The organism is Proteiniclasticum ruminis DSM 24773, assembly GCF_000701905.1.
Lineage (GTDB): Bacteria > Bacillota > Clostridia > Clostridiales > Clostridiaceae > Proteiniclasticum > Proteiniclasticum ruminis.
Genome location: NZ_JNKC01000001.1, coordinates 173,015 through 288,357, shown reverse-complemented (window position 1 = coordinate 288,357; position 115,343 = coordinate 173,015). Strand labels below are relative to the sequence as shown.

The 115,343-nt window shown below is 39.8% G+C and carries 109 protein-coding genes and 1 pseudogene (2 of these 110 running past the window's edge); 89 read left to right on the top strand and 21 right to left on the bottom strand.

Annotated features, from left to right (window positions below; all coding sequences use genetic code 11):
• Nucleotides 1-265 carry the 5' portion of a hypothetical protein gene (locus tag T487_RS0101415; RefSeq protein ID WP_031573126.1) on the bottom strand. The gene continues 92 nt to the left of window position 1, outside the view, so the window shows 265 of its 357 coding nt (coding positions 1-265); it begins with the start codon at nt 263-265; the stop codon falls past the left edge of the window.
• Nucleotides 266-421: 156 nt separating this feature from the next.
• Nucleotides 422-679: a ribbon-helix-helix domain-containing protein gene (locus T487_RS16815; protein ID WP_074542573.1), complete on the bottom strand. Its 258-nt coding sequence runs from the start codon at nt 677-679 to the stop codon at nt 422-424.
• A 1,511-nt stretch (nt 680-2,190) separates the two neighbouring features.
• On the opposite strand from T487_RS16815, the gene T487_RS0101410 reads away from it, so the two are divergent.
• Nucleotides 2,191-2,874, top strand: a complete 684-nt coding sequence (locus T487_RS0101410) for a hypothetical protein (RefSeq protein WP_031573124.1) — start codon at nt 2,191-2,193, stop codon at nt 2,872-2,874.
• A gap of 1,674 nt (nt 2,875-4,548) precedes the next feature.
• On the opposite strand, the gene T487_RS0101400 is transcribed toward T487_RS0101410, so the two are convergent.
• Entirely contained in the window at nt 4,549-4,869 is a 321-nt protein-coding gene (locus T487_RS0101400) for a hypothetical protein (RefSeq protein ID WP_031573116.1), read from the bottom strand.
• 379 nt (nt 4,870-5,248) lie between these two features.
• Between T487_RS0101400 and T487_RS0101395 the strand changes: the two genes are divergently transcribed.
• The 7 genes from T487_RS0101395 to T487_RS0101365 all read left to right on the top strand — a co-directional run bounded on the left by T487_RS0101395 (nt 5,249) and on the right by T487_RS0101365 (nt 15,177).
• Complete coding sequence (locus tag T487_RS0101395; RefSeq protein WP_162178205.1) at nt 5,249-5,590, top strand: hypothetical protein; 342 nt, start codon at nt 5,249-5,251, stop codon at nt 5,588-5,590.
• Nucleotides 5,591-5,800: 210 nt separating this feature from the next.
• Nucleotides 5,801-7,600 carry a type I restriction-modification system subunit M gene (locus T487_RS0101390; protein WP_031573111.1) on the top strand — a complete coding sequence of 600 codons (1,800 nt, stop codon included), beginning with the start codon at nt 5,801-5,803 and terminating at the stop codon, nt 7,598-7,600.
• Nucleotides 7,593-8,903, top strand: a complete 1,311-nt coding sequence (locus tag T487_RS0101385) for a restriction endonuclease subunit S (protein ID WP_031573108.1) — start codon at nt 7,593-7,595, stop codon at nt 8,901-8,903. The genes T487_RS0101390 and T487_RS0101385 overlap by 8 nt, the downstream gene beginning before the upstream one ends.
• A 15-nt stretch (nt 8,904-8,918) precedes the next feature.
• On the top strand, nt 8,919-11,954 hold the full coding sequence (locus T487_RS0101380) for a type I restriction endonuclease subunit R (protein WP_031573105.1): 3,036 nt from the start codon (nt 8,919-8,921) through the stop codon (nt 11,952-11,954).
• A 12-nt stretch (nt 11,955-11,966) separates the two neighbouring features.
• On the top strand, nt 11,967-12,329 hold the full coding sequence (locus tag T487_RS0101375) for a hypothetical protein (RefSeq protein WP_031573103.1): 363 nt from the start codon (nt 11,967-11,969) through the stop codon (nt 12,327-12,329).
• A 133-nt stretch (nt 12,330-12,462) separates the two neighbouring features.
• Nucleotides 12,463-14,250, top strand: a complete 1,788-nt coding sequence (locus T487_RS0101370; protein WP_031573101.1) for a hypothetical protein — start codon at nt 12,463-12,465, stop codon at nt 14,248-14,250.
• A 318-nt stretch (nt 14,251-14,568) separates the two neighbouring features.
• Entirely contained in the window at nt 14,569-15,177 is a 609-nt protein-coding gene (locus T487_RS0101365; RefSeq protein WP_031573099.1) for a recombinase family protein, read from the top strand.
• Nucleotides 15,178-15,401: 224 nt separating this feature from the next.
• Here the strand turns inward: T487_RS0101365 and T487_RS0101360 are convergent, their stop codons facing one another.
• The 5 genes from T487_RS0101360 to T487_RS0101340 all read right to left on the bottom strand — a co-directional run bounded on the left by T487_RS0101360 (nt 15,402) and on the right by T487_RS0101340 (nt 18,971).
• On the bottom strand, nt 15,402-15,776 hold the full coding sequence (locus tag T487_RS0101360; protein ID WP_051651422.1) for a hypothetical protein: 375 nt from the start codon (nt 15,774-15,776) through the stop codon (nt 15,402-15,404).
• A gap of 124 nt (nt 15,777-15,900) precedes the next feature.
• Entirely contained in the window at nt 15,901-16,098 is a 198-nt protein-coding gene (locus tag T487_RS0101355; RefSeq protein WP_031573094.1) for a hypothetical protein, read from the bottom strand.
• Between the two features lie 19 nt (nt 16,099-16,117).
• A complete protein-coding gene (locus T487_RS0101350) occupies nt 16,118-16,660 on the bottom strand; it encodes a hypothetical protein (RefSeq protein ID WP_031573091.1) in 543 nt (180 codons plus the stop codon).
• Nucleotides 16,661-16,815: 155 nt separating this feature from the next.
• Nucleotides 16,816-17,844 carry a tyrosine-type recombinase/integrase gene (locus tag T487_RS0101345; protein WP_031573089.1) on the bottom strand — a complete coding sequence of 343 codons (1,029 nt, stop codon included), beginning with the start codon at nt 17,842-17,844 and terminating at the stop codon, nt 16,816-16,818.
• 236 nt (nt 17,845-18,080) lie between these two features.
• Entirely contained in the window at nt 18,081-18,971 is an 891-nt protein-coding gene (locus T487_RS0101340; protein WP_031573088.1) for a tyrosine-type recombinase/integrase, read from the bottom strand.
• Nucleotides 18,972-19,287: 316 nt separating this feature from the next.
• On the opposite strand from T487_RS0101340, the gene T487_RS0101335 reads away from it, so the two are divergent.
• Nucleotides 19,288-19,776: an immunoglobulin-like domain-containing protein gene (locus T487_RS0101335; RefSeq protein ID WP_031573085.1), complete on the top strand. Its 489-nt coding sequence runs from the start codon at nt 19,288-19,290 to the stop codon at nt 19,774-19,776.
• A 211-nt stretch (nt 19,777-19,987) separates the two neighbouring features.
• Nucleotides 19,988-20,389, top strand: a complete 402-nt coding sequence (locus T487_RS0101330; protein ID WP_031573082.1) for a hypothetical protein — start codon at nt 19,988-19,990, stop codon at nt 20,387-20,389.
• 132 nt (nt 20,390-20,521) lie between these two features.
• On the opposite strand, the gene T487_RS0101325 is transcribed toward T487_RS0101330, so the two are convergent.
• Both T487_RS0101325 and T487_RS15685 read right to left on the bottom strand, forming a co-directional pair.
• The gene (locus T487_RS0101325) at nt 20,522-21,475 is read right to left on the bottom strand and encodes a DUF7916 family protein (protein WP_031573081.1); all 954 of its coding nucleotides are present in this window, start codon (nt 21,473-21,475) and stop codon (nt 20,522-20,524) included.
• A 176-nt stretch (nt 21,476-21,651) separates the two neighbouring features.
• A complete protein-coding gene (locus T487_RS15685) occupies nt 21,652-22,377 on the bottom strand; it encodes a helix-turn-helix domain-containing protein (protein WP_051651421.1) in 726 nt (241 codons plus the stop codon).
• A gap of 177 nt (nt 22,378-22,554) precedes the next feature.
• Between T487_RS15685 and T487_RS0101315 the strand changes: the two genes are divergently transcribed.
• From T487_RS0101315 to T487_RS0101300, 4 genes are read left to right on the top strand one after another with little or no spacing between them, the layout of a single operon-like run.
• A complete protein-coding gene (locus T487_RS0101315; RefSeq protein ID WP_031573075.1) occupies nt 22,555-23,502 on the top strand; it encodes an ABC transporter permease in 948 nt (315 codons plus the stop codon).
• A gap of 1 nt (nt 23,503) precedes the next feature.
• A complete protein-coding gene (locus T487_RS0101310; protein WP_031573072.1) occupies nt 23,504-24,448 on the top strand; it encodes an iron chelate uptake ABC transporter family permease subunit in 945 nt (314 codons plus the stop codon).
• A complete protein-coding gene (locus tag T487_RS0101305) occupies nt 24,445-25,266 on the top strand; it encodes an iron ABC transporter ATP-binding protein (RefSeq protein ID WP_074542572.1) in 822 nt (273 codons plus the stop codon). The genes T487_RS0101310 and T487_RS0101305 overlap by 4 nt, the downstream gene beginning before the upstream one ends.
• A gap of 41 nt (nt 25,267-25,307) precedes the next feature.
• Entirely contained in the window at nt 25,308-26,297 is a 990-nt protein-coding gene (locus tag T487_RS0101300) for a siderophore ABC transporter substrate-binding protein (protein WP_031573067.1), read from the top strand.
• 272 nt (nt 26,298-26,569) lie between these two features.
• Here the strand turns inward: T487_RS0101300 and T487_RS0101295 are convergent, their stop codons facing one another.
• Both T487_RS0101295 and T487_RS0101290 read right to left on the bottom strand, forming a co-directional pair.
• On the bottom strand, nt 26,570-27,427 hold the full coding sequence (locus T487_RS0101295) for a 2-oxoacid:ferredoxin oxidoreductase subunit beta (protein WP_031573064.1): 858 nt from the start codon (nt 27,425-27,427) through the stop codon (nt 26,570-26,572).
• Entirely contained in the window at nt 27,424-29,106 is a 1,683-nt protein-coding gene (locus T487_RS0101290; protein WP_031573061.1) for a 2-oxoacid:acceptor oxidoreductase subunit alpha, read from the bottom strand. Before T487_RS0101290 ends, T487_RS0101295 begins: the two co-directional genes overlap by 4 nt.
• Nucleotides 29,107-29,685: 579 nt before the next feature.
• Here T487_RS0101290 and gcvT point away from each other — a divergent pair.
• The 7 genes and pseudogenes from gcvT (at nt 29,686) to T487_RS15260 (ending at nt 38,106) form a co-directional block, all read left to right on the top strand.
• Nucleotides 29,686-30,768: a glycine cleavage system aminomethyltransferase GcvT gene (gene gcvT / locus T487_RS0101285; protein WP_031573059.1), complete on the top strand. Its 1,083-nt coding sequence runs from the start codon at nt 29,686-29,688 to the stop codon at nt 30,766-30,768.
• A gap of 54 nt (nt 30,769-30,822) precedes the next feature.
• Entirely contained in the window at nt 30,823-31,209 is a 387-nt protein-coding gene (gene gcvH / locus T487_RS0101280) for a glycine cleavage system protein GcvH (RefSeq protein WP_031573057.1), read from the top strand.
• A 3-nt stretch (nt 31,210-31,212) separates the two neighbouring features.
• Entirely contained in the window at nt 31,213-32,553 is a 1,341-nt protein-coding gene (gcvPA, locus tag T487_RS0101275) for an aminomethyl-transferring glycine dehydrogenase subunit GcvPA (RefSeq protein WP_031573055.1), read from the top strand.
• Entirely contained in the window at nt 32,553-34,007 is a 1,455-nt protein-coding gene (gcvPB, locus tag T487_RS0101270; RefSeq protein WP_031573053.1) for an aminomethyl-transferring glycine dehydrogenase subunit GcvPB, read from the top strand. The genes gcvPA and gcvPB overlap by 1 nt, the downstream gene beginning before the upstream one ends.
• A 3-nt stretch (nt 34,008-34,010) precedes the next feature.
• Complete coding sequence (lpdA, locus tag T487_RS0101265) at nt 34,011-35,393, top strand: dihydrolipoyl dehydrogenase (RefSeq protein ID WP_031573051.1); 1,383 nt, start codon at nt 34,011-34,013, stop codon at nt 35,391-35,393.
• A 1-nt stretch (nt 35,394) separates the two neighbouring features.
• On the top strand, nt 35,395-36,366 hold the full coding sequence (gene lplA / locus T487_RS0101260; protein ID WP_031573049.1) for a lipoate--protein ligase: 972 nt from the start codon (nt 35,395-35,397) through the stop codon (nt 36,364-36,366).
• Between the two features lie 244 nt (nt 36,367-36,610).
• A pseudogene (locus tag T487_RS15260) lies at nt 36,611-38,106 on the top strand (IS1182 family transposase).
• A 127-nt stretch (nt 38,107-38,233) separates the two neighbouring features.
• Here the strand turns inward: T487_RS15260 and T487_RS0101250 are convergent.
• Both T487_RS0101250 and T487_RS16730 read right to left on the bottom strand, forming a co-directional pair.
• Nucleotides 38,234-39,175 (bottom strand): CAP domain-containing protein, encoded by a 942-nt coding sequence (locus tag T487_RS0101250; RefSeq protein WP_031573047.1) that lies wholly within the window; start codon nt 39,173-39,175, stop codon nt 38,234-38,236.
• Nucleotides 39,176-39,734: 559 nt separating this feature from the next.
• Entirely contained in the window at nt 39,735-39,863 is a 129-nt protein-coding gene (locus T487_RS16730) for a hypothetical protein (RefSeq protein ID WP_278245016.1), read from the bottom strand.
• A 346-nt stretch (nt 39,864-40,209) separates the two neighbouring features.
• On the opposite strand from T487_RS16730, the gene msrA reads away from it, so the two are divergent.
• Nucleotides 40,210-40,689 carry a peptide-methionine (S)-S-oxide reductase MsrA gene (gene msrA, locus T487_RS0101240; RefSeq protein ID WP_031573045.1) on the top strand — a complete coding sequence of 160 codons (480 nt, stop codon included), beginning with the start codon at nt 40,210-40,212 and terminating at the stop codon, nt 40,687-40,689.
• A gap of 64 nt (nt 40,690-40,753) precedes the next feature.
• Here msrA and T487_RS0101235 read toward each other — a convergent pair whose 3' ends face one another.
• Together T487_RS0101235 and T487_RS0101230 are read right to left on the bottom strand one after the other, a co-directional pair.
• Nucleotides 40,754-41,059, bottom strand: a complete 306-nt coding sequence (locus tag T487_RS0101235; RefSeq protein ID WP_051651420.1) for an AzlD domain-containing protein — start codon at nt 41,057-41,059, stop codon at nt 40,754-40,756.
• A complete protein-coding gene (locus T487_RS0101230) occupies nt 41,052-41,732 on the bottom strand; it encodes an AzlC family ABC transporter permease (protein WP_051651419.1) in 681 nt (226 codons plus the stop codon). The genes T487_RS0101235 and T487_RS0101230 overlap by 8 nt, the downstream gene beginning before the upstream one ends.
• A 253-nt stretch (nt 41,733-41,985) precedes the next feature.
• On the opposite strand from T487_RS0101230, the gene T487_RS0101225 reads away from it, so the two are divergent.
• The 6 genes from T487_RS0101225 (at nt 41,986) to holA (ending at nt 49,755) form a co-directional block, all read left to right on the top strand.
• Complete coding sequence (locus T487_RS0101225; RefSeq protein WP_031573040.1) at nt 41,986-43,512, top strand: UDP-glucose--hexose-1-phosphate uridylyltransferase; 1,527 nt, start codon at nt 41,986-41,988, stop codon at nt 43,510-43,512.
• Nucleotides 43,493-44,548, top strand: coding sequence for an aldose epimerase family protein (locus T487_RS0101220; RefSeq protein WP_031573037.1), 1,056 nt, complete (start codon nt 43,493-43,495; stop codon nt 44,546-44,548). The genes T487_RS0101225 and T487_RS0101220 overlap by 20 nt, the downstream gene beginning before the upstream one ends.
• Nucleotides 44,549-44,730: 182 nt before the next feature.
• Nucleotides 44,731-46,074 (top strand): M23 family metallopeptidase, encoded by a 1,344-nt coding sequence (locus T487_RS15680; protein WP_051651418.1) that lies wholly within the window; start codon nt 44,731-44,733, stop codon nt 46,072-46,074.
• 437 nt (nt 46,075-46,511) lie between these two features.
• A complete protein-coding gene (locus T487_RS0101210) occupies nt 46,512-47,111 on the top strand; it encodes a sigma-70 family RNA polymerase sigma factor (RefSeq protein ID WP_162178204.1) in 600 nt (199 codons plus the stop codon).
• 122 nt (nt 47,112-47,233) lie between these two features.
• Nucleotides 47,234-48,709: a ComEC/Rec2 family competence protein gene (locus T487_RS0101205; protein WP_176758069.1), complete on the top strand. Its 1,476-nt coding sequence runs from the start codon at nt 47,234-47,236 to the stop codon at nt 48,707-48,709.
• Nucleotides 48,709-49,755 (top strand): DNA polymerase III subunit delta, encoded by a 1,047-nt coding sequence (holA, locus tag T487_RS0101200; protein WP_031573025.1) that lies wholly within the window; start codon nt 48,709-48,711, stop codon nt 49,753-49,755. The genes T487_RS0101205 and holA overlap by 1 nt, the downstream gene beginning before the upstream one ends.
• Before the next feature lie 72 nt (nt 49,756-49,827).
• Here the strand turns inward: holA and rpsT are convergent, their stop codons facing one another.
• Nucleotides 49,828-50,091, bottom strand: coding sequence for a 30S ribosomal protein S20 (gene rpsT, locus T487_RS0101195; RefSeq protein ID WP_031573022.1), 264 nt, complete (start codon nt 50,089-50,091; stop codon nt 49,828-49,830).
• Nucleotides 50,092-50,506: 415 nt separating this feature from the next.
• Between rpsT and lepA the strand changes: the two genes are divergently transcribed.
• Both lepA and hemW read left to right on the top strand, forming a co-directional pair.
• Nucleotides 50,507-52,309 (top strand): translation elongation factor 4, encoded by a 1,803-nt coding sequence (lepA, locus tag T487_RS0101190; protein ID WP_031573019.1) that lies wholly within the window; start codon nt 50,507-50,509, stop codon nt 52,307-52,309.
• A gap of 8 nt (nt 52,310-52,317) precedes the next feature.
• Complete coding sequence (hemW, locus tag T487_RS0101185) at nt 52,318-53,448, top strand: radical SAM family heme chaperone HemW (RefSeq protein WP_031573016.1); 1,131 nt, start codon at nt 52,318-52,320, stop codon at nt 53,446-53,448.
• Between the two features lie 30 nt (nt 53,449-53,478).
• Here hemW and yaaA read toward each other — a convergent pair whose 3' ends face one another.
• Nucleotides 53,479-54,219: a peroxide stress protein YaaA gene (gene yaaA / locus T487_RS0101180; protein ID WP_031573012.1), complete on the bottom strand. Its 741-nt coding sequence runs from the start codon at nt 54,217-54,219 to the stop codon at nt 53,479-53,481.
• Between the two features lie 143 nt (nt 54,220-54,362).
• Here yaaA and T487_RS0101175 point away from each other — a divergent pair, with 143 nt between their 5' ends.
• Complete coding sequence (locus T487_RS0101175) at nt 54,363-55,004, top strand: lactate utilization protein (RefSeq protein ID WP_031573010.1); 642 nt, start codon at nt 54,363-54,365, stop codon at nt 55,002-55,004.
• Between the two features lie 37 nt (nt 55,005-55,041).
• On the opposite strand, the gene mgtE is transcribed toward T487_RS0101175, so the two are convergent.
• The 3 genes from mgtE to hpt form a co-directional block, all read right to left on the bottom strand.
• Nucleotides 55,042-56,379: a magnesium transporter gene (gene mgtE / locus T487_RS0101170; protein WP_031573008.1), complete on the bottom strand. Its 1,338-nt coding sequence runs from the start codon at nt 56,377-56,379 to the stop codon at nt 55,042-55,044.
• A 118-nt stretch (nt 56,380-56,497) separates the two neighbouring features.
• Nucleotides 56,498-58,849: a transglycosylase domain-containing protein gene (locus tag T487_RS0101165; protein ID WP_162178202.1), complete on the bottom strand. Its 2,352-nt coding sequence runs from the start codon at nt 58,847-58,849 to the stop codon at nt 56,498-56,500.
• Between the two features lie 203 nt (nt 58,850-59,052).
• The gene (hpt, locus tag T487_RS0101160; RefSeq protein WP_031573004.1) at nt 59,053-59,574 is read right to left on the bottom strand and encodes a hypoxanthine phosphoribosyltransferase; all 522 of its coding nucleotides are present in this window, start codon (nt 59,572-59,574) and stop codon (nt 59,053-59,055) included.
• Nucleotides 59,575-59,675: 101 nt separating this feature from the next.
• Between hpt and hflX the strand changes: the two genes are divergently transcribed.
• The 58 genes from hflX to remA all read left to right on the top strand — a co-directional run.
• Nucleotides 59,676-61,484: a GTPase HflX gene (hflX, locus tag T487_RS0101155; RefSeq protein WP_031573002.1), complete on the top strand. Its 1,809-nt coding sequence runs from the start codon at nt 59,676-59,678 to the stop codon at nt 61,482-61,484.
• On the top strand, nt 61,465-62,358 hold the full coding sequence (locus T487_RS0101150) for a nucleotidyltransferase domain-containing protein (RefSeq protein WP_031572999.1): 894 nt from the start codon (nt 61,465-61,467) through the stop codon (nt 62,356-62,358). Before hflX ends, T487_RS0101150 begins: the two co-directional genes overlap by 20 nt.
• Nucleotides 62,358-63,014, top strand: coding sequence for a YigZ family protein (locus T487_RS0101145; RefSeq protein ID WP_031572997.1), 657 nt, complete (start codon nt 62,358-62,360; stop codon nt 63,012-63,014). The genes T487_RS0101150 and T487_RS0101145 overlap by 1 nt, the downstream gene beginning before the upstream one ends.
• A 47-nt stretch (nt 63,015-63,061) precedes the next feature.
• A complete protein-coding gene (locus tag T487_RS0101140; RefSeq protein WP_031572995.1) occupies nt 63,062-63,799 on the top strand; it encodes a YebC/PmpR family DNA-binding transcriptional regulator in 738 nt (245 codons plus the stop codon).
• 30 nt (nt 63,800-63,829) lie between these two features.
• Nucleotides 63,830-64,642, top strand: a complete 813-nt coding sequence (locus T487_RS0101135; RefSeq protein ID WP_031572993.1) for a ZIP family metal transporter — start codon at nt 63,830-63,832, stop codon at nt 64,640-64,642.
• Between the two features lie 164 nt (nt 64,643-64,806).
• Nucleotides 64,807-65,619, top strand: a complete 813-nt coding sequence (locus tag T487_RS0101130; protein ID WP_031572990.1) for a zinc ribbon domain-containing protein — start codon at nt 64,807-64,809, stop codon at nt 65,617-65,619.
• A gap of 106 nt (nt 65,620-65,725) precedes the next feature.
• On the top strand, nt 65,726-66,832 hold the full coding sequence (locus T487_RS0101125; protein ID WP_242847996.1) for a PfkB family carbohydrate kinase: 1,107 nt from the start codon (nt 65,726-65,728) through the stop codon (nt 66,830-66,832).
• Complete coding sequence (locus T487_RS0101120) at nt 66,829-67,740, top strand: pseudouridine-5'-phosphate glycosidase (protein WP_031572983.1); 912 nt, start codon at nt 66,829-66,831, stop codon at nt 67,738-67,740. Before T487_RS0101125 ends, T487_RS0101120 begins: the two co-directional genes overlap by 4 nt.
• A gap of 76 nt (nt 67,741-67,816) precedes the next feature.
• Nucleotides 67,817-68,137: a hypothetical protein gene (locus T487_RS0101115; RefSeq protein ID WP_031572980.1), complete on the top strand. Its 321-nt coding sequence runs from the start codon at nt 67,817-67,819 to the stop codon at nt 68,135-68,137.
• A 101-nt stretch (nt 68,138-68,238) separates the two neighbouring features.
• Nucleotides 68,239-68,832: a Holliday junction branch migration protein RuvA gene (gene ruvA, locus T487_RS0101110; protein WP_031572977.1), complete on the top strand. Its 594-nt coding sequence runs from the start codon at nt 68,239-68,241 to the stop codon at nt 68,830-68,832.
• Nucleotides 68,833-68,842: 10 nt separating this feature from the next.
• Nucleotides 68,843-69,862: a Holliday junction branch migration DNA helicase RuvB gene (ruvB, locus tag T487_RS0101105; protein WP_031572975.1), complete on the top strand. Its 1,020-nt coding sequence runs from the start codon at nt 68,843-68,845 to the stop codon at nt 69,860-69,862.
• A 15-nt stretch (nt 69,863-69,877) separates the two neighbouring features.
• Nucleotides 69,878-70,906 (top strand): tRNA preQ1(34) S-adenosylmethionine ribosyltransferase-isomerase QueA, encoded by a 1,029-nt coding sequence (queA, locus tag T487_RS0101100; protein WP_031572972.1) that lies wholly within the window; start codon nt 69,878-69,880, stop codon nt 70,904-70,906.
• A 13-nt stretch (nt 70,907-70,919) separates the two neighbouring features.
• Entirely contained in the window at nt 70,920-72,065 is a 1,146-nt protein-coding gene (tgt, locus tag T487_RS0101095) for a tRNA guanosine(34) transglycosylase Tgt (protein ID WP_031572970.1), read from the top strand.
• Between the two features lie 96 nt (nt 72,066-72,161).
• Complete coding sequence (gene yajC, locus T487_RS0101090) at nt 72,162-72,434, top strand: preprotein translocase subunit YajC (RefSeq protein WP_031572967.1); 273 nt, start codon at nt 72,162-72,164, stop codon at nt 72,432-72,434.
• A 116-nt stretch (nt 72,435-72,550) separates the two neighbouring features.
• A complete protein-coding gene (locus T487_RS0101085) occupies nt 72,551-74,662 on the top strand; it encodes a protein translocase subunit SecDF (RefSeq protein ID WP_031572963.1) in 2,112 nt (703 codons plus the stop codon).
• A 149-nt stretch (nt 74,663-74,811) separates the two neighbouring features.
• Complete coding sequence (locus T487_RS0101080; RefSeq protein ID WP_031572960.1) at nt 74,812-75,570, top strand: single-stranded-DNA-specific exonuclease RecJ family protein; 759 nt, start codon at nt 74,812-74,814, stop codon at nt 75,568-75,570.
• Nucleotides 75,571-75,591: 21 nt separating this feature from the next.
• Nucleotides 75,592-76,110, top strand: coding sequence for an adenine phosphoribosyltransferase (locus tag T487_RS0101075; protein WP_031572957.1), 519 nt, complete (start codon nt 75,592-75,594; stop codon nt 76,108-76,110).
• A 94-nt stretch (nt 76,111-76,204) separates the two neighbouring features.
• Entirely contained in the window at nt 76,205-78,409 is a 2,205-nt protein-coding gene (locus tag T487_RS0101070; RefSeq protein ID WP_031572955.1) for a RelA/SpoT family protein, read from the top strand.
• Between the two features lie 8 nt (nt 78,410-78,417).
• A complete protein-coding gene (gene dtd, locus T487_RS0101065; RefSeq protein ID WP_031572953.1) occupies nt 78,418-78,867 on the top strand; it encodes a D-aminoacyl-tRNA deacylase in 450 nt (149 codons plus the stop codon).
• Nucleotides 78,868-78,879: 12 nt separating this feature from the next.
• Entirely contained in the window at nt 78,880-79,479 is a 600-nt protein-coding gene (locus T487_RS0101060; RefSeq protein ID WP_031572949.1) for an MBL fold metallo-hydrolase, read from the top strand.
• Nucleotides 79,480-79,539: 60 nt separating this feature from the next.
• A complete protein-coding gene (hemZ, locus tag T487_RS0101055) occupies nt 79,540-80,913 on the top strand; it encodes a coproporphyrinogen dehydrogenase HemZ (protein ID WP_162178201.1) in 1,374 nt (457 codons plus the stop codon).
• A 6-nt stretch (nt 80,914-80,919) separates the two neighbouring features.
• Nucleotides 80,920-82,176, top strand: coding sequence for a histidine--tRNA ligase (gene hisS, locus T487_RS0101050; RefSeq protein WP_031572944.1), 1,257 nt, complete (start codon nt 80,920-80,922; stop codon nt 82,174-82,176).
• Nucleotides 82,176-83,966: an aspartate--tRNA ligase gene (gene aspS, locus T487_RS0101045; RefSeq protein ID WP_031572943.1), complete on the top strand. Its 1,791-nt coding sequence runs from the start codon at nt 82,176-82,178 to the stop codon at nt 83,964-83,966. Before hisS ends, aspS begins: the two co-directional genes overlap by 1 nt.
• A 189-nt stretch (nt 83,967-84,155) precedes the next feature.
• Nucleotides 84,156-85,634 carry a histidine ammonia-lyase gene (hutH, locus tag T487_RS0101040; RefSeq protein WP_031572942.1) on the top strand — a complete coding sequence of 493 codons (1,479 nt, stop codon included), beginning with the start codon at nt 84,156-84,158 and terminating at the stop codon, nt 85,632-85,634.
• Nucleotides 85,635-85,752: 118 nt separating this feature from the next.
• Entirely contained in the window at nt 85,753-86,400 is a 648-nt protein-coding gene (locus T487_RS0101035; RefSeq protein WP_031572940.1) for a cyclodeaminase/cyclohydrolase family protein, read from the top strand.
• Nucleotides 86,401-86,528: 128 nt separating this feature from the next.
• Complete coding sequence (locus T487_RS0101030) at nt 86,529-86,972, top strand: Dps family protein (protein ID WP_031572937.1); 444 nt, start codon at nt 86,529-86,531, stop codon at nt 86,970-86,972.
• 117 nt (nt 86,973-87,089) lie between these two features.
• Nucleotides 87,090-87,533 (top strand): Dps family protein, encoded by a 444-nt coding sequence (locus tag T487_RS0101025; RefSeq protein ID WP_031572936.1) that lies wholly within the window; start codon nt 87,090-87,092, stop codon nt 87,531-87,533.
• 129 nt (nt 87,534-87,662) lie between these two features.
• A complete protein-coding gene (ychF, locus tag T487_RS0101020) occupies nt 87,663-88,757 on the top strand; it encodes a redox-regulated ATPase YchF (RefSeq protein ID WP_031572933.1) in 1,095 nt (364 codons plus the stop codon).
• Nucleotides 88,758-88,868: 111 nt separating this feature from the next.
• Nucleotides 88,869-90,266 (top strand): CPBP family glutamic-type intramembrane protease, encoded by a 1,398-nt coding sequence (locus T487_RS0101015; protein WP_031572931.1) that lies wholly within the window; start codon nt 88,869-88,871, stop codon nt 90,264-90,266.
• Entirely contained in the window at nt 90,242-90,553 is a 312-nt protein-coding gene (locus T487_RS0101010) for a DUF503 family protein (RefSeq protein ID WP_051651417.1), read from the top strand. Before T487_RS0101015 ends, T487_RS0101010 begins: the two co-directional genes overlap by 25 nt.
• Nucleotides 90,554-90,563: 10 nt before the next feature.
• Complete coding sequence (locus tag T487_RS0101005; RefSeq protein WP_031572927.1) at nt 90,564-92,258, top strand: M3 family oligoendopeptidase; 1,695 nt, start codon at nt 90,564-90,566, stop codon at nt 92,256-92,258.
• A 144-nt stretch (nt 92,259-92,402) separates the two neighbouring features.
• Nucleotides 92,403-93,644 carry an EF-P 5-aminopentanol modification-associated protein YfmF gene (gene yfmF, locus T487_RS0101000; protein WP_031572926.1) on the top strand — a complete coding sequence of 414 codons (1,242 nt, stop codon included), beginning with the start codon at nt 92,403-92,405 and terminating at the stop codon, nt 93,642-93,644.
• The gene (gene yfmH / locus T487_RS0100995) at nt 93,644-94,915 is read left to right on the top strand and encodes an EF-P 5-aminopentanol modification-associated protein YfmH (RefSeq protein ID WP_031572925.1); all 1,272 of its coding nucleotides are present in this window, start codon (nt 93,644-93,646) and stop codon (nt 94,913-94,915) included. Before yfmF ends, yfmH begins: the two co-directional genes overlap by 1 nt.
• 238 nt (nt 94,916-95,153) lie before the next feature.
• Nucleotides 95,154-95,582 (top strand): division/cell wall cluster transcriptional repressor MraZ, encoded by a 429-nt coding sequence (gene mraZ, locus T487_RS0100990; RefSeq protein ID WP_031572921.1) that lies wholly within the window; start codon nt 95,154-95,156, stop codon nt 95,580-95,582.
• Between the two features lie 8 nt (nt 95,583-95,590).
• Nucleotides 95,591-96,517: a 16S rRNA (cytosine(1402)-N(4))-methyltransferase RsmH gene (rsmH, locus tag T487_RS0100985; protein WP_031572918.1), complete on the top strand. Its 927-nt coding sequence runs from the start codon at nt 95,591-95,593 to the stop codon at nt 96,515-96,517.
• Nucleotides 96,518-96,541: 24 nt separating this feature from the next.
• Nucleotides 96,542-97,048, top strand: a complete 507-nt coding sequence (locus tag T487_RS0100980; RefSeq protein ID WP_155953231.1) for a hypothetical protein — start codon at nt 96,542-96,544, stop codon at nt 97,046-97,048.
• A 15-nt stretch (nt 97,049-97,063) separates the two neighbouring features.
• On the top strand, nt 97,064-98,800 hold the full coding sequence (locus T487_RS0100975; RefSeq protein ID WP_031572911.1) for a peptidoglycan D,D-transpeptidase FtsI family protein: 1,737 nt from the start codon (nt 97,064-97,066) through the stop codon (nt 98,798-98,800).
• A 108-nt stretch (nt 98,801-98,908) separates the two neighbouring features.
• The gene (locus tag T487_RS0100970) at nt 98,909-100,264 is read left to right on the top strand and encodes a UDP-N-acetylmuramoyl-tripeptide--D-alanyl-D-alanine ligase (RefSeq protein ID WP_031572909.1); all 1,356 of its coding nucleotides are present in this window, start codon (nt 98,909-98,911) and stop codon (nt 100,262-100,264) included.
• Complete coding sequence (mraY, locus tag T487_RS0100965; RefSeq protein WP_031572907.1) at nt 100,255-101,202, top strand: phospho-N-acetylmuramoyl-pentapeptide-transferase; 948 nt, start codon at nt 100,255-100,257, stop codon at nt 101,200-101,202. The genes T487_RS0100970 and mraY overlap by 10 nt, the downstream gene beginning before the upstream one ends.
• 25 nt (nt 101,203-101,227) lie before the next feature.
• Nucleotides 101,228-102,412 carry a putative lipid II flippase FtsW gene (gene ftsW, locus T487_RS0100960; RefSeq protein ID WP_031572905.1) on the top strand — a complete coding sequence of 395 codons (1,185 nt, stop codon included), beginning with the start codon at nt 101,228-101,230 and terminating at the stop codon, nt 102,410-102,412.
• Between the two features lie 27 nt (nt 102,413-102,439).
• Nucleotides 102,440-103,267 (top strand): cell division protein FtsQ/DivIB, encoded by an 828-nt coding sequence (locus tag T487_RS15675; protein ID WP_031572904.1) that lies wholly within the window; start codon nt 102,440-102,442, stop codon nt 103,265-103,267.
• 14 nt (nt 103,268-103,281) lie between these two features.
• Complete coding sequence (locus T487_RS0100950; RefSeq protein ID WP_031572903.1) at nt 103,282-103,998, top strand: DUF881 domain-containing protein; 717 nt, start codon at nt 103,282-103,284, stop codon at nt 103,996-103,998.
• Entirely contained in the window at nt 103,995-104,339 is a 345-nt protein-coding gene (locus T487_RS0100945) for a small basic family protein (RefSeq protein WP_031572900.1), read from the top strand. Before T487_RS0100950 ends, T487_RS0100945 begins: the two co-directional genes overlap by 4 nt.
• Nucleotides 104,326-105,048, top strand: coding sequence for a DUF881 domain-containing protein (locus T487_RS0100940; protein WP_081827496.1), 723 nt, complete (start codon nt 104,326-104,328; stop codon nt 105,046-105,048). Before T487_RS0100945 ends, T487_RS0100940 begins: the two co-directional genes overlap by 14 nt.
• Before the next feature lie 12 nt (nt 105,049-105,060).
• Complete coding sequence (locus T487_RS0100935; protein WP_031572894.1) at nt 105,061-105,726, top strand: YggS family pyridoxal phosphate-dependent enzyme; 666 nt, start codon at nt 105,061-105,063, stop codon at nt 105,724-105,726.
• An 18-nt stretch (nt 105,727-105,744) separates the two neighbouring features.
• Nucleotides 105,745-106,206 carry a cell division protein SepF gene (locus T487_RS0100930; RefSeq protein ID WP_031572891.1) on the top strand — a complete coding sequence of 154 codons (462 nt, stop codon included), beginning with the start codon at nt 105,745-105,747 and terminating at the stop codon, nt 106,204-106,206.
• The gene (locus T487_RS0100925) at nt 106,206-106,964 is read left to right on the top strand and encodes a YlmH/Sll1252 family protein (protein WP_031572888.1); all 759 of its coding nucleotides are present in this window, start codon (nt 106,206-106,208) and stop codon (nt 106,962-106,964) included. Before T487_RS0100930 ends, T487_RS0100925 begins: the two co-directional genes overlap by 1 nt.
• A gap of 21 nt (nt 106,965-106,985) precedes the next feature.
• Entirely contained in the window at nt 106,986-107,543 is a 558-nt protein-coding gene (locus T487_RS0100920) for a DivIVA domain-containing protein (RefSeq protein WP_051651416.1), read from the top strand.
• A gap of 71 nt (nt 107,544-107,614) precedes the next feature.
• Nucleotides 107,615-108,646 carry a 3-dehydroquinate synthase gene (locus T487_RS0100915; RefSeq protein ID WP_051651415.1) on the top strand — a complete coding sequence of 344 codons (1,032 nt, stop codon included), beginning with the start codon at nt 107,615-107,617 and terminating at the stop codon, nt 108,644-108,646.
• 18 nt (nt 108,647-108,664) lie between these two features.
• The gene (gene aroF / locus T487_RS0100910) at nt 108,665-109,444 is read left to right on the top strand and encodes a 3-deoxy-7-phosphoheptulonate synthase (protein ID WP_423219160.1); all 780 of its coding nucleotides are present in this window, start codon (nt 108,665-108,667) and stop codon (nt 109,442-109,444) included.
• Entirely contained in the window at nt 109,441-109,887 is a 447-nt protein-coding gene (gene lspA / locus T487_RS0100905) for a signal peptidase II (protein WP_031572877.1), read from the top strand. The genes aroF and lspA overlap by 4 nt, the downstream gene beginning before the upstream one ends.
• Nucleotides 109,888-110,802 (top strand): RluA family pseudouridine synthase, encoded by a 915-nt coding sequence (locus T487_RS0100900; protein ID WP_031572875.1) that lies wholly within the window; start codon nt 109,888-109,890, stop codon nt 110,800-110,802.
• A gap of 150 nt (nt 110,803-110,952) precedes the next feature.
• On the top strand, nt 110,953-111,495 hold the full coding sequence (gene pyrR / locus T487_RS0100895) for a bifunctional pyr operon transcriptional regulator/uracil phosphoribosyltransferase PyrR (RefSeq protein WP_031572873.1): 543 nt from the start codon (nt 110,953-110,955) through the stop codon (nt 111,493-111,495).
• 1 nt (nt 111,496) lies between these two features.
• The gene (locus T487_RS0100890) at nt 111,497-112,270 is read left to right on the top strand and encodes an exodeoxyribonuclease III (protein WP_031572871.1); all 774 of its coding nucleotides are present in this window, start codon (nt 111,497-111,499) and stop codon (nt 112,268-112,270) included.
• Entirely contained in the window at nt 112,270-113,406 is a 1,137-nt protein-coding gene (locus tag T487_RS0100885) for a THUMP domain-containing class I SAM-dependent RNA methyltransferase (RefSeq protein ID WP_031572869.1), read from the top strand. Before T487_RS0100890 ends, T487_RS0100885 begins: the two co-directional genes overlap by 1 nt.
• Complete coding sequence (locus tag T487_RS0100880) at nt 113,403-114,410, top strand: asparaginase (protein ID WP_031572867.1); 1,008 nt, start codon at nt 113,403-113,405, stop codon at nt 114,408-114,410. The genes T487_RS0100885 and T487_RS0100880 overlap by 4 nt, the downstream gene beginning before the upstream one ends.
• Before the next feature lie 24 nt (nt 114,411-114,434).
• A complete protein-coding gene (locus T487_RS0100875) occupies nt 114,435-115,313 on the top strand; it encodes a YicC/YloC family endoribonuclease (RefSeq protein WP_031572865.1) in 879 nt (292 codons plus the stop codon).
• Nucleotides 115,314-115,323: 10 nt separating this feature from the next.
• Nucleotides 115,324-115,343 carry the beginning of an extracellular matrix/biofilm regulator RemA gene (gene remA, locus T487_RS0100870; RefSeq protein ID WP_031572863.1) on the top strand. Its footprint extends 256 nt past the window's final position, so the window shows 20 of its 276 coding nt (coding positions 1-20); its start codon is at nt 115,324-115,326; the stop codon falls past the right edge of the window.

Below are 115,343 nucleotides of genomic sequence, written 5' to 3'. Positions count from 1 at the left end.
CCTCAGAAAGTTCATCCAAAAGAGCCTTGGTATACTCATCCAATTGGATAGGAAGGTGACAAGTCATCAGGGGGTTCGTGTTCCTCACAGATGTTGCTAAATCAAAGCATATACCAGAATCCAATATAAAGGTAAATTGTGATTCGATTAGTTTTCGAAGAATCGTCGAGTAGTTATCTTTGTAATTATCGGTAAGTATATCCAAATAGGCTCCCGTGGCGGTATCAAACTGAACATTGATTAAATATTTGTCTTCTTTTAACATTATTTTCTCCTTTCTGAATCAAGTGTGTTATTTGGCTTAATGGTATATAGGAGATGGAAGGGGGCCCAGTCAAGTAATCACGAAAAATAAAAAGGAAACGGTGGAGTCCGGCCGGGGTTAAGGCTTAACAAAAAACATCCCCAAAGTGCGTAATATCTAAGCAATGTCGTTTTGATGAATAGACTGTCTGAGAGCTAACTGCAATCCCCAAAATTCTCGTATGACCATTCCACGAAGAAACGCAGAGAGTGACATGCCTGACTTATCTACTAAGCAATCCAAAAGTTCCAGTAATTCCTTATCCATACGAATAGAAAAGTTATGTGAATTTGGAAAGGAATCAAACTCAGCTGATAGCAGGCAAGTATAACAGGCCTCTGACTCAAGGATGTCTTCGAAGTTGTCGATGACCAAGCTTTGAAAAACCGAAGAGAGTGTTTATTTGTCAGAGTAGTTAAAAATTGCTTTCAGATAGGCAGTTGATATGGTATTCAGGCTGATTGAGATTGATTTTTCTTTTTCTTCTTCATGGCTTTTTCCTCCAATTTTTTGTTGTGCGGTTTTATAGGATAAAAATTCGTCAATGTCAAAGAATTCGGGGGAATATTTGAAAAAATGTAATATTTTGGATTGAAAAACGCTCCGAAAGGGGCGTTAAAAAAGGAGAAAACATAAGACCATAATTTGGTTTTGGGAACTAAGAAACTTAGAAACAGAAAAGTGTTTGAAAAATAAAAAGTTCATCCAAAACTAAAAAATACTCTTCTAAAAACTTGACTATAAATCCTAAAGACTGCTGAAAGTACTATGAATTATAAGTTTGCTGAGAAGAATATAGAACGAGGATTTCATATCTTAGAAATATTCTTATATAGATTCGGAACAACTGAATTGCAAAACATATAGATTTTATTATCGAATTTCCACTATCAGGGAACGAGTTGAAATGCCTCCAAAGCCTTGCTGCTTATAAAAAGAGATTATATAACCTGATAAGTAGACAAAACCTCCCGAAAGGATACTAAATAGAACCCCCGAAATAACTCTTATAGTCTTTTATACCAGGTTTTACTTTTAAGGAAAGGGAAAGAAAAAGAGAAGTAAAGGGTCAACGACAGGGGATTGTGAAAATTAAAATGGATATCAAAAAAGTTCAAAGTGAATGTATTATCGAATTTTGAACTGAAATTTGAGATATCCTAATTAATGTAAGTAGAATATTAGTATTCAATTGAGCCTGACCATCTAAAAATAGAACAGTTTTTGAAGGTCTATGCATTCCGGGTATTCAGGGGATTGTTATATAGGAAAAGGAAACTTTTCAGGGAGAACCTGGGAAAAATTGGATATTCATGAGAATAATGGAATAGAGAAAGTGTCATAGTCTGACAATAAAGAATAAAGTTAATAGATAGAACTTCCACAAAGAAGTTAATGGAGACCTTTTACGATAGATTTTGAGTACTACATAAAGGTTAAATATTGCGGGAATAAGCAGGTGATGAAAAAAATAAAGATTGAGTAGTTCTGGACCGCTATAGTTGATTCTATGCAATTTCAATATCGTTATGTAATAAATGGGATTGGACAATATTGGAGTACTGTTATTATTGAGATTTGCTATTAAACGTACTTATTTGATAAGGACTGTAGCTGAGTATAGGTCCATATCTACACAACTTTGGTGTATAGATAGGACTGAGGAAGCCAATTAAGATAGTTCTGAAATTTTCCTTCTCAAACAATTCGGTCTACTATCATAGTAAGCAATCTTCAATCTTAATATATGTTATTAATATATAAAATGTAAAAAGAATAAAATAAAAAGAAAGATGTTTTATTTTTCGAATTCATGCTACAATGGTGCTGCAATAAGATATTAATACAATATGCAAAAATAGACATTATAAAGGAGTGTTGTTCTAATGAGAAATAAAATGCTTTCAGATTTTCTGAATATCGAAGAGACTTTAGAAAAGACTGTAACAGCACGTAATTCAAGTGAATACGAAAGAATTGTAAGGTTATCAGAAATCTTGACTGGGTGTCCTTTCACAAATCGTCAACTTAAAGAAGTGGAGACTATTTGGAAGGCAAGCATGAATGAGCAATTATGTCGTCAACAACCAGGAGTAATAAATTCGGTGTTTTGTACTCATAGAAATGTGAGCGAGTTCGTTATGGAAAACTTTTTAAGTGTATCTTTCAAAGGCTATGATAGCATTCACTATAGATTTGATGATATCTTTATTACTGGAATATTGGTATCGAAAGTACTTCGAAAATGGGAGAAAGAATTAATCAATATGAGTTCAGATACCCTAAGAGCACTATTTGTGTACATAGAATTAATGCGTATCATTGATTCATCTCATGGCCTTGCAACAGAAGAGTTGACTGCACCAACTGAACTAATAAAAAGTGTATTTGAATGTATTGATAAAAACATACTGGGTGAAGAGATACCGAAGGTTGTTGATGAATTGAAAAGTGTTGAGACATACGTTAAGAGTATTGAGCTTGATAATATCAATGGATATACATTTAAGTTCCATCTTCCAATCAGTTATGACTTAGATAAATTCGACATTTTTAAGGCAATAGTATAAGTATCATACTCGCATTATCTAAGGTGTGCTCTTGTATCATGTGACTGATAAAGATTCCATAATATATGAATGAAAGACCCATAATTTCTGCTTGGCCATTCCGCATAAGAATGGCTTTTTTTATGTTATCCATGCAGAAGAAAATCGTTTTGAGGTGTAAAGTACTGTATGGATGTGATTAGCTGCCAAACCCTTCTATATTTTTGGTCACTTTATCTTTGCAATGATTGGCCATACAGTTACATACAGTGCAAAGTATGACTTTAATTAATAACTAAATTGCATCTTGTGAATAATTAAAACGGTGCCCCTATGCGAGAATTCGAGCATAGGAAGTATGCTGAGAAAGATAGCCCTTTAGGGTTATAGTTCCAGCATGCTTTGCAGCAGGGAGATGCAGTTCCGTCTGCAGTCATTCTCCTAAGCCGAAAGGTTTAGGGAATGCGACATGCTGCTATTGGAAGAATAGTGGAAAGAAATAGAGTAATTTCGGATTGGACAGAGTTTAGTGGTATTGCTGGCCTTATAGAATGGATAGCACTTATGCAACATTGCATTTATGAATTAAGGCATAGTGTTCATAATAGCAGTGCAAGTGTTTAGTATGATAAGAAGAATCCTTAATTAAATAGATATGATGGGGATTTGTTAGATTGTCCACGAAAAAATGTCCGGTATCATAAGTACTAAACATTTGATTGTGTAGGAGAGATAGGTTGAATCGGCAGAAAGTTCAATATCGTACGGAATAATTTCATTCCACTGATTACTTAAAACAATAGACTATAGGATTTCATTAAAATTGTGGCTTTGTGGAAAATGGATTGACACTAATAAAAGAGTGAGACCAGTAACACGGTTTCTGTATTGCTTAAAATATTATGGAATATAGATAAATTAGTTTGAAATTCATAAATATAATTAGGAATACTGAAAGTAATTCCAAGTGACAATATGAAATTTCGATTACAGCGTAATTTTAAGGGTAAATAAACCTATTATGGAAAAAACAAAGGAATAGAAAGAATAAACGAAGCTGAAGATTCAGGAGTCAGTATGTGTTAAAAGCTCACAGAATGGAAAAGACCACTTCATGCGAAGCGGTCTTCAAAGAATAAGTTTCCGTAAAAAAGAAGAGTTTTCTGACATCACCTTGTAGGAGTTGTTAATACAATTATAATCAGAATTTTTCGGGTATCAAGTGTGGTTCGCTACCCAACCAGAATTAGCAGCTCTAATACTACTTTCAATACTCGTTTCTTTTAAGAGACATGTATGCCAGCTAATATAAGTTTTCTTGCGGACAGTATCCAGAGACAGCATAGTGTTTCGTTTAACGCTACTCCGATTTGTCTCATCAATATCATAATCAGTTGGAAATCTTCTCATGTGCCCTCCACGGAATCCTCAGTATGCTTCTTACAATGAGTACAAGGTTTTGCTTTTATATCTATACTCTTATGCAATCCAAACAACATCAGCAAAGAAAACAATAAGAAAAATCAACGAATAGCGTATACGTAAAAAGGAAATGACTTGAATGACGATTGTTGAAAGATTTGAATACAAAAATATACCATGATAGTAATGGATGCAAAGTGGACAGGAAATACTTAGTTAGATTCTGATATGCTTTCATTATCCAAGTGCGAATAAACGGAATTAAGCATACTTTTATAAGTCTAAATCCACGTCTATCTTCTCTAAGTCTTTCAATGTGATTCCAAACTCATTCATGACTTCATCCATTGTATTAGTAGCTTTAGAGGAAATAGTCATACGGTTTAAGGCTGTGAGCAAGAGTTCATAATTTTCTACAATTTCATTCATCTCATCAAATCTTGCAGGAGAAATGAGTACAGCTAACTTTTTATTCTCATCATATACTTCAGTTACACCCAGTTCGATTAAATCTTCAAAAATCTTCCTGAAATTTTCATGACCTAACTCAGAAATACTTACAGCTGTTATATTATTCACTTTTTTAAAATCCATAGCCGGACCTCCTATTAATCTTATTTTAAAGTCATGACCGATTTTGGGATATTAATTAAGGACTTTCTGAACAAAGATTACATGGATATCATACATTCTATTTTAAACTCTACAGAAGAAATAAAAAAGGCTGATTATGTTTTATAAGAATCCGGTTTAGTATACTTAATACATTATTATCGATAGAGTTCTTGATACGGGACTGTGGTTGTTATCAGAAATACAAGTCAGGATAATGTCTCATTTTTCTGGGTAGCATTATAGATATAATATGATATAATTAGTATTAGAATACTTTATGACAAGTGATAAAAATTAGCCATTTTTAAGAGGGCAACTTCTTATGAGGTATTCTTAAAATATTGAATAGTACAAGATAGTGAATTTTGAAAAGAGGGGTTTTATGAACAAGTATAATGCTTACAAGTATGTTATTAACGTTAAAGAGTCAATCTCTTCCACCGAATTATTGGATTTGTTCTCAGCATCTAAAGAGGATGGTATTTTGAAAGTGAAAGCCATACAAGGTAAAAGTAGGGTAATAATATATGCATTGGAAAAAGACTTTTCTTTTGGGAAATACGGAGATTTAGTTGGAGATATTGAGAACCTTACATACTATGAGTTGTCTGAGTATGATAATTTTGAATTGAAATTGAAAAATGAACTTTATGATATGAGTAATGAGTTCTGTCTTTCGGCATGGATAGAGAACAATTAGTCTAATGTGTAAGTTTATGTAAGTGTTTGAGAGGGGTTCCTCTCTTTTTTATTAGATATTACAAAATCACTCGTTATCGATGCTGGTTTTGAAAGAAGCATAGAAAGAGGCTTACTTCAAATTTTATCAATTGTCCTAATAAAGGTACAACATATGGTATATAATTATTTGTAAAGAGTTATATTTGATTTTAATTATGGGAGGAAATTTATGAGTGAAGTAGAAGTATTTGAGAGTGGTGTTGAGCTAAGAACGAAAGTTGGGGTGAATATTGCTGAGAAATCAGCGGTTATTTGGAACATAGCAGATATGCTAAGGGGGCTTTATAAGCCTCATGAGTATGGAAATGTTATTATCCCTATGACAGTTATCAAGAGGTTCAATGACTGTTTAAAGCCCACAAGAGAGGCTGTGTGGAAGAAATATGAAGAAGTAAAACACTTTGAAGTGAAAGATGGATTTCTGAAATCCGCATCTGGATACCAGTTTTACAATGTAAGCAAATTTGATTTCAATACCTTGTTAGCGGACCCCAACAATATCGAAGAGAATTTTAGAAGTTATCTTGCTGGATTCTCTGATAATGTACAGGATATCCTGGAAAACTTTAAGTTTGATGTGGAGATTAAAACACTTGCTGATAGTGGAAAACTATTTTATGTAATCCAAGAGTTCAACACTCAAAAAGCTGATATGAGTCCAGATAAGATTACTTCTGTAGATATGGGGTATATTTTTGAGGACCTTATTAAGAGGTTCTCTGAAAGCTATAACGAAGAGGCTGGAGCCCACTTTACCAGTAGAGATATCATCTACACCATGGTGGACCTTCTTGTAGAATCAGAGAAAGTATCACTGATAAACGACGGCGTAGTAAAGACGGTTTATGATATGGCCATGGGAACTTCCCAGATGCTTGGCTGCATGGATGAAAGACTAACTCAGTTTGATGAGGATGCTGAGGTTACTTCCTTTGGACAGGAAATCAACCCTCAGACCTTCGCCATCGCAAAGGCAGATGCTCTTATCCGAGGAGAAGATGCAGATAATATGAGAAAAGGTGATACCTTAGCAGATGATAAGTTCAGTGGGTATACCTTTGACTTCATTATAAGTAACCCTCCATTTGGCATTGATTGGAAGTCCTCAAAACCTGCTGTAGAGAAGGAAGCCAAAACAGGAGATAAAGGTAGATTTGGTATGGGATTACCACCTGTATCTGATGGACAGATGCTCTTTACCCTTAATGGGTTAAAGAAACTAAAAGATACAGGTAGAATGTGTATCGTTCATAATGGAAGTCCACTCTTTACAGGAGATGCTGGTTCAGGTCCTTCTGAAATCAGAAGATACATTCTGGAAAACGATTGGCTTGATACAATCGTTCAGCTTGGTACAGATATGTTTTACAATACGGGTATCACAACCTATCTATGGATATTGGATAAAGATAAACCTTCTTACCGTGCAGGTAAGGTTCAGCTCATTGACGCATCAAATTGCTATGAGAAGAGAAGGAAGTCCATAGGAAGCAAAAGAAATGACATCACAGATAAGGCCAGAGAGCTTATCGTCAAAACTTATCTTGAGTTCGAGAACAAGGAATACGAGGATGGAAAGCTGAAAACAGAGTCCAAGATATTTGATACCGTTGATTTTGGTTACAACAAAATTGTCATTGAATCTCCTGAGAGAGATGAGGATGGGAATATTGTTTTGAAAAAGGGTAAACCTGTTGCAGACTCAAGTCTTCGAGATACCGAGAATGTACCTCTAACGGAAGATATCGATTCCTACTTCGAAAGAGAAGTTAAGCCTTTCAACCCAGATGCTTGGATAGACAAGAGTAAAACAAAGGTCGGATACGAGATTCCATTCACCAGGTATTTTTATAAGTATGTTGCACCAGAGAAATCAGAGGTAATCGCTAAGAGAATCCTGGAAGTGGAGAAAGAGCTAATGGCTTCACTGAGAGCTCTTTTTGAGAAGGATGGTGGAAAGAGTGAGTAGAGAGATGAAGGATAGTGGAGTCGAGTGGATTGGAGAAATTCCCCAATATTGGAATGTATATAAAATGAGAAGACTCGGAGCATTTACTGCAAGTGGAATTGACAAAAAAATAAATGAGGATGAAGTTCCAGTCAGAATCATTAATTATGTTGATGTTTATAGAAATAGAAAGATGAAAATTGATAGCACAATAGATTTTATGGAGGTAACTTGTTCAGAAGAAAAAAGACAAAATAATCTTGTGAGTGTTGGAGATATGATATTTACTCCAAGTTCAGAAACGAGTGATGAAATTGGCATATCGTCTGTTGTATATGAGACTGTAGAAAATTTATCCTATAGTTATCATGTATTAAGATTTCGACCTTACTCATACATTGACATAGATTTATCATTTAGAAAATATCTGTGTAATAATCACTCAACGTACAGTTATTTTTCAAGTCATGCTTGGGGGACAATTAGAAAAACGCTTAGTCGAGATGATTTTAAAGAAACTCCAGTAGTTTTACCATCTATTTTTGAACAGAAAAGAATTGCTGATTTCCTCGATAATAAATTAATACATATCGATGAAATCATAGATAAAACCAAATCCACCATAGAAGACTACAAACTCCTCAAACAATCCATCATCACAGAAGCGGTGACAAAAGGATTGGATAAGAATGTGGAGATGAAAGATTCGGGGATTGAGTGGGTAGGTATGATTCCAAAACATTGGGAAGTAGTAAAAATAAAGCATCTATTCGATGTAATAAATGAGAGAAATGAAAATGAAGGTGCGATTTTGTTATCACTATTCACTGCTTTGGGTGTTGCACCACGTTCTGAAATGGAAGATAAAGGCAATAAAGCAAGTACAGTTATAAATTACAAGATTGTAAAGAAAGGCGACTTAATCGTCAATAAACTTCTTGCTTGGATGGGAGCAGTAGCTTTTTCTGATTACAATGGCGTTACAAGTCCAGACTACGATGTTTACAGATTAAAAAGAAACTCAAATGCATTCAAACAATACTATGAGTGGTACTTTAGATTTACCAATTTTAAGGATGATTGTTATAAATACGGAAGAGGAATAATGATGATGAGGTGGAGGACATACTCGTCAGAGTTTAAAATGATTGATATTGTTAATCCACCATATTCTGAACAAGTTGAAATATATGAATACTTGAAATTAAAAGTCAGGGAGATAGATTCTTTAATTGAGAAAAAAAATAGATTATTACTTGAACTCGAAACATATAAAAAATCACTCGTCTATGAATATGTCACTGGAAAGAAAGAAGTAGAGTAAAGAGGGGGGACCAGATTGGAATATACAGAAAAACGATTTGAGCAGGATATTGAAACCTTCCTGCTCTCACCTGCTGGGGGTTACCAGAAAGGGGATTTAAAGAAGTATGACAAGGATAGAGCCATGAACATGGAAACACTTATCTCCTTTGTCAAGTCCACGCAACCTAAAGAGTGGGATAGGTTTGAGCGAATGACAGTATCAGATGTGGAGAAGAAGTTCTTTAAGGCCATCAATGATGCCGTTGATAATTTTGGACTCATACACGTCCTGAGACACGGATTTAAATATCGAGGGATAGATTTCAAGGCAGCATACTTTAAACCCGAATCTGAGCTCAATATGAGGCTCTGGGACCTGTATAACGAGAATGTTCTTCATGTGACAAGACAGTTCAGATATTCCACTCAAAACAACAATTCTGTGGACATGGTATTGTCGTTAAACGGGATTCCAATTGTAGCACTGGAACTAAAAAATCAGATTACAGGGCAATCCATTGATAACTCAAAGACTCAATATATGTTTGATAGGGACCCCAAGGAGACTGTTTTCCACTTTAACAAGAGAATCCTTGTGTACTTTGGTGTGGACCTTTACAACGTAGTTATGACTACTAAATTAGATGGAAAAAACACGTACTTCCTTCCATTTGACCAAGGAAGTAATGGAGCAGGAGTAAATGGGGGCAAAGGTAATCCTCAAAACCCAGAGGGATATGCAACATCCTACTTGTGGGAGAGTGTTCTTCAAAAGGATTCCTTGCTTGATATCATCCATAGATTTATCCATCTTCATGTGAAAGAAGTGAAAATGGAAAAAGCGGGGAAAGAGAAGTTTGAGAAGAAGAAAACGCTCATATTTCCAAGATACCATCAGCTTGATGTAGTAAGAAAGCTTGTCACTGATGTTAAGGTTTCGGGCAGCGGTAAGAATTATCTTATTCAGCACTCTGCAGGTTCGGGAAAGTCGAACTCCATCGCATGGACGTCATATAGACTCGCAAGCCTTCATGATGATGATAATAAATCCATTTTCGCTTCAGTTATTATTGTCACAGATAGAAAGGTTCTGGACAACCAGCTTCAGGATACCATATCGAGCTTTGAACATCAGAGTGGATTAGTAGAGACCATTGGAGATGGAAAAACATCTAAGGACCTGAGAGACGCAATAAACGATGGGAAACGCATCATAGTGACCACCCTTCAGAAATTCCCTGTGATATACCAAGAGATTGATGCAAATAATGGTCGTAACTTTGCTATTATTGTGGATGAAGCACATTCCAGCCAGACTGGCCAAAGTGCAATGAAACTGAAGACTGCCCTTGCAGACACCGAAGAAGCCTTAAGAGAGTATGCGGAGATTGAAGGCAAGGCAGAGGATGAGCTTTTGGATGGAGAAGACAAGCTCATTCAAGAAATCATTACGCATGGTAGACATAAGAATCTAAGCTTCTTTGCTTTTACTGCTACACCAAAGGAAAAGACATTGGAGATGTTTGGAACAGAAGCCCAAGATGGTTCTTTCCATCCATTCCACGTTTATAGCATGAGACAGGCCATAGAAGAAGGGTTTATCTTGGATGTGCTAAAAAACTATATGACCTACAGAACGTGCTTCAGAATCGCTAAGAACACCCCAGAGAACCCAGAAGTACCTGTATCACTGGCTGCTAAAACAGTAAAGAGATTTGAATCTTTACACCCACATAATCTTCAACAAAAGACAGCCATTATCATCGAGCACTTCAGAGATATCACCAAGAATAAGATTAATGGCAGAGCCAAAGCCATGGTGGTAACGGCATCAAGACTTCATGCTGTTCGTTATTATCATGAGTTTAAACGGTACATCGAGAAGATGGAGTACACTGATGTAGATATCCTGGTGGCATTTTCTGGAATAGTTAAAGATGGTGAGACAGATTATACCGAAACTGGTATCAATATTAGCAAAGACGGAAACCCAATTGGAGAAAAGCAGCTACCAGAAGCTTTTCATGACGATTTCAATATGCTGATTGTGGCAGAGAAATATCAAACTGGCTTTGATGAGCCACTTCTTCATTCGATGTTCATCGACAAGAAGCTAAAAGGTGTTAAAGCTGTTCAGACTCTCTCCAGGCTAAATAGAATCCATCCAGGGAAGAATGATACTTTTATATTGGACTTCGTGAACACCTCAGAGGAAATCCAAGAAGCATTTGAACCATTTTACGAGGAAACAAGCCTGAAAGAAGAGATTGATGTCAACCAGATTTATGTGAGCCAACATAAACTGAGAGAATATCAGCTATACAACGATGATGATGTAGAGAAGTTCGTGAAAATCAACTTCAAACCAGGAAATCAGACGGCCGTAGACCTCGGTAAGATGACCAGTCTTCTAAAACCTGTGGTGGACAGATATAACGACCTGAACGCCAACGATAAGTATATGTTTAGACGTACCATCAGGGACTTCAATAAGTGGTACACCTACATTACTCAGATAACGAGAATGTTTGATGTAGCTCTCCATAAGGAGTTCACCTTCACTTCATACTTCTCAAGGCTAATACCTGCAACAGAGATGGAAAAGCTGAACCTTGATGAAAAGCTGAAGCTTGAGTTCTATAAGCTTGAGCAGACATTTAAAGGGGATATTACACTGAATCCGAATACACCTCCACTGGATAATGTTCCAACCTTTATTCCAGGTGAAAAAGAGGATGAAAAGAGAGACCTCCTGGAGGAAATCATTAAGAAGATTAACCAGCGGTTTGAGGGTATGTTTAATGATTCAGATAGGGTTATCGTGGAAGCACTGTACAATAAGATACTTAAGAATGACAAGAACCTTGCAAAACAAGCAAGAAGAAATGATTCTGAAGTATTTGAGCGAAGTATCTTCCCAAAAACCTTTGAGAAAGCAGCACAAGAGAGTTACTCAGAATCCATGAAATCTTTCTCGAAGCTCTTTGAGGATAAAGCATTCTATAATACAGTCATGGAAGTCATTGCAAAGGAAGCTTATAAAAATCTAAGAACGCAAAAACATAATTAAAGGGGGCATATTATGATTATTGAATTTAGGGACAATGATGTGGAAAAGGTAAAGGAGGCTCTGGATGCTGCAGGCTTAAGCTACGAATTGAAACATGAAGCCTTTGAAAGCTTTGATGGGGCAAATATTTATGAGACACTAACAGCTATTTTTGAAAGGAATCCAGAAATGAACGGGAATTTTGCGATGGATGAAGTCTACAGAAGGACTCCTAAAATCGTAGAGAAAATAAGAAAACAGTGGATGCATGACAAAAGTTATGATATTGAGGACAGCCCACTATTAGAGCTTGAAGAAAAGATATTTGAGGTATACACTCCATTCATTGAAGAAGAACTTGAAGAAATTACCCGAGAAGGGATAACCAAAGAGTAATTAGTCGATTTTGCAAATATAATTTACTTATAAAAAAGAGCCGATCCGGCTCTTTTTTACGTTCAGCTTGAATTAGTGGAAATTTTCTTTGGGATTTCCTAAATATTTACATCAAACAGAAAGGATGATGTAAATGTTTAAAGTTACAGCTCGAGTCAGCAAAGACTCATGTAAATCAAAACCAGAAGGAAGAAGAATAGGGAAGTTTAAGTATATGAGAAATCAACTCCCTGAATCAGAGTATACCATTGATAACTTACTAAGTTTAATTATAAGCGGTCACACATTTCATCCAGGTAAATACAAACTGAGCGGAAACAAATCAGAATACGATGAAACTTTTCGTGAAGCGACATTTGAGGCAACTAACCTAATAGTTATCGATATTGATGAGGGGAATAAAACGGTTCACGAGATACTTGAAAAATCGAATGAGTTTAGTCCATCAGTAATTTATTCTACATTTAGCTATACAGAAGAGGCCAAAAGGTACAGAGTTATGTATGTTATGGATAAGTATCTTGATAGGGAAGAAACTATTAAAGTGAAGACTTTTCTAACGAAACGTGTTGGTGGAGATGAAATGTGTATGAAGTCAGCGGCTTTCATGTATTTCGGTGGCAAAAGTATACTATTCAAGCAATTGAACATTATTGATGCTGAAGAAATATTGAATTTGCCTGAAGTTGATAATATTGAAGTAAAGCCAATTGTAGAGATTGGTAGAAAGCACTCCAAGCAAAGAACAGGCGGGAGCACAAGCAATGTATGTATCTCTTCATCTTATGAAATACTAAGAAACATTGAGAACCTATGCATTCATGCATTTCCTGAAAAACTAAATGTATCAGAGACATTCAGTTTTATTAACTCAATGGATTTACCTCAGATTTTGGGAGTTGAAGAGAATAAGGTTTTTAGATGTATTTTACCGAACCATCCGGACAACAATCCTTCGGCAAATATTCTTTACTCGAGTGGTAGATATGTATATAAATGTTTTTCTCCGAATTGTGTTGGAAATACAGCGATAAATATTGTGGATGTGTTAGCTATGGTGCTTGACTTAACTGTTCTACAGGTTGCAGACGCAGTATGTAAAGTACGGAAGATTGAAATAACATCGCCTTACAAGGAACATGTAATTGATGTATGTAAACAGAATGAGGAAATAATTGAAGAATTGTATTTTTCACGAAGTTTCAATAATAAATCAGGTGATAAGCTTATGAAGACTTACAGGTATTTTATGAGTTATGTGATAGAAAACGCTACACCATACATAGTTGATTCTCAAGATAAGAAGATATTGATAACAGCTTCGTTTAGACACCTCAGTGATTATTTTAAGAGTGTTGGATATGAAGGAGACTTAAGTAGGAGATTAAACCGGTTGGTGAGTTTGGGACTTTTACACAAGATGAGCTTGGATGAACTGCCTGAATCAAAGAGAATTCAAATAGAAAAATTGCAGAGGCTCACAGGCTATTTGAAACATATTACAGTTTGGGAAATTCCTAAATTAAATGATGCAATAATTGAAGATGCAATTAAACGTGAAGAAAAACGAAAAGAAGAAGGATATACATTACAAGGGATGGGAAGAATAGAGGTTGCTAATTTTATTGGTATTGAAGAGGCAGCTAAAATTTATACCCAGGAAAAAATAGAATTGAACCCAGGGATAATTTTTGTTATAAGAAAAATTATGCGAAGTAAAATCAACGAAAGAGGCTGGTTTATTATATCGGAAATTTTACAGGAACTTCCAGAAGATACTGTGAAAAACAGAATGTATAAGAAATATATAAATAGAGCAAGACTGGATGAAGGTCTTAAAGCTTCGCTACTAAACGCAGAATTAAGAAAACAGTATTCAATTCCCATGGAGATTAGAAGCAAAACTAAGATATATTATTAAGCTCAGGGTTACCGAGTTCTAACAACAATCTTACTCTAATATAGGTATGGAAAACTTATCCAATAAGAATAATCCACTTCTTATACAGCACATTAAAGTATGATTGTTGTTATTCTGATAGAAATAAGAATATATTCAGTAAAATGGTATAATCTTGATGTTGATATAAGTACACCTTTTTGAACCAGGAATTCATTCGATTTTTGTATTGAAAATGTGTCTTTTAAGGTTTCTTTTTATTAATAGATATATGTACTTAAGTGTATTGATTTTTCGTATAACTTAAGAGATAGTAATATTATAAAAGGAGAGTGATTTATGGGAAACTTAGTTCTGCTTTATTTACGTGTGAGTACTGAAATGCAATCAACTCAAAGGCAAAAGATGTTTGTTGAAGAAAATCTTGAAGCTTTAAAAAAGAACTACAATATCGATAGAATTGACCGTGTTTTTGAAGAAAAAGCTTCAGGGAAGTCGATGGATAGGATTGAGTACCAGAAGTTAAAAAATTTGCTGCGTGATGGTGATGTTTTAATAATCGAAAGTTTGGATAGACTTTCAAGAAACTATCGTGACTTAAAGCGGGAATGGATGGAGTTACAAGATATAGGGGTTGAAGTTATAGTTTTAAACATGCCTTCATTAAAGACAGGGAATAAGCTTACTGATGCCTTCCTTTCCAATTTACTTGTAGATTTGTTGGGGTATGTTAGTGAGAATGAATATAGGAGTATTCATGAGAGACAGAGGCAGGGGATTGCAGCTGCGAAAAAGAAGGGAATTCATTTGGGAAGACCTGAAATTGTATTGGACGATAAGGGAAAGAAGTTGGTTCAAGATTGGCATGACGGCAAGATAACAGCCACAAGCTGTCATAAGGCGTTATCAATAAGTCGTTCTACTTTATATAAGAAGTTTTCTAAGTGAAATAACATCAAAATGAAATAGAAGATATGCAGAACATTTATGGAATATGAAGATAATTTTTGTTCATTTAGATTGGAATAAGAATGTGGACATATTTAGCTGTTATTCTTACGTCCAATTAATAAGAAAAAGGTATAGCTTTACGTGCTATACCTTTTATTGTTAGGAATGAGGGTGTAACTACCATGCCTCATTATTAGAGCTACCAAAAAAGAGATACTTGATTACTCATTTTCTTTCACATGAGTGTAAATAGCCTCACAAATTAAAACACCATAATCTACCATAACAATCTTCTGGTGTTGAGAGTACGTTTTTCTTTCTATAAGGGCATCTTTAGATGAGTGTCTGAAACATTGAAGTCTTTTTCTTAGTGTCTTTACACTATCTTTTGTAATAAATTCCAATCCGAAATAATGATAATCTATATCTATATATCTCCCGTTCTTATTTAATAAATTTTCTATTAAATTTGCTATTTCTTTCAGTTTTTCATCTAAAGGCATTTCAACAAACCGTGCACCTCTGGTAGATATAGTCTGTATTAACTCGTCTATATCTTTACTTAAATTATACTGATTATCAGAATCACTTTTCATAATTGCATCTTTTATATCAGAAATTTTCTTTTTATCATACTCAGTTAAGCTGCCATTCTTAAGTTTGAGGTCCTCACAATAAGAAAGCAATTCATTGATTAGTTTACATACAATTGGAACAGATTCAAAAGCAAATAAATTGTCTTAATTTATTTGCTTTTGAAGCGTACTCTTCATAACCTTTATCATTGTAAATATTAATACCTGTAATCTCTTTCACAAAAGTTTCAAATGAACGATTTGAGAAATCTAACACATATCCGCTTTTCATCTCAAGTAATTCTTCCAATGATTGAAGTGTCCTGTAATCTGGTCTTACCATAACTTCGATATCCCTCCTTCTATTCTAACAACTCATTTAAATATGGTATTATTTGATATATTATAATTGCATTGATTTTGCGATTTTGCTTGGCCGTAATACTACTTTTTTTTCTTTTGTTGAACATTTCGAGTAAAAAGATGTAGTCTGATTCTCCATTATACTCATTATAATCAGAATCAAGAATATGTGCGTCGTAGAAGAATTGCAATAAATCTCTACTGAAGAACTCGGACGAAAGCCCAATATACCTATTATCTTTCAGAGCTTTTTTCAGCTTGAATAATTTCTCGTATGTATTAGATAACTTGTTTAAATCTTTGCGGTTAAATTTTTGAATGCACTTACTTCCTATAGGTTCGAGCACGTTGCCATTGACCTGATTTTCAATAGTGAATAAGTATCGAATGTTCTCTTTGCCACAAATACATGACGTCTTGATATCTTCATCTTCATCCCAATTTGTAATTTCCCATTCAAGTACAGCTTCATCCCATTGTATAGCGTTAGAATAATCCATAACTCTTGAAATTAAGTTTTGACTATATGTACTTTTACTCATAGAAGTTTCTCCTTTCAAATTGAACCTTAAGTCCATAATTGTTGTATATAAATATGATACTATAAAAAAATCGATAATCATACCAATAGAAAATTTCTATAAGATTGTTGTCGATGCAACATAAAAAGTGGGCTGATTTTAGTCAGCCCACTTTATTATGCTATATCGAGTTTTAGATGAGATTGAATATTTTTTCCGTAATTTGGGTGTAAGTGTGTGTAGTGGCTTAGGGTATCTGTACTTTTATGACCGGTGTAAGCCATAATCTCACTGTACGGGGTTTTTTCATTCAGAAGAACAGTTACAAAAGAATGTCTGAAAGTACCTGCTGATATAGGGAAATCAATCCCCGCCTTCTCACCCCATTTTTTTAAGAGAACTTGAAGAGCGTTCGTTGATAATGGGATTTCTTTATTATTAGAGCGATTTGATTTGTAGTCTCTAAAGACATAGGAAGTTATTTTATCTTTAATTTGCTGTTCGTGAAGTTGGTAAAGAGCATTTCGACAATACTCATTAATATTTAGAACACTGTGTGTTGATGTTTTTTCTCGGTTAATTGAGATTGTGGAGGCGTGAAGGTTTATATCACACCAACGTAAATTAAGTAGTTCACTTCTTCGGCATCCAGTAGAAATCAGAGTATAAATTATAGCTGCATCACGAATTGAATTTTTATCAAAACTATTCTCAATTGTTGAAATTATTTTTTTTACATCATCTAATGATAAGATTTTTTTTGTCTTATCAATTTCGATATTCGCTGCTTTATTAAAGTATCCCTTTTTTATTTGTTTCAGATAATCGCTTAAATCATCTTTCATGTCAAACTCTTTCGAAATATATCTAAGATACACTCTCAAGCTGTTTATTCTTAGTTCAGCTGTTGAAGGAGTTATCTTCCTTGAAATGCATAATTTCGTCAGATATCTAACATAAAGCTTTATAGTCTGCGGTCTTAAATCATCAATAGTTCTTACTCTGTTAGCCAGAATATCTTTTATGAACTCCTGGAATAACGCCATTGCATTTAAGTATGTAGTAGCAGTATTCATAGACTTACCTTCAAACTGTAGGTAGAGAGGAAAGTTTATTATAGATGCCTCTATGGTTCTTAGCGTCACAATTTTTTCATTGCCTTCATAAACATTTTTAACAGTTGTACGAATTTTTTCTCTAATCATTTCATCTACTCCTAACATATCATCTTTAATTCGTCTACCTTGATAATACTAAATAAAAATTTTTCTGTCTAAATTTCGAAGGTTTTAACAGAGAAAAAATTGTAAACAAAGTGTTAAATGAAAAAAGTTATTCACAGCTGGAAAAAATAACAGGAAAAAAGCAACATTGCATTGAAACTTTCAGATTAATTGTATATAAAGAGATAGGAATTATAATCATAAGTTGTTCTCGTTGCTTAATATGGAAGTTTGTCAGCTGCTTCTTTAAGATGTTCAGCTGAAGTATGTGAGTAAATTGTTGTAGTACTTAAACTTTGGTGTCCAAGTAATTGTTGTACGGCTTGAATCGGTGCACCGTGTGAAACCAACATTGTCGCATAGCTATGTCTTAGTTTGTGCAATGAGAATCCTTGATTGTTAAGGCCTGCTATTTCTAAAAGATTTCTAAAAATCGTATGGCATCTGCTTGCGTGGATTCGATGACCAGTTCTTGTCACAAACACAGCTTGGTTTGAAAGGGGAACCCTACTTTGTAGAAATAGCCATAATTCATCTGATAGCTCCTGCCTTATAGGGATAAATCTTTCTTTATTACCTTTGCCAAGGATTCGAATCGAGTTGTTCTTAAAGTCAATGTTCTTAAAGTCTAAGTTCACTGCTTCCTGTCTTCGAATACCGGTTGATGCTATTAGTTTTATGAGCAAGTAATCTCGAAGGGCATCTGGCTGAGTAGATTGTTTTGCTATGCGAAGCAATAACAATACTTGGTCTTCAGAAAAGAAGATAGGTAAATGCTTATCTTTATTTGGAACTATAATTGTCTTAAGTGGACTTTGGGGTATATAGTCAACAAGAACAAGGTAATTAAAAAAACTTTTTAGTCCATTGATTTTGCGTCTAATAGATGAGTTTTTGTATTCATTATCTTTTAGATAATGAATATACCTACGGAATATCGGTGGTTCCATATTGGGAATTGTTGGTAGGATTTTGTATGTTTCCAAGTATGTGCTGAAGAGTTTGAAATCGGATTTATAGTTGGCAACGGTGTGAGGGGAAGAGTTTTTTTCAACTTTGAGAAAACTGATGAATTCGTCATGATACTGGCTTAAGTCTTGGTTTGTCATTTTATACCTCCTAATAAAGATAATAGTTTATAACTGGATTTTTCCATGTTATATACCACAATTTGCTTACTATTGGAATATCAAGCGTTCCACGATTTCGAAAATCATTGATATACAATGGTTTTGAAATGCAAATAAAGCCAAATGGAAGCGATAGGTATTCCTCGGCTTATAGACTTGCTTGCAAATGAAGGACTGATTAATTCAGTCTTTTTTTTTGCCTCATTTTGTCATATTTTGGTAATTGCTTTGTCATTCTTAATTATGAACATTCTGGTACGATTACTATAAATAGATTTGAAGAGGTGGGGACTGTATGAAAAAATACTTATTAATACTGTTAGTTGCTGCAGTGGCTGTTACCGGATATACACTTTGGCAGAAGAATCAGGCAGAATCAACGGAAGATCCTGTTATACCAGTAGAAGGCATCACGTTTTCTGAAAACCTGCAGATTGTTGACATGAAGTATGATGGAGAGGAAAAAAGTCTTCAATATCAGCTGAAAAATACATCGGATATCCCTCTGAACTACGGGTTCGCCTACACGATACATCAGCTTCAAAAGGATGGAACTTTGAAGGATACTGAACTGACAAAAGATATGGCATTTATCGAAATGCTTGGAATACTTGAGCCTGGTAAAACCATGGAAGACACAGTTCTATTTGAGCAGTTGAACGGATTTCCTGAAGATGCGACATATTATGTGATTCGCCAGTTCCATAATGAGTCAGGTGTCTCTGAGACACCAATGATTATGTTCAAAGTTCACAAGGGGAATGTTGTTGTACCATCAAAATAGATTTATTAAAACTTATAAGATGGTTCAATCAAGGAGTATAGGAATAGATATAAAAAAGGCTATGTTTGCAAACTAATGTTGAAATAGGTAAGTAGCTTTCAATACATGCACATTCTTCATCTTGCAATGTCAGAATCAAAGATTTTCAAGGAAGGGGGCCAGTATTCATCTAAAATACCATATCAAAATCATAATTGCTGAGGAGGCAATAATGAAGAATAACAAATTAATATTCATCATCCTTTGTACTCTATTGTTTACAGTGGGGTGCTCATCAGTAGACAATAATGACGTATCAACTCCTGAAGCTGATACAAATAATGAGATTTCATTATCATCTGAACAACAAAAGGCTGTGAATAACAGTATAGACTTTATTAAAAACTCGGAGTTTGATGCAAAAGACCGTATAGACACAAGCATCATAACAATTAACAACGCAGATGAAAAAACATGGGAGATTTTATATTTAGAAAACTCTAAAGCAGATAAAAACTCTGTTGATTCTACTGACTGGATTATTACTATCGGTGATAGGTCAGGCCATGACTTTACACGTATTGTTTGTGATAGTGATACCTTCGAAGTTATTGGTCATATACCAATAGAATAGGACGATACTTTCACTGGGAACTTACTAATGAGTTCCCAAAAATTTTGCCCAAAACCAACACTATCTTCATACGGAGCCTAAAAAAAAGAAGCACAGGCTTTTCCGATAAGCTCTGGGCTTCTTTTTGATGATCTATCTGACTCTATGTGGTGAGCGGGACATTTTACGATAGGTATGCCTTCTTCCTCGGATGGTGATCGACATACGAAGCAGATTTTCAGGAGGAGTCATTCCGGAAACTCCACAATCGCCAGTATGCTGAATATCTGCACCAGCCATTTTGGACATTTGCGCAACGCTTTCGATAAATGATTCAGTTGCACCCTCCTGACTTGTGCCAATGGTTGTCATGGCCAGTGCTCCTTTATTATGAATCAGATCAATAAAATTTTTGGCGAGATCTACTGTGAATCCAGGAACTGTTCCAGGAGCCGGAAGCAAGATAACATCTGCACCGGCATCGATAAATGCATCAATTATTTCTACATCATAAATGTTTCCAGCGCCAGCACCATGCATCTTACCAGCAGCAATGAGAGTCTCATTGCCTAATATTGTGCGTGCGGATTTGATGCCTTCCAAAATACCCTCACTGGTTACGCCAGTGCTTGGATTTGCGGTGATAACTACATAATCAAACCCTAATGCTTTTGCTTTTCGGAGATTTTCTTCTGTGCAGCGAAGTCCTTTTGGATATGAACTATCTTCTGGGACGGGTTCTAGGTTAACACCAAGAAATCTTCCTACAACCTTCTTCAGGTTTTGAATATACTGAAGGTCTTCTTTATTCTTCAGGATGACTTTTTGAATCTCCATTGCATAATCCGGAATACCAATCAAAGGACTGAGATGGGAATCATCATATCCAAAAACAAAAGGAGCTTCAAAATTGAAAGTATTCAATGTAATCATATCAGCACTGAAAGCGGCTGCGGTTTCAGGGTTGGATACACCATCCAACAGTGGGAATGTGCTGATGATTGTCTCTGCCATGATTGTTCGGCCTTCAGTATTCTTAATAGCAGCTAGGATCTCCTCACGTCTCATCTTAAAATAGTCCTCATAGAATAAATCAAACATCCTCATTTCAGTTCCTCCTCCTAGACATTAATATAATTAGATTCTAGCATGGAATGGTGTTTCAAAACAAATAGCCTGCAGAGCACTGCAGGCTAACAAATATTGTTATAAAGATGTAAATTAAGATTTAATTTAAATTATAATGGTTACAAAATGAACTTATTATTGTATAATAAAAGAAATCAGATGTATGCTTTCTTTCTGAACTCCATGGGAGTCATACTGGTGATTCGCTTAAACGTGATCGTATAGTAGTTCTGATTACTGAATCCAACAGAAAGAGCAATATCTAAAACAGACTTATTATCCTTAAGCAGCTGCCTTTTGCTTTTTTCAACCCTTACTAAGTTCACGTAATGTGTAAAAGTTACGCCGGTTTCTTTTTTGAAAAGGGTACAGAAATAACTTTTATTCAGATTTAGATGTGATACGAGGGCATCAAGGGTGATATTCTCTTTATAATGAGCTTGAATGAAGTTCATTGCTCTACGGACATTGAGACTGTAACAGCCTGCACAACCATTTGCTGGGCATAGATCCAGTGTTTGGTTCAGGGGTGCCATATAAAGATTATTGGAATAGCAAATATTCAGGTTGTTTACTCTTTCGAGATCCTCCTGATTATAGGGTCCCATGATGACAAAACCGTCCTTTGGGCTTGTTTTGTTGATGTAGTAGGCGGTATAATGATACCCTCTATCATTGGATAGTGTTAAAGAGGTATAGCTTGTATCAGTAGGGTACAACATTTTTTCTAAAAGATTATTTATTAAATCATAGTCTGCATATCGGTAGTGGTCTCCACCACTATACTGAATCTTTCCATCATAGCTGTAGGCGCTCACCGCAATGAAGGTGCTCGCATAAAAGTCTTCAGCCACTTCTTTTGGGTTCCGTTCGATGAACAAATGAACCTCTCCTTTCTTTTACCCAAATATCGTTATAAAAAACCAAATACTCTATTAGATAATTATTCGACTTTTTGTTACTATAAATGAGAATGATTATCAATTTCGTCATGTTCAATTATATCAATGAATAGAGTGAGGTGTCAAACATAACGGGGATTTGCACTGTTATAAGATATGAAAAATAAACATTTAATTGTGGCCACAATCATCTTATCGGTGATTTCTCTATTTATAGGAGCAAAAACCTTATCAATTCAGGATTTATTCAATGGTGGCGAAACTGAGGTTCTGGTATTTATGTTAAGCAGAATACCAAGACTGATCAGTATTCTCATAACAGGCATGGCACTTAGTATATCGGGGCTCATTATGCAGCAGATCACGAGGAACAAGTTTGTCTCTCCCAGTACTGCCGCTACAATGGATTCAGCAAAATTTGGGATTCTGGTATCTATGATTTTCCTGCCTGGCTTACCTGTGATCGGTAAAATGGGAATCGCGTTTATCTTTGCTTTGGGTGGAACTTTTCTTTTTATGTTCATACTCAGAAAAGTTAAAGTGAAAAACGTCATTGTCATTCCCTTGGTAGGAATAATGCTGGGAAACCTGATAGATTCTATTACTACCTTTGTGTCTTATCGTTTTGATCTCATCCAGAACATCAATGCATGGCTTCAGGGGAGTTTCTCTATGGTGACAAAAGGACGTTATGAAATCATCTTTCTGGCCATTCCTCTAGGAATTATAGCCTATCTTTTCGCCAATAAGTTCACCATTGCTGGAATGGGAGAAGATTTTGCTAAAAATCTTGGACTTAATTACCAGCTTATTGTAAACATAGGACTGGCGATTGTAGCGCTCATATCAAGTGCTGTTCTGGTGACCATTGGAAGTATTCCTTTCGTGGGTCTTATTGTACCGAATATTGTTTCCATGATTCGCGGGGACAATTTAAAAAACAGTCTAAGCACTACGGCGCTTCTTGGTGCAGTTTTTCTTCTGTTTTGCGACATATTGGGCAGAATCCTCATTTATCCCTATGAAATATCCATATCCTTAACGGTAGGAGTACTAGGAAGTATTGTCTTTCTATACCTGATTTTCAAGGGGGTGAAGAAGTAAGATGAAGAAAAAAATAGCTGTACTAAGTATACTGCTTCTTCTGGGAATTGGACTGTTTCTCTTTCTTGGGTTAAATCCGAACAGTTACGAGTATGCATTATCCAGAAGAATACCTAAGATCCTTGCCATTACTCTAACTGGAGGAGCCATTGCTTATGCATCACTGATCTTCCAGACTGTAACGGAAAATCGCATCCTTACACCCAGTGTCCTAGGGCTCGACTCAGTATTTGTGTTTATACAAACAATTGCAATATTCTTCATTGGATCAGAAGCTATAGCGAAAGTAGATGTAAGAATTTCTTTTCTCTTTTCAGTAGGGATTATGGTTCTCTTCAGTGTGGGGATTCTTGGTGGAATTCTTCGAAAAGTTGGGGGTAATATTTATCTTCTGCTGCTCGTGGGAATCATCACTGGAACACTCTTTAGAAGCGCTTCCTCCTTCCTGCAGGTGATTATTGATCCCAATGAGTTTCTCACACTACAGGGAAGACTGTTTGCAAGTTTCAATAATATCAATACAGATGTTCTTTTGATCTCTGCGGTGCTTCTTATAGGAGCTATGGTAATGGGCATAATGAAAGCGAAAGAACTGGATGTTCTATCCCTAGGAAAGGATCATGCGGTAAATCTCGGTATAAACCATAAAAAACTTGTCAACTCCATGCTTGTTCTTGTTGCTGTGCTGATTTCAGTATCTACAGCTCTGGTGGGTCCCATTACTTTTCTTGGGATTCTTGTGACGAATCTTTCAAGAGAACTTCTGAAGACCTTTAAGCATACCTATCTGTTAATCGGAGCGATGCTCATCAGTTCCACTGCGTTAGTGTATGGTCAGCTTCTGGTAGAAAGAATTTTTGTGTTCAGCACACCAATCAGTGTAATCATTAATTTTATCGGTGGACTCTATTTCATTTATCTGCTGTTAAGGGAGAATCAATTATGATCAGTGTAAGAAATCTAACAAAGAGATATGAAAGCAAAGAAGTGGTGAAAAGTGTTACTCTAAATATCGAAAAAGGTTATATCACATCATTCATTGGACCTAATGGAGCTGGTAAGAGTACTCTTCTCTCTATGATTTCACGGCTTATGGATGTCAGTGAAGGAGAGGTGACCATTGATGGGATCGCCCTGAAGAACTGGAAATCCAGAGAACTGGCAAAGAAGATATCGATATTAAGACAAAGCAATAATCTCAATGTGAAGCTCACGGTGAGAGAGCTGGTGTCTTTTGGCAGATTTCCATATTCAAAGGGCAATCTTACAGAGAGTGATGAACGATTTGTGGATCAGGCCATCGAATATCTGAAGCTGAAGGACATAGAGAACAGTTATATCAACGAACTTTCAGGAGGACAAAAACAAAGGGCTTATATCGCCATGGTACTTGCTCAAGACACAGAGTATATTCTGCTTGATGAGCCGTTGAATAATCTGGATATGAAACATGCAGTGGAAATCATGAAGATTCTGAGAAAGATTGTGGATGAGTTAGGCAAGACGGTTGTTCTTGTGATTCATGATATCAACTTTGCTTCGTGCTATTCAGATAAGATTGTGGCGCTTCAGGATGGACATATAAAATACTATGATGATACGGATCGTATCATCGATGCTCAGGTGCTGAACGAAGTATTTGATATGGAGTTTGATGTGCATCATCTGGGTGGAAAGAAAATCTGTACTTATTATCAGGAGGGGCTGTGCGACTGTGAAGTTCCTGGTGCTCCATTAACTCTGTTATCAAAAAAAGTCATGTAATGATCTGAATCAATAAGACAATAAAATAAGAGGTGCAAAAAATGAAAAACAAGAAAAATATGATCGTTTCTGCTCTACTGCTCAGTGCTGCCATGGTGCTTTCTGCCTGCGGAAGCAGTGCAAAGGCAGATGAACCTGGGGATACTCCTGAAACACCTGTGGGGAGTGTCAGCGGTCCTGATGAGGTCCTTGAAATGACCATTACTCATGAGCTTGGAGAAGTAACATTATCTAAGAATCCGGAAAAAGTTATCGTTTTTGACTACGGTCTTCTGGATATCATGGATAACCTTGGTGTTGAGGTAATGGGACTGCCCATGGGAAATATTCCTTCCTTCCTTGAGAAGTATAGTGATGAGAGTAAATACACGAATGTGGGTACATTGAAAGAACCTGATTTTGAAAAGATCTTTGAGCTTTCACCAGATGTGATATTTATTTCTGGAAGAACAGCCGAGGCATATGATGAGCTATCTAAGATTGCACCTACGGTTTACTTAACTGTAAACAGTTCGGACTATATCGGATCAGTGGAAGAAAATGCGAAACTGATTGGTGAGCTCTTTAGTAAAGAAGCTGAGGTAAAAATCAGTATGACCTCCTTAAAGGAAAAAATAGACGAGATTTCTGGAAAAGTTGAAGAAAAAAATGAGAATGCTTTAGTGGTTCTGGCAAACGATGGATCACTCAGTGCTTATGGAAAAGTATCCAGATTCGGGATTATCCACAATACACTCGGCTTCAAAGAAGCAGATGAAAAGATTGAAGAAGCTACCCATGGCATGAGTATAACCTATGAGTATATCCTGGAAAAAAATCCGGAGAATCTGTTTGTGATTGACAGAGCTGCAGTAGTTGGTGGAGAAACGGATGCTTCTACCGTCATGGACAATGATATTGTGAAAGAAACGGAAGCTTACAAAAATGGCAAGATTCATTATCTGAATCCTGAGGTGTGGTACATTACATCTGGTGGATTCACTGGAACTGGTGTCATGCTTGATGAAATTGCAGCAGCACTTGAAAAATAATCAGTGAAGGCCTATTGTTCACTGAAAAAGTCTCAGAATATATAACAAATACAACCTATACTTTATACACTCCTTAAACACAAAGAAGACCAGGATCCCCTTCCTGGTCTTCTTTGTGTTTATAAATGCTGAACTAATATTCAGCGCAGTGGTCAGTACAAAAAAAGAAGCATAGTGTGTGTATTGAACACGAAGTATTGACTTCAGATCTTTCATGATAAAAGGGATTGAGGCATACTAGTAAAACTAGCGTTGCCACAATCCCTTTTGAACTACATAAATTCGTTCAGGAATGTCTGAATGGTCTCATGTTCAATGGGCAGATCCACCAGTGGTTTATCTTGAAGGAATGGTACCTTGTCCACATAGCTGGGGCCATCGTTTATATACAGTATGCCAGTGGGGATCTTATCTCCCCATTCCAGCGCTTTTTCAAAGGCTTTAACCTTGTCAGTGGGGTTATAAGATGCATCCTGGTCCAGATTATAGACTCGCTTTTTGTACCACGCAAAGGTGTTTACTTTATTAAAGCTCACACAGGGCTGCAGGATGTCTACCAGTGCATAGCCATTATAATTGATGGCAGCTTTCATGATGGTTTTCAAATGCTCTTTGTCACCACTGAATGCTCTAGCGACAAAACCGCATCCGAGGCCAATGGCTGCAACCATAGGATTGATTGGGTTTGTATTCACACCATTTGGTGTGAAATCAGTCACATGCCCCAAATCTGATGTGGGAGAACTCTGACCTTTTGTGAGTCCATAAATCTGATTGTCATGAACGAAATGAGTCATATCCACATTTCGCTTAATGTTATGGATAAAGTGGTTTCCACCTTCACCATAAGAATCCCCATCACCAGTATCTATGATGACGGTCAGTTTATGATTTGCGATTTTTGCAGCAGCAGCAGGAGGAAGCGCTCTTCCGTGAAGACCTTCAAAGCCATTGGCATTGATGTATTGAGGGGTCTTGGCTGCTTGTCCGATACCACCTACAACAAGAACTTCGTGAGGGCTTTTATTCATTTCCTCCAGAGTTTCCTTCAATGCTTCCAATATGGCGAAATCTCCACAGCCAGGGCACCAGGCAGTTTCAAATGTGACAAATTCTTTCTTCTTGATCATTTCAGTCCCTCCAGTACTTTGTCTCTAATTTCAGTCGCCGAAAGTGGTCTTCCATCATACTTCAGAACAGACTGATGCACTCTGATACCGGTGACCTGACTGATCAGTGCGGCTAGTTGTCCTGTGCTGTTCTGCTCCACGTTGATGAGAAGTTTTACTTTGGAAGAAAGTTCTTCTAATTTCTTTGTAGGCAATGGCCATATGTCACCAAAAACAAGAGCCGAGAACTTGCTTCCACTTTCAGCATTTAAAAGCTCCACTGCTTCTGAAAGAGGGCTATGAAGACTTCCGAATCCAAGTAAGAGAATATCTGGATCCTCTGATCCTAAGAGTTCAGGTTCCAATAGGTCCTCTTTCAACAGTTCCAGCTTCTTGGCGCGTTTGTCTACCATACGTACGCGAACCTCTGCAGATTCTGTGATATTACCGAATTCATCATGTTCATCACTGTCCACATTGACCATGGTGCCTTCAACCTTTCCGGGAATAAGTCGTGGAGAGACTCCAGTTTCGGTGAGTTCATAACGTCTGTACTCTTTACCATTCTGGTACACGGACTCATCCGCAAGGTTCCTATCAATCTTCACTTTGCTGAGATCAAAAGGTTTAACAGTTCGAATGGCATCCGCCATATACTGATCACCAAGAATGATGACTGGAATCTGATATTTGTCCGCAAGATTAAAGGCTCTTGCTGTCTGATAGAAGGCATCTTCTGGATTTCTCAGAGCAATGACCATCTTGGGAAACTCTCCGTGGGAGGAGTGAATGACGAAATTCAAGTCACTCTGTTCTGTTCTTGTTGGTAGTCCTGTAGCGGGACCCGGTCTTTGGATTTCTGCAATGACTAATGGCGTTTCCATGATCCCAGCCATACCTACGGCTTCAACCATTAAAGAATATCCACCACCAGATGTTCCAGTCATAGACCGGACACCCGCATAGGAAGCACCAATGGCCATATTGATGGCTGCAATCTCATCCTCCGCCTGTTCCACGACCACTTTAGCATCAAAAGATTTCTTTACAAGATAGCTCATGATTGAAGTCGCTGGAGTCATGGGGTAAGCGCTGTAGAATTTCAGACCCGCAGCAAGGGCTCCTAAGGCAATGCTTTCATTGGCTTGAAGCATCATGGTCTTCTCTGTACTTCTTTCAGGCTCAACAAAACGGGATTCGGTCAGTTCATATCCTTTCTTAAAGGCTTCCATGTTTTGCTGAACTACTTTGTCATCAAATTTGTAGGAGAAGATCTCTTCTACGAAAGAAAGATCCATTCCATAAATTTTTAGAAGAGCCCCAAGAATTGCGCTGGACTGGACTTTGGGATTTCCAACTTCCTTTGCAAGTCTCTTGGCTGGAATTGTAATAAGTCTTGGATCATGATGAGGAACGTCCTCATCTGCAATGATGAATCCATTTTCATGAAGGCGATTCAGATGGAGATCAATGGTTTCACTGTTGAGAGCAATGATCCCATCCAGATCGTCTCTATGTGTTTTCACAAGATTCTCTGAAAATCGGATTTGGAAGAAGTTATGCCCACCACGAACTCTGGACATATAATCTTGCAGGGTAAAGAGATGATATCCTCTTTTCTGCAGAATTTTTGATAAAGTGGCGCTGAATGTTTCCATACCTTGACCTGCAGCACCACCAATGAGTAGGTTAAAATCCATAGTATTCACCTCGTATAAGTTTTGATGCCTCAATTATAACAAAGGAATGTCGACATTCCTGAAGTACACAGAAGTTTCAACAAACATACATACATAGGTTACATGATTCATGATATGTTAAAAGAAAACCTTTAGATGTTCATAGAAAAGAGATAAAAAGTGCTGTGTTTTATTTAAATACTATCAAATAATAGAATCTTTGATGAAATTATCAGTTTTTGAGGATACTATGTGAAAGAGTTCATAGGATAGCTGTTTTTTCTTATTCTGAAGATGTTTCGAAATTATACTGTACTAAAAAATGATATAAGAGAAGGGACGCTGCTACTCCTGTAAATCAAGACAATAACGATGATAAATAAAGTGTTTTAAAAAGTTTTAAAACAGAATCTGTTTTAAAGTAGCTATTAACGGAGTAGTACAGTAAAAGAAAAATTGAATATCTGTTTTAAATATCTTCATTTTTGTGAAAAAGTCATCAAAAAACCCTTGTAAACTATTACACAAGCCTTATTGAATAAGTTTCTAAAAATGCGTATGATAGTAGTGTACACTATAATGTAGTTAGGAGGTTTACCGTTGGACAATTTAAAAAGAACAGCTTTAGCTGAGGAGTACCAGAAGTATGGTGGTAAAACTGTGGATTTTGCCGGTTGGTTCATGCCGGTGGAGTTCGAAGGCATCATCAAGGAACATGAGTCTGTTAGAAATAATGTTGGACTCTTTGATGTATCCCATATGGGAGAAATCACTGTGAAGGGCCCAGATGCGCTGTCATTTGTTAATAGGCTTATCACCAATGATCTGGAGAAGATTGAGGATTCTCAGGTTCTTTATACATTCATGTGCAGAGAAGATGGTGGAGTTGTAGATGATATCCTGGTATACAGATTCAGCAAAGAAGACATCCTTCTTGTGGTGAATGCGTCTAATACAGACAAAGACTACCAGTGGGTGCTCGAGAATCACAGTGATGAGCATGTGGAAATTGAGAATATTTCCAATGAAACAGCCCAGCTGGCGATTCAAGGACCGAAGGCGGAATCTCTGCTCCAGGCTCATACCGATGAAGATTTGTCAGAGATCAAGTTTTTCTTCGCAAAAAGAAATGTCGAAATTGATGGGATTGACTGTATGGTTTCCAGAACAGGGTATACTGGAGAAGACGGATTCGAAATCTATCTTTCCAATGATAAGGTTGTGGAGCTCTATACAAACCTCATTGAAGACGGGGCATCACCCATAGGTCTTGGGGCAAGAGACACTTTAAGATTTGAAGCGAATCTGCCGCTTTATGGAAATGAGCTCAGTGATGACTGGACGCCCATCGAAGCTGGATTTGGTTTTTTTGTGAAAACCGATAAAGCGGATTTCATTGGAAAAGAAGTGCTCAAAAAACAGAAAGAAGATGGCGTATCCAGAAAAATTGTTGGATTTACAATGTCGGACAAAAAAATTCCAAGACACGGCTATCGTGTTCTTAAGGATGGTGAAGAGATCGGGTTTGTCACCACCGGTTATAAATCGCCAACACTAGGTGAAATCATCGGTCTAGCCATGGTGAAGACAGAGTTCAGCAAAATAGGCACTGAAATCGATGTGGAAATCAGAAACAAAACCTCTCAGGCTACGGTGAGAAGCCGCAAGTTTCTTCAAAGATAACAAATAGCAAATAAAAAATAACAAATAATAGTAAAAGTAAAAGGAGATAGTATTATGTCATTAGTAATGGAAGGTTTATTTTACACAAAGGATCATGAGTGGGTAAGAGTAGAAGGAGAGAAGGCTTATATCGGTATTACAGATTATGCGCAGCATTCTCTTGGATCCATCGTATATGTTGAACTGCCAGAAGTAGGAGATGAAATCAGCAAAGATGACAATCTGGGTGTTGTGGAGTCTGTGAAGGCCGCTTCAGATATCATCATGCCTGTATCAGGTGAGGTTCTTGAAATCAATGAGGATCTTGAAGATAACCCTGAACTCGTCAATGAGGCTCCATACGACAATCATCTGGTCATTGTAAAACTCACAGACGTCGATGAGATTGAGGAGCTGTTAAGCAAAGAGGATTACGAAGCGTTTATTTCTGAGGAGGAATAGTCTATGCATCCATATCTGCCTAATACACCAGAAGATGTTCAGGAAATGCTTGGCGTCATCGGTGTGGAGTCTACGGAAGCTCTGTTCAAGAGTATCCCGGACAATGTCCGACTGCAAAAAGATCTGAACCTTCCCAAGTCCAAGTCTGAGATAGAAGTGAGAAGAATTGTCAGTGCCCTTGCATCGAAAAATGAGAGTGTAGATGAACTGACCTGTTTCTTGGGAGCCGGATCCTATGACCACTATATTCCATCCATTATCAGAACACTTGTCACACGTTCTGAGTTTTACACAGCCTATACCCCATATCAGCCTGAAATCAGTCAGGGAACACTTCAGAGTGTATTTGAATATCAGTCTATGATGTGTGCGCTTACAGGCATGGAAGTCTCGAATGTGTCTATGTATGATGCGCCTACTGCGGCTGCTGAGGGCGCAATCCTGGCGTCTGTTCAAACGAAGAGAAAGCAGATTCTGGTTTCTAAAACGGTGCATCCTGAAACAAGAGCGGTTCTGGAGACATATCTCAAGTTTAGAAATGTTGACATTCTTTTCGTAGATGAAAAAGATGGGGTCACAGATGTTTCAGATCTTCAGCAAAAGCTTACAGCTGATGTTGCTGGTGTGGTGCTCCAATACCCGAATTTTTATGGTGTTGTGGAAAATGTGAAAGAGATAGAGGAAGCTGTTCATAATAATAAGTCACTTCTTCTCATGAGCGTAGACCCTATTGCCTTAAGTATTCTAAAGAGTCCTGGGGAACTGAAAGCGGATATCGTGGTGGGAGAGGGACAGGCCCTTGGTCAGAACCTCAATTATGGCGGTCCTGTTTTAGGTTTTATGGCTACCACCACAAAGCTCATGCGAAAGATGCCTGGCCGTATTGTAGGCCAGACATTGGACAGAGATGGAAAACGTGCTTTTGTTCTGACGCTTCAGGCAAGAGAACAGCATATCAGACGATTTAAAGCAACATCCAACATCTGTTCGGACCAGACACTGAATTCTATTACCGCGGCAATCTACATGGCCACACTTGGCAAGCATGGGATGAAGGAAGTAGCTTCCCAGTCCTTCAAGAAAGCGCATTATACATTCCAAGAGTTGACGAAGAGTGGAAAGTACAAACCGCTGTTCAACAAACCGTTCTTTAAAGAGTTTGCTGTTCTTTGTCCTCAGTCTGTAGATGAAATCAATGAAAAACTACGGGCGCATGGAATCTTAGGCGGCTTCAATCTGAAAAAGGCGAATGAAGAACTAGGGGATGCTATGCTTATTGCTGTCACTGAAAATAGAAGTCTTGAAGAAATCGATAGATTTGTAAAAATTATGGAGGAGATCTAATGGCTTACGAAAAGTTGATTTTTGAATTATCCAAACCTGGAAGAAAGTCGTATGCTCTTCCTGAAGATTCTCTGAAAGAGATGAATCTTAGTGACTATATCGATTCCAGTTTTCTGAGAGAAGAGGAGCTGGATTTCCCTGAGGTAAGTGAACTTGATGTGGTTCGCCACTATACACTGCTTTCAAAAAAGAACTATTCGATTGATTCGGGATTCTATCCGTTAGGATCCTGCACCATGAAATATAATCCGAAGATCAATGAGGAGGTTGCAGCGAATCCTAAATTTGCCAGACTTCATCCGCTTCAGCCTGCGGAGACGGTACAGGGTGCGCTGGAAGTAATGTATACCGTTCAGGAAAATATCAAAGAAATTTCTGGTATGGATGCAGTTACACTCCAACCTGCAGCAGGAGCCCATGGGGAGCTTGTGGGTCTTATGCTGATCAAAAAATACCATGAAATGAGAAATGATAAAAAGCGTAATAAAATCATCGTACCGGATTCTGCACATGGAACAAATCCTGCTTCAGTAGCGGTAGCTGGGTTTGATGTAGTTGAAGTGGCTTCCCATAAGGATGGATCGGTGGATATTGACTCTCTGAAATCTGTTTTGAGTGATGAGATTGCCGGACTTATGCTGACCAACCCTTCTACACTAGGATTGTTTGAAAAACATATCAAGGAAATTGCGGATCTTGTCCATGAAGCAGGAGGCCTTCTCTATTATGATGGGGCCAACATGAATGCGATCATGGGGATTGTAAGACCCGGGGATATGGGCTTTGACGTTCTGCATTATAACCTGCATAAAACATTCTCTACTCCACACGGTGGAGGAGGTCCTGGATCAGGTCCTGTGGCTTGTAAGAACATTTTGAAAGAATACTTGCCAGTTCCAGTGGTAGCGAAGAGTGGGGATGCTTATTATCTCGATTATGACTATAAGGATTCCATCGGCAAAGTGAAAAACTTCTATGGAAACTTTGGTGTGGTATTGAGAGCTTACATCTACATGCTGTCCATGGGACACGATGGATTGAAAGCTGCTTCAACAAATGCGGTGCTTAATGCCAATTACATGAAGGAAAGCCTTAGAGAGCACTATAAAGTAGCTGTGGATGAAACCTGTATGCATGAAGTTGTGTTTGCGGGTCTAAAGGAAAAGACAGATGCGGTTTCTACCCTTGATGTGGCAAAGAGAATCATTGACTATGGATATCATCCACCAACTATGTATTTCCCACTGATTGTGGAAGGAGCGCTGATGGTGGAGCCAACGGAGACGGAGAGCAAGGAAACCTTAGATGCGTATATAGAGGTCATGAAGCAGATTGCGACAGAAGCAAAGGAAAACCCTGAACTATTGAAGAATGCGCCTCATGATACTCCTGTCCGAAGACTGGATGAAGCTCTTGCAGCAAGGCAGCTGATTCTTCACTGGACAAAGGAGTAGTTTATGTCAAATAAAGTAGTGATACTTGGCGGGGGACCTGGCGGCTATGTGGCCGCCATCCGTTTGCGCCAACTTGGATTTGAAACAACATTAATTGAAAAAAACAGAGTAGGTGGAGTATGTCTGAATGTAGGATGTATTCCAACAAAAGCACTATACAAAAGTGCGGAAATTCTAAATCATGCTTCCCACCTGGAAAGTTATGGCTTGGATTTTGACGGTATTGTAAAACCTAATGCACATAAGATTCGGGAACGGAAAAATCAGGTGGTGGACACTCTGGTTTCTGGAGTGGAGAAGCTTTTATCATCAGCAGGGGTAGAGGTTCTCTATGGAGAAGGAAAACTTCTGTCAAGCAACAGTGTTTCTGTCAATGGAGATGTGATTGAGTTTGATAAACTGATCATTGCCACGGGTTCGTCCTCCTTTATACCACCGATTGCTGGGGTTCATCACGAAGGTGTGGTGACAAGCACAGAACTTCTTGATTTTGAGTCCATTCCGGATGAACTTGTTATTGTAGGTGGCGGTGTGATAGGGATGGAGTTTGCGGGAATCTTTGCAAGTTTTGGATCAAAGGTGACCGTGCTGGAAGCCATGCCAAACATTTTACCTGGGATAGATGGTGAAATTGTAAAAAGGCTAAAACCGATTCTGAAGAAGAAAGGGATTGAAATTATCACTTCTGCGATGGTTCAGGAAATCAGCAGAGACGGGCAGAAACTTCATGTGACAATGGAGGGGAAAAAGGGTCCAGTGATCATTTCGGGAGATCAGGTGCTGATTGCCACAGGCCGAAGGCCAAATACACAGGATCTTGGACTGGAAGAGATTGGTGTGGAAATGAACCGGAAGGGAATTGTGGTGGATGATCATTTTAGAACCAGTCAGGAGAATATATTTGCCATTGGAGATGTGAATGGGAAATGGCTTCTAGCTCATGCTGCTTCTGCTCAGGGGGAGTATGTGTCGGAATATCTTGCTGGAAAGAATCCGAAGATGGGAAGATTTATCCCTGGGTGCGTTTTCTTATTCCCGGAAGTTGCTTCTGTGGGATATACAGAAGAGCAGCTTAAAGAACAAGGTATAGAATATCATGTCAGCAAGTTTATGCTTGGAGCGAATGGGAAAGCTCTGACCATGGGGGAAGGTGAAGGGCTTGTGAAAGTGATCTCCGATCAGAACTTTAAAATCATTGGTGTTCATATCATGGGGGCTCATGCGTCGGACTTGATCCATGAGGGGCTTCTAGCCTGTGAAATGGGGCTGAGTGTGGACGATCTGAAACACGTCATCCATGCACATCCTACCCTTGCAGAAGCATTTTACGAAAGTGTGATGGGACTAAAAGGGGAAGCTGTACATATGGTTCAGTCAAGGAGATAAGATGAGATATATAATCAGTGAAAATACAGATGCTTATTTTAATCTAGCTTCAGAAGAGTATCTGCTAAAACATACAGATGAGGATGTTTTTTATCTATGGAGAAATGACAATGCTATTATTGTCGGCACAAATCAGAATACCCTGTCTGAGATTAATGTTGAGTATGTTAAGGAAAAAGAGATAAAGGTTGTCCGTCGCCTCACTGGTGGCGGGGCGGTTTATCACGACTTGGGAAACATCAATTACACTTTTATAGAAAACAGCAAGAAGAGTTTCAATGACTTCAGGGGATTTTGTGAACCTATTACGAAAGCTCTTAATGAGTTGGGTGTGCAAGCAGAGTTTTCTGGTAGAAATGATATGACTATTGATGGGAAGAAGTTCTCTGGAACAGCACAGTGCAAGCACAAGAATCGTGTCATGCACCATGGAACGCTGTTGTTTTCCTCAAAAAAAGCAGATATTTCAGGAGCGCTTAAACCTCGTGATATCAAGTTTACTGGAAAGAGTGTAAAATCAGTAGCTTCTAGAATTACGAATATCAGTGAACATCTGGAGACTCCAATGGATGTATTGGAATTTAGGGATCGCGTTATGAGCTCTGTAGCTGGAGGGCTCGATAACATTACAATTTTTGATACTGCAGAGGAAGAAGAAATCCTGAAACTGAAAGAAGAAAAGTATTCTACCTGGGAATGGAACTATGGACAAAGTCCAAAGTTTTCCATGACGAAAGAAGGCCGATTTGCTGGCGGCACAGTTGAAGTCACATTGGATGTTCAAAAAGGGTCTATTGAAACGATACGGATTTATGGTGATTTTTTCGGTACAAGGAACATTAGTGAACTTGAAGAAAAGCTCGTAGGTGTAAAACATCAGGAGCAAAATGTACTGGATGCCCTTAAAGAAATTACCTTATCGGACTACATGGTGAATATTCAGGATGAAGAACTGATGAGGCTGCTTTTCTAGTAGAATAATATGGAACTTCACGCTATTGGATAGGGGAAGTGTGTTGGAACTTAGTGTGTTAGATGGGAAGAGTAAAAAAAGAACCACCGGGATTCGAGGCCGCTGAAAAAGTCTAATAAACTAGATCTGAGAAATTATCTCAGGTCTTTTTTATTGTAATGGCATAATTAAATATATTTACTGCATATAATTTTAATATATAATACAATAAGTATATGAAAAAGTCTATTTTGTGAGGTGCCTTATGATCAAAAAACAGCTGGAAATCTTAACAAGTCAATACACTGCGCTCTATGACTTAATCATCCCTAAAGACCATATGTTGAGAAGGATCAACGAGGAAATCGATTTTTCGATGATCGAAGACGAGCTTATTAATAAGTACTGTTTGGATAATGGAAGAAATGCAATTCCTCCAATGCGTTTGATCAGGTATCTGATTCTGAAGGAAACCTATATCTTATCCGATGTCGATGTCGTAGAACGTTCCATGTATGATATGTCGTTCAAGTTCTTCCTGGGGCTAGCCCCAGAGGATCCAGTTATCAATCCGAGTACGTTAACGAAATTTCGAAAGCTGAGACTAAAAGATACGGATATCCTTACAAAGCTTGTAAATCTCAGTGTAGGATATGCCATAAAAAGAAATGTGATCAAGACAGGCACAATCATTGTAGACTCCACACATAGCAAAAGCAGATATAATCTCAAGTCACAAAGAGAAATTCTTGTAGATAGTTCTAAGAACTTGCGAAAGGCAATCTATCGGATTGATGAAGGACATAAAGAGAAGATGCCAGAAAAAACCACATCCGGGATGTATGAGGACCAGATCGGGTATGCTTCGAAACTTGTGGAATTCGTGAAGAATGAAGAAAACCTGCTGTTAAGCCCTGCGGTAAAGGAAGCACTGAACTATCTAGAGGAAGTAATCATAGACAATAAAGAACATCTGCAGTATTCTGCTGACGCAGATGCTCGGATTGGACATAAGACAGCAGATACTGCATTCTTCGGATACAAGACACATCTGGCCCTTACACCGGAACGCATTATCACGGCGTATGCCGTAACTTCCGGAGAGAAGCATGATGGCAAAGAGCTTCCAGGACTTATTCAGCTGACCGAAGAAAACGGGATTAAAGTGGATGCTGTAGTTGGTGATGCTGCTTATTCTGAAAGTGGAAATATCCTTATGGCTAAAGAAAGAAACATCAAGTTGGTTGCAAAACTGAGCGAGACTATCACTCACAGTCCAAATAAAAACTCCACAAGATTCCTGTTCAACAAAGATGCTGGGATGTATGTCTGTCAGGCTGGGCACATGAGTATACGGAAAACCAGTTCAGGTAAGAAGAAACGAGAAAAGACAGGCACTGCAGCGGTCATCTCCTACTTTTTTGATGTGGAGAAATGTAAAGTCTGTCCTCATAAAGAGGGTTGTTACAAAGAAGGCGCAGTGACTAAGAGCTTTTCGGTGACATTGACATCCAGATTGCATACAGCGCAAAAAGAGTTTCAAGAAACCGAAGAATTCAAGCTCTACTCAAAGCAACGTTACAAAATTGAAGCAAAGAACAGTGAACTAAAACATCGGCATGGCTATGGTGTTGCCTCCAGTCGAGGTCTGTTTGGCATGACCTTGCAAGGCGCATTTACTATTTTGCAGTGAATATGAAAAGAATATTGGCTCTAACAGATAAATGGCAGAAGGTTAATACAGCTAATACCCTCAAATAGACAGCAAAAGAGAGAGAAGTTTAGCATAACTTGCATTCTTCTCTCTCTTTTGTTCGAGTCTGACTTATTTTAAGCCACTTTTTCAGTGGCCTCCTGGAATTGGTGGTTCTTTTTATGGTGTGCAATATTATTTAAAATGCTGTGTTGCGTAGATGGTTGGCAGATTACGGTTATATTTTGCGAAATACTGCTGGCCGAACACTACACCTGCACCCATTCTAGATGCTTTAGGGTTCAGGATATTTGCTCTATGTCCTTCTGAATTCATCCATTTTGCAACTATAAACTCAGCAGAGTATTTGCTGTTATCACCTGAGGCTAACATGTAGATATTCTCTCCAACATTATACTTTGTTGTATGTTTGAATGTGTTGGTAGTAAACATTAGAGCACTGTGGGATCTTGCTGAATTGTACAGTGAGGAATCCCAAGTTAATGGGGCAAGACCGTTTTCACTCCTATATCTGTTTGTTACTGTTAAGATTTCTTTTTCAACACTGCTTAAGTAATCGTAGCTTGAAGTGTTTGTGTTGACTGGTTCTGGAGCCGGAGCCGGAGCTGGAGCTGGAGCTGGAGCTGGAGCCGGAGCTGGAGCCGGAGCTGGAGCTGGAGCTGGAGCTGGAGCTGGAGCTGGTTTTGGTGAAACTTTTTCTGGTGTGCCTGAAGCAGGTTTAGTATTCGTACTGTTGCTTACAGTTGATGCAGCTGGTTTACTCTTCTGTGTAACGGCCGCTTCGGCTTTCTTCTCTTCTTCAGCTATTTTGGCTTGCTGTTCAGCTATTTTTTGGGCTTCTTTTGCAGCCAGTTCTGTCTTGAAGTTTTGAAAGAAGAGATCTGATTTTATTTCAATCATCTTCTTATGTAAATCAAAACTGAAGCCATCTGTGAACTTTTCGGATTCTAATCCGGCAGGTTTGAATACGTGGATACTTTCTGTGGTGCTTTCTTCAGACAACACAATCTGCTTGTCGTCTTCTGCAGGTACGTTTTCTTTGTTCTGAAAGTTAACAGCCCAGAAAGATGATATCAAAGTAGAAGTTGCTATTAGTAATGAAATGATTTTCCTCATAATTACACCTCGTTATTTTTTGTCAAATGGTTTTATTATCATTAAAATATTAATCGACTTTTATGAGTGAATCGTAACATAATAAAAAAAAACCTTCAATTTATCTAAAAATTCGAAGGTTTAGTCAAAATTAATAATAATATTCTCGAGAATCAATATGGCTACCATACAAGTCGAAAAAATTGTAGTAATGATAAGTATTTGTCGAAAATAGAAAGTTGAAATTATATAGTTTAAATTAAAAAAACCAAAAAACAATATTCGTCAATATCAGAATATTTAGCCTGTCGTAAAATAAAAACTGGAAATTATTGATTTTTATTATGATAAATAGTATTATAATAAGTTATGTTTCAAGCATTAATGAAAGGTATGCTTTTATAAACAGAACATGAAAAAGTATATTTTAATGAAATGCAATAAATACTATTTTCCTTGAGGATCAAAGGAAAACAAAATATAAAACCGCTGGAGACACCCAGCGGTTTTATATTCAAGGATTTTATTCCTGCGATCCCAACCAAGAATGACAGAGGCGGGACTTTATATAATATTAGAATTAAACGAATCTTTTTGGTACATCCACTTCTCTTTGTACAAGCCATGGATTAAAGTCGGGAGCGATAACGTCTTTTGTAATGAAACGGATAACTACTTTCAACATGTTCTTCATATCAATTACCTCCATGATTTTTAGTACTCGAGTGATTGTTTCTCTCATGTACATTATTGCAAATTTGTACATGCAAGTCAACGGTGAATTGATAAAGTTTTATGCAGGAAAACTTGCAAATAATAAGTATTTCATTACATTTACAACTTTGATATCCAAATTTATGTTTTTAACTTAGTTATTGCTGATTTTTTAGTTTATAATCATAAAGATTATAATAATAGCAAATCCTCTGGGATGATTAACGTTTGCAAATACAAGTTGCGTAAATCTAAGCATCTCTCAGTGTGATAATATATCAATAAATTCCGGTTTTCTGTTACAATAGTGATAATAAGTAGATAAGGAGGAGTGAATTGAAATGAGAGAGATTGCACTTGCTGGAGGATGTTTTTGGGGGGTTGATGAGTTTTTTTCTAGAAAGGAAGGGATTCTGACCACGAAGTCTGGATATTCTAACGGTCATAAGATGAGTCCAACTTACGAAGAAGTTTGTACTGGGACAACGGGACACGCTGAGACAGTTTATATTACATATGATGAGAATATTACAGATTTGGAGACAATACTAACAAAGTTTTTCAAGGTCATTGACCCGACATCTTTAAATAGACAAGGGAATGATGTAGGAACCCAGTATAGAACGGGAATCTATTTTATTCATCCTGAAGATGAGCTGAAAGCTGCAGAATTTATTGCTAAAATGCAACCGAAGTATGCTAATCCTATTGTAGTTGAGGTTGAAGCTTTGAGTAATTTCTTCGACGCAGAAGAATATCATCAGGATTATTTGAAGAAAAATCCTAGAGGATACTGTCATATTGATCTTTCAATAGAATAAGACTGAAGTTGAAAAACCCTCATGATCCGTGTCATGAGGGCTTTTCCGACGTTGTTCTATAAAATTACAGTCGGATATAAATCAATAAAGAGGTTAGAATGGAGGATGCTAAGATATTCACCATGATATTGACTTTCTTTGTTGCTAGGATGAAAGAGAAAAATCCTGCTATTATTCCAGTTTCTACAGTACCTCCAACATCTAATATACCTGGGAATATGAGCGCTCCAAGCGCAGCCAGAGGTACGCTTTGCAAGAGTTTGTTAATTCTTTTGCTCTTGATTGCAGACATTCTGCTGAGCCCTGGAAGCAGCCTTGGGATTTGTGTAGCTGCGGACATTAAAATGATTGATAACAAGTATTTATTCATCTTCTTCATCTCCTTGTATCAACATTCCGACAGAGCTTCCTAAGATGATTGAGAGTATTATAGATAAGCCTGCTGGAAAGAAGCTAGATGCAATATAATTGGTGATCATACTAATGATCGGTATGACCATCAAACGGCTGTTTCCGTTGAGTGAGTTCACCAATAGAGTAATAAAAAGGGTAAATATTGCAATTTCCATCCCTTCTGCAAGTATAGGTGGAAGAATAGAACCAAACAGAATTCCAATGACCGTTCCAAAAATCCATGACAAATAGGAACCGAGCATCACACCTTTAATATATGCAGCATTGAGATTTTCTTTCAGAGACAAAACCGCAAAGGTCTCATCCGTCAAGCCTAAACTGATAATGATACGGCTTTTCAGACTTAGATTTATTTTATTAAAAAAGGATAACCCCATAACTAGATGTCTTAAGTTGATCACGCCAATGGCGATCATCATCTGAATTGGGGCAGTATTCAATACAAACAGGTTGATGGCCATGAACTGGCTGGCACCAGCATAAATAAAAATACTCATTGACAGTACGACCCAAGATGGAATATTTGCTTGAGTACCTATGACCCCATAAGCAATAGCGATGGGGATGTATCCTGTCATAATAGGAAAGCTATCGATGAAGCCAGATGATAGAGTTGTTTTGTCATTCAAAATATCACTTCCTAAATTTACATAATATTCATATTCTAGCATAGAACATTCAATTCTAACAGAGTCTTATGATCTGATTTAGGAACATCCGGTCTACACAAGATTTAGATACAGTTATATTTGTTTTGGGTAACAGATTGAAACGATAGGATGTAGATTTCTTGATAAATCATACAATCTACATTAAGATAGAAATGGACTATATATTTCCAAAGCAAAGTACTCTGGAAGAAATGTGTTGAGGTGGGTGGATATGAACATTAATAATGCAATCAAAAGCCTTGTAGATTATGCGGTTCGCGAAAGACTCATAGAAACTGAGGATCGGATTTATGCTGTAAACAGACTATTGGAGATACTTCATTTAGACCATTATACAGAAGGAACAGATTCCATACCGTATTCGTCTGTTGAAGATATCTTAGAAAAATTCAGGCAATGGGCAGTGGAGACTAATTTTGTGCCCAACGACTCTAATGAGGTTTTGGATTTATTTGATACAAAGCTTATGAGTGTATTTGTATCAAAACCTTCCGATTTCAGGAAGAAATACTTTGAGTTGTGGAAAGAATCCCCAGAGAAAGCTACAGAGTATTATTATCTTTTTGCGAAAAAAAGCAACTATATTCGGGAACAACGAGTAGCTAAAGATATCAAGTGGGTGTATGAAACACCCTATGGGCTGATTGATATGACCATTAATCTGTCAAAACCAGAAAAGGATCCTCGAGCCATTGCTCTGGCGAGCAAAGGATTAAATACAGAGAGTGAAAAATATCCCAAGTGTTTACTTTGCAAAGAAAATGAAGGATATGCGGGTAGACTGGATCATCCTGCCAGACAGAACCATAGAATTATTCCGATTACTTTGGCGGACGAGTCCTGGTATATGCAGTATTCACCATACGTGTACTATAATGAACATTGTATTGTTTTTAAAGGAAATCATGAACCAATGAAGATATCGGGCAAAACAATTGAAAGACTTCTCGAGTTTGTTTCCGCATATCCTCACTACATGATTGGATCCAATGCAGATTTACCGATTGTTGGGGGTAGTATTCTAACACATGATCATTTTCAGGGAGGACGGTATGAGTTTGCAATGTCGAAGGCTAAGGAATATGATAAAATTCCGATTCCTGCATATGGAGTTGAACTGAGTAAACTGTATTGGCCGATGAGTGTAATCAGGCTCAAAGGTAAAGATGTGAAAAATCTTGTTAAGGTTTCTGAACTCATTCTTTCTATTTGGAAAAACTATGAAGATCACCAGGTTGGAATCATATCGAAGTCAGGAGATACTGAGCACAATACGATAACTCCTATTACAAGATTTAGAAATAATCTTTTCGAAGTGGATCTGATTCTGCGTAATAACCGTACAGATGAGCAGCATCCCTTTGGGATCTTTCATTCACAGGAGGAGTATCATCACATAAAAAGAGAAAATATCGGATTGATAGAGTGTCTTGGACTGGCTGTTCTTCCTGCGAGACTTCGTGATGAAATGAATCTGTTGAAACAGTTTATGTTTAAAAAGGATCTGGAAGGAATCTATTCAAATGAAATCCTAAATAAGCATGGTCATTTTGCGCGAAGAATATTAGATGAAAACCAGTTTTCATCAGAAGAGGAAATAGAGGCGAAACTGTATGATGAAATTGGTTATGTTTTTATGAAAGTCTTAGAAAATTGTGGTGTATATAAAAAAGATAATGATGGCGAAAAAGCGTTTCAGCGTTTTATAGAGGTTATCCATGAAAATCTCAGTAAATAAAGTTAATTTAGAAGATCAAGAAGTTCATGAAATTACACTTATGAACAAACATGGGATGGAGGTTTCCTTTCTGACTCTAGGAGGGATTATTACTAAGATTCTCGTGCCAGATATAGAGGGGAATTTTGAGAATGTTGTACTTTCCCATGCGGATTATGAAGATTATAGAACAAATAAGGGGTACTTCGGAGCAATTATTGGAAGAACTTCGGGAAGAATTAAAAATGCTCAGTTTGAACTTAATGGAACAAAATATTCTCTCGCGCAGAATTATGGTGAAAATCATGGTCACGGAGGTCTTTGGGGATTTTCTGGAAGGATCTTTCAGTTCGAGTGCAGTACTCTTGATGACAATGCGTCAGTTAAGCTGAAATACGTATCATCTCATCTGGAAGAGGGGTATCCAGGAGAAGTCCTGGTTGAAGTCGTCTACTCCTTAAATGACCAGAACGAATTTGGAATTAATTATGGTGCGGTTCCAACAGCTGATACCCTGATTAATTTGACAAACCATACCTACTTTAATTTATCTGGTTCTTTTGAAGAAAGCATCCTTTATCATGAGCTCATGATAAAATCTGAGAAGTTTGCAGAAATTGATGATACTTCAGCACCCACAGGAAAGCTGCTGGAAGTGGATGGAACTCCTTTTGACTTCAGGTATATGCGCGAAATTGGGGAAGAGATAAAAGACGGGCATCCGCAGCTGCTGATTGGGAATGGTTATGATCATCCGTTTCTTTTAGAGCGGGAAGCTTCTCCCAAAGTAAGACTCGCACATAGATTTTCTGGAAGGGTACTTGAGATAGAATCTACCGCTGAATGCGTTGTGGTATACACACAAAATTATACAGATAACCAGCGAATCAAAGGTGGTGACGTTTTAGAAAATAGAAGGTCAGTAGCACTAGAGTTTCAAAATCTTCCGATTGGCAAGAATGAAGTGAACAAGGAAAACTCGATCATCCGTGGTGGAGAAAGATACAGTGCCAATACAGTTTATAAATTCAAAGTAGAGCAAATGAATATTCAATAGAAGCCACCGGTGGTATCGGTGGCTTTTATTAACATTCAGTGAATTGTCTCGTGATTTGAGCAAAATCGATAGAAATATAAGAATAAACTGAATAAAATAAAGTTACAAATGTGAAAGTTTTTGAATAATATTAATTTTTCTATGTATATGGTGTAAAATTGCTTTAAGAGTAGGAGGTCGCCATGAAAAAGAAAATTACTATGTTTCTTGTCACAACGTTGCTTACTGCATCGGTTCCTGTTTTTGCTGTGAATACAGGTGACATAAAAGATCAGGTGAATGATAACAACGAAAAAATAGATGTTTTAGAACAAGAGAAGTCAGATCTTCAGAAGAATAAAAAGGTTATTAATTCTGAATTGAATTCAATTCTGGAAGAAATAAAAAATACATCAAATAGTATCACAAATCTAAACAGCAGTATTCAGAGCAAAGAAGAGAATATTCGGATTAAAACAGATGAGATTGCAGAGATGATACTGAAGATTCAGGAAATTGAAGCAGACATTGTAGTGCAAAAAGAGCGGATTTCTGAACAGGAAGAGGAGCTTAGAAAACAGGAAGAGCTTCTTGCCTCTAGAGTTCGAGCGGCATATAAAAGTAATTCGGTCAACAATATTATTTTCACATTGATTGAATCAACAAGTATCGTGGACTTTACGGAAAGACTTTCATTTATTGAGCGCATGGTATCCAAAGATCATGAAATAATGGAACTTATCGATTCGATTATTTCAACGTTAGAAGTTGAACGAGAGAAGCTTGAAGCGAGCCAGAATGCAGCATCAGAGATTAAACTCTCTTTGGAACAGGATAGAGTCACACTAGAAGATGAAAAAAGCAGTCTTGAAAGACAAAAAGCAACTTTAGAGCGAGAACTTGATAATCAGAAGTCTCTTGAAGTAGAAAAGAAGGCTCTTTTGGATGGTCTTTCTGCGGAAGAAAGAAGGATTGCAAATGACATCGGGGATATCATGGAAGAAAATGCTGCTCTTGAAGCAGAGATTCAGAAACTCATCCGCGAAGCCCAAGAAACAGCAAGAAGAGAAGAAGAGGCAAGAAGAGCGGCGGAAGAGGCTAAGAAACAGGAAGAATCCCAAAATGGCGGCAGTGTTTCTGTTCCTGAGGCTCCAAAACCTTCGACGGGTTATATAAGACCAGTCAATGGTCGGATAACGTCTCCATATGGATACCGAGTCCACCCTGTTTACGGCGACAGAAGGTTTCATACCGGAGTGGACTATGCAGCAGGTTATGGGGTGCCTGTAGTATCAACAAAATCTGGTACAGTGATCCTAGCGAAATATCATGCTTCATATGGTAACTACATGATTGTTGATCATGGAGATGGGATTGCGTCATTATATGCTCATTTAAGCGGTTTTGCCGCGAGTTATGGTCAGAAGGTTTCCCAAGGACAGACCATTGGGTATATTGGTTCTACTGGAACTTCTACTGGCCCACATCTGCACTTTGAGATAAGAGTAAATGGGGTACATAGAAATCCTTCGGATTATGTAAAATAGCAGTTTTCGGGTACAGAGCAAGCATCTAGCTTGCTCTGTATTTTTTATTCACAAATTTACAGCATTTATTATTCGTCAAAGATTACAGGTTGTTTTGAATTAAACTTGATAGTTGTATAGATATTTAGGAGTGGATTTAGATGCAATCGATAATTTAAAATATAGTATCTATATTTTAAATGTTAATCAAATTTGAAAGAGCAAAATTATTGAGAAATAATATATTTTTACAATATAATTATTGATGTATTTTAATTAACTAAAAATAGAAGTATATATTTATAATAATAACAGAAGAATTATGAAAAATTAATAAATAAAATATAATAATCATCCCTTTTGGTTTGTCGACTCATTTTTATTGTGATATTACGTAAAGAAAGGTAATTTAGAAGTAGAGTAGAAAGGAGATGATTGATATATACTGTAATGAGAAGTTGATTGAACAGATACGAAATGGAGATACAAATGCTGAAGTAGAGATTATCGAAAGCAACAAGGCGCTAATATATAAGATAATCAAAGACTACTACTATGCTTCAAAAAACGCACTCGACATGGAAGATGTTTATCAGGCTGGATGCTTAGGGCTCTTAAAGGCGGTCAGAAACTTTAAACCCGAGTTAGGCAACAAGTTTGTCACTTATGCTTATTACCTTATACGAGGAGAGGTACAAAGGATCTATGAAGAGCATACTAAGCGTGAGTTGACTATGTCCGATATTCAAATACGAAATAGTGATGGCCTTGTGATGGAGTCTCAGGAAGCGATGGATTACATCCGTTATGATCGAAAAAACTGGGAAGATGAATGGAATCACCAGAAGACAACAGATGATAAAATTATGGTGGATGATCTTCTGAAAAAAGTGACTCCGTTACAGAAAAAAATACTGGTGTATCGATATTATGATGACTTATCTCAGAAAGAAATTGGCGAACTTATCAACAAATCTCAAGTTTTTGTTTCCAGAGAAGAGAAAAGAGCGCGCAAGAAGCTAATCAGTCTGCTGGATCAGAAAGAATGTATATATTAGGTTCCTATGTGCTCTACTTTCTCTTCTGTTTGTATTGTTGGATTTTGAAACTGTATACTCTCGGAATTATTGGCAGTGCTTTCGTGATGATACTGGCAGTGAAGAGCGGGCTGAAAAATATAATGGTTTATGCAATGGTCCCAATTCTTGCATTTATTTCTGTGTCGTTTTATTATGCTGAAGAGATCCCAGATGAGGTAAAGGTTGAGAAAATTTATTACAATAGACTTTTAGTTTCTTCAGGGGCAAGACATTACTGGCTGGAGCAGCAGGAAGGAACTGTAGAAGCTGGGGATAGAGTGCTCGGGGACTTTATTTATGGACAGCCTGGAGATGTGGAACAGGGTGTTGTCTGCACGTTAAAAGGAAGCAGCCTTAAAGTATATACTGATTCTCTAGGCCGATTTCGTGCCTTTAAGAGCAGGATTATGGAGCTTCTTATTGTAAGGTATGGAGAGCACTATGGCGGGCTGATGGGATCTCTTGTTTTGGGAAATCAGGAGTATATGAATGAAGAGAGAGCTCAGAATATGGGAGATTTAGGAATCATGCATATTCTTTCAATCTCTGGATTTCATTTCAGTTTATTGGAAAATGCACTAAAGAAACTGAAATTGAAAAAGATTGCTCCCATGGTGCTTATTGTTTATGGTATTTTTCTGGACAGTATTCCTGGATACAGAACGATAATATCGCTCATATACCGGATAGTGGGCAAGTTGGTAAAACGAGATACAAATGCTGTCACAGGAATTTTTATGGGGATGTTTCTTCAAGCTTTCGTGAATCCCTATTACATATTCAAACCGGGATATCTTCTTACATATTTATCATCCTTAGGAATATTGATATTTTATCAGTACTTTCTACGGTGTCTCAAGATTCTTCCAATGTTCATCAGAGAGTCGATGGCGCTAACGTGTTCAGCTCTTTTTCTGTCATTTCCGATTATTTTATCATTCAGTCCAGATTTTTCGATGGGTGTTTTTATTGGCAACTTCGTTTTGGTTCCGCTTTATTCCATCATTACATATTTGTCTTTTATTGGTGTACTGATATCTGGAATACCTGTAATTCAAGCAGTGATCTACCCGTTTCTTGATTCTTTCTTTCTTCTTTCTTTTTATGCTGGGAGATTCTTTAGCGATTACAATAGCTCGGTGGATTTGGAACATCTTTCGCTTTATTATGTACCATGGATTCTTACTCTATATCTTCTGAACAGATACAATAAAAAACGAATGACTTTTATCGTAATGGTGTTTGTTCTCTGTCTAAGCTTGCCATTTGGAACAAGTGTTAGTGTTTACAACAACTATGGAAAGCCTCATATTAGGGTTATCCATAACTTTCGCAAATATGATATGATGGATTATAGAGTGGCGGAAAAAGGATTCATTCCTCTTAGGAAAGAAGTATCCTTAAAACTGGGTCGAAAGACGATACTGATTAAGCCACACCTCATCAAGAAAGGAGTACCAAGTGTTCTTGTCAACGGTAAAGCGCTGACTTTATCAGATGAATTTCCGTATTATCGGGGTGTTAGAAAACATCATCATATTATATTCTGGCGAGATTTGGTATATAAGGTGCACTAATGGAATTAACAGCAGTTAAAGAGTTCGTAAATAAGAATCAGAAAAGAGCTTATTTTCTTTATGCAGAAGATGAGCAGTTGTTGTTTCAAATCCGTGATTTACTTCGAAAAAGAGTCATTGGTGATGATAATTCAATGAGTCACATAAAGCTTGATGCGAATCGTTGTACACCGTTGGATCTTGAGAATGCGCTGAATACCTATTCCATGTTCCAAGAGGACATATTGGTGGAACTTTCCAACTGTAATTTTATGGAGAGTTCAACACAGCATGCGATGAAAGAAATCATTGAGGAGTATCTGAAAAATCCTAGAGAGGATCTCTATTTCTTTGCAACTTATAAGTATGAGAATGACTTAAGTAAAAAGAACAGCTATCTGGATGGGCTGAAGAAAAAAATCAACGCTCTCTCTTTCATTGAATCTATAGATTCCCTCAAGCAGAAAGGAATGGTTTCACTGATCGAAGATTTATTCGTGAAACAGAACGTTCAAGTTTCAAAGAATATACCTGTCTTCATTGGTGAAGTTTTCAGGGGAAACAGTTTGCAGTTAGAGAAGGAGATTGAGAAACTTATTGCGTATACTGACGGTGGTGAAATAAGAAAAGAAGATGTTCTTGCCATAATGGAAGTATCGGATGAGCGTCATGTAATGAATCTCTTGGATTTGATTTTCACGGAAAGAGGACTAGGAAGAAATATTAAAGAAATATTGAACCTGATCAACGATCTTCTTTATAGAGGAGAAAAACCTGAGATGATCATTGGTCTCGTAGGATCTAGGCTAAGAATGCTTTTCAAAGTCAAAATTCTGCATGATAGAAGTGCTTCCTCTCAAGAAATCATGAAGCATTTGAGAACAGGCAGCGCCTGGTATGCAGATAGGATCTCCAAGGTAAGCGGTTCCTTGTCGTTTAAAGAGTACAACAAGCTTTTTCATGTTCTTCTTGAGCATGAGTATATGCTTAAGACAACATCTGTTGAAAGCAGCGCTTTATTAGAAATGATGATCATTTCGATGGTGAACTCAAGAGATGTTAAATGAGATCCTCTGCACTAATCTGCGTCTATGGTTAAAGTAAAAACCCGAGAATACGTGAGTACTCTCGGGTATTGATTATGCCATTTTATTGAACTTAATGGTAAGTCTTGACTTCTTTCTGGAAGCAACGTTCTTATGGATAATTCCCTTAGATGCAGCCATATCTATGGACTTGATCGCAGAACCAAGAAGTACCTTAGCTTCTTCAGCGTTTCCTGCAGTTACTGCAGTTTCGAACTTCTTGATAGAAGTCTTCAGCGCGGATTTCACCATTTTGTTTCTAAGTGTCTTTGCTTGTGTAACCTTAATTCTCTTCTTTGAAGATTTAATATTTGCCACTTTTTCACCCCCTCCAATCATATTTCGAAGCTGTATTTTTTCAACAACTCCTAAAGGGTTAACTCTAGCAATTTGGGGAAATATGCTTGCGAGTCTTTAACATTGGTATTATATCATCACCACTGGTTATATTCAAGAAGAAAATCATATAATAATGAGAAAAGAAAGATTGAGTTAATTGCAAAAGTAACTTCCACCCCTGAAATGTAAGAAGTAGAAGTTACTATGGCAAACACAGAGATGGAAGTTGCGAAGATACTAACGGAGATTACGATACAGCTGGCTAATAAGGTGGCTATTTATTCATGATTTTTCAATCATTCGAACCAAAAGATAAATTAATTCGAAGAAATAATCAAGATGAGTAACGATTATGCTATAATATAATGTGGGAAAAAATTATGAGGTGAAAGTTATGCAGAGTGAAAGACAAAAGAAAATTAGAAATTTTTCCATCGTTGCACATATTGACCATGGAAAATCCACCCTTGCAGACCGTTTAATTGAATATACAGGAACTTTGTCACAACGTGAAATGGACAAACAAGTACTTGATAATATGGAGCTGGAGCAAGAGAGAGGTATCACGATCAAATCAAAAGCTGTGAGGCTGATTTACCATCGTGAAGATGGAGATTATGTATTAAATCTGATCGATACACCTGGTCATGTGGATTTTAATTATGAGGTTTCAAGAAGTCTGCAGGCATGTGAAGGGGCTATTCTGGTTGTTGACGCAACTCAGGGTGTTCAGGCTCAGACCCTTGCAAACTGCTATCTAGCGCTTGATAATGATTTGGAAATTCTTCCAGTAATCAATAAGATAGACTTAGCTTCCGCGAGAATTGACGAAGTTGTGAAAGAGATTGAGGATGTCATTGGGTTGGAAGCAGAAGACTGTCCTAAGATTTCTGCGAAAACCGGTTTAAATATTCCTGATGTTCTGGAAGGGATCATTAAACATATTCCTGCACCAGAAGGAGACGAAAACGGCACTTTAAGAGCCTTGATTTTCGATTCCACCTATGACTCCTACAAAGGGGTAGTTTCATTTGTGCGGGTAAAGGAAGGAACCATTACACCAGGAATGAAAGTCAAGTTTATGGCCACAGGGAAAGAGTATGAAGTAACTGAGGTAGGTGTGTTTATTCCAGAGTACTTACCAGTGGATGCATTGAAGGCCGGTGATGTAGGATATATCACAGGCAGCATAAAAAATGTAAGAGATGCTCGTGTCGGAGATACGGTAACATCTGCGAAGAATCCTGCTTCAGAAGCTCTGCCAGGGTATAAGAAAGCTGTGCCAATGGTCTTTTCAGGTATTTATCCTGTGGATGGTGCAGATTACGAAGAACTGAAAGAAGCACTGGAAAAGCTTCAGATAAATGATGCGGCGTTGGATTTTGAATATGAATCATCCGTTGCGCTCGGATTTGGATTCCGATGTGGTTTCTTGGGGCTTCTTCATATGGAAATAATCCAGGAGAGAATTGAAAGAGAGTTCAATATTCCAATCATCACAACAGCTCCTTCTGTAATCTATAATGTGCACAGAACTGACGGTGAAGTGATACAGATTACAAATCCTACGAATATGCCATCAGCCACAGAGATTGATTTTATGGAAGAACCTATTGTAAAAGCTTCGATTATTACTCCATCTGATTATGTCGGTGCGGTGATGGAACTTTGCCAGTCCAGAAGAGGATCTTATGTGAGCATGGAATATGTGGAACAGACACGTGCAGTCGTTACATATGTTATTCCGCTGAATGAGATTATCTATGACTTTTTTGACACACTGAAATCCCGTACTAGAGGGTACGCATCCCTTGACTATGAACTAACAGGATATCAGAGCACAAAACTTGTGAAACTGGATATTCTGCTAAATGGTGAGGTCGTGGATGCTCTGTCTATGATCGTGCCTGATGAGAGGGCTTATGTGAAGGGCCGAAATATTGCTGAGAAGCTTAAAGAAGTGATTCCAAGACATATGTTTGAGATTCCGATTCAGGCTGCGGTGGGTTCCAAGGTCATTGCGAGAGAAACTGTTAAAGCCATGAGAAAAGACGTCTTAGCCAAGTGTTATGGTGGAGATATTTCGAGAAAGAAGAAACTTCTGGAGAAACAGAAAGAAGGAAAGAAACGAATGAGGCAGGTGGGCTCCGTAGAAGTGCCACAAGAAGCATTTATGAGTGTTCTGAAAGTTGAGTAGGTGATGAGTTGCAATCTATAGGACTTTATATTCATATCCCTTTTTGTGAGCAGAAATGTTTTTATTGCGATTTTGCTTCTTACCAGGGCAAAAGTCACCTAATTCAGGACTATCTTGGTGCCTTGGAACTTGAGATACAAAATAAGACCCAAGGGCTGCTTTTTGACACCATTTTTATTGGTGGAGGTACGCCGTCGTTTTTATCAAAAGAAGAACTGGAAAGACTTGGGAAGGCTCTGCGTGATGTTCGAAAAACAGATGATGTGGAGTTTACAATGGAGTGCAATCCCGGTAATATTACAAAAGAAAAGGCAGAAGTTATTAAAAAAATGGGGGTCAACAGGCTATCCATCGGACTTCAATCAAGCAATGATTCAATTCTTCTTGATATTGGGAGAATCCATACATTTAAAGAGTTTGAAGAAAACTATAAGATGCTTCGTGAATTGGGATTCATGAACATCAATATTGATCTGATTTATGGACTGCCACATGAGAATTTGAAAATTCTGCAAAAAACGCTCTCAGATGTAGCTGAATTAAACCCCGAACATATTTCCTGCTATTCTCTTATCATTGAAGAGTTCACACCGTTCTATTATCGGGCAAAGAGAAATGAGTTATTCCTCCCCGATGAGGAAACGGAACGAAAGATGAACGAGATCATATTGAGGACACTCAGTGAAAATGGATATGAGCGGTATGAGATTTCGAACTATGCCAAAGATGGAAAGTACTGCAGGCATAATATCAGATACTGGTCAGGTGAGGATTACATAGGGGCAGGCACTTCATCCCATGAGTATTTCAATGGAGAACGCCAGGAGAACATCAAGACCGTAGAAGGTTATATTCGGTTGATCCGGACCACTGGAAGTGCTTCTGTCAGAAGACATGAAAACACGAAAGATGAAGAAGTGGAAGAGTATGTCTTTATGGGAATGCGTATGATGCGCGGTCTGAATAAGAAGAAATTTGAAGAGCGATTCCAACGAACGATTGAGTCTTATTATGAGAATAGCATTCAAAAACATATAAAATCAGGACTCCTGATAGATACACCGGAAGTGCTCCGTTTTACACAAAAAGGAATAGAGTTTTCAAATCATGTTTTAAGTGATTTTCTATTGAGCGTATAAGAACCCAAAGGCCGAGCCTTTGGGTTCTTATTATCCTCTTGTAAAAACCAGCGTCTTTTCACTGGACAGGTTTTCATTATACTCATATCCACTGTAGTTGAATTCTTTCAGCTGATCAATCTTGTGGACCTTGTTCTTGGCCATGAACCGGGCCATCTCGCCCCGTGCAATTTTAGCGTAAAAAGCAATAATCGGATATGTTCCGTTTTTCTTCTCTCTAAACTCAATATCATATACGTTTAAATGTATCTCGTGCAGTTTGGCTGCTTTCGAATATTCTTTGGAAGCCAGATTTACTAGGATCTGATCTTTTGCCTCTTTTTCCAGTAATGATTTAATTTGATCTCCCCAAAATGAGTAAAGATCTTTTCCGCGGATGTTCTTGAGTTTTGTGCCCATTTCCAATCTATAAGGTTTCATTCTATCCAGTGGTTTCAGTACACCGTAAAAACCCGAAAGTATCCGAAGGTGTTTGTTGAGATACTGAATGTCCTCTGGTGTAAGGGTATCAGCGTCAATACCTCGGAACACATCTCCTCTGAATAGAAATAATGCAGGATACTCCGTTGCATGAGAATAGTTCTGAAAGCGCTCATAGTTGAGTAAAGCCAGCTCTTCGCTGATGCCCATAAGTTTCTCCAGATCAGAGATGCTATAATGTTTCAGCTCCTCTGCAAGTATATTCGTCTCAGAAATAAATTTTGGGCTTGTGGTTCGTATTTTACTTTTTTCTTCCTTCATCGTCTTTGAAGGTGATACAATAGCAATCATTCGTTCCCTCCTAATATCATTCCAATTAAATTGTATCATATTTAATTACTGTATTGAAGAAGTTATCAAGAAGAATATCATTACTACTCCCAAAGTCAAAAAGATAAGGTATAATAATTTTATATAAAAAGGGGGAGTTTTAAATGGATCAGCATCTTAACGCAGTATGGCAAATGAAAATTGAAAGACTAATAAAGAACCTGGAAAAAAACCAGATGAAGGGTACTTTTCTAAAAGATCGAGAAGCACTTCAGGAGTATATGAATCAGCAGATTCCAGATGAGGTGAAGGTGGCTGTAGGAGGATCTCAGACACTTTTTGAGATTGGTGTTATTGAATATTTAAGAACCAGAAACGTGACTTTTTTTGACCGTTATGAGGAAGGTCTGTCGGTGGAAGGAAGAAAGGAAGTATTCAGAAACAGCTTTTTTGCAGACTTCTATTTTACTTCAACGAATGCAATTACCGTTGAAGGACACCTTTATAATATTGATCATGTTGGGAACAGAGTTGCAGCCATGCTTTTTGGACCTGATAAGGTATTTGTCATCATCGGTTTAAATAAAATTGTGGATAGTGAAGAGGAAGCTATGGGCAGAATCAGATCCATCGCCGCTCCCGCAAATAATGTTAGGCTCAACCGGGATACTCCTTGCACAAAACTTGGCAGCTGCACGGAATGCAATGCAAAAGATCGTATCTGCAGTCAATACACCATGATCAAACGCCAAAGTGTAAAAGACAGAATTGAAGTACTGATACTGCCTATAGAACTCGGATATTGATATAACAAAAGCTCCTTCATTGAAGAAGGAGCTTTTGTTATATGAGATATCGGATCAGAACTGTCGCAAGACCAAGGAAAATCGAAAATCCAAGAACATCCGTCATGGTAGTGACAAAAACAGAAGAAGCAAGAGCAGGATCAATGTTCAGTTTTTTTAATAGGAGAGGGATGGAAAAACCAGCTAATGCTGCAATCACCATATTGAGAAGCATTGCGGCCCCTATCACAAAACCAAAGACAATATTGTGCTCCCAGATTCCAGCTATCAGTGCGACGATGAGTCCTAAGATGATTCCGTGAATTAAACCTACCAGACTTTCCTTTTTTAAGATCTCTTTTTTGTTTTCCAAATCTATCTCACCCAATGCGATTCCTCTCACAATAAGTGTAAGGGTTTGTGTGCCAGCATTACCTCCCATTCCAGCAACAATAGGCATAAACACAGCCAGTGCCACCACTTTTCCGATGGTATCATCAAAAATCCGCACCACTGTGGAAGCCAGCATAGCAGTTCCCAGGTTCACGATAAGCCAGGGAAGTCTGCTTTTTATAGAATCCAGTATGGTTCCATCCACTTCTTCTTCTTCGTCCAGTCCAGCAAGTCGATACATGTCTTCTGTATGCTCATTAGACATGACTTCGATGATGTCATCCATGGTGATCACACCCATGAGGATCTGAGCTGAATCAACAACTGGCATAGCCATATACCCGTATTTCTGGAACAAGTTGGATACTTCCTCCTGATCCATATCTATCGGAATGGTGATAACATTTTGCACCATAACATCTCTAACCAATATATGTGGTTCTGAAATCAAAATGCTTCGAATCGGGACAATACCCTTTAATACTCGATTGTCGTCCGTTACGTAGATATAATAGGGGGTTTCTGCATTTGGTGAAATATCTCTGAGAAACTTCAATGTTTCGTCAATGGACATGGACTCTTTCACTGCTATGTATTCTGTGGCCATGAGTCCGCCAGCAGTCTCTGGGCTGTAAGACAGGAGCTCTTCCATCTCCTCCCGATGGTCTTCTTCCATGCCGTCCAGCAAATTACGCTGACTTACCTCATCGATGTTTCCGAGCATGTCTGCCAGTTCATCGGAAGACATTTCTGAAATGATTTCCTGTTTTTGCTTTTGAGGAAACAAAGAAAGGATTTCATATTTCTTATCCAGTTCTGCTTCGTCAATGACCATGGCAATGTATTCATCAGGAAACTTATCTAGAAGATCCTTTGAATTTCCCTCATAGTCCTGTAAGGCTTCAAGCAAATCTACAGGATGCAGTTCTTCTGACATTGCAATGATTTCTTCAAGTGAGGCATTTTCTATGGTTTCCAATAGGATCTGTTCTTTTGTTTTCATAATCCACCTTCTTTACTGCTCATACCGTCTATTTCAGTATACAGCAGAAGTTCTACAAGCAAACAGAACCACTGAAAAGTTTTTCTTCTCAGTGGTTCTGTATTCATTGGTTTAAATGCTAGTTTCCGTTGCCTGGATTTCCAGGAGTCTGAACTGGAGTTTCCGGCTCTTCTGGAATCGGGTCAATTACGGGTGGTTCGTACGTATGAACGGTACATACTTGTTTCGGCTGTGTACCACTGACAAAGAGGTCTGATGCCACAGTGTTTTCAATGTAGCACTGCTCATTTGGAATACCACCAGATACAAAACAGAATGAAGCTGTGGTGAGCCCAGATGGTCTTGCGATATCTTTAACCTCAAGTCCTTCATGAAGGTACTCCATGATTTTACCATAGGCATCCTGAGTTAAAGAAGAAGGTGCAGAGTTCGTGGTTCCTTTCTGGTATAAGGTATAGGGCGTGTCACCGCCTATCCATATACTTGCAGAATAATATGGTGAAAGACCTGCAAACCATATTTCTGAAGTTTTTTGATCACCGTTGGAGTTTGTTCCTGTTTTACCTGCCATAGGCATTCTGCCCAGCTGAGTCCTTGGCACATTCTTTATGATATCCTTCATGACATCGTAGAGCAAGTAGGCATTCTGGGGAGATAGAACCTGAGATGAGGATGGGTTCTTCTCCAGGAGCACAGCCCCTTCACTATCAGTCACTTTCGTATAAAGGATGTTTTCGGTTACGACACCACTGTTACCAAAGGCGCCATATGCACCTGCGAGGATCAATGGGTTACCGCCATCCTTGTTCATCACCTGATTATTGCCTAAGGTGAAGTTTACTGTTACTGGATTATCATTGTATATCAGACCGAATTTCTCCCCATAGGATTTTGCAATGTTATTACGATCTGGACCAAGTGAATAATAAGTACGCACACTTACAGTATTAAAAGAATTTACAATGGATTTTCGTATGGTGGTAGGTCCTGAATAGCGCGGAAAATAGTTTTGTGGCCATTTATTTCCTGTGGGATTTCCTAGTTCTACAAGAATCTGTCTATCCTCACTTTGCAATAACATTTCGTCCAATGCAGCTGTGCCTAGCGTAATCACACCTTGCTCGAGAGCAGGCCCGTATACAGTCAGAGGTTTTGTGGTGGAACCAACACCTCGGAGTACACCTGTAGGTCCAAATGTGTCTGAGTAATAGGAACGGTTATAACCATTTGGCTTGGAGTCGTCACGTCCGCCTACGAGGACCTTCACTTGGCCTGTTTTATAGTCTACAGCTGAAAAAGCAGCTTCAGCTTCCTTTCTTGTTATCGTTTCACTTTCGAGTCCTGTTGCTTTGTCGATTTTCTTTCTGACTTCATCGAATTCTGCATTAATGTTTGAAAAGTCTGAGAGTACAGACTGAGCATACTCCTGGGCGCCACGATCCATAGTGGAATGAATAATCAGACCACCGTAGGCGATCAGCTGATTGATTTCCTCATCGGTATATCCTTTGACTGCCTTAAGATCCGCCTTGACCTGATCAAGGACTGGACGGGTGAAGTATTCATAATTGTATTTGTCAGACACGATACTGGTCTGGTTGAACACGATACCGGTTTCTAATACGTCCGTCTGGAAATTATACTCTTCCTCCGTGATTTCTCCGGATTCTACCTTCAGGCGCAGTTCTTCGCTCTTGGCTATCTTATCATCAGGGTCTATGAGTGCGGAGTTCAACTGTTCTGTATACTGTGCATGCTCTTCTTCTGTAATTTTTTTGTTGTCTCTCATGGCATTCAGAACGAGCTTTGTACGATTGATATATTTTTCTGGATTTGCTGTGGAGCTTTGTGAAAATGCATAATAATTTGTTGGGCTTTGGGTTGTACCCGCAATATATGCCGCTTCGATTACGGTCAGGTCTTTTGAAGATTTATTGAAATACTGTCTGGCTGCCGCTTCCACGCCGTTGGCCCGTCCACCGAGGAATATGCTGTTAAGATAGGTTTCTAGAATCTGATCTTTTGTCAGCATTTTCTCAGCGCGAAGAGCCATGAAGATTTCCTTGATCTTTCTTTCATACTTCTGCTCTCTGGTGAGAAAAGTATTCTTGATGATCTGCTGCGTCAGTGTGGAGCCGCCTTGCATATCTCTGTTACCGGTGATTTGTCCTACTATGTCTCGTAATGTCACGCCAATGGTACGTCTGTAATCCACACCTTTATGTTTTTCAAAACGTTCATCTTCAATAGAAATGAAAGCATCAATGATATTTTGTCCCATGTCTTCCAGAGCAATGGGGAAACGAACCTCATCAGTATGAATCAGATCCATTTGATTGCCTTCATCATCAAGCACAATACTGGGCTCACTTAGAGACAGAAAGCGGTTTATGGATACTTCAGGAGCTTCTTCTGCAATATCAAGGACAATTTTGGCCACATAGAGTGCACCAACCATTGTTATAATCATAAACAAAATAAAAAAGAATTTTACGAATTTCGCGAAATAGGTGAAGGAGTTGCTTTTAGCGTTCTTTCGCGTATTTGGCTTACTTACCATCATCTTACCTCCGTAGAATATTTACTTAAGTATTATAGCATAAAAGATGCTCTACCTTGAAGTAGAGCATCTTTATTAATCTCTTAAGATTCCTTGATAATTCTATTCTGGAACTATTTCCAGTTGAAAATATAAGGTATATTTCGATAAAAATCTCCATAATTGAGGCCATAGCCTACAACAAAGACATCTTCGATTTCGAAGCAGCAGTAATCCGCAGTGATGTCTACTTTTCTTCGGGATGGCTTATCTAACAGAGTACAGGTTTTTACAGAATTCGCACCTTTGGCTTTCACATAATCTACGACAAACTCCATAGTGATTCCGGTATCGATGATATCATCCACGATGAGCACATCATAGCCCTCGATGTTGTCAGGCACATCATTTACAACCTTACAGCTGCCATTGGATGTTTCGCTGTGTCCATAAGATGAAGTTGTCATAAAGCCGATGGTTGTATCTAAATCTATGGCACGCACAAGATCCGCTGTGAAAATAAAACTACCTCTAAGCAGAGACAGAACATACAGTTTTTTCCCTTTATAGTCCTCAGTAATTTGTGCTCCTACAATCTTAACCTTATCCTGAATTTCTTCAGCTGATATGAGAATATTTCTCTCTTTGTTTTCCATGGGCTTCATTCACCGTTTCCTTTCAAAGTGTACATATTAAAGTAAATAATATATAATTGATGTGAATATGTCAAGAACCTTGAAAAAAAGGAGGAAATCTTGTGATTACTGGAAATATAGAGGGTGTACGGAAGCGTATCCTAGAAGAATTAGAAGCAATTTTTGATATAAAAACTGAAAGATATTCATTTTTGAATGATGAAATTATCCAAATCATGACAAAAGCTACAGAAGAGCTCAATCGTGAAATCAGCGTACTTATTGACCGTAAGGGAAAAGTGATGGAGGTCACCATTGGTGACAGCAGCACTGTTTCTATGCCCTTGGTGGACTTAAGAGATAGCAAGCTCTCCAGAGTGAGGGTTGTCCATACGCATCCTAACGGCAATCCGAATCTATCGGCGTTGGATATTTCAGCTCTGGTAAAAATGAAACTGGATGCCATAGTAGCCATAGGGGTCAAGGAAACACCAGAAGTCGTCATGGGCTTTCTTACAGTACAGAATCAGAGAATTCATGTGGAGGGTACTAAACCCCTCAGCTTGGACGAGGCCCAAAGATTCAATATCATTGATCGGATCCTCTTTAATGAGGGTCTTCTTCTGGAAGCCGAAGATTTGGAAGAGGAAGAGGAGCGCGCGGTCCTTGTGGGACTAGATTCTGAAGAAAGTCTTTATGAACTACGTGAACTGGCGAAGGCTGCTGAGGTTTCGGTAGGAGAACTTCTGTATCAGAAGAGGGCAACCCAGGATAATGCTTATTATGTCGGCAAGGGCAAAGTATCAGAAATCAGAGATGCTCTGCAGCTTTCAAGAAGCAATATGGTCATTGCTGATGACGAACTTTCGGGCAGTCAGATCCGAAATCTTGAGGATGAGCTTGGCGTGAAAGTCATAGACCGAACAACGCTGATCCTGGAGATATTTGCGAAAAGGGCAAGAAGCAAAGAAGCGAAGCTTCAGGTGGAGCTCGCTCAGCTGAAATATAGAATGTCCAGACTTATCGGTCTTGGCACTGTTATGTCCAGAACTGGTGGAGGTATTGGAACCAGAGGACCTGGTGAACAGAAACTGGAGATCGACCGTCGGAAGATCCGAGAGAGAGTAAATGATCTCAAGAATGAACTGAAAAAAGTAGTGGCCATTCGTAGTGTTCAGAGAGAAAACCGGAATCAGAATGAAATCCCAAGGATTTCTTTAGTGGGGTATACCAACTCTGGCAAGTCCACGCTAAGAAATGCTTTGGCTGATCTTGCATCAAAAGATGCGGTGGTGAAAGAAAAAGTTCTGGAAAAGGACATGCTTTTTGCGACGCTTGATACAACCACAAGAGCACTGAGCCTTGAAAACAATAGGGTGGTGACGCTCACAGATACGGTGGGCTTTGTAAGAAAGCTGCCTCATGATCTCGTAGAAGCATTTAAATCCACATTAGAAGAAGTGATCTATTCAGACCTCTTGGTTCATGTGATTGACGGATCAGTGGATGACTGTCTGAAGCAAGCAGGTGCAGTGGATGAAGTGCTCAATGAAATTGGTGCAGGAGAAACCAGAAGAATCATTGCTATCAATAAAATTGATAAAGGGAAGAGTTACATTACAGAACAGGTGGAGGAGCTTTATGAGGGGAAGTATCCGATCATAGAGATATCTGCAAAAAATGGGACGAATCTGAAAGAACTGATGGTGCTGTTCAATGAGGTTCTTCCAGACCATTTACTGGAAATAGAAGCACTTATACCCTATGACCAGCAGAAACTGATCTCATCTGTCCATGAAAGTGGTGTGCTGCTTCATGAGTCCTATGAGGAACTGGGCACAAAGATCAGAGCCAAGATTCTTAAAAAAGACTTCGTGAAGTTTGAACCCTTTATCATTGAAGGAGGAGACCATGCAGAATCTAATCATTGAATATCAGAGAGTTTATCATGAAGTAACAAAAAGTATGAGTGATACACGAGATATTCTGGCAGCTTTTGTTTTTGGCAGCATTGTGAATGGAGATCTTTGGGAAAACTCGGATATTGATTTCTTTGTGATTTATGATGGTGAAGAAGAGGGCGTTGAAAATGTCTACTCGATGGAACATGGAGTGCCAGTTCATTTTAAGGTGATGAGCAAGAAAGAGTTCATGACTTTAAAAGGGCTTGAGGTGAAGGGCAGCTATATCCATAGGATTTTTTCCTCTTCAAAGCTTGTTTTCTCAAAGGACAGTGATATTACGGAACATTACAACCAATGCAGGTTTTATCCCGAAATGGACAGAAGAAAATGGACGCTGTCTTATTTAGGTAAACTCATTAAAAGTATAGATGCGACTGATAAGTTTCTTCATAACAGAAATTTTTATGGTGCATATAATTCTATCCTGGAGTCCATGGAGCTTTATGCCTCCGTTTATGTCAACTCCAGAGGATATATGATCTCCAAAGACACCATAGGGATGGCTGCTGGCCTTGATCCAGCTTATCAGGAAAAATACCATTATCTTGTTTCAGGCGAAAACCTGGAAATGAAAATCAGAGGGGTGAACAAGTACCTGAAACAGACCATAGATCAGGAAATTACAGAAGCTTCCGAAGTGATTCTCCAATACTTCAGAGAAAAATCGCAACCAATGAGCGCGCGAGAGATTATTTCTGACCCTTTATTCCAGAACTTCGATATACAGATGGAAGGTATTTTGAACCTTCTTCATCACAAGAGTCTTTTAAAAAGAGACTTCAGGGAAGTGAAGACACCCTCTGGAAAAGAACTTATAAAGGAGAATGTGTACAGGTTGTAATGGGATATAAAACGGTTTTACGAAGATCAGAATCGGAGTTTACAGAAAAGAAATCTACGTTCATAGGTGCCTGTAAAAGAGTTTTCACAGAAGAAGAAGCAAGGGCATTTATCGATGAGATAAAAACGAAATATAAAGATGCTAGACATCATGTGTATGCCTATACCATCGGCGAAAGCATGAATGTACAGAGATACAGTGATGACGGTGAACCGCAAGGTACTGGAGGGATTCCGATCCTCGAGGTTCTTAAGAAAAATGACGTAAGAAATGTGTGTGTTGTAGTCACAAGATACTTTGGTGGAATTCTCCTTGGCGCTGGGGGCTTAACAAGAGCCTATGTAAAAGGGGCATCCGATGCTGTAAAAGCCTCAGGTATTGTAGAAAGGGTTCCAGGTTATGAGGTGAACCTGCAGATTGAGTATGATCTTTTGGGAAAAGTTCAATACTATCTGAGAGAGCAGCAGATTGAGACGGAAGAGATTGAGTACACTTCCGAAGTTACACTGAAGATCTATCTAGAAGAAACTGCACTGCCCATACTAAAAAACGATATAGTCAACCTTACATCCAGCCAAGCAAAAATTTCAGTATCGGATGCATCTTTATATTATAAAATGGAGCATCGGCTCTATAAAGAGTTTGAAGAAGAGTAACTGAAGTGCTATAATTATGGATTGTAAGAAAATGGAGGGTGATTGATATGTCAGGACATTCTAAATGGCATAATATTCAAGCGAAAAAAAGCAAGGTAGATGCCAAAAGAGGAAAGATATTTACGAAACTCGGCAAAGAGCTGATGATGGCAGCGAAGGATGGAGCAAATCCGGAAACCAATGCAAAGCTCCGGGATGTCATTCTGAAGGCGAAAGCAGCCAATATGCCTAGTGATAACATCACGAGATTGCTGAAGAAAGCTGCAGGAGATGTAAACAGCGCAAATTACGAAGACATGGTTTATGAAGGCTATGGACCCAATGGCGTAGCAGTTATTGTGGAAGCTTATACGGACAATAAGAACAGAACAGCAGGAAATGTAAGACATATCTTTGACAAGTTTGGCGGAAATCTTGGCACTTCCGGTTCGGTTATGTTTATGTTCAATAAGAAAGGTCAGATTGTCATTGAGAAGACAGAAGAGCTTGATGAAGAAGAAATTATGATGCTTGCCCTGGAAAGTGGTGCTGAGGATATGGTTTCTGAAGAGAATGTTTTGGAGATCATCACTGATCCCGATGTATTTGATTCTGTGAAAGCAGCGGTAACAGATGCTGGTGTTGAAATTATTGAAGGTGAAGTGACAATGATTCCTAATGTGACAACATCATTGGATTTAGAAACATCTATTCTGTTCCAAAAATTAGTGGATAAGCTTCTGGAAGATGAAGACGTGGATAATGTTTACCACAATGCTGAATTCCATGAGGAGTTTGAAGGTTAATCATAAATATCTGGAAGTTGAGGTGAACCAATGGTTGCATTCTTTGAACGTTTCGATCCCACCATTCAGGCTTTATTTGCTACGCTGTTTACATGGGGAGTCACAGCCTTAGGATCAGCGCTGGTATTCTTCTTTAAAACCATTCATAAAAAGGTCTTTGATACAATGCTGGGGTTTGCTGCAGGAGTAATGATCGCAGCAAGTTTCTGGTCGCTGATCAGTCCAGGGATTGATCTGGCTGAAGAGATGGGATTCAATCCCTGGCTTATGGCTGCCACAGGATTCATGTCAGGTGGACTGTTTCTGTTTTTGGTAGATAAATCTCTTCCTCATATGCATCTTGGATTAGGTCCCAAAGTGAAGGAAGGACCTAAAACATCATGGCAGAGAAGTGTTTTGCTGGTTCTAGCTATAACACTCCATAATATTCCTGAAGGGCTAGCGGTGGGCGTGGCTTTCGGCGCTGTGGCGGCCGGAATTGAATCCTCGACCCTTATGGGGGCAATTGCTCTTGCGATTGGAATTGGGCTCCAGAATTTCCCTGAAGGAGCAGCTGTTTCAATTCCCCTCAGGCGTGAAGGAATGAGCAGATCAAAAGCGTTTCTTTATGGTCAGGCTTCTGGTATCGTGGAGCCCATCGCAGGTGTTTTGGGGGCTCTGCTTGTTCTAAAATTGAGAAGCATCCTTCCCTTTGCTTTGTGCTTTGCAGCGGGTGCTATGATTTATGTAGTTGTGGAAGAGCTGATACCTGAAGCGCAGTCAAACAATAACTCGGATTATGCGACTATGGGCGTCATGGTAGGTTTTACCATTATGATGATTCTGGATGTTGCACTTGGATGAAATAAGAAGGAATGGATCAGATATTGTGATATCTGGTCTTTTTTCATTACCGGACTTTTTATGTCACGGTCAGATTTAGTTTTAAGGAAAAATTTATGCTTTACAAAGAATCGTATAATGTCACTCGTGTATAGTAGAGGTAATAACAAAGTAGGTGATGGATTTTGAAGTGTTCGAATTGTGGACATGGGAATGTTGAGGGAAGCAAGTACTGTAATCAGTGCGGCTGTCCTTTAACGGATAAGAAAGTAACTCTGGGCGGATATAGCTCAGAACATCGAAAGTTCATAAGCGCACGGACACAAGACAACAATCTGCAGTATGTAAAAGATGAAAGCCGTCCGTTTTATGAACGAAGAAAAAGACCAGACGAAGATGGGATTTATGACCCGGATTTTGAGCGCAATAAGCCAAAAAAGTCAGTCATAATGCGTATGACATTGGTTATACTGCTGGCTTTGTTTGTGTTTGTTGCGTATAATGCTGTAAAAATAGCTGTAGATACTCAGCAGGAGCGTATAGCTCAAGCAGAGATAAAGAAGCAGCAGCAAGCCTTGGCTGATGAACTGAAACAATTGGAGAACTATCGGGAGAAGTTTAATACGGTTGTTGAAAGTTATGAAAGTCAGAGTAAACTCATTGAGGAGAACATCACACATCTGACGACGCTTCGTGTCAATAGGTTTATGAAAGGGCTGGGACTGGGAGATGTTTTCAATGGAATTGTGAATAAAGTCCTGGATGTCTCTGATGTATATGATCTGAAAGAGCGAAGCGCTACACTTAATGTTCTTGTAGAAGAGCTTGCGTTTCCTCCTGAAACCTTTATAGCGAAGTACGAAACGTTAGGAGTTCTGAAAAATGTGGAGAATTCAATTTCTCAAATGATTTCTGGGGATATCACATCTGAAACGAAAGACAATCTCATAGAACTGCACGAGGAGTATAAGAGGCTACTTGTAGATATTAAACGATAACCGCAATTTTTTGCGGTTTTTTTTTTCGGAAAACTCTTGATTATGGTGAAATCATCCGTTACAATACAAACATAAGCTTATTTAATAAGCATTAGTTTATTTGGGGGTGATCAAAATTACACAGAGAGAATTCGAGATTATTGAAATCATCAAGAAGAATCCGTTTGTATCACAACAAGAAATTGCGGAAGTGCTCCAAATCACAAGATCCTCCGTTGCTGTCCATATCACCAATCTCACGAGAAAAGGCATCATTAGGGGACGAGGGTATGTGGTTGATGAGAGAGATCATGTATCTGTCATAGGCGGTGCCAACATGGATATTGTTGGATATCCATATCACGAGCTGAAACGTCAGGATTCAAATCCAGGTGGCGTAAAAGTATCCATGGGCGGTGTAGGAAGAAATATTGCGGAAAATCTTGCAAGATTAGGCACACATACCAAGATGTTCACCGTAGTTGGTGAAGACATCTATGGGGATCAGATCATAAAAGAGTCAGAGAAAATTGGAATCGATATGAGTCATGTGAAAAGAGTGCAAGGAGAGGGTACTGGAACGTATCTGGCGATTCTGAACCATGAGAATGACATGGATCTTGCCATTGCATCTATGAATATATTCAAGAAGCTGGATAGAAAATATCTGGAGGATTCAAAACAAGTGATTCTGAAAAGTCAGGTGATCGTGTTTGATACGAATTTGGAAGAGGAGATCTTCCGCTATGGAGTAGATTTATTCAAGGAGAATGATCTCTTTTTAGATACCGTATCCCATACGAAAGCATTACGGGCGAAGAGTGTTATTGGCGCATTCCATACGATAAAACCGAACAGGCTGGAAGCGGAAGCTTTATCAGGCATTGCCATCCAAAATCATGATGACCTGGAAAGAGCCAGTGGATTTTTTCATTCAAAAGGGGTTAAAAATGTTTTTATTACCCTAGGACCAGAAGGAGTTTTTTACAGTGATGGTCTAAAGAATGGGATAATGAAAGCACCGAAGATGATACCAAAGAATGCCACGGGAGCAGGAGATGCATTTCAGGCAGCTCTAGTTTACTCAGAGCTCCATGGTTTTCAAATCAAGGAGAAAGTGAGATTTGCCATAGGAGCTTCTGTTATGGCAATGAATGCCTATGAAACCATCAATCCGGATCTATCCGAAAATGAAATCAGAAAAATAATGAAAAAAGTGGAGGAAGTAAAATGAACCAGTATGTAGTTACAAGTCAGGAAGTAAAGGAAGCTCTAGAAAATGGAAAGCCAGTGGTGGCATTGGAGTCCACAATCATATCTCATGGTATGCCATACCCCAAAAATGTTGAAACTGCACTTCGAGTGGAAGAGATCATCAGAGAAAACGGTGCGGTTCCTGCAACCATAGGAATCATTGGTGGTGTTTTGAAAGCAGGGCTGACTAAAGAAGAGATTGACTATATGGGAAAAGCACCTGATGTTGCTAAAGTTTCCAGACGTGATATTCCATATATTGTTTCTTCGAAGAAAGACGGGGCGACCACGGTAGCTTCCACTATGATAATTGCCGATATGGCGGGTATCAAGATTTTTGCAACTGGCGGTATCGGTGGAGTACATAGAGGCGCAGAAACAACAATGGATATTTCTGCGGATTTAGAAGAGCTGGCAGCTACTGACGTCGCCGTAGTATGTGCTGGCGCCAAGTCCATCCTTGATATTGGATTGACTCTAGAATACCTTGAAACAAAAGGGGTTCCTGTATTTGGATATGGCACAAAGGAGCTTCCAGCTTTTTATACAAGAAAGAGCGGTTTCCCAGTGGACTATAGAATCGATACACCAGAAGAGCTTGCAGCAGTCCTGAAAACCAAATGGTCACTGGGACTTCATGGAGGCGCGCTGATTGCAAATCCTATTCCGGAAATTTACTCCATGGATGAAGCTTTCATTACAAAGGTCATTGATGATGCAGTTGTGGAAGCACATGAGAAAGGCGTTAAAGGCAAGGACACAACCCCCTTCCTTCTTGCGAAAATAAAAGAGATAACAGGAGGAGATTCTCTGGAATCAAACATCCAACTGGTATACAACAACGCGGAAGTTGCAGCTAAAGTTGCTGTTGCTTTTGCAAAACTGTAAAGACCTTTAATCCTCATTTAATCTTCTTCCAGTAGAATAAGTACATAGTTCAAGAAAACTGAGGGAGAAGATGAAAATGAGAGGACAGAGTTTGATAGGGTTTCTGATAAGCATAGTGATAATTTTCTTAGTAATATCTTTTGCCATCACCTTGTTGCCTTACATACTGTTGGGTTTTGGTGTTTGGTATATCTATAGGCGTCTCCTGCGTCCGCTGTTCTCTGGAACCACTGGAGAGAGCTATAAACGGAAAGAAGAGAATTATTATCGGAGTTATTCAGAACCAACTGTAAAAGAAGATGAACCTCCCGTGACTCAGGTGAAAAGTGTCCATGACGATACATTTTTTTCACAGGATCACAAAGTGGTTGATGTTGATTATGATGAAGAGAAATAGAAAATCAAGGCTGAGCAGATGCTCAGCCTTCTTTGCTCGCAGTGTTTTTAAATTTCGTGAATCATGATAAGATAGTAAAAGAATTAAGTGGAGGAACAGGAATGTACGATTATATCAGAGGCAGATTTGTCGGTATTTTTAAAGACTACGTAACTGTAGAAAATAATGGAATAGGATACAAAATTTTCACATCAGGGTATACCATGGCTATGATGCCTCAAACCGATGAGGAAGTGACTTTATTCCTTACCCAGATTGTCCGAGAGGATTTCATTGGATTATATGGATTTTCCACGAGAGAAGAGCTGGAACTGTTCTTAATCCTTATCACAACAAATGGAGTTGGAGCAAAAGCGGCATTATCCCTTCTTTCTGCAAGTGCGCCTGAGAATCTGAAATACGCCATCGTTCATGAGAATGAGTCTTTATTGATGAAAGCACCTGGGATTGGAAAGAAGATTGCTCAACGTCTGATACTAGAACTAAAGGGAAAGATACATCTTGAAGATTTATCTTCCATGGATGAAGACCAGAAGAAACAGGCAATATCTGACAACATTGCAAATGAAGCACTGGCTGCTCTTATGACGCTTGGGTATTCCGAACGTGAAGCAAGTAAGGCTCTGGAAGAAATCAATGGAGAGCAGAGTATTGAGAATGTATTGAAGGACGCCCTGAAATATCTGATGAATTAGGAGAGAGAAGATGAATGAACGTGTGATAACCTCTGAATTCATGGAGGAGGATATAGTAAACGAATATTCCTTAAGACCCTTAAAACTTTCGGAGTATATTGGACAGGATAAAGTCAAAGATAATCTGAAGGTTTTTATTAAAGCGGCACAGTTAAGAGAGGAATCTCTAGATCATGTGATTCTTCATGGACCGCCTGGACTCGGAAAAACTACATTAGCGAATATCATTGCCCGGGAAATGGGAGGAACCTTAAAAATCACATCTGGCCCTGCCATTGAAAAAGCAGGAGATCTCGCATCGATTCTCACAACACTGACAGATAATGATGTGCTTTTTATCGATGAGATACACCGTCTGTCCAGAACTGTGGAAGAAATTCTCTACCCAGCCATGGAAGATTACTCCTTGGACATTGTCATCGGCAAAGGTGCGCAGGCTAAATCCATCCGATTGGATTTAGCTAGGTTTACGCTGATTGGTGCAACTACAAGGATTGGTCTTTTAACCTCACCACTTCGAGACCGCTTTGGCGTTCAGCTTTCTATGGAGTATTACAGCAATGAAGAACTAAAAGAGATTATTGTAAGAAGTGCGCGAATACTGGATTTTGAAATCAGCGATGAAGGAGCCCTCTCCATCGCAAAGCGTTCCAGAGGCACACCAAGAATTGCAAACAGACTGCTGAAGCGTGTACGGGATTTTTCACAGGTGAAAGGTGAGACCATTATAACGGACGAAACTGCTGAGATCGCGCTGAAGCTGCTTGATGTGGACAGTGAAGGTTTTGATCGGATTGACCGTAAAATTCTGGAAGCCATGGTTCATCATTTCAGCGGTGGTCCGGTTGGTGCAGAGACGTTGTCGTTTTTTATTGGAGAAGAAGTAGATACCATTGTGGATGTGTACGAACCATATCTTCTTCAGAAGGGATTTATCATGAGGACACCACGAGGCCGTGTGGTGACGGATAAGACCTATGAACACCTTGGGGTTAAGAAAGAACAAAGTGGCCAACAAAGCTTACTGTAGAAATGAGGAAAAACATTGAGAGTTGAAGATTTTAATTTTGAATTGCCTGAAGAACTGATAGCCCAACATCCATTGGAGAAGAGAGACTCATCCAGACTGCTGGTTCTGGATAAGAAGACTGGTGAGATCAACCATAAGCATTTTGGAGATCTGCCTGACTTTCTGAAAAAAGGAGACGTTCTCGTTCTCAATGATACGAGGGTGATTCCTGCGAGACTCCTGGGCGTTAAAGAAGATACAGAAGGGAAAATTGAGTTCCTTCTTCTGAACAGAAAGAAGCTGGATACCTATGAATGCTTGGCAAAACCAGGCAAGAGAGCACGCAAAGGTGCCAAGTTCACTTTTGGAGAGGGGCTTCTTAAGGCGGAAGTTCTGGACGTACTTGAGAATGGGAACAGAATCGTTAAATTCTCCTACGAGGGTGTATTCGAAGAAATCCTGGACCGTTTGGGGGAAATGCCTCTGCCGCCCTACATTAAAGAGAAACTGGAAGACAGAGAAAGATATCAGACGGTATATTCCAGAGAAGAGGGGTCTGCTGCTGCGCCTACCGCAGGATTACATTTTACGAAAGAGTTATTGGATAAACTTCAAAGCATGGGGGTTGAGACAGCTTTCTTAACACTCCACGTGGGGCTGGGCACATTTCGGCCTGTGAAGGTTGAATCTGTGGAAAACCATGATATGCACGAGGAGTTCTACAGCTTGGATGCTAAAAACGCAGAAATCATCAATACTGCCAAGAATGAAGGCAGAAGAATAATTTCTGTAGGAACCACATCCACAAGAACCCTGGAAACCATTGCGGATGAAAAAGGTTTTGTCCGGGAGGCATCCGGATATACAAAGATCTTTATCTATCCGGGATATCAATTCAAATGTGTTGACTGCCTCATTACGAACTTCCATCTTCCTGAATCTACGCTGATTATGCTGGTCTCTGCTTTAGCGGGTCAGGAAAATGTGATGAATGCTTATAGAACTGCTGTTAAAGAGAAATATCGCTTCTTCAGTTTTGGAGATTCGATGCTGATAAAGGAATAGGGTGAACTGATAAATGTACACATTGTTGAAAACTGAAAAAAGAGCGCGAAGAGGGCGGTTTGAAACTCCTCATGGCACGATAGAAACACCTGTTTTTATGAATGTCGGGACGCTAGCGGTGATTAAAGGTGCTGTTTCTTCCATGGATCTTAAAGAAATAGGATGTCAGGTAGAACTGAGCAATACCTACCACCTTCACCTCAGACCAGGAGATAAGCTGGTGAGGAAAATGGGCGGTATCCATAAGTTTATGAACTGGGATAGACCCATTCTGACTGATTCAGGCGGATTCCAGGTCTTTTCTCTGGCGAAGATCAGAAAAATCAAAGAGGAAGGTGTTACCTTCAATTCACATATTGATGGAAGTTCCATCTTCATGGGGCCAGAAGAGTCTATGAGAATCCAGTCGAATTTGGCTTCTACCATAGCCATGGCCTTCGATGAATGTATTGAACTGCCTGCAGAACGGGAGTATGTGGAAAAGTCAGTGGAAAGAACCACGAGATGGCTTGTCCGTTGCAAAAATGAACTGGACCGTCTGAATGAAAAAGAAGATACAATCAACAAGAAGCAAATGTTGTTTGGTATAAATCAGGGTGGAACATATGAAGATATCCGAATTGCTCATGCCAAGGAAATCTCAAAAATGGATCTGGATGGTTATGCCATTGGTGGTCTTGCAGTAGGAGAAACACATGAGGAAATGTATCGGATTCTGGATGTTGTAGTTCCTCACCTTCCACAGGACAAACCGATTTATCTTATGGGGGTTGGTACACCTGAAAATATACTGGAGTCCGTGGAAAGAGGTGTAGATTTCTTTGACTGTGTCCTTCCTGCAAGAAACGGAAGACATGGCCATGTGTTCACATCCAGAGGGAAAATCAATCTGAACAACAAGCGCTTCGAAATGGATGAAAAGCCAATTGATGAAGGGTGTGAATGTCCAGCATGTAAGCATTATACAAGAAGCTATATCAGGCATCTTTTTAAAGCAAAAGAAATGCTGGCTTTGAGGCTTTGTGTGCTTCATAATCTGTATTTCTATAATAAGCTTATGGAAGATATCCGGAAGGCGCTGGATGAGGATAGATTTCATGAATTTAAAGAGAATAAACTTTCTGAGTGGTCCAGAGGACAGGAACCTGTCGAAAATTAGAAAAAACAAGAGTTTGTTGAAGAACTTTAGCTGAATATCTTTCTAATTCATAAAAAATTCACTATAATAGTAGTATTAAACATTGGAGGCTTAATTATGGATATCGTAAGACAATTACTCCCCATCATTCTCATGCTTGGTTTAATGTATTTTATGCTCTTTCTTCCGGAGAAGAAAAGAAAGGCAGCTTTCACCAAGATGGTCAGTGAACTGAAAATCAATGATGAGGTAACAACAAGAGGCGGCATCATCGGAAAAATTGTGAAACTGGATGAAGAAACCATTACATTGGAGACAGGATCAGACAGAACGAAGATCAAATTCTCCAAGAATGCTGTTGCATCAGTTCGTACAGAGGTTGCTGAGTAATACCTGGGACAAGTTGAAAACATAAAGTCAGGAAAGGGCAGCGTTTCGCCTGCCCTTTGGTTTTGACTAAACACAGCTAGAATATGGTTCTATTAGAAATCGGAGGTAAATTCACGATGAAAAGAAAAGGTAGTATATCCTTATTTGTCATTATTTTAGTCATATTATCATTCCTTTCCTTTACTGCTGTAGAGGGGCTTACGGTGGGAGGCTACCGCTTTAAATCCTTTGGTGAGGTCATCAATCGAGGATTGGATCTTCAGGGTGGAGTCTCAGTGGTGATGGAAGTTCAGGCAGACAAGCTCACACAAGAGGAACTTTCTTCCATTAAGACACTTTTGGACCTTAGAGTGAATAAAATTGGTGTAAGTGAAACTGTTTCTACAACAGAAGGAGATAAGCGTGTCAGAATTGATATCCCAGGGGTCTACAACTCCAGTGATATCGTCACAAATCTTCAGACAACTGGAGAACTGACATTTAAAGATCCTGAAGGCAATGTAATACTCACAGGCAGTGATGTTCAGTCTGCATCCGGTATGCTGGACTCCAACAGACAGCCAGTGGTATCTCTGATATTGAATGAAGTAGGTGCAGAAAAATTTGAAAAGGCAACTACAGAGTTCAGAGGAAAGCAGATTTCCATTAACATGGATGGTGAACAGCTTTCCAATCCAATGGTGAACGACGTGATCAGCGGTGGTCAGGCGGTTATCACAGGAATGAGCTCCGTGGCTGAAGCTCAAAATCTAGCTGGAATCATCAACTCTGGAGCACTTCCATACCCAGTAAAAGCCATTGAGGTGAAAACTGTTGGTGCAAGCCTTGGAGCAGGCGTTATGGGAGACGTTCTTACTGCATCGATCATCGGTATTGCACTGATTGTGCTGTTCATGCTGATTAAGTACAGAAGACCAGGTTTCCTTGCTTCCGTAGCACTTGGTTTCTATGTATGGCTTCTGTTATTCGTGTTCTATGCCATCGATGCTACACTTTCATTATCTGGTATCGCAGGGTTCCTGCTTACTATTGGTATGGCTGTAGATGCCAACGTTCTGATCTTTGAAAGAATCAAAGAAGAGCTGGTCGTTACAAAGGATATTCCAAAGGCTATAAAATCTGGATTCAGCAATGCAATGAGTTCCATCATTGACTCTAATATCACCACAATCATTGCTGGATTAGTTCTTTATTACATTGGATCCGGTGCTGTGAAGGGGTTTGCTTTAACCTTAATGATTGGTATCGTGATATCCATGTTCTCAGCACTCTTTATTACAAGAAGACTGATGTGGATGGGAGTCTCCATGGGATTCCTCGCAAAGCCTGAACATTTTGGTCTTTCATCCAACCCAGCACCAAAGAAAAGAAGAGACTTCATTGCCTTGGCTAAATACTGGAGAGTAATATCTGCAGCTGTAATGGCCATTGGTATCTTCTTCGCTGCAACTCAAGGGCTGAACTTAGGCCTGGATTTTGCAGGCGGAACAAGACTGGTGATGGAAATTGGCCAGGAGTTTGATAAAACAGAAGTAGATGAAATAATCAAAGCATATGATGATAAAGCTCAGACACAGGTTGTGGACAATACTCAGATTGAAGTGAGAAGTCAGGCTCTTTCTACAGAGACCATTGATGAGCTGATTGAAGAGATTCAGGAAAAGTACTCTTTAAAAGAAGACAGCATCATCACACTGGATGAGATTGGCGCTTCCGTTGGACGAGAACTGACAGAAGGTGGAGTGAAGGCTGTCGTCATCGCTGCAGCTTTGATGCTTTTGTATATTTCTTTCAGATTCAAGAAAAATTATGGATTTGCAGCAATCCTTGCGTTGGTTCATGATATCTTCTTCCTGATTGCAATCTATGCAGCAGCTAGAATTTCTGTGAACACACCATTTATTGCGGCGGTTCTTACTATTTTGGGATACTCCATCAATGATACAATTGTTGTCTTTGATAGAGTCCGAGAAAATAGAAAGCTACACCCAGGATTATCCAATAAGGAGATTATCAATCTCTCCTTGAGTGAATCCTTCTCCAGATCCGTAGGTACCCTTCTGACAACACTCTTTACAATTCTATCTGTAGCAATATTTGTACCACAGATTAGAGATTTTGCCCTGCCAATATCTATTGGCGTCATGGTCGGAGGATTGTCTACCTTCTTCATTGCATCTCCATTCTGGATCAATTTGGAAGATAGAGCACAAAAAGTAAAAAAGTAGAGATAAACCGCAAGAAAATAATTGGTTGATATGAGAAAGGTCACTTCTCCAAGTGACCTTTCTTCAATCCCAAAGGTTTCTGCTTCTTCATTGTGAAGAGCTGGGTTTTGTATTATAATAATAGTTGTTTCATTAGGTGAGGGATGCATATGGTGAGTACGTATCTTAGGGCAATATTTCGCGGTCCAGAAAATGCAGGTTCTGTGAAATATACCCATAAGGCAATTTTAAGGATCATGGAGGCTGTGAACAGCCGTGAAAAAATCATCATATACGGCAAAGGCAACCGAGAGGGAATCTGCAGCATTGCGATGCTGATTCTGGTACTCCGGTACTTTAATGCAGACTTTGACTATTTCCTGATTCCGAAAGGGGGAAATCGTGAGAGTCTCATTAGTGATGTCAAAACTCATCTCAATTTCTACAATCCTGGTGTTATGCTTTCTCTAGACCAATCATTCACAGAGAAAGTGTACACAACGCTCCAGGAATCTGGGAAAGATTTTGTCACGTTGGGTCATGGAGATGGTATTGTGGAGTACAGCTTCGAGATTTTTGAAGCCACATTGATGAAAAATGTGTTTGCGTTTGCAAAAGATCTTTCCATGAATTATGACACAAGAAATATATACAGATATACAGATCTGGTGTATTTAGGTTCTGATGAAAATAATGAGGATGATGAACTTTTAAAAATGGGTCTGAACAGACTACGTGTATCTACGAACTATGGAATCCGTTCTATTAAAAACATGGCGGATGGAGGAGATAAGGTCATTAGAGACCTTCTGACACCGAAAGATAATCCCTGGTCCATGGTAGACAACGCAAGAATCATCATTGAACTGCTGACTACAGAAGATATTCATCGCGCTGAGCAGATAGCCAAATACTTAATCAACAGTTGAAAAAACCTATGGAGGGTTATTATGGATTTTAAAGAAAAGATTGCAATTGTCCCGAATTTTCCGAAGGAAGGGATCAGTTTTAAAGATATCACACCACTGATTGGCGATGGGAAAGCTTTTCAGGAGCTGATAGACACCATGGCGAAGAAACTGAAGGAACTGAAGGTGGATTATATCGCAGGTCCTGAGGCTAGAGGATTTATTTTTGGGGTACCTCTTGCCTATGCACTGGGTGTTGGATTCATTCCAATAAGAAAACCAGGAAAGCTGCCTCAAGAAACTGTCTCCATCACGTATGATCTGGAGTATGGCACAGATACGTTGGAGATTCATAAAAATGCGTTCAAGAAAGGGGACCGAGTAGCACTTGTGGATGATCTGCTTGCTACAGGAGGAACCATTTCTGCGTGCGCAAAGCTCATTGAACTGGCTGGAGGAGAAGTTGCCTCCATTGATTTTATGATAGAACTTACAGAACTGAAAGGCAGAGATAAACTGGAAGGATACCATGTTGAATCCATGGTTCAGTACGACATTTAGCCCGTAAAGTAAATACGAACTCTAATAGGCTGGTTTCGTACCAGCCTATGCCATATTTCAAAGTATAAGAATTCTGTAGAAATGAGGAAGAAATATGCTCTACGATTTAATGAAGAAAATTGATAAAGCAGGCAATATCAATAAGGAACTGGTCATAAAAGCATATAATCTGGCTTCTGAAGCACATGGTGACCAGAGAAGAATCTCTGGAGAACCTTATGTGACTCATCCCGTTGAGGTGGCTTCCATTCTTGTGGATATGGGAATGGATACCAACACTGTGGTGGCCGGGCTTCTTCATGATGTCATTGAGGATACCAAGTACACCTTTGACGAGATTGCCGAACTGTTCAGTGTTGAGATTGCTGAGCTGGTGGACGGTGTGACGAAACTTGGTAAGATCAAGTACAAGTCCAAGGAAGAGGAACAGGCAGATAATGTGAGAAAGATGCTCCTTGCCATGGCAAAGGACATTAGAGTCATTCTGATCAAGCTTGCAGACCGCTTGCACAATATGAGAACGCTCCGATATATGCAGCCAGACAAGCAGCGGGAGAAATCAAAAGAGACTTTTGACATTTATGCGCCTCTTGCCCATCGTTTGGGTATGTTCAGAATCAAGTGGGAACTTGAAGATCTGGCTTTCCGCTACATGTATCCTACAGAATATTATGATCTGGTGAATCAGATTGCCGAAAAACGAAAAGAGCGTGAAGCTTACATCAATATGATCATGGATGATATTGTGGGTAAACTGAAGAGTGCCAGCATTGAATGTGATATTGACGGAAGACCAAAACATTTTTATTCCATTTATAAAAAGATGATGGCTCAGAACAAGAATATCGATCAGATTTTCGATCTAACTGCGATTCGTGTTCTAGTGGACTCTATTAAAGACTGTTATGCGGCACTGGGTATAGTTCATACAATTTATAAACCGATTCCAGGCCGTTTTAAAGATTATATTGCCATGCCCAAGCCGAATATGTACCAGAGTCTCCATACGACCGTAATCGGACCCCAAGGGAAACCATTTGAAATCCAGATCAGGACCTATGAGATGCATAGGGTTGCAGAATATGGAATCGCAGCTCATTGGAAGTATAAAGAAACTGGTTCATCCAAAGAAGCGCCCAAGGATACCATGGACCAGAAACTGATTTGGGTACGAGACATGCTGGAATGGCAAAAAGAAACTTCTGATGCAGAAGAATTTATGGAAGCATTCAAGATTGATCTGTTTGGTGATGAGATATTTGTATTTACACCAAAAGGAGAGGTAATCAATCTGCCTTTCAGGGCAACACCCATAGACTTTGCATACCGGATCCATACGGATGTCGGTAACCGTACCATCGGAGCAAAAGTCAATGGAAATATGGTGACATTGGACTATAAGCTGGCTACGGGTGAAATCGTGGAGATCATCACTTCATCCAAACCCAAAGGACCCAATATTGACTGGTTGAACATTGCCACTTCGAACCAGGCGAAAACAAAAATCAAAGCTTGGTTCAAGAAAGAAAAAAGGGAAGAGAATATTCAGCGTGGAAAAGAACTTCTTGAAAAAGAGGCGAAGAAACAGGATCGTAATTTTGCGGATATCGCCAAGGGAGAAATGCTGGACAAGCTGATTCGAAGATATCATGGCAATAATATGGATGATCTTTACGTTGTAGTAGGGGCCAGCCAGGTGCTACCATCTACCATCGTCACAGCACTCAAGGATTTTTTGGAAGAGGAAAAAAAGGCAAAAATCAACGAAGACAACAGGCTTTCGCTTATTGAAGCTGAAAAAATGATTGATGCTCAGAAGAAAAAAGAGAAAGCAAAGAAGAAGTCTTATTTTGGTGTGGTTGTTGCAGGAATGAGCAACGTGCAAGTGCGTTTTGCGAAGTGCTGCAATCCGGTGCCTGGCGATCAGATCATTGGATTTATCACAAACTTCAGGGGAATCAGCATACACCGAAGTGACTGTGCAAATATTGATGCTATTAAAAATGACAAAACCCATAGAATTGTTGAAGTTTCATGGGAAAAAGAGAGCCAGGAGCTCTACAGCGCCCGTGTTCAAATCCATGCACTGGATAGACCAAACCTGGTTTCGGACATCATTGCTCTGATTAATGAGCTGAAGATTCCATTGAATGCAATGAACGTGGAAACCAGAAAAGATGCATCCGTGATGATTCATCTGTCTCTTTTAATTAGAGACATCAATCTTCTGGAAGAATGTCTGAAGAGGCTGAGAAAGCTCTCAAGCGTTGTGGATGCTTTTAGAATAGGAAATGTGTAGGTGATAAAATGCGTGCAGTAATCCAAAGAGTCCTTGCATCAGAAGTTCTGGTGGAAGAGAATCGTGTTGGAAAAATTGGAAAAGGATTTAATGTCCTTGTAGGTATCAAAGACGATGATACGGAAGAGGATATGAAGTATATTCTTGAGAAGATCAAGGGCCTTCGGGTCTTTGAGGATTCTGAAGGGAAGATGAATCTGTCGCTTCAGGAAGTTGGCGGACAAATCCTGTTGATTTCTCAGTTCACTTTATATGGGGATGCGAGGAAGGGCAGAAGACCAAGTTTTATTCAAGCAGCAAAAGGCGAGGATGCAGAGCGGATGTATCAACAGATGATCCACCATCTCAGGGAAAGCGGCTATACTGTTGAAACTGGAGTCTTTGGCGCAGAAATGAAGGTTCTCATTGAAAATGACGGACCAGTAACCATACTTCTTGACAGCAGAAAGACCTTTTAGGAAGGAGATCACATGTTAGTTAAAAAAACCGTTTTGGGTGTTTACCAGGAAAATGCATATGTTATTGTAGATGACGCCACGAGAGACGCTCTGATCATCGATCCAGGTGATGAGGGAGAGTCACTTGTGAGATATCTGGAAAGCCTGAAAATAAACTTGAAGGCAATTCTGCTCACGCATGGCCATGTGGATCATGTAGGAGCTGTAGATGCTGTGAAAGATGCGTTTTCTGTCCCAGTCTATATCAGTGAAATAGACATGAAATTCATTGAGCAAAGAAAAATGGCTTTCGGAAAAATGAAACGAGCAGACTTCTTTTTGAAAGAAGGAGATGAATTCATCTTTGCAGGCAAAAAAGTGCAGATTATTGAAACTCCCGGTCACAGCAGGGGAAGCTTAAGCTATTATGTGGATGGACTTCTGTTCTCTGGCGATGTTCTTTTCCAGAACTCCGTTGGCAGAACAGATTTACCAGGTGGAAACATGGAAGAGCTCCTCTATTCCATTAAGGAAAAGCTGATGAAGCTTCCAGGTGAAACAAGAGTGTTCCCTGGACATGGTCCTGAAACCACCCTAGCCATGGAAAAAGCATTCAACGGATATCTCAGATAGGTGATGATGATGATGATTCATGTGAAAAGCAACAACAGTCTCAGGTATCATGTTTATCACATGATTACACTGTTTTATCCTGCTTCACAGATTCAGTATCTGGATGAGGACGACAAAGAAAATGGAGATATCGAGGTGTTTGTCTCGGGAGAAGTGTTAAGGATCAAGTTCTTTGAGGAAGAAGAGTCCTTAGCTTATCCGGATGAAACATTAAATATCATGAGAAGAGCTCTTTTTAAAAGGCTCCGCAGCAGAACCGGAAAGCACCTGCCTTGGGGGATTCTGATTGGTATTAGGCCTTCGAAAATAGTCAGAGAGCTCATTGAGAAAGGCTATTCAAAAGAATGTATTGTGAAGGAAATGACTGCTGAGTACTTGGCAGATGAGGATAAGATTCTTCTTGCCTATGAAGTCGCGCTAAAGGAGTCGGAGATTCTTCTTAGTGTGAATATAGAGGACTCCTGCGATCTTTATATCGGTATGCCTTTCTGTCCCTCGAGATGTGTGTACTGCTCTTTTGCTTCCAATGTATACCTTGGAAACCAGTATAAAGATCGCTATCTTGCACTCCTGAAGAGAGAAATGCAGCAGATTTCAGAATATCTTACAGAGCATAAAATAACTGTGCAGCATCTATACTTTGGGGGTGGTACACCCACTGCGGTTTCAGATGAGGAATTTGAAGAGGTTATGGAGTCTATCGATGCGCTGTTCTTAAGCGTGCATCCGATCCGAGAGTTTACCGTGGAAGCAGGAAGAGTAGACAGTATCACAGCGAAGAAGCTTCAGAGCATGAAAAACCACCATACCACTAGAATATCCATCAATCCTCAGAGTATGAAGGATGAAACTCTTAGAATCATTGGAAGAAACCACAATCGTGAGAAAGTGCTTTCAGTTTTTAAGATGGCCAGGGAGATGGGGTTTGATAATATTAATATGGATCTTATTCTTGGTCTCCCGGGAGAATCTTTCATGGATGTGAAAAACACACTGGCTGATCTTGAAATGCTGAGACCAGAAAGTATTACTGTGCATGGACTGGCAATTAAGAGGGCTTCAATTCTCTACGAAGATTTTATTCTTGAGAAGAAGTATCAACTTCCTCAACAGGAAGAAATGAACCGAATGTATGCTGAAACGGATCAATGTGCAAGAAAAATGGGTTTAAAACCGTACTATATGTACCGGCAGAAAAACATGGTGGGAAATCATGAAAATGTCGGTTATGCAAGAGAAGGCTTTGAAAATTACTATAATATGGTCATGATTGAAGAGGTGAAGACCATCATTGCCATGGGAGCGGATGGCGTAACCAAGAAAGTGAAGGATGGAAAAATCCAGCGATTTGCGAACTTCAAAGGCCTGAATGATTATACAGAAAGATTTGAGGAAATGATGGAGAAAAAACTTCAGTTCCTCCAAAAGGAGTGATAATTTATGGATCTGCAAGCGCCAAAGGGCACAAAAGATATGCTCCCCATGGATGCATATAAATGGCACTATATCGAAGAACAACTGAAAGGGATTGCACACACCTATGGGTTCCGTGAAATCCGTACACCAATGTTTGAAAGTACAGAGCTCTTTACAAGAGGAGTAGGTGAAACTACAGATGTAGTGCAAAAAGAGATGTATACATTCCAGGACAAAGGAGACAGAAGTATTACGCTGAAGGCGGAAGGAACTGCTCCTGCGGTTCGTGCTTTTGTTGAATCGTCAATGTATGCAGATGCCCAACCGACAAAACTGTATTATTTCACACCTGTATTCAGGTATGAGAATGTTCAAAAGGGCAGACTCCGTCAGCACCACCAGTTTGGGGTCGAGCTTTTCGGCAGTAAGGAACCATCTGCAGATGCGGAAGTTATTTCCATTGCCATGAGAGCCTTTGAAGAACTGGGTATCAAAGGCTTGACGCTGAAGATCAACTCCATTGGCCATCCAGAGTGCAGGAAAGACTACAACACCCTCCTAAAGGATTATCTGACTCCTTATTATGATGATTTATGTACTGTATGTAAGGACAGATTTCACAAAAATCCCATGAGGATTCTGGACTGTAAAGAAAAAAGCTGTCAGCTTCTCGTAAAAGATGCTCCGCTGATTCTGGATCACGTATGTGAAGAATGCAGTGATCACTTTGAACAGCTGAAAAACTATCTGGGCGCCATGGGTATTGCATATGAGGTAGATAAGGGGATTGTCCGCGGACTGGATTATTATTCCAAGACTGTTTTTGAAATTGTGAATAAAGACATTACAGTATGTGGCGGAGGAAGATACGACTATCTCATTGAAGAGATTGGTGGACCTTCTATGCCGGCTGTTGGGTTTGGACTAGGGCTGGAGAGGCTTCTGATGACCTTGGAGGATGAAGGTATCCTTATCCCAGAACCTCTTAGACTGGATGTGTTTATTGCCTCTATGGGACCTGAGGAGAGCCTGAAAGCAGCTTCAGTTGCTCATCAACTCAGAAGCAGAGGACTAAAGGCTGATATTGATCATATGGGTAAAAAGCTGAAAGCACAGATGAAATATGCCAATAAGATTGGGGCTCGTTTCACGATGATACTAGGTGAAGAAGAGCTTTCAAACAATAAAGCCTCACTAAAAAATATGGAAAATGGTGAACAGGTGGAAGTTCCACTGACACCAGATGCAATTGAAGAGATAATCATGAGGAGTGGATCATAATGGGAGAAATGTTAGGCCAATTAAGAAGAACCCATATGGCAGGTCATGTGAATGAGAGCCTGATCGGGCAGGAAATCATCGTAACAGGCTGGGTAGCGAAAAGAAGAAATTTAGGAGCTCTTATTTTCTGTGATGTACGTGATCGTGAAGGCATTCTGCAGGTGGTCTTCCGTGAAGAAGCGGCGAAGGAAGCTTACGAAAAAGCGGATCTTCTTAGAACTGAATATTGCATTCTAGTCAGAGGTGTGGTGGAGAGAAGAGAGTCTGTCAATGACAGCATTCCAACCGGCCAAGTGGAACTGATTGCCAAAGAGCTGAAGATTCTTTCCGAATCTGAGACTCCGCCAATCTATATCAAGGAGAATCTGGATGCTTCTGAAAATATCCGCCTGAAGTACAGATATCTTGATTTGAGAAGACCAGACATGCAGAAGATTTTCAAAATCAGAAGCAAAGCTTATATTTCTATCCGAAACTTCATGGATCAGGAAGGTTTCCTGGAAGTGGAAACACCAATACTCAACAAGAGCACACCAGAAGGTGCAAGAGACTACCTGGTTCCTTCTAGGAATTATCCAGGAACTTTCTATGCGTTACCACAGAGTCCTCAGATTTTCAAGCAGCTTCTCATGGTAGCTGGTTTCGATAAGTACTTTCAGATTGCCAAGTGTTTTAGAGATGAAGATTTGAGAGCCAACAGACAGCCTGAGTTTACTCAGATTGACATCGAAATGAGTTTTGTTGGCGTGGAAGATGTGATTGCACTGAATGAAAGACTGGTGCAAAGAGTCTTTAAGGAAGTCCTGGACAAAGAAGTGGTGATCCCATTCGAGAGACTGACATACAAAGATGCCATGGAACGATTCGGGTCTGATAAGCCTGATCTCAGATTTGGCATGGAACTGAAGGATCTTTCGGATATTGTCCGGGATACTGAATTTGTTGTATTCAGAAATGCATTGGATGCCAATGGCAGTGTCAGGGCTATCACGCTAACCGGCGGTGCTTCCATGGGAAGAAAAGATATTGACAGACTGGGTGAGTTTGTAAAGACCTATAGAGCGAAGGGACTGGCTTATATTCAGCTGAAGGAAGAAGGTGTTAAAACGGCACTTTCAAAGTTCCTTACAGAAGAAGAAATCAACTCAATCATCGACAGAGCGGAAGCGAAGACAGGAGATCTTGTTCTTATTGTTGCCGATAAAAACGAGGTTGTTTTCCAATCTCTTGGTGCTTTGAGGCTGGATCTTGCTAAAAGATATGGTCTGCTGGAGGGAACAGAAGAGTTTAAATTTGCATGGGTAACAGAGTTCCCACTTCTTGAAAGAGATGAAGAGGCTGGAAGATTTGTAGCCCTTCACCATCCATTTACAAGTCCTATGGAAGAAGATTTACATCTGTTGGATACGGATCCTGGAAAAGTCCGTGCGAAAGCATATGATATGGTCCTTAATGGAGAGGAACTGGGTGGAGGCTCTATCAGAATTCATGACAGCAAGCTTCAGGAAAAGATGTTCTCTTTATTAGGATTTACCCAGGAGCAGGCTTGGGCACGTTTTGGATTCTTACTCGAGGCATTCAAATACGGTCCACCACCACACGGAGGATTGGCCTTTGGTATGGACAGACTGGTGATGTTCCTTGCAGGAACCGAAAATATCAAGGATGTGATTGCGTTCCCTAAGAATCAGAACGCATTTGATCCGATGTCAGAAGCCCCTAACATCGTGGACGAGGTTCAGCTCCAGGAACTGGGGATTGAAATCTCAAAAATATCTGAACAGGAATAAATACAAAAGAGCAGAGGAATCACAATAGTTCCTTTGCTCTTTATATTGTAACAGATTTTGAATATTCGGATAATATTTTGTGGGTTTGAAAAAATGAAGATAAATTACAGTGCAATTTCCATCAGATTGTTAAAGCTCTATGGAAATATAAACGGTTTCATATTATGATGGAAGTATGGGAGGTGGAAGATGATTATTATTGAAAATGGAACATTGACACTGGAGGATTTTATCCATGTCACAAGAGAGAAAGAAGAAGTTTCGCTGAGTGAAGATACCAGAAACCGTATCAGACACTCACGAGAAGCATTGGAGAAAGCCGCTGAAGGCACTCAGGCGGTTTATGGCGTTAACACGGGGTTTGGTAAGTTTTCTGAAGTTAAAATCAGTGTGAACGAACTGAAGGACCTTCAGCGCAACCTCATCGTGTCTCATGCATGTGGTGTTGGACATCCTATGAAAACAGAAGAGGTAAGAGGTGTGATGCTTCTTCGGGTAAACGCACTGGCCCGAGGGTTTTCAGGAATAAGACTGGAAACCGTTGAAACCCTGCTGGAGATGCTGAACAAGAAGGTGCACCCAATGATTCCGGAGAAAGGCTCCTTAGGGGCTTCTGGGGATCTGGCGCCACTGGCGCACATGGTGCTCACACTGATTGGAGAAGGCATGGCAGAGTACAAAGGAAGTATCATGCCATCTAGAGAGGCGATGGATCTTGCGGGAATCAAACCTGTAGTGCTGGAAGCGAAGGAAGGACTCGCGCTCATAAACGGAACCCAAGCTCTGACTTCTATCGGAGCACATGCTTTCTATGATGCTGAAAGAGCGTTGAGGACAGCAAATCATACAGCTGCCCTGACCATGGAGGCGCTGCGGGGAATTACCACAGCCTTTGACGAGAGACTGCATGTGGTTCGAGGCCACAAAGGTCAAGTTGAGATATCAAAGGAAATTCTGAGAATACTGAAAGGCTCCACTCTTGTAACGAAGCAGAATGATATTCGTGTACAGGATGCGTATTCCATCCGGTGCATCCCCCAAGTTCATGGAGCAATTTTGGATACCTTGGAGTTTGCAAGGGAGAAGATTGAAATAGAGCTGAATGCGGTAACGGATAATCCCATTGTGCTCAGCGAAGATGAGATCTATTCTGGTGGAAACTTCCATGGTGAACCCATGGCACTTATTTTTGATTATCTAGCCATTGCGGTCAGTGAGCTGGCGAATATTTCTGAAAGAAGGCTGGAGAGACTTGTGAATTATCAGCTGAATGATCTTCCGGCATTTTTGGCACCTTCTGGTGGTTTGCACTCTGGTTTTATGATTCCGCAATATACAGCAGCCGCTTTGGTATCTGAGAATAAAGTGTTTTCACATCCAGCTTCTGTAGACTCGATTCCCTCCTCAGCAAATCAGGAAGACCATGTCTCCATGGGTAATACTGCAGCGAGAAAGTTACGTGAAATCGTTGAGAATACCAGAAGAGTTCTTGCCATTGAAGCATTTGCCGCCTGCCAGGCCATTGATTTCCGACATGATTATACATTGGGGGAAGGCACGGCTAAGATCTATGAGAGGATCAGAAACGTTGTACCGTTCCTGGAAAAAGATGTAATCATGCATGAGGAAATGAATAAAGTCTATGAAGTATTGAATACACTACTGTAACAGAATTAGATAAAAATACTACTTTATGTTAATATTATGATAATGTTTCATTAATATCAGGAAATGCAGATGATTTTCATATGAGGAAGTACTACAATAATAAACAAGAGGTGATTTTGTGTTAAGAGAATTATCCATCAAAGATTTTACTAAAGTGCTCGGAGAAGGAAAACCAACACCTGGTGGTGGTGCAGCGGCGGCATTGAGTGCGTCTTTAGCAGCGGCACTTACTTCTATGGTCTTTAATTTGACCATAGACAAGAAAGTATCGGCGGATTATCCTGAATCGGTCATACAAGCAATGAAAGATGCTCGAGAAAAGACAGATGCATTTAGAGAAAAGTATCTGGAACTTATGCAGGAAGATGCCAGTGCATTTGATGAACTTATGGATGCGTTTTCTATGGCTAAAACAACAGAGGACGAGAAAGCTCTACGTAAAGGAGCAATCGACCGTTCCAAAGTGAAAGTTCTGGAGATTCCAAAAGAACTGGTTCATGAATCCTTTGCTATGTATGATGCGTTGAAAGTTGCCACAGAGTACGGAAACAAAAATGCGATTTCAGATGCTGGAGTAGCGGCGATTCTCATTCACAGCGCCATTGAGGGGGCAGCACTCAATGTGTTCATCAACTTGGCGGGATCTGAGGTCAACGATGAAAATATCAGGATGAAACAGGAAACAGACGATATTGTTGAAAAATCAAAGAACATAAAAGAGGATATCGTGGCTATGGTCATTGATAAAATATATGGTCGTCAATAATCGTTATACATTGTTTACGAAAAATCCATGGTTAGCACTTGCAAATGGATAAGAATTCGTGTATTATAAACATAACAAGTTAATAATGATTATAAATTAGAAATTGTTCTAATCAATGGAGGTAAATTATGGCAAAAACAAAATTGGAATCAAAACTGAATCAGTATGTTGCAGATCTTACAGTGATGTACACAAAACTGCACAATGTGCATTGGTATGTAGAAGGAAGACAGTTTCATGCAATGCATGAGCTCTTTGAAATGTATTATGATAAGGTGACCGAAGACCTGGATGTGGTGGCAGAGAGAATGCTCCAGCTTGAGTTCAAGCCTGTAGCAACACTGAAAGGTGCCTTAGAAATCGCGAAGATTGAGGAAAGAGGAGAAGAGTTTGGAAAGGATCTTGATTTTGTTGAGATCGTGAGAAAAGACTTTGAATACCTACTTGGTCTGACAATGGAAGTTAAGGAAGAGGCTGACAAAGCGGGAGATGATCCAACAGTGGACATCATGAATGAATTCACTGCATATTATCAGAAACAGCTTTGGATGATTAAGGCTACATTAGCTTAATATGACCAGCTCCCTTCACGGGGGCTTTCCAATTACAAGATATCGGAAAGAAGAAGTAATTGAGCATAGGCGCTTAGAACAGATTTTTATAACTGTAAAGTAATGGAGGAATAAATAATGGCAAAAACAAAACTGGAAACAAAACTAAATCAGTATGTTGCAGATCTTACCGTGATGTACACAAAGCTTCATAACGTTCACTGGTATGTGACTGGAAAGCAGTTCCATAGAATGCATGAGCTTTTCGAGGGATACTACAACAAAGTGACCGAAGACATGGATGAAGTGGCAGAAAGAATGCTTCAGCTAGGATACACTCCTGTCGCAGCTTTAAAGGATGTTCTGGAAATTGCTAAGATTGAAGAACGTTCTGAAGAGTTTGGTAAGGATATTGATTTTGTAGAGATTGTGAAGAAGGACTTTGACTACCTTCTGAGCCTGACTCTGGAAGTCAAGGAAGAAGCAGAGAAGGCTGGAGATGATCCAACGGTAGATATTATGAATGAGCTTACAGCATATTACCAGAAAGAACTCTGGATGCTGAATTCCACACTGGCATAGGAAGAGTTGTTACCCCGGCGCATCAGTTTTTACTGATCCGCCGGGGTTTTTCCTTTCCATTCTTGATTAATACCTTATTCATCTGTATAATTGACTAGATGTAATAGAGAAAAGTGAGGAAATAAATTTATGAAATTAGGAATTGTAGGATTGCCCAATGTGGGAAAGAGTACTCTTTTCAATGCAATAACCAAGGCTGGCGTGGAAGCTGCAAACTATCCGTTTGCAACAATTGAACCTAACATAGGCGTTGTAACTGTACCGGATGAACGGCTTGATGCGCTGGAGAAGCTTTATAATTCAAAGAAAAAAGTATATGCTCATGTAGAGTTTTATGATATTGCAGGTCTTGTAAAGGGCGCATCCCAGGGAGAAGGTTTGGGAAACAAGTTCCTCTCCCACATTCGAGAAGTAGAATCTATCATTCATGTTGTGCGCTGCTTTGAAAATGATAATATTGTCCATGTGGAAGGTAATGTGGATCCAATAAGAGATATTGAAACCATAAATCTTGAACTGATTTTTTCTGATTTAGAAACATTGGAGAAGAGAATGGACAAGTCTATGAAACTGAAACGTTCTGGAGACAAAACAGCACAGGCGGAGTATGATCTCATGGAGAGAATCAAAGCGCATCTTGAAGCGGGGTTCCCTGTAAGGACTTTTGATGCCACTGAGGAAGAAGAGGAAGTAATCAGAGGACTGTTTCTTCTTACTTCAAAAAAAGTGCTGTATGCAGCGAATATTTCAGAAGAGGACCTGATGTCCGGGGAAGAAAATGATCTGGTTAAAAGAGTCCGTGAGTATATCAAAGATGAGAATGCAGGTCTTGTGACCATTTGTGCACGATTAGAAGAAGAACTTTCAGGTCTTGAGGATGATGAAAAGCTCGAAATGCTTGCAGAATATGGAATCAATGAGACTGGACTGGACAGATTGATTAAAGAAAGCTACAGACTTCTAGGGCTTATGAGCTTTCTTACAGCAGGACCTCAGGAAATCCGTGCATGGACTATTAAAGTTGGTACAAAAGCCCCTGTGGCGGCAGGGAAGATCCACTCTGATATTCAACGAGGTTTTATCAGAGCTGAAGTCATCTCTTATGATGCACTTATGGAATCAGGTTCCGAAGCTCACGCTAAGGAAAAGGGCTTATACAGAATTGAAGGAAAAGAATATGTGATGCGTGAAGGCGATGTGGTGAATTTCAGATTCAACGTCTAATTTTTCGTTTGGAAAACCTGAGTAGCAATGCTCAGGTTTTTTCTTATGTTCAGAGAGAGTTCTATTTGATATACTGAAACTATAAGATAAAAGATATATGGAGGAACAATCATGACGGACTTTAGAAATATGAGCGTAACAAAATTTCTTCTGCTGCTATTCGGAATATTTTTTTCGTATATTCTGTTGGCAGTACTCATTGAAGTAACTGGCGCTCCTAAGAATTTACTCTATATTGTGCAGATTCTATTTTATGTAGTACTGTTCTTTGCCTTTTTTAGACATGGCCTGACAAGTCAGGAGCAAAAGAAGGTCCTCCTGAATGATAAAAAGACATTTTCATTGCCCCTTATGATGGCGCCTTTCTTCATCGGCAGTCTGGTCAGTGTGCTGTATGGACTGTTGATTCAATTTTTATTCCCAAAGTTATACGAATCTTATCTGGGAGCATCGGAATCGATAGAGCTGATGATAGAACAAGCAGGATATCTGCAGATGTTCATGATCTTTTTAGCCATTGTGGTGCTTGCGCCCATTGTGGAAGAAATCATATTTAGAGGAATCTTGTTCAATCTCATTGCCAAAAGAAAAAGTGCATTGTTTGCGATGGTTGTGTCGTCTCTGATCTTTGGGTTTCTTCATGCGGAAACCATGGTGCCTACTGCAGTGATTGGATTCGTCCTTTGCTTTATTTACCACAAGACTGGAAACCTGTATCTCGCCATGGCTGCTCATGCATTCAACAATCTCATTGCCTTTGTGATGCCTTTCCTTCTGGCCGAGGCTTCTGAAACAAGTATGCTGGTGAGTGTATTCGGAGTCCTGCTTCTTTTGGCCAATGTTGTTATTACCATTCTTTTTGTCCGCTATCTTATAAAGAACTGGAGAAGTATCAGGGAACGAACCCCGTTTTTCAGGTTATCTCCAAATCCTGAAGGTGAGATTGGCCAAAGAGAGGAACAGAAAGAGAAGGGAATTATTGATATCACAAAACACATCGTTAATGGAATGTCTGTTTACCCTGGAGACCCGGAAGTGGTAGTGGAAGAAAAAAATAATATTTCCCAGGATGGGTTCTCTCTGAGGAAGTTGTCTCTTAGCACTCATTCGGGTACTCATATGGATTTTCCTGCACACTTCGTCGAAAATGGAAAAACTGCAGATGATTTTGAATTGGAGAGGTTTTTTGGAGAAACGGTTGTGGTGTCAAGTTTTCATGATCCAATCCCTTATGGTGTGAAAAATATACTTTCAAAAGAAGGATATCTCACAGAAGACAGAGCACAGATGTTTGTAAAAAACGGTGTTCAGCTGATAGGTACAGTTCATGAATCCATCGAACAAGATTATCCATATCCATTGCATAAATTACTTCTCGAAAGTGATATAATAATTTTGGAGAATCTGGAACTGGGTCATGTGGAGCCCGGTATGTACAGATTGGTGGTATTACCACTGAAGATTGAAGGCGCAGAAGCTTCTCCATGCAGGGCGGTGCTTTTCAGATGATACATGAAGGAGTGGCTGTGCTCACATTCAGAGTCGCGTATGTCCATTCGTTGAAAGAAAAAAGAAGCATTGTTTCCAGTATGAAATCGAAAATAAGATCAAAGTATAATGTTTCGGTGATAGAAGCAGATCATCAGGATGTGCACCAGTGTATTGTTTTAGCATTATCGGTAATATCCACATCCAAAGATATGGTAGAGTCCACACTACGTGATATTACGGAGTTTTTACTTCATCAGTTCGATGTGGAACTGATTGGTGAAGAATACTACAGAGAAAATTATTAGGAGGCAAACGATGAAATTTCAAGACTACAAGTACGAACGCCCAGTGGTAGAGGAAATCAAGAAAGATGCGGACGTGCTCTTTTCTGCCATGGAAAATGCTGCAACCAAAGAAGAGTTTTTAGAGCATATGGATGCATTCATACAGCTGAGGCTCCATGTGGAGACCATGTTCCAGCTGGTATCTATCCGCCACAGCATTGATACCAGAGATGAGTTCTATGATAAAGAGTCCGACTATGTGGATATGGCAATGCCTGAGCTGCAGAATCTTGTGACCCGTTTTTATCATATTATTCTTCAGACACCATACCGTACAGAGATTGAAAACAAATACGGCAAGCATCTTCTTAACCTTGCTGAGCTTTCAGTGAAAGCTTTCAAACCTGAAATCATTGAAGATTTACAGGAGGAGAACAAGCTTTCATCAGAATACTCCAAACTGGTTGCTTCAGCGAGCATTCAGTTTGAAGGAGAAGAACGTAATCTTTCCGGACTGATTCCGTTCATGGAGCATAAGGAAAGAGCGGTTCGAAAATCTGCTTATGAAGCCTATTCAGGTTTCTTCCTGGAGCATGAGGCTGAGTTTGACAGAATCTATGATGAACTGGTCAAAGTAAGAACAAGAATGGCAAAGAAATTAGGTTATGAGAATTATGTGCAGATGGCCTATGACAGTCTTCTTAGAACCGAATACGGTCCAAAGGAAGTAGCTGGATATCGTGAAGCAATCTTGAACCATATCGTTCCGGTTGTAATGGACCTTCGAGTGCGTCAGGCCAAGAGGCTCGGACTGGATGGTCTCAAATACTATGATGAAGCCATAGAGTTTACCACTGGAAATGCTACACCCAAAGGAAGTCCAGAATGGATTATAGAGAATGGTAAAAAAATGTATGAGGAACTCTCACCTGAAACAAAAGAGTTCTTTGACTTTATGACTGAGCACGAACTTCTGGATCTGGTTACCAAAAAAGGAAAACAGGCAGGAGGGTACTGCACCTATATCGCAGACCATAAAGCTCCGTTTATTTTCTCCAATTTCAATGGTACTTCAGGAGACATTGACGTGCTGACTCATGAAGCAGGTCATGCATTCCAGGTATATTCATCAAGACACTATGAGGTTCCAGAATATAGCTTCCCAACCTACGAGGCATGCGAAATCCATTCCATGTCCATGGAGTTCTTCACATGGCCTTGGATGAATCTGTTCTTTGAGGAAGATACGGATAAGTACAAGTTTTCCCATCTTCAGGGAACACTCCTCTTCCTTCCCTATGGAGTTACGGTGGACGAGTTCCAGCACTTCGTGTATGAGCATCCTGAAGCCACACCTGCTGAAAGAAAGGCAAAGTGGAGAGAGATTGAGAAGAAATACTTGCCATTGAAGGATTATGAGGAGAATGATCTGTACAACAGAGGTGGATTCTTCTTTAAACAGCTTCATATTTTTACTTCACCATTTTATTACATCGACTACACTTTGGCTCAGGTATGTGCGCTGCAGTATTTTATGAGAAGCCGTAAAGAAGGAAAGAAAGCTTGGGATGATTATGTTGCACTCTGCAAAGAGGGTGGAAGCAAACCGTTCCTGGAACTTGTGGAACTGGCTGGACTGAAAAATCCATTCCTGCCCGAGACCATTCCATCCATTATGCCGGAAATCAAAGCATATTTGGATTCAGTAGACGATACCAAATTATAAAGGGAAGTGACATACCCGAAGGACTGCTGTTGAAGCAGTTTTCGGGTGTGTTTTTCTTTAAGAAGATTTTCAGGCTTTAATGTGATACTATATTGTATGCAACTATTTAATGAGATCCGGATTCAAGCTGGATGTGGAGGAAGTATGAAAAATATTGGAATTATTAAAACAGATAAATTTAAGAATAATGCCATCAGCCTTGTGATTCCCGTTGGGCTGGAAGAGAACGTCACAGGGTATAACGTGATGGCTCAGCTGATGAAAAGAGGAACCAAGGCATTCAGTTCGTCCTCTGCCATCGCAAGATATCTTCAGGAACTATACGGTGCGGTGTTCGACATCGGATTACATAAAGTGGGAGAAAAGCTTTTTGTGATCTTTTATGTCAGTTTCCTTGATAATAGATTCACTTTATACAAAGAGGATTTATGGGATAAAGCAATTTTTCTTCTGGAAGAAGTGCTGTATCATCCATTGTTTGTCCGAGAGGATTTTTCGGCGGAAATCATCAGTCAGGAACTGGATAATCACAGACTGTATATTGAATCAGTTTATGATGACAAAGGTCACTATTCCATGAATCGGGTAGTGGAAATCGGTGTCTTGGATGAATATAGAATTCCAGAGTACGGCACTTTGGAGGAATTGGATGGAGTGACTCCCAAAGTATTGGAGAAGCTTTGGGAAGATCTGTTGAAAAAGCCAGCCTTCTGTTATGCGTCGGGGAATATTGAGGATGAGGCTAAGATATCAGACAAGCTTTCCATGTTGAAGATTCTCAAGGATGAGCCTGAAGAGCAGTCTGAAGTGTCTTATGGCGAAAGAAGTTTCATAGAGAGAGCGGACATTGTGTATGAGCCTATGAAGATCAATCAGGGGAAGATGTCATTGCTGTACAAGACCAATACAACAATTTTCAGTGGCGATTATTTTGCGCTTGCTGTTTTTAACTCTATCTTCGGTGGAGGAGCTCATTCGAAATTATTCAACGAAGTGCGTGAAAAGCACTCTATGGCCTATTCCATATACTCTTCATTTGATAAGTTCGCTGGTGTCATGACCATTGGAGCTGGTGTGGATTTCACGAAGTTTGACAGAGCGAAGGAGCTCATCGACGAAGAGCTTCAGAAAATGATTGATGGAGAATTCAGCAATGAAGAAATGGAGATTGCACGGACAAAGATGATCAGCACACTTCATTCCATGGAGGATTCCATGTACAACACCTCAAATTATCTCATCGCTCTCAGAGTATTCGGTATTCACTATACGGTGGATGATGTGATTGATGGAATCAAAAAAGTAACCAAAGAACAGGTGATTGAAGCAGCCAAGAAAGTGGAGTTTGTATGTGCCCACTATCTAGGTGGAGAGGAGCTTTCATAATGAACTACAAAGAACTGAAATTTATTGACGAAAAAATATATGAGACTGAAATCAACGGACTTAGAGTCTTTTATATACCGAAAAAAGGATTCACAAAATCCTACGCAATTCTGACCTCTGATTTTGGCAGCAAGGATGTGGAGTTTTCTGTTGATGGAGGCGAAACCTTCAAGAAATATCCAGAGGGTATCGCACACTTTTTAGAGCACAAGATGTTTGAGATGCCTGGCGGCCTTAATGTGTTCAACCGGTTTACAGAACAAGGGGCTTCTGTGAACGCCTTTACGAATAACCATCAGACATCCTATTATTTCAGCACCACAAACCACTTTATGGAAAATCTTTCACTTCTTCTGGAGATGGTTTTCACGCCGCATCTCACTGATGAAAATGTGGAGAAGGAAAAGGGAATTATCGCAGAAGAAATAAAGATGTATGACGACCATCCTGGATTCAGAGGTTATATCGAAGCGTTAAAATCCATGTACTTCAGGCATCCTGTACGAGAGGATATTGCGGGAACAGTGGAATCCATCTACAAACTCACAGCGCAAGATCTCATAGAGTGCTATGAAGCATTCTATCATCCGGAAAATATGATTCTTGTTCTCGTCGGAGACATTCCTATGGAGGAAGCTGTTTTGCTGCTTGAGAAAAAGGTGCATAGAGGAGAAAAACTTCATTTGGTCAAGAAAACCTATATGGAGCCGCAGAATGTGAATAAAACAGCCTCGATTTTAAGCATGGGGCTGCAGGTTCCCAACTATATTTATGGTGTCAAGGTGCTGCCTGAAAGTCCTAATCTTATGAAGGAGTCGCTGACAGGAACAGTGATGATGAAGCTTGTATTCGGGTCTACGTCCGTGTTTTATGAAGATATGCTGAAAGAAGGAGTCTTCAATGACAGTTTCTCCAGTGAATTCAATCTTGCGAACGATCATGGCGAAATCTTCATCGGTGGTGAATCCAAGGAACCTCAAAAGGTACTGGATACCATAGAGCGATATATAAATAAGGTGCTGATGGATGAAGCATTTTTTGAAGGTCAGCAGGAAGCTGTGGAAAGAATCAAAAAATCAATGACAGGAAGCTTTGTAAATGTGTTTAACTCTGTGGACAGAATCGGAGTAACAACCACAGGGATGCTTCTTCATGGGGAGGATTTATTCTCTTATGTGGATACTTTGAGAGAAATCAGCACATCAGATGTGAAGTCGGCTTTTCAGAAGGTTTTTCGAAAAGATAATGCCGTTCAGATCATTATTTCTTGAAAAGTACACGAAGTGGAAATCGATATAGAGAAGCATTTGTGAATTAATTTACATTATTTTTGTTGGTATTTTCTGAAAATGACGAAAACCTATGGTGCTCATGATGAATCTAATTAAAGATTTTCTGTGAATTTTAAACTTATTTTATTTATAACCCTTCAAACTATTGAAGGGTTATATTTTTTTGTGTAGAATGAACATATAAGTGGTGAAAAGTGGTGGAAAGTGGTGATTTAAGATGCTCATTGGTGAGTTTAGTCATGGAATGGATAAGAAAAACAGAATAATTATTCCTGCTAAGCTCAGAGACGGTCTTGGAGACACCTTTATCATGACCAAAGGGCTTGATTCCTGCTTATATATTTATCCAAAATCAGAGTGGGAAGTTTTTGAGAAAAAACTGAAGGCTTTACCCATGACAGATAAGAATGTTCGTGCGTTTGTCCGTTTCTTCTTTTCTGGAGCAAACGAGATGGAACCTGATAAAATGGGGAGAGTTTTAATTCCGCAGTCGCTGCTTTCATATGCAGGCATTGAAGGTGAAGTGGTAAGTGTAGGCATGATGGATCGTGTTGAAGTGTGGTCAAAAGAAAAGTGGACTGCGTATAACGAGAGTGACATGGATATGGATACAATTGCGGCAAAAATGAATGAGTTAGGGATTTAGGTGATTGTATGGAATTTAAACATGTGTCAGTGCTGCTGGAAGAATGTCTGGAAGCTCTCAATATCAAAAAAGATGGAACTTATGTTGATTGCACCTTAGGTGGAGCTGGCCATTCAAAAGAGATTCTCAAAAGAATTGAGACGGGAAAATTGATTGGTATCGATCAAGACCAGGATGCACTTCATAATGCGAAGACGATTTTATCCCAATACAGCAATGTGATATTAGTGCACTCGAATTTTGAGATGATCAAGTCCATCATTGAAGACCATGCACCTGAAGGTGTTGATGGAATTCTCATGGATCTTGGAGTCTCATCTTATCAGCTGGATGAAGGAGAAAGAGGCTTCTCTTACATGAAAGATGCGCCTCTGGATATGAGAATGAATCAGGATGATCCTTTCTCGGCCTATGAAGTAGTCAATGAGTATGATGAAGAGAAAATATATAGAATCATACGGGACTACGGAGAAGAGAAGTTCGCTAAGAGAATCGCAGGGTTTATAGCGAAAGCCAGGCAGGATAAACCGATCAGTACAACTTTGGAACTTGTTGAAATTATTAAAAATGCCATTCCAGCCAGGGCGAGAAGAGAAGGTCCTCATCCCGCTAAAAGAACTTTTCAGGCAATAAGAATTGAAGTCAACAGAGAACTTACTATTTTAAAAGATACTATAGAGGATGCGGTAGATGGGTTGAAGCCAGGGGGAAGACTGGCGATCATCACCTTCCACTCCTTAGAAGACAGAATTGTAAAAAATACATATCGTGATTTAATGGATCCTTGTACCTGTCCAAAGAATATGCCATGTGTCTGTGGGAAGACAGCCACGGTAAAAATTCTTACCAGAAAGCCAATACTGCCCTCGGAGTTAGAAATAGAAGAAAACCCGAGATCACGCAGTGCGAAGCTCAGGGTGTTGGAGAAACTATAGGTTAGGGACTGATAGAAAGGTGTGATGATGATGGCACTACCAGAACGTGTTCCGTATATTCATGCGGTACCGAATCCAAGCGTCGAGAGAGAACAGAAGAGACGTGAGATGGAAGAAAAACGTAAGATTCAGAGATCAAGAGAACAGTATCAGAAAAAGACGGCGGTTCGGAACAACGCTATGAAAAAAAGTGTTGGACGGTCCATTTTCTTTATGGCTGTTCTACTTGCATTTGTACTGTTTAGAAGTTCTATGGTATTTGATTTGCAAAATCAGTATGTGGGGATGCAGAATCAGATCAGAGAGACTGAAAAACTGAATGAGGATCTAAGATCCAAGATCATTAAAGCATCCTCTATTAAGGAGATTGCAGAAAAATCCAAAGAAATGGAACTTCAGACTGTGAATCGTGAAGATTATATTGAAGTGGACTTATCGGTAAATCATTTTTCGGATGGTGTAGCTGTAACTGAAGAGAAAAGTCTTTCTGAACAAATTCTATCCCTGATTCCTTTTGAATTTGCACAGTAAGAATATGAGGGTTGTATGAAGAAATCGAGATACTGGGCGGTTATTATCATAACGTTTGCCGTGTTTATGGGGCTGAGTGCCCGTCTCATTTATGTCACAGTCATAGCACGCGATGAGATTCTTTCAAAGGCTCAAAGCCAGATTTTGCAGAAACTAGCACTTCCCGCGAAAAGAGGAAGTATAGTAGACCGTAATGGTGCGCTCCTGGCTTCTTCGACGGAAGCTTACCGTGTGGATGTGGATCTAACGACATTCAGAAGAAAGCTTGAAAAGACAGAGCGTGAAGCTTCCTATTACGCTGCGCCTCTAGCAGAGGTGCTGGCTATGGAGGTGGATGAGGTTCTCAGTAAACTTACTTCTGAAAGTACTTCTGTCATTCTCAAGAGAAAGATTGAAAAAGATACCATCGATGCGCTGCGCACTTATATCGGTGAAGCGCACATTGATTTTCTGGTCATCGGATATGATGACATTCGTTATTTCCCAAACAGCAACTATCTTTCTCAGGTTCTTGGTGCAGTCAATATAGATGGTGAAGGCATTATGGGACTAGAGTATTACTATGAAGATCTGCTGAAGGGTGTAGATGGAATCAAGATTGCAGAAACAGATAAACAGAGAAGAGAACTGCCTTATAGTGAGGTAATTGAAACTCCTGCCATCAATGGGAGTGATTTATATCTCACCATTGATGAAAAAATACAGTATATTGTGGAAAAAACTGCAGAAGCCGCCATGGCAAAGCATGAAGCCGACAGTGTGACCATCCTTGTGTCAGATCCTAAGACGGGAGGCGTATTAGGACTCGTAAATTTGCCGGATTTTGATCCGAATAAACCTTTTGAAGGCAAAAGCAGTGATGAGTTCAATGAAATATCAAGAAATTTTGCAGTGAATGATTCTTATGAGCCTGGATCCACATTCAAGATTGTTACGATCACTGCTGCACTTGAAGAAGGTGCCATTGGAGAACATGAGCACTTTCATTGCGAGGGATTTATTTATGTCAATGGTGTACGGATTAATTGCGTTAATTATAAGGCGCATGGGGATCAGACAGTAGCAGATATTTTAAAGAACTCCTGTAATGTGGCAACCATTCAGATTGCACAAAGACTAGGCGCTGAAAAATTCAACGAGTATCTTAAAAAGTATCAGTTTGGAGCAAAGAGTGGCATCGACCTTCCTGGTGAGGCTGGTGGGATTGTTTTTAAGCTGGAAGATCTTACGCCAATCAATCTGGCAACTTCTTCAATTGGCCAGGCACAGACGGTAACACCAGTCCAAATGCTGAATGCTATGAATACCGTGGCTAATGGTGGAGAAATGATTCCGCTGCATGTGGCAGAAAAAGCAATAGTGACAGACGTAAATGGAGAGATTACAGTAGATGAACTGAATGTGCTAGAAGAGAAACATGTAATCTCCGAGGATACAGCAGGAATTATGTTGGAGTATCTCTACAGTGCCACAGGAAAGAATCCGACAAACCGTGCCTATATTGAAGGGGTAAATGTGTTTGGGAAAACAGGTACAGCACAGAAAATCGTTACGGACGAGAATGGAAAGAAGAAATATTCCGATGAGGAGTATATTTCATCTTTTATCGGGGGCGCACCTTATGAAGACCCTAAGATTACAGTGCTTGTTATTGTGAATAATCCAAAGGATGAAATTTTTGGTTCCATTGTCGCTTCGCCTTGGGCTCGTGAAATTTTCTTGGAAGTGGATCAATATTTGTCCTTACGTTAATCAATAATAGCATGTGATTTCACATGCTATTTTCTTTAATCAAAGTAACGAGAAAAGAAATATGGTATAGTAATTAGTGATTTTGACTGATGGAGTAGTGAGGTAAAGATGAAAACCATTTTTATAAAAGATATTGTAGAGAAGCTGGATGCAGTAGTGTATGGCAATATGGAAGCCAGTTTTCAGGACGTTTTTATTGATTCAAGAATTGTATCGGAAGACTCTTTGTTTATCGGTATTAAAGGGGAGCATTTCAATGGAAATGAACACTATCTGGATGCTTTTGAGAAAGGAGCATCAGTGGCAATTATTGAAGGGATAGAACCGACAGAGATTCCAGCAGGTAAGGCTGTACTGAAAGTTCAAAGCACTTACCGGGCAATTCTGGATCTTGCGCATTACTACAGATCTCTATTATCTGTAAAAATTATTGGTATTACTGGTTCAACTGGAAAGACGTCCACGAAGGACATTCTCCATGGGATGTTGTCTAAAAAATACCGGGTTTTCAAAACGTCAGGGAACTATAATAATGAACTAGGACTCCCACTGATGATCTTTTCCCTCGATGACAGTTATGATTTTGCGGTCCTGGAAATGGGCATGAGTGCACCTTTAGAGATTCACAATCTGGCACGCGTCGCGTTGCCGGACTATGCAATCATTACGAATATCGGGTTATCTCACATTGAGAACTTGGGATCACAGGAAAATATATTGAAAGCTAAAATGGAAATCACAGATTTCTTCTCAAATCACTCTCTTCTGGTGCTGAACGGAGACGATCCTTATCTGAATACGGTTACCGACAAGAAATTCAGGGTTCTTACTGGGGGCTTGAAAGAAGGAGATTTCATTGCTAAGAATGTGAAGCTTCATGAGGGCTCTGTAGAGTTCACAGTGAACAAGTCTAAAGATGTCATACGTCTTCATATACCAGGCAGACATAATGTGCTGAATGGAATTCTCTGTTACATTATGTCCAAAGAACTTGGCCTGACGGACCAAGATCTTCATGAGGTGGAAGTAGCGAAGAGTGCAATGAGAATGGATGTGTTGAAGTACGAGCATTTTACAGTAATCAACGATTGTTATAATGCAAGTCCAGATTCCATGAAAGCCGCACTTCATTATCTAGCCCAGTTCAAGGGCAGGAAAGTAGCAGTACTTGGGACGATGCGTGAACTGGGGGAGGAGTCCATGGACGCGCATAAAACGGTTGCCCTTGCAGCAAAGGAGCGCGGTGTTGACCAGGCTCTCTTCGTAGGTGAATATCAAAAAGTCATGGTGGAAACCTTTGGAGAAGGATCTATGGGGGTTGATACCTTTGAAGAAGCCCAGCAAGCGCTGAAAGGGTTCTTGAAGAAAGGCGATGTGGTGCTCCTGAAAGCATCTCGAGGAATGTATTTTGAAAGGTTTCTACCAATACTTGAAGAACTCGGAGGAAATAAAGAATGGAAATAAGTGTTATTTCGCTTTTTGTCAGTATGGCTGTAGGCATAGCCATGGGACCCTATGTAATCAGAAAGCTGAAAGCATTCAAGTTCGGCCAGAACATCAGAAAGGAAGGTCCTGAGTCTCACTTAGTGAAGCAGGGAATTCCAAGTATGGGCGGTGTTCTATTTCTCTCAGTTCTTCTTATAGTGGGACTTTTGTTCTCTAAGATAAACGCTACAGTAGTATTTATGATCGTTGTGACACTCTCCTTTGGCCTCATTGGTTTTATGGATGATTATCTGAAAGTGAAGAAAAAATCTTCCGATGGACTGAGTGCCAAAAGTAAAATGGCCTATCTTCTGCTTTTTGGTATCCTTGCAGGGTGTGTACTGCATTTTGGATTCAACTATGATACGGTAAGGATTCCATTTGTGAATACTGAGGTTTCACTTGGTATCTTTTATGTGCTCTTTGTAGTGGTATTTTTTGCATCGGTGACTAATGCAGTAAATCTGACCGATGGGATAGATGGATTGTCTTCCACAGTGACCATTTGCGTTCTGATTTTCTATGTTCTTGTCGGTATGAAACAGGAACAGGAGCCAGTAGTTCTCTTTTCTTCCGTTCTTATAGGTGGTCTGCTGTCATTTCTGTTTTACAACCGCTATCCGGCTAAAGTGTTTATGGGAGATACGGGGTCTCTTGCATTAGGCGGTGCCGTAGGTGTTGCTGCACTGATGACCAAAACAGAAATTCTCCTCATACTTGTGGGGATTGTCTATGTGGTGGAAACTTTATCTGTGATTATTCAGGTGGCAGTTTTTAAAAAGACAGGAAAGCGTGTTTTTAAAATGGCACCGATCCATCATCACTTTGAAGCACTGGGGTGGAAGGAAAACAAAATTGTTGTTGTTTTTGCTTCAGTCACACTACTTGCAGTGGTTGCAGCGTACCTGGTTTTATAGCGTGTGAGAGGCTGAGGGAGGCATCATGGAAAGAACAAAAGATTTTTCTGGAAGAAGTGGCTCGCCTTCGTCGAAAGCCAGAGTACAGAAAGTAAGAAAAAAGAAAGCGAAAAAGTATAAAGAAGTTGATTTCACCCTGCTTGCAGTTACGGTAGCGCTGGTTTTATTCGGTCTGCTGATGGTGTACAGTGCTTCCAGTTATGAGAATATCGTACGGGGACGTGAATCCTATACAGATGTCATAAGACAAGGTTTTTTCGCAGCTGCTGGTCTTTTTATCATGGTTTTTGTGGTATCGAATTTTGATTATCATTTTATGACGATGTCTCGAACGAAACTTCTGGTGTTTGTGGTTTTAGTCTTGAATGTGGCTGTTATTCTTTTTGAACCTGTTAAAGGCGCAAGCCGATGGCTTCGTTTTGGAAGTCTTTCTCTTCAGCCTTCAGAACTTGCAAAGTTCACCATGGTGCTCTATGCGGCCAATACATTGAAAAGACTGGATTTATTAAAGGGAAAGAAAAAATGGAAGCCAACCATTCGAGTTTTTGTCATGATGATTGTGTTTGCAGGCATCGTGGTGATTCTGCAGAGCAATCTCTCCATTGGAGCAATCATCGTGATTACTTCTTTGATACTGATTTTCCTTGCAGGAGGAACGTTCCTGCAGCTGTTCACCTATGTGTCCATTGGCATCAGCGGTCTTGGAATTCTTCTTTGGATTGAGCCTTATAGAATGGCAAGACTTCTTAATTTTGGGGATCCATTTAAAGAAGCCCAGGGGGCAGGTCATCAGCTGGTTCAGTCACTCTACGCCCTCACAAGTGGAGGCGTATTCGGACAAGGGATTGGCATGTCCAGACTAAAAGCGTTTTGGCTGCCTGAAGCACAGAATGATTTTATTTTCGCAGTAATTGTTGAAGAACTGGGTCTCATCGGAGGACTTTTCCTGATGCTTCTTCTTCTGATTCTCATCTATAGAGGAATCCGCATATCTATTGAAGCGAAGGATCAGTTCGGCAGGCTCCTAGCAGTGGGCATCACCGCCATATTTGCTTTACAGTCCTTCATCAATATTGCCGTGGTTATTGGCGCTTTCCCGGTGACGGGGGTTACATTGCCATTCATCAGCGCTGGAGGAACATCTCTGGTGGTTAATCTAGTTGCAGTAGGTGTACTGCTTAATATTTCAAGACAGTCAAAATCTGTGTGATTTTGAGAGGAAGAGGGGTGACAGAAAGTGAGCCTAAAAGAAATTCAGGAACGGATAGAACGCAAAAAGCGCCGTAGAAGAAAGAGGATCCTTACTGTACTTCTTGTGTTGGTCATAGCCGGTGTGATTGGTTTTCTATTGAAAGCACCATACTTTACAGTTGGAAAAGTAACCGTATCTGGTCAGGTGGAGATTCCTAAAGGGTTTGTGGAGGAAAGCGCAAAATCATTATTCGGTGAAAATATATTTCTCATGAATACCCAGGCAATCACAGAACACCTGAAAAAACATCCATATTTTTCATCAGCAGAAATCAAGAGAGTACTCCCCAATGGTATTTCAATCAAAGTAAAGGAACATACTGCAAAAGTGAATTATTACAGTAATGGTGTGTATAGTCTTCTTACAGAAACGGGAAAGCTTCTGGATGTGGGAGCAAATCCCATAGAGGGAGTGACTTTGATTGATGCAAGACCACTTCCGGAGCTTGGTGGAAATATCTATGAGGATGCACCGGAAAAAATGAGGATACTGGAAACATTTGTCGTACTTCATGAGAGAAACACAAGTGTAGTGGAATTATCGGTACTGGATCTCACAGAGTCTTCCAATATCAAGACGTATTACCATGATACGGAGATTCGTCTGGGATATGGCGATTCATTAAAGGAAAAGCTGAATGCGGCCATCAATATCATCCTCTCAGGTCATCTGGATGAAGTGAAAGGATATTTGGATTTAGCGTATGCGGATGATCCGGTGATTTTTGATGAAGGAAGAATCACTACCCCTTCAGAGGATGGCACTTCTGGAGAAGGAGAGCAGGAGCAGGAAGAGGAAGGAAATGAAGAGTAAGGTGACAGATGAACATGAAGAAGAAAAATAATCAATGGATGGTTGCAGCAGTATTTCTGATACTGGGCTTTCTGCTTACCTATCAGTATCAGCAGAGACAGGAACCTGTTCGAACGTTAACCATAGAAGAAACAGAACTGCTTCTTCAGGAAATAGCCTCCTTGGAAGGTGAAAAAGAGGCGCTTCTTCAAAAGAATCGTGAACTTCTTCAGGATGTGAAAAATTTTGAGACAGCAGCTGCGTCTTCCAGTGAAGCCCATACGCTGCTAAAAGAAGAACTGGACCGTTCAAGGCTTCTCCTCGGCATGGTGGATACCAAAGGACCTGGGATTGTGATGACACTCAGACCTACAGATGCCAGCCTGAATCCTCAGACCTTTAATTATCTGACAGACCTGGAGCTGATCTATTTGGTTAATGAACTGAAGTTTGCGGGAGCGGAGGCCATTAGCATCAATGACAAGCGAATATCCATACAAACTGGGATCCAATCCAGTTCCAACAACAGCTATATTCTTGTGAATGATGAGAAGGTCTCGCCACGGGATGAGGTTATCATAAGAGCGATTGGTGATCCTGAAAAACTGAAGGGGGCCATGGCTTTTCAAGGAGTACTCTCCTACTACGCTCTGGAGTTTTATGATATCAGATTTTATGCTGAAGATCATATACTCATTCCAAAGTATAGTAAAGCTTATAGAACAGACAGTATGGAGGAGGTGCATCCATGATAGTAATTTTGGGACTGCTTCTGGGGATTTTCCTTGGACTGTCATTGAATATTAAAATCCCTGATGTTTACAGCATTTATGTGGCAGTAGCAATTCTTGCTTGCTTCGACTCTGTCATTGGAGCATGGAAGGCTTACCTCGCACATAATTTCAATCAGATGATTTTTCTTTCCGGTTTTTTCGGTAATGGTATCATTGCAGTTGTTCTTACTTATTTTGGTGACCAACTCAGCATCCCCATGTATCTTGCCGCAGTAATTGTATTTGGCAGCAGAATCTTCAACAATTTTGCGGTAATCAGACGAATGCTGCTCGAACGGTATTTTCATGAAGAGGCATAGAGTAAGCGTGTTCTTGGGTTCTGTTGTCATCGGCTTGGGTCTTTCGGTCATGGTGTCACTGGTGGCAGGCAAGATGAACCTTTATAAAGTGGAAATGGATCAGGGGGACAAGGTTGAGCTTAGGAATAACCTTCGAAGTGAAATTGAGAGATTGAAAGAAGAAAATTTCAACTATGAACGAAAACTGGATGGTTATAGGGAGAATGTGGAAGACTATGAAAACATCTATGAGGAGCTGAAACTGGAGTACAATAGAAACAGCAGGTTGCTCGGTTATGAAATCGTCCAGGGAGAAGGCATTATCCTCACGATGAGAGACGGAGAAGCAAAAGAATCTGAAATTCCAGGATCCATGGAAAGCTGGCTTAGAATCATACATAATGAGGATATGCTGAAACTTCTCAATGAGCTTAATCTGCATGGTGCTGAAACCATTGAAATTAATGGGGAGAGGGTTACTGAGACTTCAGAAATTTTTTGCAGCGGAGCGTTCATTTCCATCAATGGAGAAAAACTACCTGCACCGTTTGTTCTGAAGGTGATAGGAGACAGAGCACTTCTTGATCCGTATACTGCAAATGAATACAACCAGATTTCCAATCTGAAGCATAGAGGCATTGAAATCAATTTAGAGAAACGTCCGATTATGACATTGGATGGTTCCATTGAGGAAATATATCCATTATATCTAGATGAATTAAATGAATAGGAGGCGTGCTTATTGTCAAATATCAGCAAAAACTTAGAAGAAATCAGAAGCACACTGAAGGACAATGTGACATTGGTTGCCGTTTCAAAAACAAAATCGGCAGAAGAGATCATGGAAGCTTATAAAGAAGGGATCCGTGATTTTGGTGAGAATAAAGTACAGGAGCTGGAAGAAAAATACGAGCTTCTGCCAAAAGACATCCGTTGGCATTTGATCGGGGGTCTGCAAACCAATAAAGTGAGAAAAATAGTAGGCAAGACATATCTGATCCAATCCTTGGACCGGGAGTCCCTGGCTCTCGAAATCAATAAGAGGGCAGAGAACAAAGGGATTCTCGTAGATACGCTGATAGAGGTGAATATTGGCGAAGAGCCTCAAAAGGCCGGAATTCTTACTGAAAATCTAGGAGAGTTCATTACTCTTTTAGGAGAACTTAAACATATCAGAGTCAAAGGCCTCATGGCCATCATCCCTCAAGGAAGTGAAGAGGAAAACCGGAACTACTTCCGGAAGATGCATGAGCTTTTTGAGAAACTGGCAGAGATCAAACAGGAACGCTTCTCCATGGAAGTGCTTAGTATGGGTATGTCCATGGATTATATGACGGCGATGGAAGAAGGATCAAATATGATTCGAGTTGGCACTGGAATTTTTGGCGCTAGAAACTATACGGTTTAATTATAGGAGGAAAGAAAAATGGGAAAGATGTTAAGCTCAATTAAAAACATGATGGGTTTTGAAGACGAAGAACTTTATGATGACTATGATCAGGAAGAGTATGAGGAAGAAGAGATGGAAACGCCAAAGGAAAGCTATTCTGTTTTAGGCAGAAGAAGAGAGCAGAAAGAGGTTAACAAAGTGGTGAACCTCCATGGCGGACAGACAAAGGTCCACATCATCAAGCCTAACACCTTTGATGAGGCACCGCAGATTTCTGACAGCCTAAAAGCCAATAAGATTGTTGTTGTAAACACCTCAGGGCTGGAACCACGTACCGCTCAGAGACTTCTGGATTTCATTGCCGGATCTACCTATGCTCTTGGCGGGGATCTTCAGGAAGTGGAGAATGGGGTTTATGTTCTATCACCTTCCACGGTGGAAGTTTCCAGAGAAGCAAAGGAAGAGAGTTCACTTAAAGGACTTCTCAACTGGAAGTAATGGATAAACAAAGCTTTGTAAGGGCTTTCAGCAATGAGGACACCTTTAGAATGGCAAAGCTTTATGAGGCCTTGGAAAGAGCAAGAAACTACGACTTCCCCTTTGTTGTAGAAGAATTCTACACTCCCCTAGTGTGGAGTACAGTAGAAAAGATGAAGGAGTTTAGCAATATCACAGTTCTAGGAGAAGAGTTTCTGGAACGAAGAGTCTTTTCTGTGAACTGGGAAGGAGCATCTCCATTGAAGATTGTGGAGATTACGAACCTCCAGCCTGCGATAAAGCTTGAGCACAAGGATTACCTGGGCGCTCTTTTAGGATTAGGTATCCAGAGAGAAAAGTTTGGGGATTTGTTTGTGCATCAGGATGTGGCTTATGTGCTTGTTTTTGAGGAAATGGGTTCTTATGTGACAGAACATCTTTATGGTGCAGGAAAGTGTGCAGTAGAAACAAAGCTTTATGACTATGAGGATAAAGTGAAGGAGCTTATGCCTTCACTCCAGAAATTTGAGGCAGTTGTTGCTTCGAAGAGAGTGGATGTGATTGTTGCAGAGCTCGCAAAGACATCCAGAGGAAAGGCAGTGGAGCTGATTGAACGGGGTCTTGTACTGCTTAACTATCAGGAATGCAAAGAAAAATCAAAAGAGCTGAAACCAGAGGATACTCTGACCATAAGACGGAAAGGGAAATTCAAGATTGGAGAAGTGCTGAAAGAAACACAAAAAGGCAACTTAAGAATGGAATTCTATAAATTTTTATAGCAGTAAGAGGAGGGCGTGGACATGAAGATAACACCAGTGGAAATTACCAACAAAGAGTTTAAAAGAACCATGAGAGGGTACAGTACAGATGAAGTGGATGAGTTTTTAGATGAAGTCGTGGAGGATTTTGAAGCTCTATATAGGGAAAATGCCAGTCTGAAAGATAAGCTGGAAGCATATAATGAAAAAATTCAACATTATGCGAGCCTGGAAAAGACGCTGCAAAGTACGCTGGTACTCGCACAGAATACTGCTGATGCAACGAAGATTCAAGCTGAGAATGAAGCACAGCACATTCTTGAGAATGCAAAAGAAAAAGCCCAGGCAATTATTGAAAATGCAAATCGGGAAAATGAGATGCTAAAAAGAGAATATGAAAAATACCGAATGGACTTTGGGAATTTTAAAATGCGTGTCCTCAGTTTTCTAGAAGGTCAGATGAGTTCATTCAAGACAAATTCTGAGGAAATTGAAAAAGGGACCTTAGGCTCCAGCTCGATGCAGGTTTCAGGTATTACACCAAAAGACCTCTTTGAAGAGGAAGAGGCTGCTGAGCTGTTCGAAGATGTTCAAGGATGATTAAGGAGAAAGAGACTTTGAAATAAAGTCTCTTTTCTTGTGAAGGAAGATTTCCTGTGATAAGATAACTTTTGAAAGGACTGAGGAGCATAGAAGATATATTTCAAAAAGAACACATAGAGTTCTGTTCATCTGTAAAGAGCACTTTGGAAAGACTTCCAGAAAGGGCTCTATTTGTTGTGGATCGGAATGTGTTTGACTGCTGGTCAGAACTTAGGGAGCACATACAAGGTAAAAAAGTCTATCTGCTTGACGCATCGGAATCAAAGAAGACACTGGAGGAGACGGAAAATCTCTATGAGTTCCTCTTCCGGCATCAGAGTGTAGAGCCTCTTGTTGCCATTGGCGGTGGTATTACAGGGGATCTGGCTGGATACGCATCTGCAACCTTCAAGAGAGGAATTCCTCTGATTCTCATTCCTACGACACTGCTTGCCATGTGTGACAGTACAGTAGGAGGGAAATGCGGTGTGAATTTTAAGGGTGTGAAGAACTATATCGGCACATTCAAAAAGCCAGATGAGATATTCATCTGTACAGAGTTTTTGGATTCTCTATCAGAGAGACACCTGAAAAGCGGCATGGGCGAAATCTTAAAATATGGCTTAATCGGAAAGGAACCAATCCTTCAGCTTCTGGAGAAGGAAGATTCATTGCGGAGTCTCCACGGGAGAACCTATGTTGAGATGGGACTGAAGATCAAGATTGAGGCTGTATCTCAGGATTTTTATGATCAAGGCCAGCGGAATGTGCTGAATTTCGGACACAACATCGCCCATGGTCTTGAGGCGGTTTATCCGGAGATTTTTACCCACGGAGAGGCCGTGGCGTTGGGACTCCTAGCAGAGCTGAAACTCAGTGAGGCGTTACTGGGGCTTGGCAGTAACCTTCGTATGCAAACACGGTCCATCATGGAGAAGTTTGGTATGGTTACTGCGGTAGCCGATTTATCTGTGGATAAACTTTTGGACTACATCAAAAAGGATAAAAAGAATGATGACAATCTACGTTTCACGCTGTTACGTGAAGCGGGTTGTCCGGAAATCAAGCAAAGCGTGACAGAAGAATGGATTCGCTCTGCTGTGCTGGAGATTATGGAGTAAGAGATGATACAAAAGAGTATGGATTTATCAAAAGGTAAAGTTAATATCAATATTGGCGAGAAGGTGCTTGGAGAAGATCTTGTGGTTTTTTCAGGGCCTTGCTCGGTGGAGAATCTGGACACAATGAGGAATATTGCCACAAAGCTGAAAGCGTTAGGGGTAGATGTTCTGAGGGGCGGTGCATTTAAGCCCAGAACATCGCCTTATGATTTTCAGGGATTGAAAGAGGAAGGGCTAGAAATCCTTAAAACCATCAAAAAAGAGTTTGGGTTCGTGATTTCCACAGAGATACTGGATGTCCGAGATCTGGAAAAAGCAGAGGGGTTCGTGGATCTGATTCAGATTGGTTCCAGGAACATGTATAACTATGTGCTTCTTGAGGAAGCGGGAAAGCTTGGCAGACCCGTCATACTGAAGAGGGGGTTCAGCGCCACGGTGTCAGAGTGGGTCAGTGCTGCAGAATATATACTGAATACAGGCAATGAAAAGGTAATTCTCTGTGAACGTGGAATCAGAACCTTTGAAACGACCACAAGAAACACAATGGATCTCAACTCAGTTGCTTACCTCAAAGAGAACTGCAGGCTGCCAGTCCTTGTGGATCCAAGCCATGGGACAGGAGTTCGATCTTTGGTGAAGCCTATGGCTCTTGCAGGGATTATGGCAGGGGCAGATGGGCTGATGATTGAAAGTCACATTGCGCCAAACGAGTCCATCTCGGATGCGCAGCAGACCATCTCGATGGAAGTGCTGGAAGAAATAATGAAGACATCGAAAGAGTTATGGAGGTACAGATGATTTATTTGATTTTTATTTTGGGTATGCTGCTGGATTATGTCACTAAAATCTGGGCCATTGGCACCTTGAAAGGACAGCCCGATATCACAGTCATTGAAGGATTCTTTGATTTCTCCTACCTGGAGAATAGAGGGGCTGCCTTTGGGATTTTTCAGGGAAGAGTCTATCTTCTGGCATTTGTCACTGTAATTATCATGGCGGTGCTTTTTGTGATGTATCAGAAAACCAAGAAGAAAACAAAGCTTCTGACCATCAGTACAGCTCTGATAATGACAGGAGCCATCGGGAACCTCATTGATCGGCTCCGATACGGATTTGTTGTGGATTTCATCTCCTGGCACTGGAAAAACACCTATTATTTCCCCACATTCAATGTGGCAGATATCTGCATCACTGTTGGTACAGGGCTTCTTATTCTTTATATCATAAAGGAAGTGGAATAAGTGGAAGAAATACAGTATCTCGTGGAGGCTGAAAAAGAAGGACTCCGCTTGGATGTGTACCTTCGTGAGAATCTGCTTGATCTTTCAAGATCCTATCTCCAGAAGCTCATAGAAGACGGATGCATCTCAGTAGAGGGCAAAATCAGAAAATCCTCCTATAAAGTCAAGTCTCATGAGCGGATCCTTGTGGAGCTGCCAGAACTAAGTGAGCTGGAGGTTACCGCAAAGAACATCCCTCTCCGGATTCTATATGAGGATGAGGATCTGCTTGTGGTGGATAAGGAAAAAGGTATGGTGGTTCACCCTGCCGTGGGAAACTACCATGATACCTTGGTAAATGCGCTGCTCTACCATGTGAAAGATCTTTCCGGCATCAATGGTGTGCTGAGGCCTGGGATTGTACACCGGATTGATAAGGATACCACGGGAATACTGGTTGTTGCTAAAAATGATCAGGCCCATGGCTATCTGTCCAGTCAGCTGAAGGATCACAGCATGATCAGAAGATATTATGCTTTGGTACATGGTAATGTGAAACAGGAAGAAGGCACTGTGGATGCACCCCTTGGAAGATCTAAGAATGACCGGCTCAAGATGGGGATTGTTCCAGATGGAAAACGGGCAGTGACCCATTACAAAGTCATCCGGCGCTATAAGGGATATACGCTCGTTGAGGCTTCTCTTGAGACAGGTAGGACTCATCAGATCAGAGTTCATATGGCCTCCCTTCATCATCCTTTGGTAGGAGATTTTACCTATGGTCATAAGAAGGACTCCGTGAAAGGTCAGCTCCTTCATGCCGCTGTCCTAGGTTTTCAGACGCCTCAGAAAGGGTTTTTGATGTTTCACACGCCAGTTCATAGGGAATTCAAAGAGTTTCTGGTGAAATTACATCGAATGGACAAGATAAAATAAACAAAAGATGAACAAAGTTAATGAAGTGTGAACAAACCCTGGTCTTTGACTGGGGTTTGTTAGTATAATAAAAGATAGTATATTGGCAGAATGCCGGATAAAAATAAAAGGTGGTGTCATTTCCGGAAGCTTTTGCTTTGCGGAAGAACTATGGAGTTTAAAGCAGCATTATTAGATGAAAAAGCCATTGAAAGGGCACTTGTGAGAATTGCCCATGAAATTGTTGAAAAAAACAAAGGAGTCCAGGACTTGGTCCTTGTGGGCATTAAAAGAAGAGGTGTTCCTCTGGCTGAAAGAATTCGTGAAAACATTCTAAACTTTGAAGAGGTATCTCTTCCTGTTGCCAGTGTGGATATAACCCTTTATCGGGATGATTTGGAGGAAGACTATGAGAGTCCCCAAATCAAAAATGATGTGATCGAAGTTTCCATCAAGGATAAAAAAGTTGTTCTGGTGGATGATGTCCTTTTTACAGGAAGAACAGTGCGGGCTGCACTGGATGCCATCACTGCTAATGGAAGACCAAGAAGCATTCAGCTCGCTGTCCTCATTGACAGGGGTCACCGGGAACTTCCCATTCGTGCAGATTATGTGGGTAAAAATGTGCCTACTTCAAGAAATGAAATGATCAAAGTAATGCTCGAAGAGATTGATGGAAAAAATGCTGTGGAAATATACACAAAGGAAGGGTAGCATGAAAATAGTATCATGGAATGTCAATGGCCTTAGGGCAATCATGAAAAAAGGCTTCAGAGAAAGTGTGATAGAGCTTGACCCTGATGTTCTGTTTCTACAGGAAACGAAAATGCAGGAACATCAGCTGGTAGAGGAAATTCTTCTCAAAGACCTGGGGTACACCTTGACTATGCATTCAGGAGAAAGAAAAGGGTATTCCTCTGTGGCGGTCTATACAAGAATCCCTGTGGATGAAATCATCAAAGGTTCAGGAATACCTGAATATGATGTTGAGGGAAGGGTTTTGCAGGTGAATGTGGGAGACCATGCGATCTTCGGTATTTACTTCCCCAATGGTGGCCGTGGTGAAGAAAGATTGGCCTACAAGATGAAGTTTTATGAGGATCTTCTTGTGAAGTTTGATTCTCTGAAGGAGAATGGCAAGAAAGTCATCGTAACAGGAGATTTTAATGTTGCGCATGAGGAAATAGATCTGGCAAATCCCGAGTCCAACAGAAAAACCTCAGGGTTTCTGGATATTGAGAGGCAATGGTTTAGGAAGCTGTTGAGCCATGGTTACGTGGATGTCTACAGGCAAGAAAATCCGGAAAAGGTAATCTATACCTGGTGGGATCAGCGGTTTAGAGCGAGAGACAGGAATGCCGGTTGGAGAATAGATTATTTCGTTGTTTCTGAAAACACGCTTCCCGAGATTACAGAAGTGGAAATCTACAACCATATTATGGGGTCAGACCACTGTCCTTTATCTCTGACACTTAAAGGAGAGCAGTAATGGAGTACACACTCATCGCCACTTGTGCCTTCGGCATAGAAAAGATATTGTCCAATGAACTGAAAGCTTTGGGATACGACGACTTACATGTGGAAAACGGAAAAGTAGAGTTCTATGGAGACGAAATGGATATTGCCATATGCAACATTCATCTGAGAACAGCAGAACGAGTATTGATCAAACTGGCTGAATTTAAAGCGGAGTCCTTTGAAGATCTTTTTCAGGGTACAAAAGCAGTGGATTTTGGCAAAATCATCCCCGTGAGCGGTAAAATGCATGTAACGGGTAAATCCGTGAGAAGCAAGCTCTATAGTGTGCCGGACTGCCAGAGCATCGTTAAGAAAGCTGTAGTGGAGTCCATGAAAAGAACTTATGACCGGGAACAGTTTGCTGAGACCGGTGCTGTGTTTAAGATTGAAATCGGTCTTTTAAAAGATTTAGCCACACTTACACTGGATACCTCTGGTGAAGGACTCCACAGACGAGGCTACAGAGAACATTCAGGAAAAGCCCCTCTGAAAGAGACACTGGCGGCAGCCCTTGTGCTGATCTCCGGCTATGATGGAAATCGGCCTCTTATAGATCCTTTTTGCGGTTCAGGAACAATACTCATTGAAGCGGCTATGATCGCGAAAAATATGGCGCCCAATATGGAGCGGAATTTCGTGTGTGAGACCTGGCCAAGTTTCCCAAAGGATATTTTCCCGCAAGTGCGTGAAGGAGCCAGAAGTCAGATCAAGGATATCAAATTTCCAATCACCGGGTATGATATTGATACTTATGTCCTCTCCACAGCGAAGATGAATGCCAAAAAAGCGGGTGTGTTCAAACACATTTATTTCCTGCCTTCTGACTATATGAAGCACAGATTCACAGAAAAAGATGTGACCATCATCACCAATCCTCCTTATGGGGAACGTCTTCTGGAGGATGAGCATGTAAGAATGCTCATGGAGAAAATGGGAAGAGACAAAGCGGTCCATGAAGACTATGAAATGTTTATCCTCACTGCTTTAGAAGGATTTGAAAAGACATTTGGAAAGAAAGCCCATAAGAACAGGAAACTGTACAATGGAAGAATTCAAACATATCTCTATCAGTATTTTGCAGAGAAGAAAAAAGAGGCGGATGTATGAAGAAAATTGTAGTGATATTCAACGGCGGCACAATCTCCATGAAAGTAGATCCAAAAATCAAAGCAGCAGTTCCTTCCCTTACTGGGGAGGAAATCATGCATATGGTCACTGGCATTGAGAAACATGCGGAAGTCAAGTCCTATAATTTCAGTTCATTTCCCAGTCCTCATATGACCATGGAGAAGATGATGGAGTTGAGGTCTTTCACTTTGAGGGTCATGGAAGAGGATAATCCGGATGGCGTTGTGATTACCCATGGAACCGATACATTAGAAGAAACAGCATTTCTCTTTGATCTGACCATTGATACTGAAATGCCCATTGTCTTTACCGGCGCGATGCGTTCCGGATCGGAACTGGGGTATGATGGTCCATCTAACCTCGCACAATCCATTGTCACCGCTTCTTCCAAAGAGTCCAGAGGGCGTGGTGTGCTTGTGTGTCTCAATGGCGAACTCAATGCGGCACAAGAAGTCACCAAAACAAACTCCCTCTCCCTTAATGCATTCCGAACTCCCTCATTTGGACCTCTTGGGATTGTAGACAACAATAGAGTCATTTATTACAGAAGCAATGATGTAAGACAGGTGGAACACATAGATACGCTGGAAACGGCAGTGGCTCTGGTGAAAACCGCAGCAGGTATGGACTCCTCCTATCTGAAGTTTCTCACAGACCAGGGAATGAAAGGAATTGTCATTGAAGCCTTTGGACGTGGCAATGTGCCTCCCCAGATGGTGGAAGGAATTCGGTATGCGCTCTCTAAAGGGATCCATGTGGTTATTGTATCCAGATGCTATGAAGGGAGAGTATATGGAAGTTATGGTTATGAAGGTGGAGGTAAACATCTGAGAACCATGGGCGTCATCTTCGGGGATTCACTCCCCGGACAAAAAGCAAGAATCAAACTCATGGTAGCGTTGTCCCTGTATGAAAGAAGAGAAGATGTGAGGGACTGGTTTGAAAAAGACCTATATATGGAAGACAGTGAGTGGAGCAGTTAGACCTATGATGTTTGGAGGTGTGCTATGATAAAGAGTATGACAGGGTTTGGCAGAGGAATGGCCGAAGACGAGAAGAGAAGTTTTCTGGTGGAAATGAGAGGTGTGAATCACAGATACCTTGATTTTTCTATCCGTATGCCCAAGAGTCTGATGTCTCTTGAGGATAGAGTCCGAAAAGAGATCTCAAAGGTGATTTCCAGAGGTAAGCTGGATGTGTTTATCACCTACAGAAATTATGCTAAAGAAGATTTGGCGGTTCAGACCAATCTTCATCTGGCGAAGGGGTATGTGGATGCGCTGAACTCCATTAAGGATTCCTTCTCCCTAAAAGATGATATCTCTGTTTCACTGGTCTCCAGATTTCCGGATGTGATCTTTACAGAGGAAAAAGAAGAGAATATAGAGGAAATCTGGGCGCTTCTTGAAGAAGCAGTGAGGGAGGCCTCACTAAAGATGCTGGAAATGAAAAAAGCTGAGGGCACATCTCTGAAAAATGATATGCTGCAGAAGAAAGAAGGCATCATTGCTCTGGTGGATAAAATCAGGGAGCGAGACAAGCTGGTGATTCCTCTTTACAAGGAAAGACTGGAAAAGAGAATTGAAGAGCTTCTGGAAAAAGTGCCGGTGGATGAATCAAGATTGGCGTTGGAAGTTGCCATGTATACCGACAAGGCGAGTATTGATGAAGAGCTGACAAGGCTTTCTTCTCATATGGAGCAGCTGGAGAACTTTCTCAAGGAAGAGGAGCCCGTGGGTAGAAAACTGGATTTCCTTGCCCAGGAGATGAATCGGGAAGCAAACACCATGGCATCTAAGTCTGTTGATATTGAGATAACCAATGTCGTTCTTTCCATCAAAAATGAGATTGAGAAAATAAGAGAACAAATGCAAAATATTGAATAGAGGTGAGAAAATGAACATCCGCTTAGTGAA

Excerpts from the sequence above, each read along its gene's own strand:
- T487_RS0100975 (WP_031572911.1), top strand. The coding sequence starts at position 97,064 with ATGAAGAAATCGAGATACTGGGCGGTTATTATCATAACGTTTGCCGTG.
- T487_RS0101300 (WP_031573067.1), top strand. The coding sequence starts at position 25,308 with ATGAAAAACAAGAAAAATATGATCGTTTCTGCTCTACTGCTCAGTGCT.
- T487_RS0101220 (WP_031573037.1), top strand. The coding sequence starts at position 43,493 with ATGAAAATCTCAGTAAATAAAGTTAATTTAGAAGATCAAGAAGTTCAT.
- T487_RS0101205 (WP_176758069.1), top strand. The coding sequence starts at position 47,234 with ATGGTTTATGCAATGGTCCCAATTCTTGCATTTATTTCTGTGTCGTTT.
- lepA (WP_031573019.1), top strand. The coding sequence starts at position 50,507 with ATGCAGAGTGAAAGACAAAAGAAAATTAGAAATTTTTCCATCGTTGCA.
- dtd (WP_031572953.1), top strand. The coding sequence starts at position 78,418 with ATGCGTGCAGTAATCCAAAGAGTCCTTGCATCAGAAGTTCTGGTGGAA.
- T487_RS0101030 (WP_031572937.1), top strand. The coding sequence starts at position 86,529 with ATGGCAAAAACAAAATTGGAATCAAAACTGAATCAGTATGTTGCAGAT.
- hpt (WP_031573004.1), bottom strand. The coding sequence starts at position 59,574 with ATGGAAAACAAAGAGAGAAATATTCTCATATCAGCTGAAGAAATTCAG.
- pyrR (WP_031572873.1), top strand. The coding sequence starts at position 110,953 with ATGGAGTTTAAAGCAGCATTATTAGATGAAAAAGCCATTGAAAGGGCA.
- hisS (WP_031572944.1), top strand. The coding sequence starts at position 80,920 with ATGGATCTGCAAGCGCCAAAGGGCACAAAAGATATGCTCCCCATGGAT.
- gcvPB (WP_031573053.1), top strand. The coding sequence starts at position 32,553 with ATGGCTTACGAAAAGTTGATTTTTGAATTATCCAAACCTGGAAGAAAG.
- yajC (WP_031572967.1), top strand. The coding sequence starts at position 72,162 with ATGGATATCGTAAGACAATTACTCCCCATCATTCTCATGCTTGGTTTA.
- T487_RS0100930 (WP_031572891.1), top strand. The coding sequence starts at position 105,745 with ATGGGAAAGATGTTAAGCTCAATTAAAAACATGATGGGTTTTGAAGAC.
- tgt (WP_031572970.1), top strand. The coding sequence starts at position 70,920 with ATGTACACATTGTTGAAAACTGAAAAAAGAGCGCGAAGAGGGCGGTTT.
- T487_RS0101010 (WP_051651417.1), top strand. The coding sequence starts at position 90,242 with ATGCAGGGCGGTGCTTTTCAGATGATACATGAAGGAGTGGCTGTGCTC.
- T487_RS0101060 (WP_031572949.1), top strand. The coding sequence starts at position 78,880 with ATGTTAGTTAAAAAAACCGTTTTGGGTGTTTACCAGGAAAATGCATAT.
- T487_RS0100920 (WP_051651416.1), top strand. The coding sequence starts at position 106,986 with ATGAAGATAACACCAGTGGAAATTACCAACAAAGAGTTTAAAAGAACC.
- T487_RS0101340 (WP_031573088.1), bottom strand. The coding sequence starts at position 18,971 with ATGACAAACCAAGACTTAAGCCAGTATCATGACGAATTCATCAGTTTT.
- T487_RS0101070 (WP_031572955.1), top strand. The coding sequence starts at position 76,205 with ATGCTCTACGATTTAATGAAGAAAATTGATAAAGCAGGCAATATCAAT.
- T487_RS0100945 (WP_031572900.1), top strand. The coding sequence starts at position 103,995 with ATGATAGTAATTTTGGGACTGCTTCTGGGGATTTTCCTTGGACTGTCA.
- aroF (WP_423219160.1), top strand. The coding sequence starts at position 108,665 with ATGGATTTATCAAAAGGTAAAGTTAATATCAATATTGGCGAGAAGGTG.
- T487_RS0101085 (WP_031572963.1), top strand. The coding sequence starts at position 72,551 with ATGAAAAGAAAAGGTAGTATATCCTTATTTGTCATTATTTTAGTCATA.
- T487_RS0101145 (WP_031572997.1), top strand. The coding sequence starts at position 62,358 with ATGGGATATAAAACGGTTTTACGAAGATCAGAATCGGAGTTTACAGAA.
- T487_RS0101390 (WP_031573111.1), top strand. The coding sequence starts at position 5,801 with ATGAGTGAAGTAGAAGTATTTGAGAGTGGTGTTGAGCTAAGAACGAAA.
- ruvB (WP_031572975.1), top strand. The coding sequence starts at position 68,843 with ATGAATGAACGTGTGATAACCTCTGAATTCATGGAGGAGGATATAGTA.
- T487_RS0101295 (WP_031573064.1), bottom strand. The coding sequence starts at position 27,427 with ATGATCAAGAAGAAAGAATTTGTCACATTTGAAACTGCCTGGTGCCCT.
- hemZ (WP_162178201.1), top strand. The coding sequence starts at position 79,540 with ATGATTACACTGTTTTATCCTGCTTCACAGATTCAGTATCTGGATGAG.
- T487_RS0101335 (WP_031573085.1), top strand. The coding sequence starts at position 19,288 with ATGAAAAAATACTTATTAATACTGTTAGTTGCTGCAGTGGCTGTTACC.
- T487_RS0101165 (WP_162178202.1), bottom strand. The coding sequence starts at position 58,849 with ATGATTATAACAATGGTTGGTGCACTCTATGTGGCCAAAATTGTCCTT.
- T487_RS0101375 (WP_031573103.1), top strand. The coding sequence starts at position 11,967 with ATGATTATTGAATTTAGGGACAATGATGTGGAAAAGGTAAAGGAGGCT.
- T487_RS0100940 (WP_081827496.1), top strand. The coding sequence starts at position 104,326 with ATGAAGAGGCATAGAGTAAGCGTGTTCTTGGGTTCTGTTGTCATCGGC.
- ftsW (WP_031572905.1), top strand. The coding sequence starts at position 101,228 with ATGGAAAGAACAAAAGATTTTTCTGGAAGAAGTGGCTCGCCTTCGTCG.
- lspA (WP_031572877.1), top strand. The coding sequence starts at position 109,441 with ATGATTTATTTGATTTTTATTTTGGGTATGCTGCTGGATTATGTCACT.
- T487_RS0100950 (WP_031572903.1), top strand. The coding sequence starts at position 103,282 with ATGAAGAAGAAAAATAATCAATGGATGGTTGCAGCAGTATTTCTGATA.
- mraZ (WP_031572921.1), top strand. The coding sequence starts at position 95,154 with ATGCTCATTGGTGAGTTTAGTCATGGAATGGATAAGAAAAACAGAATA.
- msrA (WP_031573045.1), top strand. The coding sequence starts at position 40,210 with ATGAGAGAGATTGCACTTGCTGGAGGATGTTTTTGGGGGGTTGATGAG.
- mgtE (WP_031573008.1), bottom strand. The coding sequence starts at position 56,379 with ATGAAAACAAAAGAACAGATCCTATTGGAAACCATAGAAAATGCCTCA.
- lplA (WP_031573049.1), top strand. The coding sequence starts at position 35,395 with ATGAGATATATAATCAGTGAAAATACAGATGCTTATTTTAATCTAGCT.
- rsmH (WP_031572918.1), top strand. The coding sequence starts at position 95,591 with ATGGAATTTAAACATGTGTCAGTGCTGCTGGAAGAATGTCTGGAAGCT.
- T487_RS0101115 (WP_031572980.1), top strand. The coding sequence starts at position 67,817 with ATGAGAGGACAGAGTTTGATAGGGTTTCTGATAAGCATAGTGATAATT.
- T487_RS0101075 (WP_031572957.1), top strand. The coding sequence starts at position 75,592 with ATGGATTTTAAAGAAAAGATTGCAATTGTCCCGAATTTTCCGAAGGAA.
- ruvA (WP_031572977.1), top strand. The coding sequence starts at position 68,239 with ATGTACGATTATATCAGAGGCAGATTTGTCGGTATTTTTAAAGACTAC.
- T487_RS0101290 (WP_031573061.1), bottom strand. The coding sequence starts at position 29,106 with ATGGATTTTAACCTACTCATTGGTGGTGCTGCAGGTCAAGGTATGGAA.
- T487_RS0101025 (WP_031572936.1), top strand. The coding sequence starts at position 87,090 with ATGGCAAAAACAAAACTGGAAACAAAACTAAATCAGTATGTTGCAGAT.
- T487_RS0101325 (WP_031573081.1), bottom strand. The coding sequence starts at position 21,475 with ATGAGGATGTTTGATTTATTCTATGAGGACTATTTTAAGATGAGACGT.
- T487_RS0100875 (WP_031572865.1), top strand. The coding sequence starts at position 114,435 with ATGATAAAGAGTATGACAGGGTTTGGCAGAGGAATGGCCGAAGACGAG.
- T487_RS0101150 (WP_031572999.1), top strand. The coding sequence starts at position 61,465 with ATGCAGAATCTAATCATTGAATATCAGAGAGTTTATCATGAAGTAACA.
- T487_RS0101330 (WP_031573082.1), top strand. The coding sequence starts at position 19,988 with ATGAAGAATAACAAATTAATATTCATCATCCTTTGTACTCTATTGTTT.
- T487_RS0101365 (WP_031573099.1), top strand. The coding sequence starts at position 14,569 with ATGGGAAACTTAGTTCTGCTTTATTTACGTGTGAGTACTGAAATGCAA.
- T487_RS0101355 (WP_031573094.1), bottom strand. The coding sequence starts at position 16,098 with ATGGTAAGACCAGATTACAGGACACTTCAATCATTGGAAGAATTACTT.
- hutH (WP_031572942.1), top strand. The coding sequence starts at position 84,156 with ATGATTATTATTGAAAATGGAACATTGACACTGGAGGATTTTATCCAT.
- yfmF (WP_031572926.1), top strand. The coding sequence starts at position 92,403 with ATGAAAAATATTGGAATTATTAAAACAGATAAATTTAAGAATAATGCC.
- T487_RS0101175 (WP_031573010.1), top strand. The coding sequence starts at position 54,363 with ATGGATCAGCATCTTAACGCAGTATGGCAAATGAAAATTGAAAGACTA.
- T487_RS0101120 (WP_031572983.1), top strand. The coding sequence starts at position 66,829 with ATGAACCAGTATGTAGTTACAAGTCAGGAAGTAAAGGAAGCTCTAGAA.
- T487_RS0101400 (WP_031573116.1), bottom strand. The coding sequence starts at position 4,869 with ATGGATTTTAAAAAAGTGAATAATATAACAGCTGTAAGTATTTCTGAG.
- T487_RS0101080 (WP_031572960.1), top strand. The coding sequence starts at position 74,812 with ATGGTGAGTACGTATCTTAGGGCAATATTTCGCGGTCCAGAAAATGCA.
- T487_RS0100925 (WP_031572888.1), top strand. The coding sequence starts at position 106,206 with ATGGATAAACAAAGCTTTGTAAGGGCTTTCAGCAATGAGGACACCTTT.
- T487_RS0101410 (WP_031573124.1), top strand. The coding sequence starts at position 2,191 with ATGAGAAATAAAATGCTTTCAGATTTTCTGAATATCGAAGAGACTTTA.
- T487_RS0101005 (WP_031572927.1), top strand. The coding sequence starts at position 90,564 with ATGAAATTTCAAGACTACAAGTACGAACGCCCAGTGGTAGAGGAAATC.
- lpdA (WP_031573051.1), top strand. The coding sequence starts at position 34,011 with ATGTCAAATAAAGTAGTGATACTTGGCGGGGGACCTGGCGGCTATGTG.
- T487_RS0100970 (WP_031572909.1), top strand. The coding sequence starts at position 98,909 with ATGAAAACCATTTTTATAAAAGATATTGTAGAGAAGCTGGATGCAGTA.
- aspS (WP_031572943.1), top strand. The coding sequence starts at position 82,176 with ATGGGAGAAATGTTAGGCCAATTAAGAAGAACCCATATGGCAGGTCAT.
- T487_RS0101305 (WP_074542572.1), top strand. The coding sequence starts at position 24,445 with ATGATCAGTGTAAGAAATCTAACAAAGAGATATGAAAGCAAAGAAGTG.
- T487_RS0101140 (WP_031572995.1), top strand. The coding sequence starts at position 63,062 with ATGTCAGGACATTCTAAATGGCATAATATTCAAGCGAAAAAAAGCAAG.
- yaaA (WP_031573012.1), bottom strand. The coding sequence starts at position 54,219 with ATGATTGCTATTGTATCACCTTCAAAGACGATGAAGGAAGAAAAAAGT.
- T487_RS0101015 (WP_031572931.1), top strand. The coding sequence starts at position 88,869 with ATGACGGACTTTAGAAATATGAGCGTAACAAAATTTCTTCTGCTGCTA.
- T487_RS0100885 (WP_031572869.1), top strand. The coding sequence starts at position 112,270 with ATGGAGTACACACTCATCGCCACTTGTGCCTTCGGCATAGAAAAGATA.
- T487_RS15680 (WP_051651418.1), top strand. The coding sequence starts at position 44,731 with ATGAAAAAGAAAATTACTATGTTTCTTGTCACAACGTTGCTTACTGCA.
- T487_RS0101315 (WP_031573075.1), top strand. The coding sequence starts at position 22,555 with ATGAAAAATAAACATTTAATTGTGGCCACAATCATCTTATCGGTGATT.
- ychF (WP_031572933.1), top strand. The coding sequence starts at position 87,663 with ATGAAATTAGGAATTGTAGGATTGCCCAATGTGGGAAAGAGTACTCTT.
- T487_RS0100890 (WP_031572871.1), top strand. The coding sequence starts at position 111,497 with ATGAAAATAGTATCATGGAATGTCAATGGCCTTAGGGCAATCATGAAA.
- mraY (WP_031572907.1), top strand. The coding sequence starts at position 100,255 with ATGGAAATAAGTGTTATTTCGCTTTTTGTCAGTATGGCTGTAGGCATA.
- T487_RS0101345 (WP_031573089.1), bottom strand. The coding sequence starts at position 17,844 with ATGATTAGAGAAAAAATTCGTACAACTGTTAAAAATGTTTATGAAGGC.
- T487_RS0101370 (WP_031573101.1), top strand. The coding sequence starts at position 12,463 with ATGTTTAAAGTTACAGCTCGAGTCAGCAAAGACTCATGTAAATCAAAA.
- T487_RS0101225 (WP_031573040.1), top strand. The coding sequence starts at position 41,986 with ATGAACATTAATAATGCAATCAAAAGCCTTGTAGATTATGCGGTTCGC.
- gcvPA (WP_031573055.1), top strand. The coding sequence starts at position 31,213 with ATGCATCCATATCTGCCTAATACACCAGAAGATGTTCAGGAAATGCTT.
- T487_RS0101135 (WP_031572993.1), top strand. The coding sequence starts at position 63,830 with ATGGTTGCATTCTTTGAACGTTTCGATCCCACCATTCAGGCTTTATTT.
- T487_RS0101310 (WP_031573072.1), top strand. The coding sequence starts at position 23,504 with ATGAAGAAAAAAATAGCTGTACTAAGTATACTGCTTCTTCTGGGAATT.
- T487_RS0101235 (WP_051651420.1), bottom strand. The coding sequence starts at position 41,059 with ATGAATAAATACTTGTTATCAATCATTTTAATGTCCGCAGCTACACAA.
- T487_RS16730 (WP_278245016.1), bottom strand. The coding sequence starts at position 39,863 with ATGGAGGTAATTGATATGAAGAACATGTTGAAAGTAGTTATCCGTTTC.
- T487_RS0100880 (WP_031572867.1), top strand. The coding sequence starts at position 113,403 with ATGAAGAAAATTGTAGTGATATTCAACGGCGGCACAATCTCCATGAAA.
- T487_RS0101360 (WP_051651422.1), bottom strand. The coding sequence starts at position 15,776 with ATGAAAAGTGATTCTGATAATCAGTATAATTTAAGTAAAGATATAGAC.
- T487_RS0101350 (WP_031573091.1), bottom strand. The coding sequence starts at position 16,660 with ATGAGTAAAAGTACATATAGTCAAAACTTAATTTCAAGAGTTATGGAT.
- T487_RS0101250 (WP_031573047.1), bottom strand. The coding sequence starts at position 39,175 with ATGAGGAAAATCATTTCATTACTAATAGCAACTTCTACTTTGATATCA.
- T487_RS0100980 (WP_155953231.1), top strand. The coding sequence starts at position 96,542 with ATGATGATGGCACTACCAGAACGTGTTCCGTATATTCATGCGGTACCG.
- holA (WP_031573025.1), top strand. The coding sequence starts at position 48,709 with ATGGAATTAACAGCAGTTAAAGAGTTCGTAAATAAGAATCAGAAAAGA.
- yfmH (WP_031572925.1), top strand. The coding sequence starts at position 93,644 with ATGAACTACAAAGAACTGAAATTTATTGACGAAAAAATATATGAGACT.
- gcvH (WP_031573057.1), top strand. The coding sequence starts at position 30,823 with ATGTCATTAGTAATGGAAGGTTTATTTTACACAAAGGATCATGAGTGG.